This is a genomic window from Pseudomonas sp. SDO52101_S400 (assembly GCF_054071635.1).
Genome location: NZ_JBSVWF010000003.1, coordinates 1 through 114917 on the forward strand (window position 1 = coordinate 1; position 114917 = coordinate 114917).

The 114917-nt window shown below is 59.4% G+C and carries 108 protein-coding genes; 61 read left to right on the plus strand and 47 right to left on the minus strand.

All coding sequences use genetic code 11. The features are described from left to right. Positions 1-107 precede the first annotated feature (107 nt). Together ACW9HX_RS01560 and ACW9HX_RS01565 are read left to right on the plus strand one after the other, a co-directional pair. Entirely contained in the window at positions 108-563 is a 456-nt protein-coding gene (locus ACW9HX_RS01560; RefSeq protein ID WP_457379215.1) for a VOC family protein, read from the plus strand. A 119-nt stretch (positions 564-682) separates the two neighbouring features. After that, the gene (locus tag ACW9HX_RS01565; protein WP_457379216.1) at positions 683-1243 is read left to right on the plus strand and encodes a fasciclin domain-containing protein; all 561 of its coding nucleotides are present in this window, start codon (positions 683-685) and stop codon (positions 1241-1243) included. A gap of 48 nt (positions 1244-1291) precedes the next feature. On the opposite strand, the gene ACW9HX_RS01570 is transcribed toward ACW9HX_RS01565, so the two are convergent. After that, positions 1292-2800 (minus strand): diguanylate cyclase, encoded by a 1509-nt coding sequence (locus tag ACW9HX_RS01570; RefSeq protein WP_457379217.1) that lies wholly within the window; start codon positions 2798-2800, stop codon positions 1292-1294. A 287-nt stretch (positions 2801-3087) separates the two neighbouring features. On the opposite strand from ACW9HX_RS01570, the gene msrA reads away from it, so the two are divergent. The 4 genes from msrA to ACW9HX_RS01590 all read left to right on the plus strand — a co-directional run bounded on the left by msrA (position 3088) and on the right by ACW9HX_RS01590 (position 6260). Further along, positions 3088-3594, plus strand: a complete 507-nt coding sequence (gene msrA / locus ACW9HX_RS01575; RefSeq protein WP_457379218.1) for a peptide-methionine (S)-S-oxide reductase MsrA — start codon at positions 3088-3090, stop codon at positions 3592-3594. 778 nt (positions 3595-4372) lie between these two features. Further along, positions 4373-4810: a class I SAM-dependent methyltransferase gene (locus ACW9HX_RS01580; RefSeq protein WP_457379219.1), complete on the plus strand. Its 438-nt coding sequence runs from the start codon at positions 4373-4375 to the stop codon at positions 4808-4810. Between the two features lie 220 nt (positions 4811-5030). Next, the gene (locus ACW9HX_RS01585) at positions 5031-5510 is read left to right on the plus strand and encodes a hypothetical protein (RefSeq protein WP_457379220.1); all 480 of its coding nucleotides are present in this window, start codon (positions 5031-5033) and stop codon (positions 5508-5510) included. Positions 5511-5618: 108 nt separating this feature from the next. Next, positions 5619-6260 (plus strand): LysE family translocator, encoded by a 642-nt coding sequence (locus ACW9HX_RS01590; protein ID WP_457379221.1) that lies wholly within the window; start codon positions 5619-5621, stop codon positions 6258-6260. A gap of 22 nt (positions 6261-6282) precedes the next feature. Here the strand turns inward: ACW9HX_RS01590 and ACW9HX_RS01595 are convergent, their stop codons facing one another. Continuing rightward, a complete protein-coding gene (locus ACW9HX_RS01595) occupies positions 6283-7191 on the minus strand; it encodes an alpha/beta hydrolase (RefSeq protein ID WP_457379222.1) in 909 nt (302 codons plus the stop codon). Positions 7192-7376: 185 nt separating this feature from the next. Here ACW9HX_RS01595 and ACW9HX_RS01600 point away from each other — a divergent pair, with 185 nt between their 5' ends. Continuing rightward, entirely contained in the window at positions 7377-8504 is a 1128-nt protein-coding gene (locus ACW9HX_RS01600; RefSeq protein ID WP_457379223.1) for a saccharopine dehydrogenase NADP-binding domain-containing protein, read from the plus strand. A gap of 2 nt (positions 8505-8506) precedes the next feature. After that, positions 8507-8998 carry a DUF2269 family protein gene (locus ACW9HX_RS01605; protein WP_457379224.1) on the plus strand — a complete coding sequence of 164 codons (492 nt, stop codon included), beginning with the start codon at positions 8507-8509 and terminating at the stop codon, positions 8996-8998. Here the strand turns inward: ACW9HX_RS01605 and ACW9HX_RS01610 are convergent. After that, positions 8981-9445, minus strand: a complete 465-nt coding sequence (locus ACW9HX_RS01610; protein WP_457379225.1) for a thiol-disulfide oxidoreductase DCC family protein — start codon at positions 9443-9445, stop codon at positions 8981-8983. The genes ACW9HX_RS01605 and ACW9HX_RS01610 overlap by 18 nt on opposite strands. A 41-nt stretch (positions 9446-9486) precedes the next feature. Then, a complete protein-coding gene (locus ACW9HX_RS01615) occupies positions 9487-10476 on the minus strand; it encodes a zinc-dependent alcohol dehydrogenase family protein (RefSeq protein ID WP_457379226.1) in 990 nt (329 codons plus the stop codon). Between ACW9HX_RS01615 and ACW9HX_RS01620 the strand changes: the two genes are divergently transcribed. The 3 genes from ACW9HX_RS01620 to ACW9HX_RS01630 all read left to right on the plus strand — a co-directional run bounded on the left by ACW9HX_RS01620 (position 10466) and on the right by ACW9HX_RS01630 (position 13494). Further along, complete coding sequence (locus ACW9HX_RS01620; protein WP_457379227.1) at positions 10466-10660, plus strand: hypothetical protein; 195 nt, start codon at positions 10466-10468, stop codon at positions 10658-10660. The two genes, ACW9HX_RS01615 and ACW9HX_RS01620, sit on opposite strands and share 11 nt — an antisense overlap. Then, positions 10642-11532: a LysR family transcriptional regulator gene (locus ACW9HX_RS01625; protein WP_457379228.1), complete on the plus strand. Its 891-nt coding sequence runs from the start codon at positions 10642-10644 to the stop codon at positions 11530-11532. The genes ACW9HX_RS01620 and ACW9HX_RS01625 overlap by 19 nt, the downstream gene beginning before the upstream one ends. Positions 11533-11958: 426 nt before the next feature. After that, the gene (locus tag ACW9HX_RS01630) at positions 11959-13494 is read left to right on the plus strand and encodes a hypothetical protein (RefSeq protein WP_457379229.1); all 1536 of its coding nucleotides are present in this window, start codon (positions 11959-11961) and stop codon (positions 13492-13494) included. An 8-nt stretch (positions 13495-13502) separates the two neighbouring features. On the opposite strand, the gene ACW9HX_RS01635 is transcribed toward ACW9HX_RS01630, so the two are convergent. Next, entirely contained in the window at positions 13503-15065 is a 1563-nt protein-coding gene (locus tag ACW9HX_RS01635) for a sensor domain-containing diguanylate cyclase (protein ID WP_457379230.1), read from the minus strand. Between the two features lie 225 nt (positions 15066-15290). Here ACW9HX_RS01635 and ycaC point away from each other — a divergent pair, with 225 nt between their 5' ends. Beyond that, entirely contained in the window at positions 15291-15923 is a 633-nt protein-coding gene (ycaC, locus tag ACW9HX_RS01640) for an isochorismate family cysteine hydrolase YcaC (protein WP_457379231.1), read from the plus strand. A 237-nt stretch (positions 15924-16160) separates the two neighbouring features. Here the strand turns inward: ycaC and ACW9HX_RS01645 are convergent, their stop codons facing one another. The 7 genes from ACW9HX_RS01645 to ACW9HX_RS01675 all read right to left on the minus strand — a co-directional run bounded on the left by ACW9HX_RS01645 (position 16161) and on the right by ACW9HX_RS01675 (position 24815). Then, positions 16161-17081, minus strand: a complete 921-nt coding sequence (locus ACW9HX_RS01645; protein ID WP_457379232.1) for a putative phage abortive infection protein — start codon at positions 17079-17081, stop codon at positions 16161-16163. A gap of 382 nt (positions 17082-17463) precedes the next feature. Further along, a complete protein-coding gene (locus ACW9HX_RS01650; RefSeq protein WP_457379233.1) occupies positions 17464-18147 on the minus strand; it encodes an EcsC family protein in 684 nt (227 codons plus the stop codon). Between the two features lie 171 nt (positions 18148-18318). Continuing rightward, positions 18319-19581, minus strand: coding sequence for an NAD(P)/FAD-dependent oxidoreductase (locus tag ACW9HX_RS01655; RefSeq protein WP_457379234.1), 1263 nt, complete (start codon positions 19579-19581; stop codon positions 18319-18321). A 4-nt stretch (positions 19582-19585) separates the two neighbouring features. Next, a complete protein-coding gene (locus tag ACW9HX_RS01660; protein WP_457379235.1) occupies positions 19586-21163 on the minus strand; it encodes an aldehyde dehydrogenase (NADP(+)) in 1578 nt (525 codons plus the stop codon). 68 nt (positions 21164-21231) lie between these two features. Continuing rightward, entirely contained in the window at positions 21232-22179 is a 948-nt protein-coding gene (locus ACW9HX_RS01665; protein ID WP_457379236.1) for a dihydrodipicolinate synthase family protein, read from the minus strand. A gap of 55 nt (positions 22180-22234) precedes the next feature. Further along, complete coding sequence (locus ACW9HX_RS01670; protein ID WP_457379237.1) at positions 22235-23161, minus strand: 4-hydroxyproline epimerase; 927 nt, start codon at positions 23159-23161, stop codon at positions 22235-22237. Positions 23162-23183: 22 nt separating this feature from the next. After that, complete coding sequence (locus ACW9HX_RS01675; protein WP_457379238.1) at positions 23184-24815, minus strand: APC family permease; 1632 nt, start codon at positions 24813-24815, stop codon at positions 23184-23186. A 239-nt stretch (positions 24816-25054) separates the two neighbouring features. Here ACW9HX_RS01675 and ACW9HX_RS01680 point away from each other — a divergent pair, with 239 nt between their 5' ends. Together ACW9HX_RS01680 and ACW9HX_RS01685 are read left to right on the plus strand one after the other, a co-directional pair. Continuing rightward, on the plus strand, positions 25055-25825 hold the full coding sequence (locus ACW9HX_RS01680) for a helix-turn-helix domain-containing protein (RefSeq protein ID WP_457379239.1): 771 nt from the start codon (positions 25055-25057) through the stop codon (positions 25823-25825). Between the two features lie 80 nt (positions 25826-25905). Beyond that, positions 25906-26205, plus strand: coding sequence for a hypothetical protein (locus ACW9HX_RS01685; RefSeq protein ID WP_457379240.1), 300 nt, complete (start codon positions 25906-25908; stop codon positions 26203-26205). Positions 26206-26221: 16 nt separating this feature from the next. On the opposite strand, the gene glyA is transcribed toward ACW9HX_RS01685, so the two are convergent. From glyA to ACW9HX_RS01710, 5 genes are all read right to left on the minus strand, one after another. After that, entirely contained in the window at positions 26222-27460 is a 1239-nt protein-coding gene (glyA, locus tag ACW9HX_RS01690; protein ID WP_457379241.1) for a serine hydroxymethyltransferase, read from the minus strand. After that, a complete protein-coding gene (locus tag ACW9HX_RS01695; protein ID WP_457379242.1) occupies positions 27457-28725 on the minus strand; it encodes a threonine synthase in 1269 nt (422 codons plus the stop codon). Before ACW9HX_RS01695 ends, glyA begins: the two co-directional genes overlap by 4 nt. A gap of 92 nt (positions 28726-28817) precedes the next feature. Further along, positions 28818-29249, minus strand: a complete 432-nt coding sequence (locus ACW9HX_RS01700) for a Rid family detoxifying hydrolase (RefSeq protein WP_007958112.1) — start codon at positions 29247-29249, stop codon at positions 28818-28820. A gap of 30 nt (positions 29250-29279) precedes the next feature. Then, positions 29280-30452, minus strand: a complete 1173-nt coding sequence (locus tag ACW9HX_RS01705; protein ID WP_457379243.1) for an NAD(P)/FAD-dependent oxidoreductase — start codon at positions 30450-30452, stop codon at positions 29280-29282. Then, the gene (locus ACW9HX_RS01710; RefSeq protein ID WP_457379244.1) at positions 30449-31654 is read right to left on the minus strand and encodes a benzoate/H(+) symporter BenE family transporter; all 1206 of its coding nucleotides are present in this window, start codon (positions 31652-31654) and stop codon (positions 30449-30451) included. Before ACW9HX_RS01710 ends, ACW9HX_RS01705 begins: the two co-directional genes overlap by 4 nt. 347 nt (positions 31655-32001) lie before the next feature. Here ACW9HX_RS01710 and ACW9HX_RS01715 point away from each other — a divergent pair, with 347 nt between their 5' ends. From ACW9HX_RS01715 to ACW9HX_RS01825, 23 genes are all read left to right on the plus strand, one after another. Beyond that, complete coding sequence (locus tag ACW9HX_RS01715) at positions 32002-33390, plus strand: aminotransferase-like domain-containing protein (protein WP_457379245.1); 1389 nt, start codon at positions 32002-32004, stop codon at positions 33388-33390. 98 nt (positions 33391-33488) lie between these two features. Beyond that, positions 33489-35615, plus strand: a complete 2127-nt coding sequence (locus ACW9HX_RS01720) for a TonB-dependent receptor family protein (RefSeq protein ID WP_457379246.1) — start codon at positions 33489-33491, stop codon at positions 35613-35615. Positions 35616-35950: 335 nt separating this feature from the next. Then, entirely contained in the window at positions 35951-37891 is a 1941-nt protein-coding gene (locus ACW9HX_RS01725) for an ATP-binding protein (protein WP_457379247.1), read from the plus strand. 189 nt (positions 37892-38080) lie between these two features. Continuing rightward, entirely contained in the window at positions 38081-39037 is a 957-nt protein-coding gene (locus tag ACW9HX_RS01730; RefSeq protein ID WP_457379248.1) for an AraC family transcriptional regulator, read from the plus strand. Positions 39038-39178: 141 nt separating this feature from the next. Next, positions 39179-40534, plus strand: a complete 1356-nt coding sequence (gene benA, locus ACW9HX_RS01735) for a benzoate 1,2-dioxygenase large subunit (RefSeq protein ID WP_457379249.1) — start codon at positions 39179-39181, stop codon at positions 40532-40534. After that, a complete protein-coding gene (gene benB / locus ACW9HX_RS01740; protein ID WP_007958097.1) occupies positions 40534-41022 on the plus strand; it encodes a benzoate 1,2-dioxygenase small subunit in 489 nt (162 codons plus the stop codon). The genes benA and benB overlap by 1 nt, the downstream gene beginning before the upstream one ends. 46 nt (positions 41023-41068) lie before the next feature. Continuing rightward, positions 41069-42076, plus strand: a complete 1008-nt coding sequence (gene benC, locus ACW9HX_RS01745; RefSeq protein WP_457379250.1) for a benzoate 1,2-dioxygenase electron transfer component BenC — start codon at positions 41069-41071, stop codon at positions 42074-42076. Positions 42077-42103: 27 nt separating this feature from the next. Continuing rightward, on the plus strand, positions 42104-42865 hold the full coding sequence (locus tag ACW9HX_RS01750; RefSeq protein WP_457379251.1) for a 1,6-dihydroxycyclohexa-2,4-diene-1-carboxylate dehydrogenase: 762 nt from the start codon (positions 42104-42106) through the stop codon (positions 42863-42865). A gap of 22 nt (positions 42866-42887) precedes the next feature. Then, the gene (locus ACW9HX_RS01755; protein ID WP_457379252.1) at positions 42888-44009 is read left to right on the plus strand and encodes a muconate cycloisomerase family protein; all 1122 of its coding nucleotides are present in this window, start codon (positions 42888-42890) and stop codon (positions 44007-44009) included. Between the two features lie 18 nt (positions 44010-44027). Beyond that, a complete protein-coding gene (gene catC / locus ACW9HX_RS01760) occupies positions 44028-44318 on the plus strand; it encodes a muconolactone Delta-isomerase (RefSeq protein ID WP_457379253.1) in 291 nt (96 codons plus the stop codon). A 41-nt stretch (positions 44319-44359) separates the two neighbouring features. Beyond that, entirely contained in the window at positions 44360-45274 is a 915-nt protein-coding gene (gene catA, locus ACW9HX_RS01765) for a catechol 1,2-dioxygenase (RefSeq protein ID WP_457379254.1), read from the plus strand. A gap of 321 nt (positions 45275-45595) precedes the next feature. Then, positions 45596-46111, plus strand: a complete 516-nt coding sequence (locus ACW9HX_RS01770) for an Hcp family type VI secretion system effector (protein WP_007949952.1) — start codon at positions 45596-45598, stop codon at positions 46109-46111. Positions 46112-46241: 130 nt separating this feature from the next. After that, positions 46242-48284 carry a type VI secretion system tip protein TssI/VgrG gene (gene tssI, locus ACW9HX_RS01775; protein WP_457379255.1) on the plus strand — a complete coding sequence of 681 codons (2043 nt, stop codon included), beginning with the start codon at positions 46242-46244 and terminating at the stop codon, positions 48282-48284. 4 nt (positions 48285-48288) lie between these two features. Beyond that, positions 48289-49014 carry a DUF4123 domain-containing protein gene (locus ACW9HX_RS01780; RefSeq protein ID WP_457379256.1) on the plus strand — a complete coding sequence of 242 codons (726 nt, stop codon included), beginning with the start codon at positions 48289-48291 and terminating at the stop codon, positions 49012-49014. Beyond that, positions 49011-54047, plus strand: a complete 5037-nt coding sequence (locus ACW9HX_RS01785) for an RHS repeat-associated core domain-containing protein (protein ID WP_457379257.1) — start codon at positions 49011-49013, stop codon at positions 54045-54047. Before ACW9HX_RS01780 ends, ACW9HX_RS01785 begins: the two co-directional genes overlap by 4 nt. Next, complete coding sequence (locus ACW9HX_RS01790) at positions 54044-54514, plus strand: hypothetical protein (RefSeq protein ID WP_457379258.1); 471 nt, start codon at positions 54044-54046, stop codon at positions 54512-54514. The genes ACW9HX_RS01785 and ACW9HX_RS01790 overlap by 4 nt, the downstream gene beginning before the upstream one ends. A 157-nt stretch (positions 54515-54671) precedes the next feature. After that, positions 54672-55142, plus strand: coding sequence for a hypothetical protein (locus ACW9HX_RS01795; RefSeq protein ID WP_457379259.1), 471 nt, complete (start codon positions 54672-54674; stop codon positions 55140-55142). Positions 55143-55308: 166 nt separating this feature from the next. Continuing rightward, a complete protein-coding gene (locus ACW9HX_RS01800) occupies positions 55309-55806 on the plus strand; it encodes a hypothetical protein (protein WP_457379260.1) in 498 nt (165 codons plus the stop codon). Positions 55807-55916: 110 nt separating this feature from the next. Next, positions 55917-56258, plus strand: a complete 342-nt coding sequence (locus ACW9HX_RS01805; protein WP_457379261.1) for a hypothetical protein — start codon at positions 55917-55919, stop codon at positions 56256-56258. Positions 56259-56321: 63 nt separating this feature from the next. Continuing rightward, entirely contained in the window at positions 56322-56711 is a 390-nt protein-coding gene (locus tag ACW9HX_RS01810; RefSeq protein ID WP_457379262.1) for an immunity 22 family protein, read from the plus strand. A gap of 81 nt (positions 56712-56792) precedes the next feature. Beyond that, complete coding sequence (locus tag ACW9HX_RS01815) at positions 56793-57407, plus strand: hypothetical protein (RefSeq protein WP_457379263.1); 615 nt, start codon at positions 56793-56795, stop codon at positions 57405-57407. 91 nt (positions 57408-57498) lie between these two features. Continuing rightward, on the plus strand, positions 57499-57969 hold the full coding sequence (locus tag ACW9HX_RS01820; protein WP_457379264.1) for a hypothetical protein: 471 nt from the start codon (positions 57499-57501) through the stop codon (positions 57967-57969). A 78-nt stretch (positions 57970-58047) separates the two neighbouring features. Further along, on the plus strand, positions 58048-58350 hold the full coding sequence (locus ACW9HX_RS01825; RefSeq protein ID WP_457379265.1) for a hypothetical protein: 303 nt from the start codon (positions 58048-58050) through the stop codon (positions 58348-58350). 57 nt (positions 58351-58407) lie between these two features. Here the strand turns inward: ACW9HX_RS01825 and ACW9HX_RS01830 are convergent, their stop codons facing one another. Next, a complete protein-coding gene (locus tag ACW9HX_RS01830) occupies positions 58408-59226 on the minus strand; it encodes a VanW family protein (protein WP_457379383.1) in 819 nt (272 codons plus the stop codon). Between the two features lie 243 nt (positions 59227-59469). Between ACW9HX_RS01830 and ACW9HX_RS01835 the strand changes: the two genes are divergently transcribed. Further along, positions 59470-60291 (plus strand): glycosyltransferase family 2 protein, encoded by an 822-nt coding sequence (locus ACW9HX_RS01835; protein ID WP_457379266.1) that lies wholly within the window; start codon positions 59470-59472, stop codon positions 60289-60291. Positions 60292-60619: 328 nt separating this feature from the next. Here the strand turns inward: ACW9HX_RS01835 and ACW9HX_RS01840 are convergent, their stop codons facing one another. The 5 genes from ACW9HX_RS01840 to ACW9HX_RS01860 form a co-directional block, all read right to left on the minus strand. After that, a complete protein-coding gene (locus ACW9HX_RS01840; RefSeq protein WP_457379267.1) occupies positions 60620-61204 on the minus strand; it encodes a hypothetical protein in 585 nt (194 codons plus the stop codon). Positions 61205-61310: 106 nt separating this feature from the next. Next, positions 61311-62378, minus strand: coding sequence for a lipocalin-like domain-containing protein (locus ACW9HX_RS01845; RefSeq protein WP_457379268.1), 1068 nt, complete (start codon positions 62376-62378; stop codon positions 61311-61313). Continuing rightward, positions 62368-64839 (minus strand): FtsX-like permease family protein, encoded by a 2472-nt coding sequence (locus tag ACW9HX_RS01850; protein WP_457379269.1) that lies wholly within the window; start codon positions 64837-64839, stop codon positions 62368-62370. Before ACW9HX_RS01850 ends, ACW9HX_RS01845 begins: the two co-directional genes overlap by 11 nt. After that, positions 64836-65489: an ABC transporter ATP-binding protein gene (locus ACW9HX_RS01855; protein ID WP_457379270.1), complete on the minus strand. Its 654-nt coding sequence runs from the start codon at positions 65487-65489 to the stop codon at positions 64836-64838. The genes ACW9HX_RS01850 and ACW9HX_RS01855 overlap by 4 nt, the downstream gene beginning before the upstream one ends. Before the next feature lie 50 nt (positions 65490-65539). Next, positions 65540-67237, minus strand: a complete 1698-nt coding sequence (locus tag ACW9HX_RS01860) for a sulfatase-like hydrolase/transferase (protein ID WP_457379271.1) — start codon at positions 67235-67237, stop codon at positions 65540-65542. Between the two features lie 390 nt (positions 67238-67627). Here ACW9HX_RS01860 and ACW9HX_RS01865 point away from each other — a divergent pair, with 390 nt between their 5' ends. From ACW9HX_RS01865 to ACW9HX_RS01945, 17 genes are all read left to right on the plus strand, one after another. Further along, positions 67628-68980 (plus strand): UDP-glucose dehydrogenase family protein, encoded by a 1353-nt coding sequence (locus ACW9HX_RS01865; protein WP_457379272.1) that lies wholly within the window; start codon positions 67628-67630, stop codon positions 68978-68980. Next, entirely contained in the window at positions 68977-70014 is a 1038-nt protein-coding gene (locus ACW9HX_RS01870) for an NAD-dependent epimerase/dehydratase family protein (protein ID WP_457379273.1), read from the plus strand. The genes ACW9HX_RS01865 and ACW9HX_RS01870 overlap by 4 nt, the downstream gene beginning before the upstream one ends. 18 nt (positions 70015-70032) lie before the next feature. After that, positions 70033-70779 (plus strand): sugar transferase, encoded by a 747-nt coding sequence (locus ACW9HX_RS01875; protein ID WP_457379274.1) that lies wholly within the window; start codon positions 70033-70035, stop codon positions 70777-70779. Next, positions 70779-71426, plus strand: a complete 648-nt coding sequence (locus ACW9HX_RS01880; RefSeq protein ID WP_249484083.1) for a CpsD/CapB family tyrosine-protein kinase — start codon at positions 70779-70781, stop codon at positions 71424-71426. The genes ACW9HX_RS01875 and ACW9HX_RS01880 overlap by 1 nt, the downstream gene beginning before the upstream one ends. 21 nt (positions 71427-71447) lie before the next feature. Continuing rightward, on the plus strand, positions 71448-72473 hold the full coding sequence (locus ACW9HX_RS01885) for a polysaccharide biosynthesis/export family protein (RefSeq protein WP_457379275.1): 1026 nt from the start codon (positions 71448-71450) through the stop codon (positions 72471-72473). 17 nt (positions 72474-72490) lie between these two features. Continuing rightward, positions 72491-74083, plus strand: coding sequence for a GumC family protein (locus ACW9HX_RS01890; protein WP_457379276.1), 1593 nt, complete (start codon positions 72491-72493; stop codon positions 74081-74083). After that, positions 74080-75174 carry a glycosyltransferase family 4 protein gene (locus ACW9HX_RS01895; protein ID WP_457379277.1) on the plus strand — a complete coding sequence of 365 codons (1095 nt, stop codon included), beginning with the start codon at positions 74080-74082 and terminating at the stop codon, positions 75172-75174. The genes ACW9HX_RS01890 and ACW9HX_RS01895 overlap by 4 nt, the downstream gene beginning before the upstream one ends. After that, the gene (locus ACW9HX_RS01900; RefSeq protein WP_457379278.1) at positions 75171-76541 is read left to right on the plus strand and encodes an O-antigen ligase family protein; all 1371 of its coding nucleotides are present in this window, start codon (positions 75171-75173) and stop codon (positions 76539-76541) included. Before ACW9HX_RS01895 ends, ACW9HX_RS01900 begins: the two co-directional genes overlap by 4 nt. Next, entirely contained in the window at positions 76538-77506 is a 969-nt protein-coding gene (locus tag ACW9HX_RS01905; protein WP_457379279.1) for a glycosyltransferase, read from the plus strand. Before ACW9HX_RS01900 ends, ACW9HX_RS01905 begins: the two co-directional genes overlap by 4 nt. Continuing rightward, entirely contained in the window at positions 77499-78635 is a 1137-nt protein-coding gene (locus ACW9HX_RS01910; protein WP_457379280.1) for a glycosyltransferase, read from the plus strand. The genes ACW9HX_RS01905 and ACW9HX_RS01910 overlap by 8 nt, the downstream gene beginning before the upstream one ends. Before the next feature lie 13 nt (positions 78636-78648). Further along, positions 78649-79650 (plus strand): polysaccharide deacetylase family protein, encoded by a 1002-nt coding sequence (locus tag ACW9HX_RS01915; RefSeq protein WP_457379281.1) that lies wholly within the window; start codon positions 78649-78651, stop codon positions 79648-79650. Further along, the gene (locus tag ACW9HX_RS01920; RefSeq protein WP_457379282.1) at positions 79647-80966 is read left to right on the plus strand and encodes a lipopolysaccharide biosynthesis protein; all 1320 of its coding nucleotides are present in this window, start codon (positions 79647-79649) and stop codon (positions 80964-80966) included. The genes ACW9HX_RS01915 and ACW9HX_RS01920 overlap by 4 nt, the downstream gene beginning before the upstream one ends. Further along, a complete protein-coding gene (locus ACW9HX_RS01925) occupies positions 80963-82882 on the plus strand; it encodes a hypothetical protein (protein ID WP_457379283.1) in 1920 nt (639 codons plus the stop codon). Before ACW9HX_RS01920 ends, ACW9HX_RS01925 begins: the two co-directional genes overlap by 4 nt. Before the next feature lie 71 nt (positions 82883-82953). Continuing rightward, entirely contained in the window at positions 82954-83643 is a 690-nt protein-coding gene (locus tag ACW9HX_RS01930) for an N-acetyltransferase (protein WP_457379284.1), read from the plus strand. Positions 83644-83647: 4 nt separating this feature from the next. Then, entirely contained in the window at positions 83648-84832 is a 1185-nt protein-coding gene (locus ACW9HX_RS01935; RefSeq protein WP_457379285.1) for a GNAT family N-acetyltransferase, read from the plus strand. Further along, positions 84804-85595, plus strand: coding sequence for a ChbG/HpnK family deacetylase (locus tag ACW9HX_RS01940; RefSeq protein ID WP_457379286.1), 792 nt, complete (start codon positions 84804-84806; stop codon positions 85593-85595). Before ACW9HX_RS01935 ends, ACW9HX_RS01940 begins: the two co-directional genes overlap by 29 nt. Positions 85596-85710: 115 nt before the next feature. Beyond that, positions 85711-86403: an N-acetyltransferase family protein gene (locus ACW9HX_RS01945; protein WP_457379287.1), complete on the plus strand. Its 693-nt coding sequence runs from the start codon at positions 85711-85713 to the stop codon at positions 86401-86403. Positions 86404-86452: 49 nt separating this feature from the next. Here the strand turns inward: ACW9HX_RS01945 and ACW9HX_RS01950 are convergent, their stop codons facing one another. After that, entirely contained in the window at positions 86453-87259 is an 807-nt protein-coding gene (locus tag ACW9HX_RS01950; protein WP_457379288.1) for a class I SAM-dependent methyltransferase, read from the minus strand. Positions 87260-87396: 137 nt separating this feature from the next. Between ACW9HX_RS01950 and ACW9HX_RS01955 the strand changes: the two genes are divergently transcribed. Further along, positions 87397-87765, plus strand: a complete 369-nt coding sequence (locus ACW9HX_RS01955; protein WP_457379289.1) for a hypothetical protein — start codon at positions 87397-87399, stop codon at positions 87763-87765. On the opposite strand, the gene ACW9HX_RS01960 is transcribed toward ACW9HX_RS01955, so the two are convergent. The 7 genes from ACW9HX_RS01960 to ACW9HX_RS01990 form a co-directional block, all read right to left on the minus strand. After that, complete coding sequence (locus ACW9HX_RS01960; RefSeq protein WP_457379290.1) at positions 87756-89192, minus strand: sigma-54-dependent transcriptional regulator; 1437 nt, start codon at positions 89190-89192, stop codon at positions 87756-87758. The two genes, ACW9HX_RS01955 and ACW9HX_RS01960, sit on opposite strands and share 10 nt — an antisense overlap. Then, on the minus strand, positions 89161-90654 hold the full coding sequence (locus ACW9HX_RS01965) for a sensor histidine kinase (RefSeq protein ID WP_457379291.1): 1494 nt from the start codon (positions 90652-90654) through the stop codon (positions 89161-89163). Before ACW9HX_RS01965 ends, ACW9HX_RS01960 begins: the two co-directional genes overlap by 32 nt. Before the next feature lie 102 nt (positions 90655-90756). Next, positions 90757-91827 carry an SCO family protein gene (locus ACW9HX_RS01970; protein WP_457379292.1) on the minus strand — a complete coding sequence of 357 codons (1071 nt, stop codon included), beginning with the start codon at positions 91825-91827 and terminating at the stop codon, positions 90757-90759. A gap of 17 nt (positions 91828-91844) precedes the next feature. Continuing rightward, positions 91845-94652, minus strand: coding sequence for a multicopper oxidase domain-containing protein (locus ACW9HX_RS01975; RefSeq protein ID WP_457379293.1), 2808 nt, complete (start codon positions 94650-94652; stop codon positions 91845-91847). A gap of 158 nt (positions 94653-94810) precedes the next feature. Further along, positions 94811-96259 carry a sensor histidine kinase gene (locus ACW9HX_RS01980; RefSeq protein WP_457379294.1) on the minus strand — a complete coding sequence of 483 codons (1449 nt, stop codon included), beginning with the start codon at positions 96257-96259 and terminating at the stop codon, positions 94811-94813. 154 nt (positions 96260-96413) lie between these two features. Further along, entirely contained in the window at positions 96414-96689 is a 276-nt protein-coding gene (locus ACW9HX_RS01985) for a type II toxin-antitoxin system RelE/ParE family toxin (protein ID WP_119429842.1), read from the minus strand. Beyond that, positions 96689-96961, minus strand: a complete 273-nt coding sequence (locus ACW9HX_RS01990; RefSeq protein WP_119429841.1) for a CopG family ribbon-helix-helix protein — start codon at positions 96959-96961, stop codon at positions 96689-96691. Before ACW9HX_RS01990 ends, ACW9HX_RS01985 begins: the two co-directional genes overlap by 1 nt. A 400-nt stretch (positions 96962-97361) precedes the next feature. Here ACW9HX_RS01990 and ACW9HX_RS01995 point away from each other — a divergent pair, with 400 nt between their 5' ends. The 5 genes from ACW9HX_RS01995 to relB (ACW9HX_RS02015) all read left to right on the plus strand — a co-directional run bounded on the left by ACW9HX_RS01995 (position 97362) and on the right by relB (ACW9HX_RS02015) (position 103419). Then, positions 97362-98708 carry a hypothetical protein gene (locus ACW9HX_RS01995; protein WP_457379295.1) on the plus strand — a complete coding sequence of 449 codons (1347 nt, stop codon included), beginning with the start codon at positions 97362-97364 and terminating at the stop codon, positions 98706-98708. A gap of 35 nt (positions 98709-98743) precedes the next feature. Next, a complete protein-coding gene (locus ACW9HX_RS02000; protein ID WP_457379296.1) occupies positions 98744-100978 on the plus strand; it encodes an Ig-like domain-containing protein in 2235 nt (744 codons plus the stop codon). A gap of 70 nt (positions 100979-101048) precedes the next feature. Beyond that, complete coding sequence (locus ACW9HX_RS02005) at positions 101049-101510, plus strand: curlin (protein WP_134826195.1); 462 nt, start codon at positions 101049-101051, stop codon at positions 101508-101510. A gap of 26 nt (positions 101511-101536) precedes the next feature. Next, positions 101537-102988 carry a curlin gene (locus tag ACW9HX_RS02010; protein WP_457379297.1) on the plus strand — a complete coding sequence of 484 codons (1452 nt, stop codon included), beginning with the start codon at positions 101537-101539 and terminating at the stop codon, positions 102986-102988. Positions 102989-103227: 239 nt separating this feature from the next. Then, the gene (gene relB / locus ACW9HX_RS02015; protein WP_457379298.1) at positions 103228-103419 is read left to right on the plus strand and encodes a type II toxin-antitoxin system RelB family antitoxin; all 192 of its coding nucleotides are present in this window, start codon (positions 103228-103230) and stop codon (positions 103417-103419) included. On the opposite strand, the gene ACW9HX_RS02020 is transcribed toward relB (ACW9HX_RS02015), so the two are convergent. The 16 genes from ACW9HX_RS02020 to ACW9HX_RS02095 form a co-directional block, all read right to left on the minus strand. Then, positions 103412-103630, minus strand: coding sequence for a hypothetical protein (locus tag ACW9HX_RS02020; protein ID WP_457379299.1), 219 nt, complete (start codon positions 103628-103630; stop codon positions 103412-103414). The genes relB (ACW9HX_RS02015) and ACW9HX_RS02020 overlap by 8 nt on opposite strands. Before the next feature lie 93 nt (positions 103631-103723). Then, the gene (gene relB / locus ACW9HX_RS02025) at positions 103724-103915 is read right to left on the minus strand and encodes a type II toxin-antitoxin system RelB family antitoxin (protein WP_457379300.1); all 192 of its coding nucleotides are present in this window, start codon (positions 103913-103915) and stop codon (positions 103724-103726) included. 67 nt (positions 103916-103982) lie between these two features. Beyond that, positions 103983-104363, minus strand: coding sequence for a DUF6124 family protein (locus tag ACW9HX_RS02030; protein WP_457379301.1), 381 nt, complete (start codon positions 104361-104363; stop codon positions 103983-103985). Between the two features lie 839 nt (positions 104364-105202). Further along, entirely contained in the window at positions 105203-106063 is an 861-nt protein-coding gene (locus ACW9HX_RS02035; protein ID WP_457379302.1) for a CsgG/HfaB family protein, read from the minus strand. Positions 106064-106092: 29 nt separating this feature from the next. Next, positions 106093-106524 carry a curli assembly protein CsgF gene (locus ACW9HX_RS02040; protein WP_457379303.1) on the minus strand — a complete coding sequence of 144 codons (432 nt, stop codon included), beginning with the start codon at positions 106522-106524 and terminating at the stop codon, positions 106093-106095. Continuing rightward, complete coding sequence (gene csgE / locus ACW9HX_RS02045) at positions 106521-106913, minus strand: curli production assembly/transport protein CsgE (protein ID WP_457379304.1); 393 nt, start codon at positions 106911-106913, stop codon at positions 106521-106523. Before csgE ends, ACW9HX_RS02040 begins: the two co-directional genes overlap by 4 nt. Further along, complete coding sequence (locus ACW9HX_RS02050; RefSeq protein WP_457379305.1) at positions 106910-107461, minus strand: type II secretion system protein; 552 nt, start codon at positions 107459-107461, stop codon at positions 106910-106912. Before ACW9HX_RS02050 ends, csgE begins: the two co-directional genes overlap by 4 nt. Next, the gene (locus tag ACW9HX_RS02055; protein WP_096821322.1) at positions 107436-107810 is read right to left on the minus strand and encodes a type II secretion system protein; all 375 of its coding nucleotides are present in this window, start codon (positions 107808-107810) and stop codon (positions 107436-107438) included. Before ACW9HX_RS02055 ends, ACW9HX_RS02050 begins: the two co-directional genes overlap by 26 nt. Before the next feature lie 5 nt (positions 107811-107815). Then, positions 107816-108289 (minus strand): type II secretion system protein, encoded by a 474-nt coding sequence (locus ACW9HX_RS02060; protein ID WP_085733232.1) that lies wholly within the window; start codon positions 108287-108289, stop codon positions 107816-107818. Between the two features lie 2 nt (positions 108290-108291). After that, complete coding sequence (locus ACW9HX_RS02065; protein WP_457379306.1) at positions 108292-110139, minus strand: secretin N-terminal domain-containing protein; 1848 nt, start codon at positions 110137-110139, stop codon at positions 108292-108294. After that, positions 110136-110654, minus strand: coding sequence for a hypothetical protein (locus ACW9HX_RS02070; RefSeq protein WP_457379307.1), 519 nt, complete (start codon positions 110652-110654; stop codon positions 110136-110138). Before ACW9HX_RS02070 ends, ACW9HX_RS02065 begins: the two co-directional genes overlap by 4 nt. Continuing rightward, a complete protein-coding gene (locus ACW9HX_RS02075; RefSeq protein ID WP_457379308.1) occupies positions 110654-111202 on the minus strand; it encodes a GspMb/PilO family protein in 549 nt (182 codons plus the stop codon). Before ACW9HX_RS02075 ends, ACW9HX_RS02070 begins: the two co-directional genes overlap by 1 nt. After that, positions 111189-111734, minus strand: coding sequence for a PilN domain-containing protein (locus tag ACW9HX_RS02080; RefSeq protein WP_248738839.1), 546 nt, complete (start codon positions 111732-111734; stop codon positions 111189-111191). Before ACW9HX_RS02080 ends, ACW9HX_RS02075 begins: the two co-directional genes overlap by 14 nt. 1 nt (position 111735) lies before the next feature. Then, positions 111736-112539, minus strand: a complete 804-nt coding sequence (locus ACW9HX_RS02085) for a hypothetical protein (protein WP_457379309.1) — start codon at positions 112537-112539, stop codon at positions 111736-111738. After that, positions 112520-114226: a GspE/PulE family protein gene (locus tag ACW9HX_RS02090; protein ID WP_457379310.1), complete on the minus strand. Its 1707-nt coding sequence runs from the start codon at positions 114224-114226 to the stop codon at positions 112520-112522. The genes ACW9HX_RS02085 and ACW9HX_RS02090 overlap by 20 nt, the downstream gene beginning before the upstream one ends. An 83-nt stretch (positions 114227-114309) precedes the next feature. Next, entirely contained in the window at positions 114310-114843 is a 534-nt protein-coding gene (locus ACW9HX_RS02095; protein ID WP_248744534.1) for a response regulator, read from the minus strand. Positions 114844-114917 lie beyond the last annotated feature (74 nt).

The window sequence follows — 114917 nt, forward strand, 5'->3', positions numbered from 1 at the left end:
ATACGGAGCATTTTCTTTGAGCACCGCGCAGATTGCTAGGTTTTCACACAGTCTGTTCGGGTGCTTTTTTGTTTTTAAGATGGACGCCTGTCAGAAGGAGCGATGCAATGGATCTGAAGTTCAGTCACGTCGATGTACTGGTCAACAACCTCGAAGAGGCCTGCACCTACTACGCACAGATTCTGAAAGCCAGAATCTCCAGAGCACTCGTCTGGGAGCGGGGTGGCCTGCACGTTCGCTACGCGGTTGCGCTGATCGGCCAGGAGCGTTTCATGCTGGTCCAGCCGTTGGCGGGCAACCTCAAGGAACTGCTGGACTCGTCGGGGGAGGGGATGATCTATCGTCACTGCTATTCGACGCCGGACATCGAGAAGGCCTACGACGAACTGGTGATCGCCGGCGTGCAGCCCGAAGACGAAAACGGACGGCCCCTGGAACGCGCCAACCTGCAATCACCGTCCGGGACACGCATCATCTGGCTGCCCAAGCGCTTTGGGCACTTCTCTATCGAGATTCTCGAAGAGCAGGCGCTGGAGGCATTCATAGCGTCTGCGTTTGCCTGAGGAAGTCGCGCGACGTCCTCGTCTGAAAAAAAACATGCGTTGTGATGCATCCGATCGCATGCCTGCTCCGTAAATTCAGCACCCTCATTCGAAGGGTCGAAGAATTCAGGAGACACACCATGCACTCGCTCATCAAACGCATTGCCATCACCTGCTTCACGCTGCTCTGCCTTGGCGCAGGATCGAGTTTTGCCGCCGATACCGTGATGGTCGGCGGTGCGGCCATGTATCCGAACAAGACCATCGTCGAAAACGCCGTCAATTCGAAGGACCACACCACGCTCGTTGCAGCGGTCAAGGCTGCCGGTCTGGTCGACACCCTCAACAGCAAGGGGCCGTTCACCGTCTTCGCTCCCACCAATGAAGCGTTCGCCAAGTTGCCCGCCGGCACCGTCGATACACTCGTCAAACCGGAGCACAAGGCTGACCTGACCACGATCCTCACGTATCACGTCGTTGCCGGCACTCACACGGCAAAACAATTGATGGATGACGCCAAAATGCACGGCGGCAAAGTCATGCTCAAGACAGTCCAGGGCGAATCACTGACCGTCATGCTGCACGACGGCAAGTTGTGGGTGGTGGACGCCAAAGGCGGGAAGGCCGCGATCACCATTGCCGACGTGATGCAGTCCAATGGCGTGATTCATGTGGTGGATACGGTGTTGATGCCGAAGTAGCCTTTTGAAGGGAACAGATGAATTTTAAAAATTGTCTGTTCCCTTTGGCTATCGCCATCGTCCCTTCAGAAACTGGTTGCGTCCCTGCGTCTTGGCGTTATACAGCGCCTGATCTGCCACCTCGATCAATCCTTGCAAGTGCTCCAGCTCTGGGCCTGTGCCCGAAGCGATACCGATGCTCACGCTGACGCGTCCGAACGGGCTGGCGCTGTGTGGGATGTTCGCTTGCTTCAAGCGGTCGAGAATAAGTTGCGCCACCACCGCAGCACCCTCACTGTCAGTGTCTGGCATGATGATGCCCATCTCTTCTCCGCCATAACGTGCGACAAGATCCGAGGGGCGCCGCAGGCACTCCTCGAAAATTTTGCCAACCGATTGCAGGCATGCGTCTCCTGCGACATGCCCGAACGTGTCGTTGAACAGCTTGAAATAGTCGATATCAATCATCAGCAATGCCAACGACGAGCCGTCACGTTGTGCCCGGCGTGCTTCCATCGCAAGGCTTTCATCAAAGCAGCGGCGGTTTGCCAAACCGGTCAAGGCATCCTTCATGGCGAGCAATTCAAGCTGTCGGTTCGAAGAGAGCAACTGTTGCTGGGTCCCGCGCAATTGATCTTCCACTTCGGTGCGCCGGCGTATATCCAGGATCAAAAACCAGCCGATAAGGCCGGTGAGCCCCAGCAGACCCGTCACCACCACCGCCGACAGCAATGCCTCCATTCGCCACGCAGCGAGAACTTCTCGTTTGCCCAGTGCCACGGTCGTGATCAACGGCAGCCGGTCACTCTTTCGGAAAGCATAGAGCCGTTCAACGCCGTCCAGGCTGGAGGTAAACGAGGCCGTGCCGACTGATCGATCGACAAGATATTTGGCATAGATGGGCGACTTGGAAAAGTTGCGCCCCATATCCTGCTCGCGGAAGGGATAGCGCACCAGCAACGTACCGTCGGTATAGGACAACCCGATGGCCCCGTCCTGTCCCACATCGATTTTTCCAAACAGCCGAAGAAAGTTTTCTATGCCCAGGGTGACGGCCACCACGCCGGCAAACTCTCCTCGAGCATCATTGAAACGCCGGCTGACAGTGATCACCCACTCTTGATTGGAGCGGCTCTGGATGGGAGGGCCGATAAATATCTCGCGGGAGGGGTCGTCGCGATGATGGATGAAATAGGCCCGATCACTGCTGTTCGCCCCAGCCGGAATCGGCCGGTTGGAGGACATCAACCAACGTCCCTGACTGTCGTAGATCGTGATGCCACTGAGCTGTGGCATCAGGGGCTCCTGTCGGTTGACCAACGCACTCAGTCGCTGGATCTGCGCCGGGCCACTGCCTTCGGTTTCCAGACGTTCGACGAGACCCAGCAGAAGCAGCGAACTTTGCCGGACAATGCCTTCGGAGTAGGTCACAAGCGCCTGGGTAAGGTTCAACCCGTGGACGTCCACTTCCTCCAGCGCTCTCTCCCGGGAGGCCAACACCTTCCAGACAGTCAGCGAAGCCAGGGAACAACCGATAACCAACAGCAGAAGTACAACCAGGTGGGTATCACGCTTCACGTCATTACCTTTTGGAAAGTCCGGTTTCCGACCTGGCCACTATCGGATCAAGGCAATAACTGCGGGACGAAGTGGACGGCAGGCGATTTTTTCACATATGAACCCGAGAGTCACCCGGCATGCCTCCCCACCTCATGGCGCATGTCAATTTTCGTCGTGGTGCATCCGATGAGAGACAAGGCGAGTGCGAGGGGGAGAATCTGATTTGCACGACTCAACCTTGGAATTGGCCAGCGCGCCCTCATAACGATGGTTACCTCCAACATCCCCGAGGGGAAGGACAGACCATGACCAGCCAAACTGAAACTGCCATCCTCGCCGGCGGTTGCTTCTGGGGCATGCAGGATCTGCTGCGGCGCTATCCCGGCGTCCTGCAGACGCGCGTCGGTTATACCGGTGGCGATGTGCCGAATGCGACCTACCGCAATCATGGCAACCACGCCGAAGCCATTGAAATCGTCTTCGATCCTGCCGTTATCAGCTATCGGCAGATCCTGGAGTTCTTCTTTCAGATTCACGACCCCACCACGCCCAACCGTCAGGGCAATGACCGTGGCCCCAGCTATCGCTCGGCGATCTACTACCTCAACGAGCAGCAACGCGACGTTGCTGAAGACACCGCCGCCGATGTCGACGCCTCGCGGCTGTGGCCTGGGCGGGTTGTGACCGAAATAGAACCGGCCGGGCCATTCTGGGAGGCGGAGCCGGAGCACCAGGATTACCTGGAGCGTATTCCGAATGGCTACACCTGCCACTTCATCCGCCCGAACTGGAAGCTTCCGAAGCGGGCCTGAGTTTCTTTAGCGTCAGTGTGAAAGAAGGGAACCGGTCTGTTTTATGAAAAACAGACCGGTTCCCTTCTTTTTGCCTTCAGTCAGGAAAGGTAGCTAAGCAAGTTAGCTATATGTTGGTTCTGCGTCCTTCTCACGACCAGCCCGGACCGATCCTGCACATGACGTCACCTTCATCGCCGCCAAATCCGACCGAAGATCCCCGCAGCCTGCAGATCGCCAGTGTCGAATGTCTGCGACAGCTCTGTGTTGTTTACGGGATATTTAAAAGAGCGGACTACGACCAAAAAGTTGCCATCCAGTACGTTGTCCAAAACGGTTAATTTCCTTCGCTCTGGCATAAACGTTAGATGCCGTGAGCCGACAAAAAATCGCCTGTAAAGACGTTCATTTTTTACATGGATGGCAATGCGCCTCTAATGTAGTATCGCCGCGCGCCGGGTCTTTTGAATGCCGAAAGTTGTCTACTTCAGCAGGGTGCATTGGAATTGGAGCTGTTCAATGGCTAACAAGGATATGGAATGAGTTTGCCAATAGATTTTTCCGCTGAGCAGTACCTGTATCTACACCCGGACGTCAGATTGGCAGGTATCGATCCTGCCGTTCATTACCTGACCTGGGGGCATCAAGAAGGTCGTCCTTATCTGCCGAATTCAGACCCTCTGCTGCCTAAAGTCAAGGGAGAGTTCCACTCGGATGGCGTGAGGACGGTGCACAACCATGACTTCATGAGTGATCCGCGCTACATCGCCGCCACCTGGACTGGGACAGTACGGGCAAGATGTTCCACCTCCTGGACACTTTCTCAGGTGTCGATGACCGGTTTTTATCTGCTGACGAGAAAGTTGGCGGGGTCTCGGACAAAAGCCAAAAGTGGATTGAAGATGGAACTTACGTATCTAACATTGATGCCGTAAGAGCAAATTTTTCGGAATGGTCAAATGTCAACATCATTCAAGGTTCAATCCCTGAAACGCTGACGCAGATCGAGTCGAAACAGATTGCTTACTTGCACATCGATATGAATTGCACAGGACCGGAAGTCGCTGCCATTGAGTTTCTGTGGGATCGATTGGTTCCGGGGGCGGTAATCCTGCTGGATGACTACGCGTACTTTGGCTATCAGCCGCAAAAGGACGGGATGGATCAGTGGGCCGCAAAAAGGAATATTGCGATTGCCAGTCTGCCGACAGGGCAGGGGCTCCTGATCAAACCCTAGTCATCATCAACGACTGTTAACGGCGAGAAAACAACCGCTCGGGTTTGTTTTCTGGCCGAGATGGCCACCGGTCAGAGAGGGCATGTTTCGCCCTTTCCTGATCCGTGTGCTGCCGACTCAAGCGGTCGCAAAAACAAATTAGTCCTCATTTTTAGTCCCCATTTTTACCAAACCTGCGCCAGGCAATCGGCTTCTACAAATTGAACAAGGATAAAGGCTCATGAGTATGAGAACGGCAGCGCTGGCTCTGTTGCTTGCAACGTCACTGACCGCCTGTGGAGGGAGCAAGGACAAGGCCAGGGAACTGGTCGATATCAGCGGCGCCTTCAAGGAGCATTACGATGAGGTGGTGGAAACCGTAATGCGAGATTACTCGCCACGTTACATGGCGGTGATGGACGAAGAAATCCGCGAGGTTGTGGAAGACAAGGTTCCCTTCGACGAGATTAGAAACCTGCGGATCGATACCTTGGCGGCTCACTTGCAGCCGGATGAACTCAATGCGGCGATTCGTGCCCACGATAACCCCGCGCAGGGCAGAGATATTTTGAACAACACGCCTGAGGGCCGCAGCTTTCTGGACAAGATTTTCGACGCTGAAGACTCCGTCGAAAATACCTTCCAGGCCCTATTGAAGGAGCGTGAACCAGTCATTCTTAAAGCACTGGATAAAATCAATGACAAGAGACTGGCTGGATAGGCGTCCCTGACGCGTGATCAATCGACCGTCATGGCTGCCGATTCGTCCGGTCGATGCGTCACACCGGTTCCTGTACCCTGCAGCCTCTCACTCCAACGAGCACGGAAAATGGATTCTCACTCGATTTTGGCTTTTACCCTGGTGGCCGCGATTGCCATCGCCAGCCCAGGCCCCGCGACGCTGATGGCGATCAACAACAGCCTGGCCCATGGTCAGCGCAGCGCCATCTGGTCGTCGCTGGGTAATGCCAGTGGCCTGTTCTGTCTTTCAGCTGCCGCGATGCTCGGGCTCGGGGCGTTGCTGGCCAGTTCCGAAATGCTGTTCAACGCGGTGAAGATCATCGGTGCCGGTTATCTGTTCTATCTCGGTATCAAGCAGCTGTTCAAGAAGGACGCGATGCTCCAGGACAGCCCTCAGGACGACTCGAAAAAGGCCCGGCCCACGCGGCTCAAACTCTACAAATCAGCATTCCTGACGGCCGTGACCAATCCCAAGGCGACGATGTTTTTCACCGCATTGTTCCCGCAATTCATCGACCAGGGCGCTACGCTGCTGCCGCAGTTCCTGATCCTGACGTCGATTTTCATGGCGTTGTCGGTGACGTCCCTGACGCTCTACGCCGCGCTCGCATCCCGGGCCAAAGGTGTGTTGACTCGACCGGCGTTCTCCCGTTGGGTCAGCCGGGTGGTGGGCACGACGTTCATTGGTTTCGGCGCTGCCATTCTGACCATGCGTCGGCAGGCAGCCTGAGAGGCCGCGTCCGTCTCCAGCGTCAGCGGGTTATGAAGCTGCGAATCGCCTGCGTGGTTTCCACCGGCGCTTCTTCCATCAGCCAATGGCCCGCTCCGGCGATCACCACTTCGGTGACGTTATCGGCGGCGTTGCGCAGCACGATCGCTTCGTTGTTGCCGAAGGATTTCTCACCACCGACGGCCAGGACCGGCATGGTCAGCTTGTTCTTTGACGACGCTTCATTGTCCACCGCGTCCTGGCGAATGGCGCGGAACTGGGCGAAGGCCGCGTGCATCGCGCCGGGGCGGGCGTAGAGTTTGGTGTAATGCTGGCGGGTGGCTTCGTCGACTTTTTTCGGGTCGCCGGCGAACTCGTTCCAGAAACGATCCAGGTAAATGCGCTCACGGCCAGCGACCAGTCGCTCCATGTCCGGGCCTCCAAAATCGAAGTGCCAGAGCATCGGCGAGCGAACGATGTCGTTCCACGGTGCAATGCCCGGAACGGGCGCATCCATCACCACCAGGCGATCGGTCTGTTGCGGATACCGCGAGGCATAGGCGAACGCGACCATGGTGCCAATGTCGTGACCGATGACGACCGAATGCTCGATGCCCAGCGAAGCCAGTACTGCGCGGATGTCTCCTGCCTGGGTCTTCTTGTCGTAGCCACCGTCGGGAATCGACGACAGCCCCATGCCGCGCAGATCAGGGATTACCACGGTGTGATCCTTCGCCAGATCGGTCGCCAATGGCACCCACATGTCCCCGGTATCACCAAAACCATGCAACAGCACCACGGCCGGGCCTTTGCCGCCGATGCGCGTGTGGATTTTCGCGCCGTCCACGGCAATGTCTTGCGTGTGGAACGAAGCGGGGAACGGTTTTACGTCAGCATGGGCCGGAACACTCAGGGCCACCAGCAAGGAAGCGGTCAGCAAGGCGCGGATCATCACGGTGACTCCAGAGCTGTAGGTGGGTGGAGCGTAGACCGCTTTTAGAACGCTGCCGTTTGCCGCCGGGCATTTTGCATCGGCATTCGTTCCCGACTTGCCTGACCCGCCGATATCAGGGAAGCTCCCGCGAATCCTGTCTCGGGCAAGTTGGCTGTACGATCGAATCGTTAGGGAAGCGTTGAATGGCGTTCAAGGTGTTGGTGGTCGGTGGGTATGGAAACTTCGGCAGCATCGTCTGCCGGCATCTGGCGTCGATGCCTGATGTTGATCTGGCAATCTCGGGTCGCGATCCGCACAAGTTGCTGCGCAAGGTCGAGGCGTTGCAAGCCGCTTCAGGAAAAACCTGCGCCAGTTGGTGCGGCGATGCCATGGGGCCCGGGTTTCAATCTGCGTTGGGCTCGATGGGAATTGAGCTGGTCATCCACACCGGCGGCCCGTTTCAGGGGCAATCCTATGCGGTTGCCGAAAGCTGCATCGAGGCCGGCGTGAACTATTGCGACCTGTCCGACTGCCGAACCTTCGTCAATGGTATCGCTGTACTCGATGCGCGTGCGAAAGCGGCGGGCGTGGCGATTCTCAGTGGTTGCAGTTCAGTGCCGACGCTATCGTCAGCCATCATCGATCAGCAGCGGTATCGCTTTCAGCGCATCGACTCGATCGAACATGGCATTTCCTCTTCCGCCAAGATGCCGGGGCTGTCTACCGTCGAAGGCGTGCTTGCCTACGCGGGCAAGCCGATCAAACAGCTCAAGGATGGCCGGGTTCATGAGGTGCCGGGCTGGCAGGATCTGACGTTGCGCAAGATGCCGCACCTGGGCACCCGCTTGCTGGCCAATGTCGATGTTCCGGACATGGATATTTTTGCCGGTCGTTATGGCGCCCGGTCCTTGAGCTTCAAGGCCGGTGCCGGCCTCAAGCTCGGCGGTGTCGCCAATGCATTGTTCGCCCAGGCCCAGAAGAGGGGGCTGATTCGGGACCATGCGCCCTGGGCCGCACGACTGCATCGCCTGGGCACCTGGTTCGAGCGAATCGGCGATGGCAAAAGCGCGATGTACATTGACGTGCAAGGTATCGGGGTTGAAGGGCAACCACTGTCAATGACCGCTCAACTGACGGCATGGAATGACAAAGGCCCGGAAATCCCGAGCTGCGCCGCTGTTGCCCTGGCCGCCAAAATGGCCCAAGGGTATGTGCCTGAATCCGGCGCCCGGCCTTGCGTGGGCGAAATCACCGTCGACGAATACATGGCTGCGATCAACGATCCTGAAAACCTGAGCCTGTCCGTGCATTTCTCTGACGGGCAACGCTGATCATGCTTTACCTGTGTTTCAAGTACATTCATGTCATCGCCGCTGTTTTCCTGTTCGGATTCGGCATGGGCTCCTACCTTTACCTGATCGCCGCCAGCCGCACCGCCAACCCTCAGGTGATCGCTCACGTGGCGAAAACGGTCGTGCGCTTCGACGCCTGGATCACCACCCCGGCAGGCTTCATTCAGATCGCATCGGGCTATGGGCTGATCAGGCTGGCCGGCCTTCCGTTGAGCACGGAATGGGTGCTGACGTCGTTGATTATCTTTCTTTGCGTGGGATCGCTCTGGCTGCCGGTGCTGGTGCTTCAGAAGCGCCTGTACGTGATGGCTTCGAGTGCGATCGAGACCGGAGGAGGGCTTGCGGATGAGTACCGGTCGGTGTACCGCCAATGGTTCTGGATGGGAGTTGCCGGTTTTCTCGGGATGTTCGTGATTGTCTTGATGATGGTGACGAAGATGACGCCCGTGCAGGTGCTAGGGCTGTTGCTGTAGCGAAGCTTTCAGAAAGCGTTGTTCATGATCGGGATCAGGCAGAAGACAGGTGTCATATTGTCCAAACAGCCGATAACGATTCAGTGCAATACGATCGTAGGCCCAGTTCCGAAGCCCGCGCGGGAAAATGCGCAAGCACTGCAATGGACGCCAGCGGGCGGGCAGTTGGGCAACGACTTCGAAAAAGGCGTCGGAGCGCTCCCAATAGTGTCGGTCGCGGATGACCGCCATGGTGTCGAACTGATCGAGGGGTAAATCTGCCCAGGCGAGCAGCGCCTGTCCTTCGGGAGACTGCACCGCCGCCAGCCGGACTCGCTGATGGCGGTCATGACGAATCAGGAATTTCGCCCAGCCATTGCACAACTTGCAGACGCCATCGAACAACACCACTGTCTCGCCTGGTTTCAGCAGGGGAGCAGTCGAAGGGCGAATCCGGGAAACGGGCATGGATATCGGTCCATTGAGGCCTGGTTTCCCGGATCATATCCTTAAACGGTCACGACAATCTTTCCGACCTGCTGGTTGGCTTCAAGAAAGCGATGCGCTTCTTGAATGTCCTCAAGGGCGAACGTCTTCGCGATGATCGGCTTCAGCGCGCCCGAAGCGAGGCCGTCGCTGATGAACGCCTTGGCACGGGCCAGAGCCGCAGGATCCGCGACGACCTCCGCGTAAAGGTAGCCTTTGAGGGTCAGACATTTGCCCAGCACGGTGAACAGCGGGAACGGCGTAGGCTCCGGGCTCAATGCGCCGTACTCAAGCAGAATGCCGCCCCTGGCCATGCTCTGGGTGAGCTGTTCGAAAGCGGGGCCGCCGATCGGATCGAACACCACGCGAGCGCCCTGGCCATCGGTCAGTGCCATGACGGTCGCGACTATATCCTCTTCATCGCTGACGATGACGTGCGCGGCGCCGGCGTCCAGCAAGGCCTGTTTCTTGGCCCTTGTGCGGGTCACGGCAATCGAAGTGGCGCCCACCATTCGGGCGATCTGGAAGGCTGCCAGGCCGACGCTGCTGGAGGCGGCAGTGACCAGCACAAAATCGTTCTTCGTCAGCTTGGCTTGTTCGACCAGCGCGCCCCACGCGGTGACGTATTGCATCCAGGAAGCGGCGGCCTGTTCGAAGGACAGGTTCGACGGGTGCTTAACCGTCAGCTCGGCGGGCACGTTGGCCAGCTCGCCATAGGTGCCCCATTTGGCAATGTCCAGCGGCGGAATCAGGCTGACCGCATCACCGATCTTGAACTCGCTGACACCGGCACCGACGGCAGCCACCACACCGGCCGCTTCATAACCGAGGCGGCTTGGAAATTGCGCTTCCTGCAAATAAGCGTGATTGCGGAACATGACCTCGGCCCGATTCAACCCGAAGGCCTTGACCTCGATTTGTACCTCGCCGGGTGACGGAGCCGGCACATCGACCGATTCCAGTTTCAAAACGCTTGCGTCGCCGTACTCATGAATCCTGACAATGCGTGCCATGGTTACCTCTGCTGTGATCAATGAGGCCGGTGTGAGCGGCCTGAATTCGCGTGAAATCGCACCGGTTGCAGGCGTGCGCGTCGATGCCATGGCCGCCAATTTAGGCTTTGGCCTGCGCCGGATAAAGACCTACGATAGCCCAACACTAGAAACACAGGGTTTCCAATGGATCGCCTCACCTTGATGGCCGTTTTCGTCAAAGCGGTGGAGCTTGGCTCCTTCAGCGCGGTGGCCGATGAGCTCAATCTGTCCCCGCAACTGGTCGGCAAACAGGTCAAGATGCTCGAGCAGCATCTGGGTGTCTCGCTGCTCAATCGCACGACCCGCAAACAGAGCCTCACCGACTTCGGCCGCACCTTCTATCAACGGTCGAAGCTGATCCTGGCCGATATGGACGCCGCGGAAGAAATGGCCGCGATGACCCGAGGCGTACCCAGCGGCCGGCTCAGGATCAATGCGCCGGTCACGTTTGGCGTCAGCACATTGTCGCCTCGATTGCTGGAATACATGGTCAGGTATCCGCAGGTGTCGGTTGATCTGACGTTGTCCAACGAACTCGTTGACCTGGTGGAGGGCGGGTATGACGTGGTGTTTCGAATCGGTGAACTGTCGGACAGCGGCCTGAAGGCATTACCGCTCAAACCCTATCAAATGGTGCTGTGTGCGGCGCCTGCCTATCTGGCCCGACGGCCACCGATAACGACACCCCTGGATCTTCAGGAACATGAATGCCTGGCGTTTGCCTATTCGGACGGCCGTTCACACATTCGCCTTGAAGGGCCGGACGGCTGTATCGACGTGCCGATCAAAAGCAGATTGACGATCAATCAGGGCGACCCGTTGCTGTCGGCGGCGGTCGCCGGGCTGGGTGTCGTGCTGTTGCCGTTGGAGCTGGTCAAGGACGCGCTGAGGAGTGGAACACTGGTGAACGTTCTGCCGGATTACAACGTACCGGTCTCTCCGATGAATCTTCTGTATGCACCGGATCCTCGGCTGACACCCAAGCTGCGAAGCTTCGTGGACTTTGCCAGAGGAGCGTTTGGAGTCACCGCGTGAAAGGCTGTATCTCTGCCCTAGCCATGGAGGGATGTGGGATCGGCAGTCACGTCGAAACGTTTTGGCTCGCCCATTGCGCCCTGGTCAGTCCATAACACCGGCACCTTTACGGGTGGATGTGACACAGGAGTCAGTCTAGAGCTGCAGGCCGGCAAGAAAAGAGCCAATGCGGCCGTTGTTGATGGAGCCATGATCCCGTTTCTGATCCTGGCCAAAAGCGGTTTGATTCAGATTCGTCAGTCATCTATACCTAATGCAGTGAGGCATTTGGCTATCAGACTGTATTACAGGGTGAATAGCGAATGGGAATATCTCTGTTCTCCTGCTTGATAACCGCTGCACGGCAAACTGACTGGAGAAAAACTCAGTTACGAAGTTTTTTCATTTTGACAACAGACTCTTCCTACCGGAAGCAGTGAGGGGGAAATGAACGACGAGGGCCGGTTTCTTTTCCTGAGGCGAGTAGCAAGCCGCTTGTTCCCTTACACGCTGTCGGGTGGGATTTTCTTTTCTTTAACATTGATACTCGCGGCCTGTTCGAAGGTGTATGTCTATGATCTTCAGGATAAACAAGGTGACGCAACTGGCAAAGTAGCGTCGCTAGCGACGCATATCTCCACGGGTGTGCGAAATGTAAAACTCGTATTCATACATGGTGTTGGAGATCATTGCCCTGGTTATGCCTTGAGCGGGAAGGATGAAAGTGGCTGGTTCAGTACGAAACAAGCTAAGAAGCTGGGTCTTGAAGCAATCGAAGACGCTCCACGTTTCGAAGAGCCGATTTACAGTAATGAATTTATTTCCGCGGTACAAAAACAACCGCATATTTTTGATGATCAATCGTATGTGGCTGTGCGCCGGCAGAAATTCAGCTACGGCTCTGCCGGTGTAAATGTGGAGGCTATCGAGGTGACCTGGTCACCGCTGACACAGTGGATCAAGAATGGTCGACTGGCCAAGGATTTCACCAGGCCCGGAAGCTACAAATGCGTGCCCGGTGAAATGGAACCTGTGCTGACAAATCACGCAAAAGATGATGAGGTTCAGGCTCCGGGCAGGTTGCTGGTAAATCGCATCCTCAAGGAAAACGTGCTTGATCGCAATCTTGCCGATGCCGCCATCTACACGGGGCAATACCACACGGTGATGCAACTGGGACTGGCGGATGCATTGTGCTATGGGCTTACCGGGCAACCCGTGAAAAAGAGCAATGGGAGCGTGCCCAATCGCGTCTGTAACTGGAACAAGGGGCGCATGGAGCCGAATACCCGATACATTTTCGTGACTCACAGTCTCGGTAGTCGACTGCTGTACGACACCCTTTTGGGGTTGATGCAGATGGAGGCTCCGGGAGTCGAAAAGGCGGCGCTCGATCAAGCCTTTCCTGACGCTGACAAGTATGTGAACGGGATTTTGAACAAGACCCCCGTCATCTACATGATGGCCAATCAGCTGACATTTCTTGGAATGGCCAACATAACCTCGAATGACAATTCAAAATCAGTGATCTACAAGCCTGCGGTTGTGGGAGACGCAGTTGATCTACAGTCCAGTGACTTTGCCAGCCCCAGGCCTGAAGAGATCACTAATGAACTCAATTCGGAATGTAATGAAGTAGGGCTTTGTCAGCTGGCGCTTGCAATAAAGTCTGCAAGGCGGACGCCCAGGTTGGCAAACGGGGGAGAGGATGCCAGTGCGGTTAGCCAAGGACTTGAAATTGTGGCGTTTCACGATACCAATGATTTGCTGTCGTGGCCTGTCCCTCCAGAGTATCAACGCGTGATTGATAAAAAATATCGGGGTGAAATCAGGTTTACCAATGTCTTTGTGAGAAACGCGCCGCGTCTGCTTATTTTTGAGTCGCCAACGTCAGCACACCAGAACTACTTCAAAAACGGGGATGTCTGGAAAACCATAAAATGTGGATACACCGATGGGAGCATCAATTCTCCCTGTAAATAACAGGAGAATCACAAAGCCTCATCCGCCGAACACCAACGGTTACGCCCCAGCCGCTTCGCCTGATACAGGCAGGTATCCGCCGATTTCAGCAGCATGGCCGGCGTCACTGTGTCGTCAACCGGATGGCGGGTTGCAATGCCGGCGCTGGCCGTGACGTACCCGAGGGGATGCCCGGTGTGTTCCAGTTCCAGCGAGCGGATGGCTTGCAGGATGTCTTCGGCGACTTGAATGGCGCCGGCGTTGTCGGTATTGGGCAGCAGCACGGTGAACTCTTCGCCACCGTAGCGCACGGCAAGGTCGCCGGGGCGTTTGACCGCTTGCTGGATCGCGCGTCCGATGGCGTTCAGGCAGTCGTCGCCGGCGGCGTGACCATAGCGGTCGTTGTAGCGTTTGAAGTGGTCGACATCGAGCATGATCAACGACAGCGCTGAACCCTGGCGCCGGGCCAGACGAATCTCGTCCGCCAGCGCGTTGTCCAGGCGCCGGCGGTTGCCAAGGCCAGTGAGGCTGTCGGTCAGTGCCATGTCGCGCATGGCCTGGTGGGCGGAACGGATTTCCCGCTCCATCGCGATCCGCTGGCGCAATTGGCTCAGCACGATCAGCCCGAACCCGGCGAGAACCAGGATCAGAAAAATCAGCACGAAGCCGTTTTTCAGCAAGTCCCGACGCCATGGCGCGGTGATGGAATCTTTCGACAGGCCGGCTTCAACCACCAGCGGATAGGTGGTCAGAGCGCGATAGCCATACAGGCGTTCAGTGTCATCGACGACGGCCCTGATCTGGGCGATGCCCTCGTTGGAGGCGGGCAGGTAAGTCTTGAAGATCTCGCTGTTCGCCAGGCTTTTACCCACCACGGAGGCGATGAAAGGACGGCGCACGAGAATCGTGCCGTCGCGCATGGCCAGCACCAGTGCGCCTTTGTCATCAATCCGGAAGTCGCCGTAATAGTCGACGAAATAACTGACCTTGACCGTCCCCAGCAGCACGCCAGCGAACGAGCCATCGGGGTTGTTCAAGCGGCGGGAGATGGGAATGATCAGGTCATGGGTGGAGCGACTCTCGACCACCTGGCCGATGCGCACTTGCCGATCCTCATGGGTGCGGTGGTACTGGAAATAATCGCGGTCGGCGTTGTTGGCCATTTCCGGGGTGACTTCTTTGTCGGTCACGATCCAGTGGCCGTCCGGGCCGTAGATGAACAGGCCGTGCAACTGCGGCATGATTTTCGATTGCTGCACCAGCAACTTGTGAATGCGCGGGACATCGAGGTTTTGCAGACCATCACCTTCGACCCGCTCGGCCAGCCCGGCGGTGACCACATCAACCTGGCGAATGGTGTCTTCGGCGTGCTGGGCCGTGGCGCGGGCCAGGTTGGTCACTGAGTCGCGCGCAGACGCAAAGACCGAACGATAGTCACGCCACGTCCGCCAGCTCTCGACCGCCAGAAACGCCACGACCACAACCAGCATGAAGCTGAGGGTCAGCCGAAAGGTCGAACCGGCCTTCATGGCTTTGCTGGCGGGGCGCCGCGTGTCGTTTGCAGTTGGCTCTTGCGTGTTGCGTCCGAGCATCAACTTTTCCTTGAATGTCGTTCTGAACGTAATGCTGGCGAGCATTATGACAAGGATCGGCAAGAAGTTCGGGACCACCGCGTGATTGAGCCTCGGTTTGCATTGATTGTCTCGTCTGGGTTGACGGTTAAACACTTTGCAGGCGATTTATCACCTGCAGGTGAGTCATTAATCTGTGCCCATCTTGAACGCAAGCGAACTTCCACAATTAAAAAGGGATTCAACATGAGCACTGCAACCTACAACCGCCTGAACAAAGACGACGCCGTGGTTCTGCTGGTCGATCACCAGACCGGTCTGATTTCGCTGGTCCAGGACTTCTCGCCGAACGAGTTCAAGAACAACGTGCTGGCATTGGCCGACCTGGCCAAATTCTTCGAGTTGCCGACCATCCTCACCACCAGTTTCGAGCAAGGCCCGAACGGCCCTCTGGTGCCGGAACTCAAGGAAATGTTCCCGGATGCGCCCTACATTGCCCGCCCGGGCCAGATCAACGCCTGGGACAACGAAGACTTCGTCAAGGCAATCAAGGCCACCGGCCGCAAGCAGATCATCATTGCCGGTGTCGTGACCGACGTGTGTGTGGCGTTCCCGACCTTGTCGGCACTGGCAGAAGGGTTCGACGTGTTCGTGGTGACCGATGCTTCCGGCACCTTCAACACCACCGTGCAACAAGCCGCATGGAACCGCATGACCCAGGCCGGCGCGCAGATGATGAACTGGTTCTCGGTAGCCTGCGAACTGCACCGGGACTGGCGCAACGACATTGAAGGGCTGGGCAATCTGCTGTCGCAGCGGATTCCGAACTACCGCAATTTGATGAATGGGTATGCGGCGCTGACGGCTCGTCAGAAATAATCTCATGCCGATGGTCGAAAGCCTGCTCTGAAAAAGCAGGCTTTTGTCGTTTTCCCTGTGAACCGGGGCGGGAGATAAGCGTGACACTGAACATCACTTCAGCCCGACTCAGGCGACTCTACGGAACAACATCGGAAATAAAACGTAGCTGAATTCGGGCTGCAAGTGCTCATGTCTATCGTCCTTTAATATTGGCGGTCATGTCAGATTCCAAATTTTTTGGGTCTGATACGTTTGTCAGTCCCGCGCAGTATTCAGCACGCTTTTGAATTGACTTTGGCCAAAGGCGGTTGGATCGTAAAACTGTTCGGTATCTAAGAGTAGTTGGCTGTTTTTATGGTCAATTAAAAAAGGCATGTGTTCAAGAAAGTTGTAGCGTTCTATGAGTAGTTTAAATTTCCAGTACGTGTCCTCTGGGGTGCAGTAGCAATATACTGCCAAAAGCTGGGTCGTATCATAATTTAAAAATGACCTTACTATATTGCTGTACATTTTCTCATTTTTTGCAAGAGGGGAGTTGGTGATGGTGTCTTCGTTAAAGTTTGCTCCGATTTGGCTCTCGGGTACGGTGGTTGCGATGAATTTCAATATTTGATACAGAACTCTAAAGTAATGGCCACATAAGCCGTTTTTGTTTTCTAGGGATTTTTTTGCTGCCGTCAAGTTTGGAGCTGAGCTGTCAAATACTGCTTCCCTGACCATGTCAAGGTCCGATCTATCGTGAGTCCATTTTCCTGTCGCGGTTGAGATTTTTTCCAATGTCTTGTTGTGCTGGTCCAGCAATGAAAAGAACGTTCCTTCGAATTGTTGTTTTATTTGTGTTTTTGATTGTTCCTTTAGTGCCGCTTCTGATTTTTCCTGAGCGATCGCGGATCGCTCTAGCTCTTTTCTAGTTGACTCGAGCTCCTTGCTTTGCAGGACTATTGTCAATAGGAGGGCAATTAGTCCGAGAAAACTAAGCAAGGGGTTCAGTGTGCCGCCAATAAAATCTCCAAAAGTTCCCCAATCGGTGTTTTGGCTACTAAGTTTTCCGTTGAACTCCATAAAGTAAAACGTAAATACTACCCCGACAACGCCTGTGGCGAAGGCGAGTATCCATGCTAGCCATTTGAAAAGACGTGCGGGAGTCAGGTTCTCAAATTTTTGTTCTAGATTCATTCGCATCATTCCGTATGCTTTTTAAAATTTTTAATTAAGCAAAGATTGGAGTTGCAAGTCTTAAGCAGGTGGGTCTGCACAGCGAACATTTTCCGGGGTCATGCTCTTTACTGTATTTTCGAATAAGTGAATATTCGATAGTGTTATCTTTCTTGGGGGTGAATAGTGCGGTGCTATGTGAGTCTAGCCCGCTTTTTTCGTCAGCTCGCCTCGTAGAGACTTCGAAGGGATATCTCATTGAGTGTAGGAGTATATAGATGCGCCACCTGTCTTATCGATGCTTTACGCACCATGATTCCATCCGTGAACAGGTGGAATCATGGTCTACTGACAGTATTTAAGAGAAGACGAAAGTGACCATAACTTAATGAGTTAACTATAACTACTCCGTTGGTTCCTCTTCTTTCAAGTGTAGGCGGAAAGTGTCTCGAGCAGTTTTTCCTACGTAGGTCGTGAGCGCGTAATTTGCTGTTCCACCGATGATGACCCCTATTCCGAAGGGGATCACTTTGGCCGCAGCTTTTTGTGTGAACGAAATTCCGATCTTCGCGAACAACTCCTTGATGAGCTGAAGCGTCGGGCCTTTCAAATATTGGTGCACCATGCGTACACCGGCTTTGCTGGCAATTCTTGTGGCGCCGGCAGACCCCATTTGCTCCAGAGACCCGCACAACGCGATGATGTATGACATGTGCTTGGCATCTTCATTGGACATCTTGTTGTTAATGGCCACCGCGAGGCACATAGTCATGTCGATCTGCAACTTCATGCAGACCGAGATATCCGCCAGACCTCCGCCCACCGCGCTCACCGCAGTTCCGATACCGGGAATAACTCCTGGGAGCGCAGTGGCGGCGCCAGATGTGGCGGCTAATTTGGAATAACGACTGATGATTTTGTCGACGACAGCGTCCTGGATTTTTTCGTCGGACGCTGACGGCGCTGAGCCCCGTGCCTGGCCTTCATACTGGGATACAAGTTCACGGGCATCATGCGGGCTGATGGCGATGGCCTCTACCATCTTCATTAGTGAAGAACTGCTTTCGTCTTTATCTGCTGTGGCCATGTCGAATTCCATTCGAAAATTGATTTTAGAAGCCTTTCCGCAAGGAAACGCAGGCCCAAAGAGTGCCATAGATGATATTAAAATAACATCAAGCTCTGCTCTGCCGGATGAATGAAGGTCGTTTTGTGTCCGGACGGCGAAAGGCCCCAAGCATAATCGGGAATCAGTCACTCAAAAGCGATCCAACCGATAAGGCTCGATCATCGGAAGACGACGAGCCTTGTTTGTTGCTGAAGGTGAAACCATCCCCTCAATAATCTCCGCCGTCACCGCCGCCTGAGTCAGCCCCAGATGCTGATGCCCGAAAGCGAGCAGTACCTTGCCGTCGGCTGTCTGATCGATGACCGGCAGCGAGTCCGGCAGCGAAGGCCTGAACCCCATCCACGGTGTGGCCGCCTCGGCACTCAACTCCTCACGGAACAAGCCTTTGCTCAGCCGAAGCAGCTGCCAGGCCCGTGCCATGGTCGGCGGTGCTTCAAGCCCGGCGAACTCGACGGTGCCGGCCAGACGCAAGCCTTCGGACATCGGCGTCATGATGAACTTGCGTTCCAGTGACGTGACGGGGAAGGGCAGCCGGTTGTGTTCCTGAGGCAGCATCAGGTGATAACCGCGTTCGGTGTCCAGCGGCACTTTCTTGCCCGTCAGCGCTTTAGCCAGCGTGGCCGAGTGAGCACCGCAGGCGATCAATACCCGACGGGCACTCAGGCTGCCTGTTCCGGTATTGAGCGAAACGCCGTGGGCATGCAGTTGCCCGCCTTCGACCCGTTGCTTCACAAACTGCACGCCGCTGGCCTTCGCGGCGCTGACCAGTTCACACACCACCCGGTACGGGTCGATGAAGTGCCCGGTGCTCGGGAAAAACAGTCCGCCCTGAAGGTGTTCGCTCAGTTGCGGCGCGCTGTCACGCACTGCAGCCGCTTGCCATGAGTCGACCGGGACTTGTTGCTGACGCAAGCGCGCCTGCAACGCTTCAATGGCCGGGCGTGAGTCGGGTCGTTCGAACACCAGCAACGAACCTTCCACCTTCAGCAGATCGGGTCGCTGGATGTCACCCAGCAACCGGTGCCAAGCCTCCAGCGAGCTTTCATTGAGCGCTCGCAGACCCGCCACCGTGCGCTGGAACGGCGCCGAGCGCAGATTCAGCAACAGCCGAGTGAACCAGGGCAGGGCGCAGGGCAGGTATTTCCAGTCCAGGCGCAGCGGCCCCATCGGGTCCATGAGCATGGCCGGCAAGCGCTTGAGGATCGACAGATCGGCAATCGGAAAAACCTGCTCGGTCGCCAGATGTCCGGCGTTGCCGAACGATGCGCCGTGGCCGGGCTCCTGCGGGTCGATCACGACCACCTGCAAACCCTGTCGTGCCAGACGCAAGGCGCAGGCAACGCCGATGATGCCGGCGCCGACCACGGCGATGTCATGGGTGATGTTCGGCATGGTTTCAGGCTTCCCTCTGGCCATCGAGCAGGCGTCGCAGTGCCAGCGGATTGGTCTGTTTGAGTGCGGTGGGCAGCAAGGCGTCGGGGAAATCCTGATAGCAGACCGGGCGCAGGAATCGCAGGATCGCGGCCGTGCCGACCGACGTTGTGCGCGGGTCGGATGTGGCCGGGAACGGCCCGCCATGCACCATCGCATCGCAGACTTCGACGCCGGTCGGCCAGCCGTTGACCAGCAAGCGTCCGGCCTTGCGTTCCAGCGTCGGCAGCAGTGAACGGGCCTGATCCAGATCCTCGTCATCCAGATGCAGCGTGGCCGTCAGTTGGCCTTCCAGCTGTTCGAGCACCTGACGGATTTCATCGTCGCCGGCACATTGAACGACCAGGGACGCCGCGCCAAAGGCTTCGGCTTGCAGCGCGTGATCGGCAAGAAAATCGGCGGCATCGGTGACGAAGACATGGGCCTGACCCTGGTTCGGACCTGTTCCTCTCTGACCGACCACAGCAAGGTGCGCGCGCGGGCTTTCGGCCAGTGCATTCACGCTGGACTCGTAGGCATTGAAGATGCCGGGCGTGAGCATGGTCTGGGCCGGACTGCGCTGGATGAGTTCGGCGGCGGCGCTGATGAAGGTATCCAGTGCCGGCCCCTTGAGGGCGATCACCAGGCCAGGATTGGTGCAGAACTGTCCTGCGCCCAGCGTAAGCGAGGCGACAAATCCTTCGGCCAGCGCTTGCGGGCGATTGCTCAGCGCAGCGGGAAACAGCAGCACCGGATTGATCGAACTCATTTCCGCATACACCGGAATCGGTTCGGGGCGAGCCTGAGCCGCTCTGATCAACGCGAGCCCCCCACTGCGCGAACCGGTGAACCCCACAGCCTTGATGCGTGGATCGCTGACCAGCGCAATGCCGACTTCACGCCCGGAACCGTACAGCAACGAGAACACACCCTCAGGCAGACCGCAGGCCTTGACGGCCCGGGCCACCGCGTGGCCGACCAGTTCGCTGGTGCCGGGGTGGGCGCCGTGGGCCTTGACGATCACTGGGCATCCAGCGGCCAGCGCCGAAGCGGTATCGCCGCCGGCGACGGAGAAAGCGAGGGGGAAATTGCTTGCGCCGAACACCGCCACCGGTCCCAGCGCAATCTGACGCTGACGCAGGTCCGAACGCGGCATTGGCTGACGCTGTGGTTGGGCGCTGTCGATGCGCACATCCAACCATTCGCCGGCCCGCACGGTACGGGCGAACAGCCGCAGTTGCTGGCAGGTGCGCCCGCGCTCGCCCAACAGGCGAGGGCGCGGCAGGCCGGTTTCGGCCATGGCGCGTTCGATCAACTCATCGCCGAGGGCTTCGATTTCGTTGGCGATGGTTTCGATAAATTCGGCGCGTGCTTCCAGCGTGGTTTCGCGATAGCCGTCGAACGCGGCCCAGGCCAGAGCGCAGGCTTGTTTGACGTGCTCGGCGGAGCCGCCGGCGTAAGCGGGTTCCAGAGGTGCATCAGTCGCCGGGTTGATGCCCTGAATGATCTCGCGATCACCCGAGATAGTTTGCTGACCGATCAGCAGTTTGCCCGTGAGAGACATGGCATGTTCCTGGAAAAGAAAGAAGGCCCGCCGCTAGCGATTGCGGCGGGCGAAAGCGAAGCGGTCGATCAGGCGAAGTTCTGTTCCGCCGACCAGTTTTCGTACCAGTGACGGAACAGTGCGTACTGGTTTTCCGCATAGCGACGCTGGGAGTCGCTCAGGGCATCGGTCTCGTTGAAATGCAGGGTGTATTCCTTGTCGCCGTTGAGCACCATCAGGTGTTTGTAATACAGCACCAGATCCGCGCCTTCGTCGAAGGACGACAGCACCGCCAGCGCCGACTCCAGTTCCCGGGCCTGGCGCCGGGCCTTGGCGTCACCCTTGGCCGCCTGCTTGCTCAGCGCCACCAGTTGCAGCACTTCACGGGGCAGGGCGTTGCCGATGCCGGTGATCGCACCGGTGGCGTTGCAGTTGACGAAGCCGTGCACCACTTGGGTATCGACACCGACCATCAGGGTTACGTCATCGTCCTTGGAGGTGATGTTTTCAGCGGCGTAGCGCAGGTCGGCGGCACCGCCGAATTCCTTGAAGCCGATCAGATTCGGGTACTCGCGACGCAGTTCGAAGAACAGATCGGCGCGGGTCGCGAAGCCGTAGTAAGGGCTGTTGTAGATCACTGCCGGCAAGTTCGGCGCGGCCTGCAGAATCGCGGAAAAGTGAGCCTTTTGCGCGGCGAGCGAAGCGCCGCGGGACAGTACCCGTGGAATCACCATCAAGCCTTGGGCGCCGACTTTGGCCGCATGGGCCGCGTGGGACACCGCTTCACGGGTGTTGATGGCGCCCGTACCGACGATGGTCGGAATACCGGCAGCTACCAGTCGCGCCACGCCTTCCTGGCGCTCGGCCTCGGTGAGCAGTGGCCAGTCACCCATCGAGCCGCAATACACCACGGCGCTCATGCCGGTATCGATCAGCTCGCGACCCTTGGCCACCAACGCGTCGAAGTCCGGTTTGCGTGCGGCGGTGCACGGGGTCATCAGGGCGGGCATGCAGCCGGTGAAGATGTTGTCGCTCATTATTGTTCTCCTTGGAACGGTCATTCAGATGGGTTTGGAAAAGCGGCGCAGCGGCTCATATGCCCCACGCGAATGGATCTTCTTCGTCGATCAGCAGCGTGCTGTCGGCGGTCATATAGGCGCGGCCGGTGATGAACGGGCGCACGCGATCACCTTCCCATTCGAAGCGACCTTCGAACTGGCTGCCAGTGATGCTGGCCTGTACCCAGCGCTCGCCGGGCGCAAGTTTTTCGTCGGCAGCCAGGCATGCGAGCTTGGCGCTGGTGCCGGTGCCGCACGGTGAGCGGTCGTAGGCTTTGCCGGGGCACATGACGAAGTTCCGGCTGTCGGCGTTGTCGTCATCGGCGAACAGTTCGATGTGGTCGATGATCGCGCCGTTCTCGCCATGGATGCCCTGGTCTTCGAGGGCCTTGAGCATTTTCCAGGTGAGGTCGGTCAGGGTTTCGACGTTGTTCATGGTCAGCGTCTGGCCGTGTTCGGAAACCAGGAAAAACCAGTTGCCGCCATAGGCGATATCGCCGAGGAAACGGCCGTATCCCGGCACCTCAACCGCCACTTTCTGGCGGAATCGATAAGCCGGCACATTGCCCAAAGTCACGGCGCCGTCCTGATGCAACGTCGCGGTGACCGGGCCGACCGGCGTGTCGATCTTGTGCACGCCCGGGGCGATGAGCCCCAGGTGTTGCAGCGATGCGACGAGGCCGATGGTGCCGTGGCCGCACATGCCCAGATAGCCGGCGTTGTTGAAGAAGATCACGCCGCAGGTGGCGTCCGGCGACACCGGCTCGCAATACAGCGCACCGACCAGCACATCGTTGCCACGCGGTTCCAGCAGGCAGGCGCGGCGCCAACGGTCGTGCTGATTGCGCAAGGCGTCGCGCTTTTCGGCCATGCTGTTGCCGTGCAGGTCGGGAAAGCCCTTCATTACCAGACGCGTGGGTTCGCCGCCGGTGTGCGAATCAATGACGTGTACTCGTTTCATGGACGTGTCCCTTCGATTGATTTCAATAAGCGCCGGCTGCGCGCGGGTTTGCAGGGGAGGCCGGGGAGGTCGAGGTGACTTCGCTTTCATCCTCTTCGGACTCCAGACGCAGCAGGTGCGCCGGTACGCCGGTGGCGGCGCCCCAGTAATAAATGCCGGTGGCGAAAGCGGCGACGACCAGTGTGTCGAAAGGGTGGGCGAGGATGCCCAGACCACCGAAGGTGCCGAGTTTCGACAGGACGATGGTCACGGCGTAGAACGCAATCAGCCAGGCGGATGAGCGGACTTGATGGGCGAGGCTCAGATGTTTGGTCGGCACGAAACGACCGCACAGCAGGTACACCACAAACATCGGGATCTGCAGGCCGAGCAGCCAGGACACGGTGTCCCAGCCGGACCAATAGACGATCAGCGCCGCGATGATGAACGACACCGGCCCCAGCACACCCATGCACTTGACCCGGAACGGGCGCGGCATGTCGGGCGCATTGCGACGCAATGCGGCGACGGTGACTGGCGCCACGGCGTAGCTCAACACCAGTGCGGCAGACACCACGTTGATCAGCGCTTCCCAGGACGGGAACGGCAGGGTCCAGAACACCGACAGGGCAAAGGTCAACCACAGCGCCGGGCGCGGAATGCCGGACTTCTCATCGATACGGGTGAAGACCTTGAAGAAGGTGCCGGTCTGCGCCCAGCCGTAGATCACCCGTGGCGTGGCGTTCATGTAAATGTTGCCGCAACCGCTGGGTGAGATTACCGCGTCCGCGACGACCAGATAGGCCAGCCAGCCCACGCCGAGCGCCAGGGCGATGTCGCGATACGGCAGGGCGAATTCCTTGGAAACCCCGGCCCAGCCATTGGCGAGCAATTCGGTAGGGATGCCGCCGAGGAAAGCCGTTTGCAGCAACACGTAAATCGCAGTGGAGAGCAGCACGGAAAGAATCAGCGCGATCGGGATGGTGCGCTGGGGATTTTTTACTTCGCTGGCCACCGAGATGATCGGGGTCAGGCCGAGGTAGGCAAAGATGACACCGCCGGCAGAAACGGCCATCTCGATGCCGGAGAGCCCGAAGGGGGCGAAGCCTTGAACCTGGAAGTTCTCCGGTTTGAAGAAGGTGAACAGCACGCCGATCACCAGCAGCGGCACGATGAACTTGAACACGCTGACCAGGTTGTTGGCTTTGGCGAAGGTCTTCACGCTGCGGTAGTTGAGCAGGAAGAACACGCAGAGCAGACCGAACTGCACCAGCCAGCCCAGCACCGTCGGATCACCGCTGCCGGTTTTGGTCAGGCCGGGAAACCACGCCGCTGCATATTGGCGAGAGGCAACTACCTCGATCGCCACCAGGCTGGAAAACGCGATCAGCGTAATGAAACCCATCAGGTAACCGAGCAGCGGCCCGTGGCTGTAAACCGGGTAGCGCACCACGCCGCCGGCCCTTGGCAATGCCGCGCCCAGTTCGCAGTAGACGATGCCCAGCAGCAACACGGCGAACCCGCCCAGCAGCCAGGAGAAAATCCCCGCCGGCCCGGCAATCGCCGACACGTGACTGGCCGCGAACAACCAGCCGGAACCGAAGATCGCCCCCAGCCCGATAAAGGTGAGGTCGATCAATGAAAGTTGTTTTTTGAACTTGCCTTGGCCTGACATGGCATCGCCTTCTTGTGAGTTATTGGATAGGCAGGTGTGAGTCACTGGAACGGCTAAACAGTGAACTCATCAGGCGTCGGGCGATTGATGTTTTGTGCAGCTCTGGATGACGAAATCGGCACAGTTGCGAAGAAAGACAGCGGCCCTCGACACGTCGCAAACGTTGCTGCAATCTGCACGCGAGCGCCTCAGGGCGGTCACGTTTTCAGGCCGATCCACTCACCGGGGAAGACCTTCACATGCAGAACGCGTTTGCGATCCTCTGTCAGGGCGATGAGCGCCATCGGCCGCATACCCTCGACGCACTGCTCGCCGGCGTGGCACCGCTGTTACCGATGCTTGACGTGATTCCGAACGCGGCGATCTTCATCAAGGATGTACAGGCGCGGTATGTCCTGGCCAATCGCACATTGGTGCAACGTTGTGGCCTGAAAGACCTGAAGCCGTTGCTCGGCAAAACCAGCGCGCAGGTTTTTCCGGCGCAATTGGGGCCGGGCTACACCGAGCAGGATCGCCGGGTGCTGGAAGAAGGGTGGGTACTGGAGGATCAGCTGGAATTGCACCTGTACGGCAGTCGCGAACCGGGCTGGTGCCTGACGCACAAGCGTCCGCTGTACAACCGCGACGGCGAGATCATCGGGCTCGCGGGGATTTCGGTGGACCTGCAATCGGCAAGCGAAACACATCCGGCGTTTCAGCGTCTGGCGGCGGTCGACGAACACATCCGAGCGCATTTCAACCGGCGTGTCACCTTGGGCGAATTGACCCGGATCGCCGGTATCTCGGTGGCGCAGCTGGAGCGCTACTGCAAACGGGTGTTCCACCTGACGCCGAGGCAGATGATCCAGAAAGTACGGCTGGAACATGCCCACCGTTTGTTGCACACCGAACTGCCAATCACCGAAGTGGCGCTGCAATGCGGCTACACCGATCACAGCGCCTTCACTCGTCAGTTCAAGGCCTCTACCGGGTTCACCCCGCGTCAGTATCGGCAGGCGACGGAACGTTGAGTCGCTTTCGGTTCGTCACGACTAGACTCAAAGGGACATGCCACCCATCTCATGACAGGCCTTGCGGCAGAGGAAATGCGATGAGCGCAAAGCGGCTGTGCCAATGCTCGTCATGGATCCTGCCGAGCCTGATGGCCGTCAGTCTGGTGCTGACCGTCGGCTGCTCCGGTCGGGCGGCCAAGAACCGATACCCGGCCTCCGTCGTCGGCGACAGTTGTTATGCCAAAGCGTTGCCCGCGGTGGGTGAGGGCGGGCTGGCCTGGGGTTCATCCTTGAACATCGCCCGGCAGAAATCCCTGAACAACTGCATCCGTTATGCCGGCCGCTCCGGTGGCACACCCGACACCTGCCAGGTGGTGCTGGCCAAGTGCAAGAACTGAGCGGCCGGCCTTCTCGTCACGTCAACAGATACACCGGAAAGCATTCGCACAGGTGCATCACCCGACGGCGGATGTTTTCCACTCGCGCGGCATTGCCCGGTTGCTCCAGCAGGTCGGCGATCAGGTTGGCCACTTCGGCGCATTCGGCTTCACCGAAACCACGAGTCGTCATTGCCGGGGTGCCGATGCGGATGCCGCTGGTGATCGCCGGTTTCTGCGGGTCATCGGGGATCGCGTTCTTGTTCAACGTGATGTGGGCGCTTTCCAGCAGGGCTTCGGCGTCCTTGCCGGTGATGTTCATTGCGCGCAGGTCGAGCAGAAACATATGGCAGTCGGTGCCACCGGACACCACACGCAATCCGCGTCGGGTCAGTACATCGGCCATGGTTCGGGCGTTGTTGATCACCCGTTGCTGGTAATGCTTGAACTCGTCGCCCAGGGCTTCGTTGAATGCCACGGCCTTGGCGGCGATCACGTGCATCAGCGGTCCGCCCTGGTAAACCGGGAAAATCGTCTTGTCGAGCAGGGCGGCGTATTCGGCCTTGGCCAGAATCAGTCCGCCACGCGGGCCGCGCAGGGTTTTGTGGGTGGTGGAGGTGATGAAGTCGGCGATGCCGACCGGCGACGGGTACACGCCGGCCGCGATCAGGCCGGCGTAGTGGGCCATGTCGACCATCAGATAAGCGCCGATCTCATCGCAGATCTTGCGAAAGCGCGGGAAGTCGATGACGCGAGAATACGCTGAAGCACCGGCAATGATCATCTTCGGCCGGTGTTCGCGGGCCAGGGCTTCCATTTCCTCGTAGTCGAGGGTTTCGCTGTCCTTTTCCAGCCCATAGGTGAACGCCTGGAAAAACTTCCCGGAGAAATTCACCGACGCGCCGTGGGTCAAGTGCCCGCCGTGGGCCAGGGACATGCCCAGAATCTTGTCGCCGGGCGCAAGCACCGCCAGGAACACCGCCTGATTGGCCTGTGAGCCGGAGTGCGGCTGGACGTTGACGTACTCGCAACCGAACAACTTGCGGGCACGCTCGATGGCCAGGTTTTCGATTTCGTCGACGACTTTGCAGCCGCCGTAATAGCGCCGGCCCGGATAGCCTTCGGCATATTTGTTGGTAAGCAGCGATCCTTGGGCCTGGAGCACTTCTTCGCTGACGTAGTTTTCCGAAGCAATCAGTTCCAGGTGGGTTTCCTGGCGGTTGCGTTCGCGGTCGATCAGGCGGGCAATGGCGGGGTCGAAATTTTGCAGGCTCATGCGGTGATTCCTTGTGCAAGTGTTTCGGTCAGCGTTGCCGGCACGTGCTGGGAGAACACGCGTGACGGGCTCGTGGCCGTATCGGATAGAAAAATGGAGGTGTCTTTCAAACCGCTGCCGGTGATCAGGATCACGGCGGTTTGCGCGGTGTCGGGGTGTTGTTCGGCGTACTTCAGCAGACCGGCGAAGGCGCTGGCCGCGCCGGCTTCGGGGAACACGCCGGTGCTGGCGGCGAGTCTCGACGCGGCGGCGACAATGCTTGCGTCACTGACGCACATGAATTCGCCATCGCTGGCGGTCACTGCGCGCATGGCCTTGAGCCTGTCGCGGGGCAGCGCCACGTTGATGCTGCTGGCCAGACTGGTGGGAGTTATGCGTTCGGTCTTCTGCATCGGCCGGTCACTGCGCCAGGCCCGGTACATGAAATTGCTGTGTTCGGCCTGCACGCCGATCAGGCGCGGAATACGCTCGATCCAGCCCAGTTGCAGCAGGTCAAAGAAACCCTTGTAGACCGAACCCAGAATGCAGCCATTGCCGACGGGCACGAACATCAGGTCCGGCACTTGCCATTGCAGTTGTTCGCAGATCTCGAAGGCGACGGTTTTCTTGCCTTCGCTCATGTATGAATTGATGCCGGTGGTGCGGTTGTACCAGCCGTGTCTTTCACAGGCGTTGAGGCATTGTTCGAAGGCTTCGTCGTATTGACCGTCGACCAGCACGATCTCGGCGCCGTAACCCTGCATTTGCGCACGCTTTTCACGAGGGGCGCTTCGGGGCAGGTAAATCACGTTGTGCAGACCCAGACTTGCGCTCATTCCGGCCAATGCCGAGGCCGCGTTGCCGGTGCTGGCCACGGCCACGGTGCGCGCACCGGACTGCAGGGCGTGAGCCACGGCCAGCGCGCTGGCGCGATCCTTCAGCGATCCGGTGGGCTGGCGCGATTCATCCTTGATCAAGACCTTGATCCGCGAGCCTTTGCCGAGCAGATCGGTCGGCGCGTACAACGGCGTATTGCCCACCAGTAACGGCGGAATGAACTGCAACGAGTTCAACGGCATCAGTCTTTCATAGCGCCACATGCCACGGGCCTGGTGGTGGGCCAGGCTGTCTCTGGGCCATTCGCGTCTGAGCGTCGGATAATCGTAAAGCGCGTCAAGGGCGCCATCGACCTTGCAATGAGGGCAGAAATAACTGACCTCGTGCGGCTGGTAGCTGCGGTCGCACACCAGGCACTGCAACACATACTCTCTATACGAGCTCTTCATGGACATCCCCTGGAAGTACGCTGTGCGGGTGCATTCCCTGCCGACGCCGGTCCGATACACCGGACCGGCGGGCGCTGCTGACAGACGGTGTTTCAGACCACCATGATGGCGTCGATGGCGACCAGGGTATTGCGTGCCAGGGCGCTGGCGCCGGCAGTGGTGCGGGCCGGATAAGGCGGGGTGAAGTATTCCTCCATGACTCGGTTGAGGGTCGGGAACTCGCTCAGGTCGGTGATGAACGCGGTCACCTTGACCACGTTCGCCAGACTGCCACCGGCGGCCTCTGCCATTTGCGCCAGATTGTCGAGGGTCTGGCGCAGCTGGCCTTCGAAATCCTTGGCCAACACTTCGTTGTTCAGCGCCGACACGGGGGTCTGGGCCGACAGGTAAATGGTCTGCCCGTGGCTGACCTTGATGCCCTGGGAATAGGTGCCCAGTGGCAGAGGGGCCTTGTCGGTGAAAATCACGTTTTCTTCGCCCAGGAAAGGCTTGGCGGCGGACTGGATTTGAGCGTTGGTTTGCATGGTGACGATCCTTGTTGGGTGGGTGGGGTGTTAATGCAAATCGGCAACCTGTTTCACGGCCAGACTGGCGAATGTCTCGTCGCGGCAACGGGCTGGAGAAAAGTGCTGGTAATTGAGTTGCAGCGCTGCCAGATCCGTCGGCATGGCGACACCCAGAGCAGCGTGGGCGCACAGCCGCGCAATGGCCGGCGCCGCCTGAATGCCGTAGCCACCGAGGGCGGCCAGCCAGATGAAGCTTTCCTCTTCCGGATCCTGGCCGAGCACCGGCGAGCGGTCGGCGACAAACGTGCGCAGGCCGGCCCATTTATTGATGATCGAGCGTGGGCGCAGGCGTGTGGTGTTCTGCAGGCGATCCATGGTGATCGCCAGATCCAGTTCTTCCGGCAAGGCATCGCAGGGCACCGAAGGGCTTTCGTCGCAGGGCGAAACGATCAGTCGTCCGGCCTCGGGCTTGATGAAAATGTCTTCGTCGACCGTGCCCAGGTACGGCGTGTGGTGCACGTCACACTGCGGATCGACCGCCAGCACGGTGCGCCGCAATGGCCGCACGCCGACTTGGGGCACGCCGCAGCGCTCAGCCAGTTCATCGGCCCAGGCGCCGGCCGCGTTGACCACGATGGCCGCTTCCAGTTGCTGGCCGTCACCGGTGTGCAAGGTCCAGTGCCCGGCGCGTCGTTCGCCGCGCAGCACTTCGGTCTCGCGTTTGATCATGCCGCCCCGGGCACGCAGGCCGGCGAGGTACGCGCCATGGATCCCGTGTACATCCAGGTCGAAGGCGCTGGGCTCGTAGATCCCGGCGCTCCAGGCGCCTTCGGCCAGGTAGGGCACCAGTTCCAGCACTTGCTTGTCATCGAGGAACTTTGCGCTTGGCACTTGCGCCAATACTGCATTGAATCGCGTCGCCAGTTTGTCCACCCGCGCCGCCTGGGCCACGATCAAGGCACCTCGAGGCGCCCATAGCGGGTGCTCGGCCAAACCTTCCGGCGGGTTTTCGAAGAAGTGACGGGAAGCGCAGGTCAGCGAGCGGATCTGCTGGTTGCCGTAGCTTTCCATCGAGATCGCGGCCGAACGGCCGGTGGTGTGATAGGCCAGTTGCTGTTCCTGTTCGAGCAGGCAGACGCTGCCGTGTGCGGCCAGCTCATAAGCGGCCGAGACACCGGCGATGCCGCCGCCCACCACAATGAAATCGTAACGTGCGGTCATGGACGGCTGCCCTCGGTGATGGCGGCGGCTTTGCTTTCCCGGGTCCAAGTGAGCACGAAATGGGCGACAAGGCCGAAGATCAAGCCCCAGAACGCAGCAGCCAGACCGAGGAAACTCATGCCCGAGGCGGTTACCAGGAAGGTGATCAGGGCGGCTTCGCGCTGTTTCTCGTCAGCCATGGCGCCGGTCAGGCCGGCGCTGATTGCACCGAACAGGGCGAGGCCGGCGAGGGAGGCAATCAGTTCTTTGGGCAGGGCCGAAAACACCGACGCCAGGGTCGCGCCAAAGGTGCCCATCAGGATGTAGAACACCCCGCAGGCGATCCCGGCGATGTAACGCTTGTCGCGGTCTTCATGGGCTTCGCGGCCGGTGCAGATTGCGGCGGTGATGGCCGCCAGGTTGAAACCGTGGGAAGCGAACGGCGCCATCAGTATCGAGCCGATTGCAGTGACTGAAATGATCGAGCGGGCCGGGGTGTTGTAGCCCGAGGTGCGCAACACCGCCATGCCTGGAACGTATTGGCCGGTCAGAGTCACCAGCGCCAGCGGCAGGCCGATGTTGATGATCGCGTGCCAGCTCCACTCAGGGGCGATGAACACCGGTTGGGCCACGGCGATGGTGATCGAGCCGCTGTTGAGGGTGCCGAACGAGGCGGCGACGGCGCAGCCGACAATCAGCACCGACAGAATGGCGTAGCGCGGCGAGACGCGCTTGAAGATCAGGTACGCCGCGATCATCGACAGTACCAGCTCCGGCTGCAGCTTGATCGAGGTGAACAGCTCGGCGCCGAAGCGGAAGAGAATACCCGCGAGCATCGCGGCGGCGATGGCTTTGGGCAGACGGCTCATCAGCTTGTCGAAGGCTCCGGACAAACCGACGATGGCGATAATCAGAGAGGCCACTACATACGCACCGATGGCCTGAGGCAGGGTGACGGTCGGCAGCATCGATACCAGCAACGCCGCACCAGGGGTCGACCATGCCGTGATCACCGGGATCCGCAGGCGCCAGCTCAGCAGCAGACCGGTGATCCCGCTGCCAATGGAAATGGCCCAGATCCACGATGACACCACGTCGTTGGGCAGGTGCGCTTCCTTGGCGGCCTGAAACACGATGATGAGCGGGCCGGCATAGGAAATGATCACGGCAATGAAGCCCGCAATGACGGCTGAGAGTGATAGGTCCTTTCTGATTGTGTCCATGATGTCTCGGCTTGGCGCGGCGGAGTCGCGCAGTGGTCGGGAAAATTGAGTCGATTGATTCGATTCGAGATGAGTGTATTTGAATGAATTGAGTTGATTCAATAGTCGACCGGGTTGTTACGAGATGTTTTTTTGTTGTCAGCCGTTGTTTTTCCGCAATAGGCTGATTAAGTAATTGATTAATAAGTGAATAAATTATTTCGAAAATATTTCTCCTTCTCTGCCTCTATCGATTCAATCGTGGTGTCAATCGACTCAATTTATCGATTGTGTTGATTTATTAGTTGCCTAACCTCCGTGTGATATGCTCGGATATTCATCATTTCTACGATGGGCAGTGATCATCCATGTGGGTTCCCCAGCTAAGCGAGTTCAGCCAGCCGATGTATTTGTCGATTGCCGATGCGTTGGCGCGCGATATCAGTAACGGCGTGTTGAACGAAGGCGATCGCCTGCCGACCCTGCGGGAGCTGGCCACCACCCTGAATGTCACGCCGGGCACCATCAGCCGGGCTTACAGCGAAGCCCATCGGCGCCGCCTGGTGCAGGGGGAAGTCGGGCGGGGGACATATGTGCTGAGCCAGAGCCAGCTGGAGCTGCCGGCGAGCAACAGCGCCGCACCGCTGAATCTGGGGCAGTCGGAGCTGCTCGATCTGTCGATCATCAAGCCCTACAGCGAGACCCTTGAGTACTGGCTGCGCGGGGCGTTGGTCGGTATGGCCAAAAGCACGGACTTCGCCCGGGCCCTTGATTACGCGCCGGACGGCGGTCACCCCGCCCATCGCGAAGCGGGGGCGCAGTGGTTGCGCCATTCGTTACCCGATGCGCAATGGCAGCAAGTGGTGATCACCGCTGGCGCCCAGCATGGCCTGATGGTCGCGATGAGTGCGCTGACCAATGCAGGCGACCTGGTGCTCTGCGAAGAGCTCTGTTACCCCGGCATCATTTCCCTGGCCCATGGCCTCGAACGCCGTCTGCGTGGTGTGGCCATGGACGACGAAGGGATCATTCCTGAAGCGTTGCGCGAGCTGTGTCTGCGGGAAAAACCGGCGATGCTGGTGTGCGTGGCGACCTGTCAGAACCCGACGGCGTCGATCATGTCGCAAAAGCGCCGGGCGCAGATTGCGGCGCTGGCCGAAGAGTTCGATTTCATCATCCTCGACGATGACATCTATGGTTTTCTGGCCACTGATCCGTCGATCAAGCCCCTTTCGGCATTCGCGCCGGATCGTTCGGTTTACCTGACCAGCCTCTCCAAATCGGTCATGCCGGCCTTGCGCGTTGGTTATCTCTACAGCCCGCCGAAATTGCTGTCGCGCCTGACCTCGATGGTGCGCAGCAGCGTGTGGATGCCGTCGCCGCTGACCGCGCAACTGGCCAGCAATGTGATCATCGAAGGCCTGGACAAGAAACTGATCCGCATCCAGCGCAACGAGGCCGCCGGCCGCCAGGCAATCGCGCAGGAAATCTTCGCCGGCTTCGAACTCAAGACCCAGCCGTACTCGTACCACGTCTGGCTGACGCTGCCCGAGCCATGGACCGCCGACGAATTCACCATGCTCGCCCGGGCCAACGGTGTACTGGTGCTCAGCGGCACGCAGTTCCAGGCGGAGCGCTCGGGGATCACCCGTTGCGTGCGGCTGGTGCTGATGTCGCCGACCAGCCAGGATGAATTGCGCTTTGCCCTGACCAAACTGGCGAGCCTGATCGATTCGGACCCGCGGCGGTATTACTGAGCCCTCGCGGGCAAAGCCCCAAATCCCCATGTGCTCCATTCGTCCCTTCATACGTCGCAGTTCTCACTGCCCGTTTCCGTATGTCTGGAGTGCTCTCGATGCCCGCGTTCAAAACCCTATCCACTGCCTTGCTGGGGCTGGCCCTGGCCTGTCCGGCCCTGGCTGAAAGCCAGCGCCTGGAGTTGGGGCAGGTGCTGATCGGCGCCGACGACCGGAGTGGGCAAGATGCGTCGGTTGAAGAAGCTCAAGCGCGACTTGCACAGGTGCCGGGAGGCATCAACGTCGTCGATATGCGCCGCCCGTTGCAGGGCCGGGTCGCGAGCAATCAGGACGTGTTGGCCTATCAACCGGGTGTTTATGCCCAGTCGGCGGGTAACGAAGGGGTGAAAATCTCGATTCGCGGCTCGGGCATCAACCGCGCCCCCGGTGCCCACGCCTCGGGGCTGTTCACGATGCTCGACGGTCTGCCGCTGACCGGCCCCGGCGGTACGCCTTATGAATTGCTGGAACCGCTGTGGCTCGACCATGTGGAAGTGCTGCGTGGTGCCAACGGTTTTGATCGCGGTGCGCTGGCCCTTGGCGGCGCCGTCGATTACGTCAGCCACACCGGCTACGACGCTCCACTGCTGAATGTGCGTTACGTCATGGGCAGCCACGGTTATGCCCAGCGTCAAGTCAGCTCGGGCCAGGCGCTGGGTGATTTCGATTACTACCTGTCGATGACCGACGCGCACTCAGACGGCTATCAGGATCACACCGCCAGCAAGAGTCAGGGTGTGATTGCCAACTTCGGTTATCGCTTCAATCCTGATCTGGAAACCCGCTTCTACATCCGTCACCGCGAGACCGACAACGACCTCGCCGGGCGAGTGACCAAACAGTCCATCGAGCACGATCCGCGGGCGGCCAACCCGGCCTACGTGACGCGCAATGACAGCCGTGATCAGCCCGGTAGCACCTTCATCGGCAACAAGACCACGTACTACATCGACGACGATTCGAGCATCCAGACCGGTCTGGTTTATCACGATTACCCGATGGACCTGCGTGAGGGCCCGAACCGTCTGAAAGTGGCGTACACCGATGTCAGCGGCACCTTCGACTACAAGCGCCGCGACACTCTCTGGGGGCTCGAAAGCCACAGCACGGTTGGCCTGCGCGTAACCAAACACCTGCCTAACGATGGCGCCAGCGAACTCGTGCGGATTCCCAGCGGCAATACCGCCGGCTATGCGCCGGGCACGCACATGCGCAACTTCACTTATCAGGGGGCGGACTCTGTCCTGCACGTGGGCAACGACCTGGAAATCGCCGACGACCTGTGGCTGACCACCGGCCTCGCCGCGATCTACACCCGCCGCGAAAGTGCCGTGACTTACCCTGAAGGCGGGGGCAAGACCAGCCTCGGCGACTGGGACTACGCGCCCCGTCTGGGCCTGCGCTATCAGGTGACGCCGGACCTGCAACTGTTCGGCAACCTCAGCCGCTCGGTCGAAGCGCCGCATCCGTGGTCGCTGATCTACAGCTCCAACGTACGATTCCCGGCCGGCAGCGGTGCCGCCACCGGCACCCAGCGCGATCCGGTCAAGCTGCAAAACCAGACCGCGACCACCCTGGAACTCGGTGGTCGTGGCAACAGCGCACTCGGCGAATGGAGCCTGGTCTGGTACTACGCTCAGGTGCGCCACGAACTGCTTTCGGTGTTGCCGGATGCCAACGCCACCACGCCTTACGAGCTCAACGCCAGCCCGACCGTACACCAAGGCGTGGAAGCCAGCCTGCTCAGCAACCTGTGGTCAGCGAACGATGGCGGCAAGTTGAGCCTGCGCCAGGCGTACACCTTCAGCGACTTCCATTACCGCGACGACGACCGCTTCGGCGACAACCACCTGCCGGGCTTGCCGATGCATTACTACCAGGGCGAATTGCGTTACGACTTCCCGCAAGGCTTCTTCGCGGCAGTCAATACGCAACTGGTGTCGAAAGTCGCGGTGGATTACGCCAACAGCTACTACGCCGATCCTTACGCCACCTTTGGCGCCACGCTGGGCTACAACGCACCGAAAGGCGACTGGCAGACCTGGCTGGACATGCGCAACCTGACCGACAAACACTACGCCGCTACAGTTACGCCGGGCTATGACGATAAAGGGTTGGACGCGGCACGCTCGACGCCGGGCGAGGGCATGGCGATGTATGTCGGGGTGTCGTGGAGTTTGCGTTGAGGTGTTAATGCTACATTCAGATCACGATTGAAAAAAAACAGCGAATTAAGGCAGCGTTTGTGAGTTTTTAATATATTCGTGGTGGATGCTCTTGTTGGCTTTGATGTAAGCAAGGTCTCTCATGTGTTGTATATTTTGAGCTGTAAACGGTGGGGCTGTTGTGCAGGGACTATGGTGATGTTTGCCTGGCTTGAATGATGTTGGTGTTTGATAGTTATATACCTGCAGGATTTTTGATCGGGTTGTGTTGCGACTGTCTGTGCGGTTGATTTTTTCTATAAGGTTTCAAGCTGTTATGGGTTTGTGATCTGAGTTATAGGGGGGTGGATGTGAATATGGATATCAGATTTGTCGGATATAAATCTCTAAAAGGTTTTGAACTTAAGGAAGAGTTTGAGATAACTGCGCCTGTGTCGGTCGTGATTGGGAAAAATGGATGTGGAAAAACCAGGCTTTTGGAAAGCATAAAGAGCGGGAAGGTGGAAGTTATCTCCGAGTGTGAGATATCCAGAGACGAGATTTTTTTCGTTTCTCATGCGGAATTGATTCCTAAACTTGAGGCTCGCTACGTTCTGTCGGACGCATTGGCTCGAAAAAGATCACTTCTTGAGGTTTTTAGATCAAGTAAGCTGGAATTTGATCAGGAATATGATAGCTATCGTCGTGAAAAGTTGCGGTTGGGTTATGAACCTAACGAGATAAAGTTCAAGGATGCGCATCGCATCATTCGTAATATTGCTGAAAAACTTTCCAAGAGGCCGAGTCAGCTGAGTGATGATGAAATTGCAAGTCATTATGATGGCTATGAAACACAGTTGTTTGGTTCGAAAAATATTACCGCTATATTTACTCGGTATATTAAGAGGTTGCATGATAATGAGTATGCAATGTGGCTTTCGGATGTAAGAGGCAAGGAGGCTTATTATGTGGTTGATGATGAGTTTGAAAATGTATACGGGCGTCAGCCTTGGGTTGTACTTAATGAAATATTAGACAAGACGTTCAACGGAAAAATAAAAGTTGGAGTTCCAGGGGCGTCCGAAGCCGGGGATGAATATGTCGCGTGTTTTTATGAAAGAGAATCTGGTGCGCTAATCAAGGAGAGTGATCTTTCTTCTGGGGAGCAGACTCTGCTCTGGCTTGCCTTGGTGACATTCGCTACGCAGTTCTCAGCCACTAGCTCTGATGCTGTGCCAAAAATTTTGTTGATGGACGAACCGGATGCTTTTTTACATCCTTCTATGGTCGTTCAACTAATCAGCTTTCTGGATTCGTTCAGTCGTGAGTTTTCCGCGAAAATATTAATAACCACGCATTCTCCTACCACAGTCGCACTTTCCCCTGAGAACTCTTTATATGCTCTTTCTGATGGTGTTGTTGCCGCTGTTGATAAGGATTTGGCAATTTCGACTTTGCTTGAAGGTGTAACGCAGATATCCGTGAATCCTTTCAATAGGCGGCTGGTGCTGGTTGAGAGTTTTTATGATGCTGAAGTTTATCAGTCCGTCTATCGTGCAATTCCTCATAGCTCTAATTTTTTAGATGCGAGAATCGCTCTGACATTCGTCAGTTCAGGTCCAAAGATGCCCCCGCAGCAGGTTTCTGACAAACTTAATCAGGTTTTCGGAAAGGCGATTCAAAAAGACAAGATTGAAGAATTTTTGAATCTGGTAAATGGTATGGGTAACTGCCAACAAGTTAAAGGGATGGTGGAGGCATTATCTTCCGAGGGGGATAGAACAGTTCGGGGGCTTATTGATTGGGACGGAAAGAACACTGCTGGAAAGAATGTGGTGGTCTTGGGTGAGGGGAGCGCCTATTCTCTGGAAAATGTCGCTTTGGATCCGGTTTGTATAATGTTGCTGTTGCATCTTGAGTGTAAAAATAAATACCCGATTTCTGAGTACTGCGGTGCGGATGTCGGGTGGGGCGAATGGTTGCGCACTCCTGAGCTTCTGCAAGAATCCATGAACTGGTTTATTTGTAAATTGTTTGAAAGGGCGAGCGCAAACGATGTTGAGGTTGAGTATGTCTCAGGTATTAGCCTGAAGAGTGATAAAGAATATTTGCAGATGAGAGGGCATGATCTGGCAGCGTTGGTGATTTCGGAGTTTGATGATTTACGCGGCCTGATAAAAAACAAGGTGGAGAGGCTGATGGGCTTGATTGTCAATAAGTCCATGCTGACACTGAGTGAGGGGAAATTTATTCCTAAATTCTTTTGCGATGCATTTAGAAAACTTCAAGTCCAAATCGAGAGTGACGCTTTGGACTGATGCTCTTGGCGTGGCGCTGGTCCGGATTCGGTCGTGCCGTATGTTTGCCGGTACGATTTCATGAAACCGTTCGATCACCGGACACCCGAACCTTCGTCCAATTGCCCGATCTTGCTCCCCGGCGTACTGTGACCGGTGATGGCGTAAACCGCGACCATCACCATAACGACAAGATCGAGTGCCTTGCCCATGGACAGCCGCCTGCTGAGCGACCGCAGCAGCGTGTTTCGCCACGCTGACCCGTATGCCGTCTCCGACTATGTGAACCAGCACGTCGGCCAGCATTTCATCGGCCTGTCCAAAACCACCCACCCACAAGCCAGCCTCAACCACCGAAAACTCGCCGACCTCGATCTGTGCCGCATCAGCTATGGCGGCAGCGTTCGCGTCACTTCAGTTGCGCTGGAAACGGTCTATCACCTGCAAGTTCTGCTGCAAGGCAACTGCCTGTGGCGCGGGCCCAAGCGTGAACATCATCTGGTGCCGGGCGAATTGCTGCTGATCAACCCGGACGATCCGGTCGACCTGACCTATTCCGACGATTGCGAGAAATTCATCCTCAAGGTGCCGGTCAGCGTGCTTGAATCGGTGTGCGACGAGCAGCGTTGGCTGCATCCTTCAGACGGCATTCGTTTTCTGCGCAATCACTATCAGCTTCAGGAACTGGAAGGCTTCACCAGTCTGCTCGGCATGATCTGCCAGGAAGCCGAAGCCAGCGACCCGTTGCTGCGGGTTCAAGAACATTACGCGCAGATCGTCGGCAGCAAACTGATCTCGCTGATGGACACCAACGTCAGCCGTGAATGCCTGAGTTCGCCGAGCGTCAGTTTCGAGCGGATCCTCGATTACATCGAGCGCAACCTGAAACAGGATCTGCCCGCCGAACACCTGGCGACCCAGGCGAACATGAGCCTGCGTTCGCTGTACGCCTTGTTCGAACGCCAAGTCGGCGTGACCCCGATGCAATACATTCGCCAGCGCAAGCTCGAACGCATCCATGCCTGCCTCAGCGACCCGAGCTGCCCGGTGCGCAACCTCACCGAACTGGCGCTGGACTACGGCTTCCTGCACCTCGGGCGTTTCTCCGAAAGCTATCGTCAGCAGTTCGGCGAACTGCCGTCCGTGACCTTCAAACGCCGCCACTGAATTCCCGCCCCGAAACAACCTGAAGCACCTGCCGCGCCATCCTGCACAAATCGGATAGCGCTCTGCAGGATTCGGATATTGCCTCCCGCGTTGCCTCCCTAATCTGACCTGGCCTGAACAATAACAATGGAGGCCCCGGCCATGTCCCTGGGAATCGACTACCTCAATGCCATGCTTGAAGAGGACCCCGAGAAGGGTGCCTACCGCTGCAAGCGGGAGATGTTCACCGATCCACGGCTGTTCGAACTGGAGATGGCGCACATCTTCGAAGGCAACTGGATCTACCTCGCCCATGAAAGCCAGATCCCCAACGTCAATGACTTTCTGACCACCACCATGGGCCGCCAACCCGTGTTCATCGCCCGCAACAAGGCCGGTGAGCTCAACGCCTTTCTCAATGCGTGCAGCCATCGCGGCGCCATGCTGTGCCGGCACAAGTCCGGCAACCGTTCCAGCTACACCTGCCCGTTCCACGGCTGGACGTTCAACAACAGCGGCAAACTGCTCAAGGTCAAGGACCCAAGCGAAGCCGGCTACCCCGAAGGCTTCAACTGCGAAGGCTCCCACGACCTGACCAAAGTCGCGCGTTTCGAATCCTATCGCGGCTTCCTGTTCGGCAGCCTGAATGCTGACGTGAAGTCCCTCGCCGAGCATCTGGGCGAGTCGGCCAAGATCATCGACATGATCGTCGATCAGTCCCCCGAAGGGCTGGAAGTCCTGCGCGGTTCCAGCTCTTACATCTACGAAGGCAACTGGAAACTCACGGCCGAAAATGGCGCCGACGGCTATCACGTCAGTTCCGTGCACTGGAACTACGCCGCTACCCAAAACCAGCGTCAGCAGCGCGACGCCGGCGAAGAAATCAAGACCATGAGCGCCGGCAGTTGGGCGAAGAAGGGCGGCGGTTTCTACTCCTTCGACCATGGCCACTTGCTGCTCTGGACCCGTTGGGCCAACCCGGAGGACCGTCCGGCCTACGAGCGCCGCGATGAACTGGCCCGGGACTTCGGCCAGGCCCGCGCCGACTGGATGATTGAGAACTCGCGCAACCTGTGCCTGTACCCCAACGTGTACCTGATGGATCAGTTCAGCTCGCAGATCCGCATCGCTCGGCCGATCTCCGTCGACAAGACCGAGATCACCATCTACTGCATTGCCCCCAAAGGCGAGAGCAGCGATGCCCGTGCCAAGCGTATTCGCCAATACGAAGACTTCTTCAACGTCAGCGGCATGGCCACCCCGGATGATCTGGAAGAGTTCCGCTCGTGCCAGACCGGCTACGGTGCCGGGCGCGGCTGGAACGACATGTCCCGTGGCGCGACCCATTGGGTCGAAGGCCCGGACGCAGCGGCCGAGGAAATCGACCTTAAACCCTTGTTGTCCGGCATGCGCACCGAAGACGAAGGCCTGTTCGTGCTGCAACACAAGTACTGGCAGGAAACCATGCTCAAGGCTGCTTCGACCGAGCCGAATCTGATCCCTGTGGAGGCTGTGTGATGAGCAACCTCTATGACACCGTGCGCGATTTCCTCTACCGCGAAGCGCGCTACCTCGACGACGGCCAGTGGGATCAGTGGCTGGAGCTCTACGCCGCCGATGCCAGTTTCTGGATGCCGGCCTGGGACGACCACGACACCCTGACCGAAGACCCGCAAAGCGAAATCTCGCTGATCTGGTACGGCAACCGTGGCGGCCTCGAAGACCGGGTGTTCCGGATCAAGACCGAGCGCTCCAGCGCGACCATCCCCGACACCCGCACCTCGCACAACCTGAGCAACATCGAGATCGTCGAGCAGGGCGAAGGCCAATGCCGGGTGCGCTTCAACTGGCACACCCTGAGCTTTCGCTATCAGGTCACCGACAGTTACTTCGGCACCAGCTTCTACACCCTCGACCTGCGCGGCGAACAGCCGTTGATCAAGGCCAAGAAAGTCGTGCTGAAGAACGATTACGTCCGTCAGGTCATCGACATCTACCACATCTGATCGAGACGGCGGCGAGCCGGGCTCGACGCTGTGAGCGAGGTGCACCATGAGTTTCCAGATCGCACTGAATTTCGAAGACGGGGTCACCCGTTTCATCGAGGCCACCGGCCACGAAACCGTTGCCGACGCGGCCTACCGCCAGGGCATCAACATCCCGCTGGACTGCCGCGACGGCGCCTGCGGCACCTGCAAGTGTTTCGCCGAGGCCGGGCGTTACGCCATGGGCGACAACTTCATCGAAGACGCCTTGAGTGAAGACGAGCTGGCCCAGGGTTACGTTCTGACTTGCCAGATGCGCGCCGAAAGCGATTGCGTGGTGCGGGTGCCGGTCGGCTCGCAGGTGTGCAAGACCGAGCAGGCAAGTTTTCAGGCGTCGATCAGCGATGTTCGTCAGCTCTCCGAGAGCACCATCGCGTTGTCAATCAAGGGCGACTCCCTGAGCAAACTGGCGTTCCTGCCAGGGCAATACGTCAACCTGCAAGTGCCGGGCAGCGGGCAATCCCGCGCCTATTCCTTCAGCTCGTTGCAGAAGAACGGCGAGGTCAGTTTCCTGATCCGCAATGTCCCCGGCGGCTTGATGAGCAGCTTCCTCACCGGGCTGGCCAAGGCCGGCGACAGCCTGAATCTGGCCGGGCCGCTGGGCAGTTTCTACCTGCGCGAGATCAAGCGTCCGCTGCTGTTGTTGGCCGGTGGCACCGGGCTGGCGCCGTTCACGGCGATGCTGGAAAAAATCGCCGAGCAGGGCAGCGAGCATCCGGTTCACTTGATCTACGGCGTGACCAACGATTTCGATCTGGTGGAACTCGACCGTCTCGAAGCCTTCGCCGCCCGCATCCCGAATTTCAGCTTCGGCGCCTGCGTGGCCAATCCGCAGAGCCAGCACCCGCTCAAGGGCTACGTCACCCAGCACATCGAACCGCGTCACCTCAACGAAGGCGATGTCGACGTGTACCTGTGCGGCCCGCCGCCGATGGTCGAGGCCGTCAGCCAGTACATCCGCGAACAGGGCATCACGCCGGCGAATTTTTACTACGAAAAGTTCGCGGCGGCCTGAGTCTTTTTTCTGAATGTCGAGGTTGTCATGAACAACAGATTCGCCAACAAGGTCGCGCTGGTTACCGGCGCGGCGCAGGGCATCGGTCGCCGGGTGTGCGAGCGCTTGCTGGAAGAAGGCTCACAAGTCATCGCCGTCGACCGCTCCGGACTGGTTCACGAACTGCAAGGCGAGGGCGTGCTGTCGCTGACCGCCGACCTTGAGCAGTACGCCGATTGTGCGCGGGTGATGGCCGCCGCCATCGATGCTTTCGGGCGTCTGGATGTGCTGGTCAACAACGTCGGCGGCACCATTTGGGCCAAGCCCTTCGAGCATTACGAAGTCGAGCAGATCGAGGCCGAGGTGCGCCGCTCGTTGTTCCCGACGCTGTGGTGCTGCCACGCCGCGCTGCCGTACATGCTCAAGCAGGGACGCGGGGCGATCGTCAATGTGTCATCGATTGCGACCCGCAGTCTGAACCGCGTTCCCTACGGCGCAGCCAAGGGCGGCATCAACGCATTGACGGCTTGCCTGGCCTTTGAAAACGCTGAGCGCGGAATTCGGGTCAACGCCACCGCGCCCGGGGGGACCGAAGCGCCACCCCGACGCATTCCGCGAAACGCTGGCGAACAGTCCGCGCAGGAGCAAGCCTGGTATCAGGAAATCGTCGCGCAAACCCTCGATAGCAGCCTGATGAAACGCTACGGAACCCTCGACGAACAGGTCGGCGCGATCCTGTTTCTGGCCTCGGATGACGCTTCCTACATTACCGGCGTGACCTTGCCGGTCGGTGGCGGCGATCTCGGCTGATCACGTTTGAATGGACACTGAAATGAACCGGATCCTGATTGAAAACCTGTCGACGATCATCGTCGACCTGCCGACCATCCGTCCGCACAAACTGGCCATGCACACGATGCAGAACCAGACGCTGGTGATCCTGCGCCTGCGCTGCAGCGACGGTATCGAAGGCATCGGCGAAGCCACCACCATCGGCGGCCTGGCCTACGGCTACGAAAGCCCGGAAAGCATCAAGGCCAACATCGACGCGCACCTGGCGCCGGCGCTGATCGGTATGGACGCGAGCAACATCAACGCCGCCATGCAGAAGCTCGACAAGATCGCCAAGGGCAACACCTTCGCCAAGTCCGGCATCGAGAGCGCATTGCTCGATGCTCAAGGTAAACGCCTCGGCCTGCCGGTGAGCGAACTGCTCGGCGGTCGGGTTCGCGACAGCCTCGAAGTGGCCTGGACCCTGGCCAGCGGCGACACCGCCCGCGACATTGCCGAGGCCGAACAAATGCTTGAAGCGCGGCGGCACCGGATCTTCAAATTGAAGATCGGAGCCAACCCGCTGGAGCAGGATCTCAAACATGTGGTGGCGATCAAGAAAGCCCTGGGCGAGCGCGCCAGTGTGCGGGTCGATGTCAACCAGTACTGGGACGAATCCCAGGCGATTCGCGGCTGCCAGGTGCTCGGTGATAACGGTATCGACCTGATCGAACAACCGATCTCGCGGGTCAATCGTTCCGGGCAGGTTCGCCTGAACCAGCGCAGCCCGGCGCCGATCATGGCCGACGAATCCATTGAAAGCGTCGAGGACGCCTTCAGCCTCGCTGCCGACGGCGCCGCCAGCGTGTTCGCCCTGAAGATCGCCAAGAACGGCGGCCCGCGCGCCGTGTTGCGCACCGCGCAAATCGCCGAAGCCGCCGGCATCGCCCTGTACGGCGGCACCATGCTCGAAGGCTCCATAGGCACCCTGGCCTCGGCCCATGCGTTCCTCACGCTCAAGCAGCTGACCTGGGACACCGAGCTGTTCGGCCCGTTGCTGCTGACCGAAGACATCGTCACCGAGCGCCCGCAGTACCGCGACTTTCACTTGCACATTCCACGCACCCCAGGCCTGGGCCTGACGCTGGATGAAGAACGCCTGGCGCGTTTTCGCCGGCACTGATTCCCCAAGGAGAACGCCATGCTGTTCCACGTAAAAATGACCGTGAAATTGCCCGCCGATATGGCTCCGGCCGTTGCCACAAAGCTCAAGGCCGACGAGAAGGAACTCGCCCAGCGCCTGCAACGCGAAGGCCAGTGGCGTCACCTCTGGCGCATCGCCGGGCACTACGCCAATTACAGCGTGTTCGACGTGCCCAGCGTTGAAGCGCTGCACGACACCCTGATGCTGTTGCCGCTGTTTCCCTACATGGAGATCGAGATCGACGGCCTCTGCCGCCATCCCTCGTCGATCCACGCCGACGACCGCTGAGCCTGGACTCAACCCCACAACAACAAGATGAGGTGAATACCATGACCGTGAAGATTGCCCACACTGCCGAACTGCAAAATTTCTTCGAAGAAGCCGCCGGTTTTACCAACGATGGCGGCAGCTCGCGGCTGAAAACCATCGTCCAGCGGGTGTTGCAGGACACCGCCCGGATCATCGAAGACCTGGAAATCAGCGAAGACGAATTCTGGAAAGCCGTCGATTACCTCAACCGTCTGGGCGGACGTTCCGAAGCCGGACTGCTGGTCGCCGGCCTCGGCCTCGAACATTTCCTCGACCTGTTGCAGGACGCCAAGGATGCGCAGATCGGCTTGACCGGCGGCACACCGCGCACCATCGAAGGCCCGTTGTACGTGGCCGGCGCGCCACTGTACGAAGGTGAATGCCGGATGGACGACGGCAGCGAAGAAGGCGTCGCCACAGTGATGTTCCTCGAAGGCCAGGTGTTCGACCCGCAAGGTCAGCCGTTAGCGGGTGCCACGGTCGACCTGTGGCACGCCAACACTAAGGGCACTTATTCGTTCTTCGACCAGAGCCAGTCTGATTACAACCTGCGCCGCCGGATCATCACCGACGCCCAAGGCCGCTATCGCGCCCGCAGCATCGTGCCTTCCGGTTATGGCTGCGATCCCCAGGGCCCGACCCAGGAATGCCTGAACCTGCTCGGCCGCCACGGCCAGCGACCGGCTCATATTCACTTCTTCATTTCTGCGCCCGGGCATCGGCATCTGACGACGCAGATCAATTTGTCGGGGGACAAATACCTGTGGGATGACTTTGCCTATGCGACTCGTGAAGGGTTGGTCGGGGAGGTCGAGTTTTTGGAGGATGCGGCAGGGCGTCGTGCCGAATTGAAGTTCGACTTTCAGTTGCAACAGGCGCCGGATGCGGCGGCCGAACAGCGCAGTCAACGGCCACGGGCGTTGCAGGAATACTGATTCGGGAGGTCTGAGCGGATTGGTCGAACTGCGCAAGAAGTTGCGCAGTTGTCCGTAATAAAACCCTACTAAAAACCGCTACAGGCCTTGCCGATCAAGGCCTCCAGCCAAGTGCGCAAGAAGTTGCACAGTACTGCGCAACTTCTTGCGCACTTTTTCGCTGTTTCCTACAGCAAAAATCGAAAAAACCCCACGCGAGTTTCGTAACCCCTTGATGGGTAATGGCCATGTGATAGCTGGCACGACTTTTGATAACTCTTTCGCCACCTGGACAGGCAATCACGCCGTCCGGTCCTGTCTTTTGAGCAAGGAGCACACCCCATGGCAACACCAGCGTACATGTCGGTTACCGGCGAAAAACAAGGCCTGATCACTGCCGGCGCCTTCACCGCCGACTCCGTTGGCAACACCTACCAGGAAGGCCACGAAGACCAGGTTATGGTTCAGGCTTTCACCCACGACGTGATCATCCCGCGTGACCCGCAATCCGGTCAGCCAACCGGTCAGCGCGTTCACAAGCCAGTTGTGATCACCAAGGTCTACGACAAGGCTTCGCCTCTGCTGCAAGCGGCTCTGACCTCCGGCGAGCGCATGAGCGAAATCGTTATCCAGTGGTACCGCACTTCGGCTCAAGGTACCCAAGAGCACTACTACACCACCAAACTGGAAGACGCGATCATCGTCGCCATCAACAACAAAATGCACAACTGCCAGGATCCAGGCAACGCGCACTTCACCCACCTGGAAGAAGTGCAGTTCACCTACCGCAAAATCACCTGGACCCACGAAGTATCCGGTACTTCGGGTTCCGATGACTGGCGTGCTCCAGTCGTTTAATTACGGCTGATCGTTTCAAGCATCGGCCAGCTCTGCTGGTCGATGTTGTTTACGCCCTCCAGAATTTCGCGTGCGTTGATCCGCTTGGCGGTCATCGACGAACGCCGCTGTACAGCACGAGGAACAAGGGATGTTCGCGCCGGCCAATGAAACTCACTTTGCCCTGACCGTCGAAGGTCTTTCCAACGACTTTCAGGTGTTCACCCTCACCGGTCGGGAAGCCATCAGCCAGCCTTTTGTGTTCGAGGTGGAGCTGGTCAGTGAGCAGCCGTCGCTGGACCTCGAAACCCTGCTGCACAAACCGGCCTTTTTGCAGCTGTCACCCGACGGCAGCGGCATCCACGGCCTGATCTACCGCGCCGCGCAAGGCGATTCCGGCAAGCGCCTGACGCGCTACTCCGTGACCCTGCGACCGCAACTGGCGTACCTGGCGCACCGGATCAACCAGCGGATCTTCCAGAACCTCAGCGTGCCGAAAATCATCGGCAAGGTCCTCGAAGAACACGGCATCCAGGGCAACGCCTACGCCTTCCAGACCGGTTCGATCTACCCCGATCGTATTTACTGCGTGCAGTACGACGAATCGGACCTGCATTTCATCCAGCGCCTGTGCGAAGAAGAAGGCATTCACTACCACTTCCAGCACACCGCCAGCGGCCACAAACTGGTGTTCGGCGATGACCAGACGGTGTTCCACAAACTGGCGCCGGTGGCCTATCAGCAGGACTCCGGCATGGTCGCCAGCGACCCGGTAATCAAGCGCTTCGACCTGCGCCTGGAAACCCGCACCAGCCGCACCACCCGCCGCGACTACGACTTCGAAAAACCGCGGATCACCCTCGAAAGCGAAAACCGTGGCGACGCCCTGCCCGACCTCGAGGACTACGACTACCCGGGCCGTTTCGTCGACCGCGAGCGCGGCAAGCACCTGGCCAAACGCGCCCTCGAACGCCATCGCAGCGACTTCCAGCTCGCCGAAGGCAAGAGCGACCAGCCATTGCTGGTCAGCGGCCATTTCCTCGCGCTGAAAGAACACCCGAAGGCCAAATGGAATGACCTGTGGCTGCTCACCGAAGTCCATCACGAAGGCAAGCAGCCGCAGGTGCTGGAAGAATCGGTGACCAGTGACACCACCGCGCTGAAAGACGACTTCCATCAGGGCTACCGCAACCGCTTCCAGGCCACCCCGTGGGACGTGCCGAACCGCCCGCCCCTGCGCCACCCGAAACCGCGCATCCTCGGCAGCCAGAGTGCCGTGGTCACCGGCCCGCAAGGCCAGGAAATCCACTGCGACGAATACGGCCGCGTGAAAGTCCAGTTCCACTGGGACCGCGACGGCCTGGCCGACGACAAGACCAGCTGCTGGCTGCGCGTGTCTTCCGCCTGGGCCGGCGCCCAGTACGGCGGCATCGCCATCCCGCGCATCGGCATGGAAGTGCTGGTGACCTTCCTTGAAGGCGACCCCGATCAACCGCTGATCAGCGGCTGCCTGTACCACAAGGAAAACACCGTCCCCTACGCCCTGCCGGCGAACAAGACGCGCACCACCTTCAAGACCCTGAGCTCGATGGGCGGCGGTGGCTTCAACGAACTGCGCATCGAAGACAAGAAAGGCCAGGAACAGATCTTCCTCCACGCCCAGCGCGACTGGGACGAGAACATCGAACACGACCAGAAAATCCGCGTCGGCAACGAACGCCACGACGTCGTGGAAAAAAACAGCTACACGGAATTCAAGGCCGAAGAACACCACACCGTTTACGCAGACCGCAAAGTCGAAGCACGGGCCAACGACCACCTGACCGTGGGCGTGAACCAGCACATCAAGATCGGCACCGGACAGTTCATCGACGCGGGCCAGGAAATTCACCTGAGCAGCGGGATGAAGGTGGTGCTGGAGGCCGGGGCCGAACTGACGCTGGTCGGCGGTGGCAGCTTCATCAAGATCGATGGCGGTGGCGTGACCATGAGCGGGCCGGCGATCAACGTGAACTCGGGCGGTGGACCGGGGAGCGGGACTGGGGCGGCGCCGTTGATGCCGGGCGTGCTGAAACAGGCGGATGCCGACAAGGCGGGTGCCGTGCTGACACCGGCGCAGATCAACACGCTCAAGCGTAATGCGCCGTTTTGTGAAGAGTGTGAGAAGTGTAAGGCGGGTGCCTGTGCCATCTAATCGAATGACACCCAAGGATTGGCTGGCACAACAGCCGTTGCAGAAAGACGAACGTCTGTACTTGGTCGTCAGCGCCGCCAGTGATGCAGAGCCACTGAAGCCCTTTTATCAGCATGATACGGCTCCGCAACTTCTACCTATCTGGAGCGGAACGCCGTACGCCGATTGGAAACCGGTGATGCCGTACCTCGCAGAAATCACCCCGAACGCTGGATTCTTGTCGTGGATCGCTGAAACCGACGCATTGGATTGGGGATGGCTCGCCGTGTCTACCTGCGATCCAGATCTGGTACTGGAGCACTTACGTAGCCTCACCCAAGTACGTATGCCAGATGCCACGGAAGTATTTTTTCGATTTTGGGATGGTCGGCATATCTACCCGATCATTGAGGCCCTTGGCCCTGCCACCGGCGAAGTTTTACCGGTATTCGAGCGATATCTGATCAATGGCAAAAGCGTTGAAGTGGGCCGAAGAGCAGTGCCGCCTGCAAAAAAATGGCCTTGGTGGGAAGTGCCTCAAACGCTGTTGGATGTCCTCGCAAAAAAGGATCACACCACCGTCGTCGAGAACCTGATGCAGTGGCTATCAGAAGATTGTCCGGAGCTGTACTTCGAATTTCCCGAAGCCAACCTGCGTAGAAAGGTCGAGCGCTTCGTACGCCAAAACCCAAATACAGAAGAAATGGCAGAGCGTCTTGCTGCTGAGCTGACAAAGGAAGTCACGTCATGAATACCCCGATTGGTACATTGGTCCTGCGTGTGCTGGACGCCAAAACACCTGACGTGAGCCTGATTCTCAAAGACTTCAAAAACTGCCTGAGTGATTACAAGGATTGGGCTGACGGTTTCTGGACAGGCTGGGCTCTGGATGTCGACCAGACTTTCAAGGTCGGAAATGAAGTCAGCGTGACTAAACGCAAGACCAAAACCGGCGCTGTGGAAACCTATGCGACCTGCCCACTGGTGGGTGATTTCACACTGATCCATATGTTTGAGTCAGCGCGATTCGTCCCAATTGGCAATACTCCGGTGAAGCTGGAGCCAGTGACCAAAGGCACCTTCTACGACGACGTTACCGGACCGGTCATCGAAACCATGATCGGCCCAAGCGGCATCAAGGTGGTTGAAGGCTGCAAGAAGGGTCAGACCTACCGCATCACGTTCTTTCCCAACGTCTCGCAGAACGACGTCAAAGCGCTCTATGACTCCTATCAAGGCGTTATCGGCAAGCTTGACGGTTGGCTTCAAAGCGAATGGTCGAGCAAGTTTCAGCCGCAATGGGCGAGCTACTCGGCGGCAGATCGCGCCGGGCGCTCGGTCATTTTGCTCAAACGGGCACTGGATGGTTTTGAGAAAGCTCTGCTTCGTCTGTGGGACGACATCAAAAGCCTGTTCGAGCTGCTCGCTAATCCGCAAAAAAACTACGCAAAACTCAAAAAATATCTCTCGGACATCGAAATCGACAAGCTCTATGCCGCGTCGAAAGAGTCCATCGCTTCAGGGCTGCTGATCCTCAGCGACGAGCCGCTGATGTTCATCTATGTCTCGGCGATTGTGGCCTGGGTCGGCATGCTTCCGCCGCAGGTCATCGTCGACGTTATGACGGCGATTGCTTCGGAGTTTCTGATCAACGTACTGGTGGGTATCTGCCTGACGGGTGGTGCCGGACTGGCTGTAAGAGCAGGGACGAAAGTCCTGTCCACGGTCAAATCGGGTGAAGCGATCAAGTACCTGGATGATCTTGCTTCTACTCTGATGACACTCAGCAACAAACACGCCCTGCCCGCTCATGCGGAGGTGTCGAAACCAATCATCGCCAGCGCCAAGAATGTGCCGATGAAGCCTGCCAAAACGGCAGCATTGAAGATCGACGAAGCCGCCGCTGAAGCGCCCAAGCCCAAACCCCAACCAACCAAGGCCGCACCGAAAAGCCAGGTAGCGGAGCAACCAGCCAAAGGCCCGCTGCCGAAAACTTCAGATACACCGAAACAGGAGGTCAAGGACGCTTCATCATTTCCGCGGGATAAAAAACAAAACCAACACAAGCTTGAACCGAAGGAAAAAGTCGACGACGTTCCTGATCAATCGAAGACACCTGACGATAAAAGCGCCACCTGCGCCAAGAAAACCTGCACCAATGGCTGCCCGGTTTCGATGGTGACGGGTGAAGAACTATTGACTATTACCGACGGCGAACTCGGCGGTTTACTGCCCTTCACCTGGACGCGTCTCTATCGCACCAGTGCGGCGGAAATGGATTGCGGTCTCGGCTTTGGCTGGAGCCATGCCCTCGCCCAACGGGTGGACATCAATGGCGATGAAGTCGTCTGGACCGACCACGAAAACCGTGTCACGACTTTTCCTATGCCGAGCGAGAAGCGTCCGGCAATCACCAACAGCCTTTCGGAAGCCGCGATCTTCATCGGCAATGATCCTTCCGAACTGGTGCTCACGCAGGCTGGTGAACGCAAGCAGTTCTATCACTTCCGCTTCAACAACAAAGGCGCGACGCTGATCGCCATCAGCGACAACTACGACAATCGCCTGCACATCACCCGTGACATTCACGGTCGAATCAAGCGCGTGGATAACGGGGCCGGTCGAGCACTTCTGGTTCGGTACGACCGCAAACACATTGTCGCCATCGACTATCAGCAATTTGTCCCGGCAGACAATCTGGAAGATGCATGGAGCACCGTCCAGACGCTGGTCACCTACACGTACGATGCTCAACAACGCCTGATCAAAGCCACGAACGCTGCCGGTGAATCAGAGCGTTACACCTACAACGAACAGAACGTCATTCTCGAGCGGCAACTCGCCGGTGGCGCCAGCTTCTACTGGGAATGGGAAAAGGAAGGCAAGTCAGCGCGCTGCATCCATCACTGGGCCAGCTTCTCGCAGATGGACGCGCACTATGCCTGGGATGACAAAGGCAGCGTCACGGTTACCAACGCCGATGGCAGTGAAGAGGTCTACACCCACGACGACAAGGCTCGACTCGTCGCCAAGGTCGATCCGGATGGCGCGGAACACCTTAAGGCTTACGACGATCAAGGCCGGTTGATCGCCGAAAAGGATCCACTTGGCGCAGTCACTGAATACCAATACAACGAGGCCGGTCGACTGGTCGCGGTCATCCCGCCGGAAGACATGCCGACCTCCTACGAGTACTACCACGGTTACGTCCGTGTGGTTAACCGTGGCCCGGCCAAATGGATCTACTGGCGTAACGACCAGGGCGATATCACCGAACAAATTGATCCAGATGGAAACTCGACGCACTACAGCTACGATCGCCAGGGACGCTTACTGGAAATCAGACACCCTGATGGCAGCCGCCATCAACTGGGCTGGAATAACCTCGGCCAGTTGCTGGAGGAGCGCCTGCCCGACGGCGGTCAGCGCAAATATCGTTACGACGCACTCGGTCGCCAGATCACACGTCAGGCTGAAACCGGTGCAATCACCCACTACCAGTGGGATGCTGCAAACCGTCTGGCACAGATCACCCTGCCCGGTGGTGCCACCCGCGCGTTTACCTACAACCCGTACGGTCGCGTCACGGCTGAACGCGACGAACTGGGCCGCGTAACCCGTTACGAGTATGCCGATAACCTGCACCTGGTCAGCCGTCGTATCAACCCGGACGGCAGTCAACTGCGTTATCGCTATGACAACGCACGCCTGCTGCTCACCGACATCGAAAACGAACGCGGCGAACACTATCAGCTGGATTACTACTCGAATGGGCTGATCCAGCAGGAAACCGGTTTCGACGGACGCCGCACTGCCTACGAGTACGACCTCAACGGCAAGCTGCTGAAGAAAACCGAATTCGGCGACGACGGCAGCGAACTGGTCACCGAGTACCAGCGCGACGCCGCTGGCCGACTGCTGGTGAAGACCCTGCCCGACGGCGAGGAAATTCACTACAGCTACGATGCACTTGGCCGTCTGGTCAACGTGGACGATGGTCATTGGCCGCTTGCTTATGAATATGATGTGCAGGATCGGCTGGTCACCGAGCATCAGGGCTGGGGCACCACCCGTTACGAATACGACAGCGTCGGACAGCTCAGCCACTGCCGCCTGCCGGATGGCAGCACACTCGATTATCGTCACCAACCCGGCGGGCATCTGAGCAGCATCGACCTCAATGGGACACGCCTGACTTCCCACCAGTTCAGCGCCGGTCGTGAACAGCAACGCCAGCAGGGTCTGCTGCTCAGCCAATACCAATACGACGAACAAGGTCGCCTGCAGGCGCACAGCGTCAGTCAACGCGACAAAAACCTGTTCCAGCGTCGCTATAACTACGATGCCAACGGCAACCTCGCCGGCATCGACGACAGCCGCAAAGGCAATCGCAGCTACCACTACGATCCGCTGGATCGTCTGATCAACGTACGTGGCGCAACACCCGAAAGCTTTGCCCATGACCCGGCGGGTAACCTGCTAGGTCAGACCGACATGCCCGTTGCCAACCTGGCCAACGTCAAAGGCAACCGCCTGCTGATGCAGGGCGACCGCCACTACGACTACGACGCCTACGGCAACCTGATCCGCGAGCGGCGCGGCGCTAACCAGAAACTCGTCACTGAGTACCGCTATGACTGCCAACATCATCTGATCGGCGTAAGCCTACCGGGAGGCAGTACGGCGTCGTACAAATACGATGCCTTCGGCCGCCGCATCGAAAAGACCGTCGACAGCCATACCACCGAATTCCTGTGGCAAGGCGAACGTCTGGTCGCCGAGAGCGCCGACAACCGCTATCGCACCTACATCTACGAACCCGGCAGCTTCCGCCCGCTGGCGATGCTCGACGGCGAGGGTCCACTAAAGGCCACGCCGTTCTACTATCAACTCGACCACCTCGGCACACCACAGGAACTCACCGACTACAGCGGCGAGATCATGTGGTCGGCTAAATACCGTGCCTATGGCAACCTTGCGGCACTGGATGTCAGTGAAATCGACAATCCGTTGCGATTCCAGGGTCAGTACTTCGACGCCGAGACGGGGTTACATTACAACCGGCACCGCTACTACAATCCGAACACAGCACGGTATCTGACGCCGGATCCGATCAAGCTTGCGGGTGGGTTGAATAACTACCAATACGTTCCGAACCCTACGGGTTGGGTGGATCCGCTGGGGTTAGACAACTGCCCTGGTGCTGATTGCAAGCCACCAAGCAACACAGCAAATGCAACAAAACCTGATCGAATCCCGATGAGTCAATCTGAGTATGATGACGTTATCAATTTAGAGCGAGGCAATCGACCTGGAAGCGCACGTGAATATTTGCCGGAGCAATATGTAAACCTTCACGAGGAAGCATTCAGGCAACAAGGTGGTTCATTTGTTGTTATTGACGAGTGGATTGAGCGTTCCTCGTACCCGACCTTTCCCCCTAGAAAATTTGTAGGTCTGCCCTCCGAAATGGATAGTGTGGTTGCAAAATACAAAGCGAGTGGTGGTGACTGGGAAGTTCTAAATCGAGAACTAAATCTTGGTTCAAACGATCTATCGTCAGCTAAAATTTACTTAGTAAAAATAAAACCTGACGATCCACGATTCAAGTACGAGATACCGAACGGCAATGAAGCAGGTGCTTATCCTAAAGAGTGGGTTCCTGGGGGCGAGACGAAGAGTGGTACAAAAGAAGCAGCCCTCATTGGCTCTGAGAAAATCAATCACGGCGCTGACATGAATAAACTTCTAAGCCAATTCGACGACTGGGAACAACTCCAATGACAAGCAACTTTGAAATAGCTTCTAAAAAAAATGAATTCCCTGACTATTTCAGAGGAAATGGCCAGTACTTCACACCAGATCCGGATTGGGGAACTCAGCTGCACATCATAAATTGGCAGGGACTTTGCGGCTATTTGACCCCCCTTAACAACTCGACGGAAATATTGAGGGATGCTTTCGGCGAGTTCTTAAACTCCATTGAGCCTACAAAAAATGATGCCAACGACCTACTTGAAAACATCGGTTGTTATTACTATCTAAGAAACAAGCATCCTTTCTTGTCAAAAGATGGATTTGATCTTGTGCGAGACAGCACTGATAGTTACAAACAGAAAATCTCTCTTGTTATGAGCTTTCTTAGAAAAACAGTCACGACTAACAACGATCCTCAAGAGTTGGAGCTTTATAATCGCCGAATGAGCAAGCTCATCAACGACGGAGGTCCAGCCAACATAGATAACCTCTGATTTTCTTGGGGTGCTGGGATCTATAAGCCAAAGGGGACTAAGCGAATGGGAATCCCCTTTTCAGTCACTTTTTAGTCCTGATCGGCTCAGAAAGCGTCACCCACAACAGATATATTGGAACGCTGCTGAAAAACTTCGAAGATTGGGAAAAGCTTCAATGAAAACCACATTTGAAAACGCCTTGGATCAGCATGAAATTTCCGAGTTTTTCAAAGGTGAAGGGATTTATTTCGCTAGAGGTTCCGATTGGGGTGACCACCTCTATGTCAGCAATTGGCAGGAAATGTGCAGTGTTTTAAAAAATCAAAAAGCGCCTCAGAGTCTTTTGACAAAAATATTTGAAGACTACGCAAAGTATCTAAGCGAGAATTACGAGGATGCAACGGGCCTGCTCTCAAATATAGCCGCATACTACATCCTAAAAAACAGAATAAGCTTTCTTTCAGACGAGAAATACGACCTAATTGAAAGCCTTGACAAAAAAGTAAAAAACAATGTCAGCACCCTGTTTAGACTACTAAGAAAAGAATACGACAAAAAAAACGAAAACTCATCGAAGTATTCCTTTGAGCAAGAGCTTCAAAGATTAAAAAACAATGGCTGCGCTATAGACATTGAAAAACTTTAAAAAATCCACAGACCCAAAAAATTCAAAAGGATAGATTTGTTTTCGTTCAAGAGAGTAAATCCGTCCGTATTATCACTAAAACAGATCTCCAGGAATCAGTTTCCATAGCTTTGAACAACACATCCACTCACTACCCGCCGACCACTAAACTTACTAAAAACTCAACATGAACTGCCATAAAATCACCCTACCGAATGACTGGATTGCAGAATTTAACAATACAGGTGAGTTCCATATGGGAGCAGAGGGTTGGGGTCTTCTGCTAACAGGTCCTAATCAAAATCGCATCAATTATTTCAACGACAAAATTGTACTGGTAAACGATGACGAGGGCGTACACGCAAGATCGTGTATTCGCTTATCCGACAATGGCGTCTACGGTTACCTCACCACTGCCGTGGACAGTAGTTGGGTCATCGACTTTTCACGAGGAATGATTGCTCCGCACCGGATCAGTATCCAGCAGCGCCACGATGGTTATGATGAGACTGTATCAGTTCACGAGCAGCCCGCATTCAAACGGACCAGGCAGTATTTGAGCGTTAGCGGGAAACACATCTACCTGACCTTCCCCTTCACCCGCGATGAAGACTTTCCGACAGTGTGGGAGGAATATTTATCGATTCGACGACGGCAGATCGACGAACTCTACTTTCGCAACTGAGTTTACCAACGAGACTTATAACCAAAAAACTTATTTGTTTTTTATTTCGTTATACCGCTTATAAAACCAACCTCACAATCTGATTTACAACCAACACAAAGGACTGTCTCTTGCCACACCTAACGCGCTCCCTAACCCTCATCCTCGCCTTGACTCTTTCCCTGAACGCAACCGCCCTGTCACTACGCTCAGAAAAACGTCCCGACGGCACCGTTGCGTTGTTGCTGACAAATGATCCCGCAGCACCCACTCCCCCGAAACTCAATGGGGATCCGGCGATCCGAACTTCACTGGTTGATTTTTTTGGCTATGCGACCGGTAGCTACACAAACGACAACACCATGATCGTGCAGCAGGTGCTTGAATCCCTCGATTCAGAAATTTCGTCTTTAGAAACAAAGGGGACAGATTTATTTTTCGCTGATGAAAATAAATCCACGCCGTGTTTATAGCCCCGAAGGCTAGACAATAACGTTGACTCCATTCCTTCAGATCTCAAAAAACCGAGAGACAAAATGGAAGTAACAAAAACAGTCTCAATCTGGACTGCAAAAACTGGATGGGAGCCGTCAACACTCCAGAAAATAATGTTGCCGGCATATTCAGAAGATGGAGACTCGCTTGGATGCGAGTTCACAAATGCATTTTCACTTGGCTTTATAGATAACGACTTTATCGAAGCTGACACAGTCGGCAACACCAGTTCTCTCGAGAGTGCAATTGAAGGCTTTTCTTACGACTCCGATATATCCTCAGACATAAAATCAAAAAATATTCAGCCTACCAGTCAAACAATAGATACTCTAATTGCAATATACGATTTCACTTTTCAAGGCAATCCATCAGCCCGCGTAATCCGAGGCAAAGAAATCACTTTCAGAGGCACATTCACATACAAAGAATAGAGAATCAAAGGGATTCAAGACCATCGAAGGCGAGCAAATCGGATCCAAATCACTTGATCGGTTCATTACCGAGAGAACAAAATGATTTTTTCAATTGATATCACAGAGTGTTTTGGCGCGATCGACTCCGATAACGCAGGCGGAATTATAAGCTATATCAACATCCCCCCAATCGAAAACCCTCAGGAAAAATTTCACCTTAAGCTATCAAACTTCGTACTTAACTTGATCGACGACCCCGTCATCGCCTCGATCAGCAGGCAGAACTCAACCTTTTTAGAGAACATGACCGAAGATGGCTTCCTTATAATAAAACAAGCCGGCATTACCTTTGAGTCAATAAAAGGTTACGAAAAACTACTGCGACCATTAAACCAAGATAACGGATATTTAACCCACGAACGCTACGGTCAAAACTTAAATACCGGAGACAAAATTTACGACATCAGCGGAAGAATCTTTTCGACTCCGGAGCTCTTGATTAACTTCGCATTCGTTTCACCCAGCACTATAACACTTGAATTTAGTTCATCAGACTATACATACATAGAAAGCTACCCCGAGCTTCAAAAGGCTTTAGAAAAACTAAACTCAGAAAAACCTACTCAACCACCTCTCACAGGCCTATTCGACCCAACATATAACAACACTTACACCACTAGCAACTTTGACGCTGGCTATCGCACTTACAATTAACAACCTCCCCATTGCTACTGAAGAAAATACAAATTGAAAACAACATCATTGAATTGATAAAATCACCGCCACCAAAAATCAGGCCCACACAATGACGAGCAACTTCGAAATCGCACTGAACAAAAATGAATTCCCAGATTACTTCAGGGGCAAAGGAGAGTATTTCACGAGAGATCCAGACTGGGGAACTCAGTTGCATATCAGAAACTGGCAGGACTCGAGTATTTTTCTAAAACCGCTGAACAACTCGACAGACATACTGAAAAATGCATTCAGCTTGTATCTAAGCACTGTAGAACTCACGATAACCGATGCGCACGACCTTCTTGAAAATATTAGCTGCTATTACTACTTGAGAACCACACAACCCTATCTGTCAAAAAACGGATTCGATCTTATCCGAGATGCCAACAACGACGAAAAGCGAAGAATCTCGAAAACAATGTCATTTCTCAAAAAAACAGTTGCAACCAACAACATCCCTGAAAGTCTCGAACTCTTTACTCGACGAGTAAACATGCTCATCAAAAATGGCGGACCAGACAACATAACCAACCTATAACCATAGATCCAACATGGAAACATCGATTACAAAAAACCAATATTACATACTTTCCTTTCACAAAGTGTTAGATAAATCATGAAAAAAGACCTAGCCCGATTCGGAGCCAAAATAACTCTCGATGATATATCGAACCTTGATCAAGCGATTGACCTATCTCTACTAATAAACAATTTGAAGGAGGACATGTTTCAAGCAACCTTCCCATGCGGCCAAATACTCGATATCGGATGGTATCCAGAATTCAGCGCTCGCGGTTCCTTTGTAATCTCTCTAATCCACAATCAAGACTGGCAAAATCCGATTCATTGTGAAAAAGCCAAAAACTGGGCAGAACTGAAAATCGCGTTAGAAAACGTATTAAAAAACCTGGAAAACTAGAATCGAAAAGCGCTTCCGACACATGAAGCAAACCAAATGACTAAAGCAACATCACCACTATCCCCCCTCAATTATCCCCTCCAAAACCTCATACTTAACCACCACCCGATTCCCATACAACTTCTCCCTCTCCACCAAAGCCCCCACCTGCCCCTTCTCCCGCACCTCCCGCCAAATCTCATTCTCCCGATACACCCTCTCCCCCTCCCGCACAAACCGATGCCCCACCTCGAACACGTGATACCGATACGCCCGTTCCCGATCACACAACAATTCCCCCTCCAACTGCGTCTCCCCGACCTTCAGCTTCAGCTGAAAGCTGCGATCCGTCGGGTTGTGCAGTACCAGGTCGATGTAGTTGTAGAAGATCGCCGCGCCGGAGCCGAATGGCAGGACGCGGCCGTCGTCCGGGAAGGGGTCGAAGCTGTGGTTGGCGCGTTCGATGACGACCAGGGGTGAGTGAATGGCCATCCAGTGGATGAGGTTGCTGAGTTGGCAGATGCCGCCGCCGATGCCGGTGCGGGCCTGGCCGAAGGACAGTTCCATGCCTTCGACGTAGCCGCGTTGGCGGGTCGGGCGGCCGACGAGGCGGCAGAAGGAGAAATACTCGCCCGGAGCGACGGTGACGCCATCGATGGCGGCGACGGCCAGTTTGAGGTTGATGACTTTGTTGTGTTGCAGCGCCAGGTCGCAGTCGCCGAGTTTACGGATCAGTTTTGAGGTGTGTTTGAGGTAGCGATAAGGCAAGCGCTCGGACGTCGCGGCAGGCCGTGCGTAGCGTTTGCTCGAGCAGTGCCAGGCGATGTGGCGGAACAGTCTTTTTTGCCACACGCGCAGCCAGTAAAGGGCCGGGTGGTAGAGGGAAAGTGGTTTCATCCGTGGCGAACGGCGCGGGCCGTTGTCTTCCTTGATCTGAAAATGGCGGCGCATCTTACCGTGGAAAATCGCCGTCTGCGCTGTCCGTGATTGCGTCGCAAGCCGTTACAAGTCGAAGGACCCCGACCGCTGCGAAATTAAGTTTGAACTAAGGTTGCGTCCCTACCATCCGGGCCACAAAGCAGCGGTTCTGTGTGCTGATTGCCGTCAGTAGAACCCTTCAACTTGAAGTGAGCCCAGACCATGAGTGCGATCGATTCAACCTCAAAACAACAGCCCGCCTTCAGTCTTGTATTGGTCAATTACAAAACCCCGGAAATAACCCGGATGTGCCTGGAATTTCTCCAGCAATACGTCAAGAACCATCGGATTCCGGTGTGGGTGGTGGACAACGATTCTGCGGACGAAAGTCTGGCTTACTTGCGTTCCCTTGACTGGATCAACTTGATCGAGCGCCCTTCGCCGGGGAAAGAACCTGGACATATCGCTCATGGCAAGGCACTTGATATGGCACTTGCGAAAGTTGAAACCGATTACCTGTTTCTGCTGCACACCGACACTTTTGTCTTCGACAGCACCGTCTTTTCAATGATGATCAACGAATGTATGCAATCTTTGGATACAGTAGCAGTCGGTTGTGTCGAACAGCTTGATCGGGGTGTTTTAAGAGACACCTGGCGTTTGTCTTCGCGTTATTTCAAACATTATTTTCGGCGCGCGAAACTGCAGTTGGGCCTGCGTTCCCGGGAGCCGAAACCCTACCGGGAAACCCATCTGAAAAGCTTCTGCACCTTGTGGAATGCACGGTTGATCAAGGCCCACGGACTGCATTTTTCGATGGACGACCGGGTCCCGGGATACACGCTGCAGGATCGATTAAGCAGCCTTGGCTACGGCATCAGATTTCTTTCGCCGCGGACGATCTTCCGCTACCTGGATCACATCCAGGCCGGCACCGTGGCCGCCGCCGGTGGCTACGCGAAAAACCACCGCCGCACCACCATGTACCAACAGACACTCAAGCGTATTCAGATGCAGCAAGGCATGCGACCTGCCAGATCCTGAAGACAATAAAAAAGGGCGACTTCACAGTCGCCCTTTTTGTATCTGAATTCTTGAGCGCTCGGCTCCTGGGAGGTGTTCGCCCAGTGTAATGGCCTGGCAATCCATGCACCGGTAAAGAGCCCTGACACTGGGCGAACGGGAGGGATTTTAATGGAAGTTGGCGGATATGTCGTGCTAATTGAAAATGAATTTTATGTACTAAAACGTTAACGAATATTGATCTTCGATATTTCCCGAGAAACTTTCAGCATTATCGGATCCGAACATTTCATATGACTGTTCTCATACAACTACTTGTACAAGAACAGTCACACTGTAGAGTTAATACTCAGCTTTCATGTTCACTGGTCACTTTTAATACATCGGTGTAAGTGACCACGACGCTCTGCCCGATTTTCAGATCTTTGAGCTTGGCTTGGATTTCAGGCTTCTCGACGTTGAGGGTTTTCGATTGACCCGAAGGGTTTTCCAGAGTGACCTGGTTTTTCTTCAAATCAATTTTGGTGATTTTCAGTTGCACTTGAACCTGACGGAACGCCTCTCCACCCGGGTTGCTGCTGCCCACGGCGTTGCGCAGCTCACCGGTACGCTCGGTGGAGCCAGGCAGACCTTTATCCACGTCGGTATCCAGGAAAGCGGCGATCGAATGTGTAACCTGGATGTCGACCTTGTCGCCAACCTTCAGGTTGCCGAGGTTTTTCGCCTTGTCGCTGAGCTGAACGTGCACCTGGCGACCTTCCGCGCCTTCAAGGACGACCTGATGATTGGCCGGGTCGACCGCCAATACTTTGGTGGTGACCTGATCGGCCTCGACGGCTGCGGACAGCGGAATGTCGGTGGCCAACGCCGTAAGGCTGGTGGCGGACAGGACAGTGGCAAGTGCGATGGCGTGCGTCAGTGCTTGGAGCTTCATAAGCGATACTTTCCCTGTGATGAATGGCAGCACACGGCGTGTTCAGTGCCGTGCGTGCCAAGGAGCATAGACGCTGAATCGGCCGTTGCTCCTCGCACAGGGCGAATCAATACCCGGTCATTTCCAGATAACCCTGCCCGCCCTGACTGCCGCTCAACCGCACCGGCCCTTCCCAGTACGGAATACGCAGGTTCATCCAGGCGTCCGGGTTGATTGCATCGAGGTTGATCTGCAGATTCTTATCCGCAATCCCGATCGACCAGCGCACCGGCATCGAACGGCCAGCGACCTTCGCGGTGTCCTGCGGGCTCAGTTTGATCTGGTCGGCGTGCAGCGTTTCGGTCTGCCCATCGGCGGCAATCCAGGTGCCGGTGAGGTACGGCGCACCGTCCTTCTGGCGCATGCGGTAGAGCATGACGTGCGCGCCGTCGTCCAGATGCAGGGAGAACCAGTCCCACCCGGTCTGGTTGGCGGTCAGCGGCTGGCTGCTCCATTCGCGGTCGAGCCAGGCGGGGCCGTTGACGGTGTAGGTATTGCCGTCGATTTGCAGGGTGCCGCTGGCCTGGAAAAACGGCTGGCTGTAGTAATACGACGCCTGGCCCTGCTCGGATTTCTGACTGAAGCCGTGATCGCCTTGCAGCACCAGCGGGCGGCTGGAGGTCAGGCGCAGTTGGTAACTGAAGTTTTTGTCCCTGGCGCTGAGCTGCATGTCGCCCAGCGGATCGCTCGCCTGACTGACAAAGCGCCAGTCATCGATCCACGCCTCGAACGGCGCCGCACGCACGCCGGCCTGCCCGACGCCGCCACGGGCATAACGCTCGGCGGCGTGATGGACATTGGCCGATGTCACCGCCGCATGGCCGAGCCAGATCGTTTGATTGGCCCAACCCGGCTGCTGCGGCGAGGCATTCAACGCACTGCGAAACAACGTCCACTGCACGCCGAAATCATTGCCCTGAGCGTCCTTGAGGTTGGCCGTCACGTACCACCATTCGATGCGAAAACCGTCATGGGCGCCGTGATCCGTCGGAAAGCTGAACACCCGCCCCGGCACCACCGGCGTGAAGGCTTGCGCCTGAGCGCCCATCCCGGCGAAGCCCTTCTGTTCCGGCGCCGGGTTATCGCAGCCACCGAGCAACAGCGCCAGAAACACCACGGCGAATTTAATCCTCATGGGCAAACGTCCTCAGCAAATCCGCCGGTTGCGTGCGGTACAGCGAATACAGCGGCCATGCCGAGGCCAGCAAGGTCGCCAGCAGCGCCAGCCCGGTCAATTGCAGCAACTGCCACGGAAACACCCGCAACGGCAGGCGCCAGCCAAAGGCCTGGACGTTGATCACCGCATCCAGACACCACGCCAGCCCGATGCCCAACGGCAAGGCCAGCACCAGCGTCAGCACCGCCAGCAGCCAGGTCTGGCCGAGATTGAGCAGCATCAATTGCCGTCGCGTCACCCCCAGGGCCCACAGCGGCGCCAATTGGCCGAGACGGCTCTGGCTCTGGGTCAGCAGGCTGATGAACAGCGCCACCCCGGCCACGGCGAGCGTCAGGCTGTTGAGCGCAGCCGTCGCGGCGAAGGTTCGCTCAAACACCTGCACCGACCAGCCCTTGAGCCGCGCCTGATCGACGATGCGGCTGTCGTCGAGCTGGAAACGCGCCTGCAAGGCGCCCAGCAGCGCGGGTATTTTTGGCGGATCGATGCGCAAATTAAAACGGTTCGGCGTCAGTTGCGGCCAACTGCACAACAGGTGATTGCTGTTGACCAGCACATGCCCCTTGGGATTGCCGTAGTCGGCGTAGATCCCGACGATGCGCGGCGACCACGGCAAACCCGGCGTGGGAATCGTCAGGTGATCGCCCGACCGCACCTTGAGCCGGCGGGCGAGTTGTTCGCTGAGCATCACTGCATCGTCCGTGGCCAGCGCCGCCCAAGGATCGTCGCCCCGGGCTTCGAGCAACGGCCAGTGCTGGCGATAGTGCGGATGATCGATGATGCCGAACACCTCCGTCGGCCAGCCTTGCAGCGTCACCGAGACCTGCCAGTTGGGCAGGATCGCCGTGACGCTCGGTTGCTGTTTCAACCAGCTGTAGAGCTCACGGGCCTGGGCCGGATTGCTCGGATTCAGATAGAGCTCGGCGGTGAGCCGTTGTTCGAGCCAGTCGTTGAAGGTCTGGCGGAAACCGGCGGTCATGCTGCCGGCGCCAATGTTGGCCGCCATCGCCAACAGCAACGCCATCAACGCCAGACTCAGCGCCGGCAATTGCTGTCGGCAGTCGGCGAGAAACCACTGTCCCAGCACCGAACGACTGCGCCCGAGCAAACCGTTCAACAGCGCACTGAGCAGCACCGGCAGCGCCAGCGCCGCGCCGAGCAGCAACGCCGCCATCAACACGAAACCACTGGCCAGACTGTTGCCCAACAGCAGCGCGATCAACGCAATCGTCGCAAACACTCCGGCCACCCAGCCCTGCCGGCGCAACCAGCGCGCATGCTGTTCATGCCAGGCTTGCGGATCAGCGACTGCCAGCAACGGCAGCCGCGCCGCCCGCAGCAGACTGTGGGCCCCGGCCAGCAATGCGCCGAGCAGGCTCAAGCCGATACCGCTGAACCACCACCACGAACTCAGGCGCAACTGCCCCGCCACTTCCGCGCCGTACAACCCGCGCAGGCTGGCGGCGACATCCGGCAGCAGCACGCTCGCCAGCCAGTAACCGCTGACGACGCCGAACAGTCCACCGATCAAGGCCAGCGCACCGAGTTCGACGATCAGGCAAGTGATCAGCATCCGCGCGCTGACACCGCAGGCACGCAAGGTGCGCAACAGCCCACGGCGCTGTTCCAGGGCAAGGCCGATGGCGGCATGGACGATGAACAGGCCAACGACAAACGAGAGAAATCCCAGCGCATCGAGGTTGAGATGAAAGCTCTCGGTCAGCCGCGCCAGATTGTTTTCTTCGCCGCTGCTCTTGAGCTGCAACTGGCCTTTGAACGCGGCTGGCACGTCGGCGTGAAAGTCCTTGGGCAACAGCAGCCGCGAGAGTTGATCGGGTTGTTCGAGCAAGCGCTGGGCAACGCCAATGTCCACCAGCAGCACGCCGGGAGCCATGTCCGTTTGCGCCCGCAGCGGCGGCAACGTCTGGCCGGTTTCGGTTTGTGGTGTCGCGCCCTCGGCCAGGTTCAACGCCTGCAAGGTCTCGGGAGAAATCCAGGTGCTGCCCGGCGGGCTGAAGAAATCGACGATGCGTTCGATCGGCATCGCCTGCCCCGCCACCGCGCTGTCGGCCGGCAGGGACACCGGCTCGATGCCCATCAATTGCAGGCGCTGGGATTCATGGCCCTTGAGGATCAAACGGCCCTGCAGCACCGGCGATACCGGCCAGCCCTGGCGGCGCAGATCGACAAACCATTGCTGGGAAAACGTCGCACCGTTCGGCGTGCTCAGGCTCGCTTGAGGTTCGCCGCCAATCATCTGGCTGGCGCGGGCGTAACTGTCCCGCGCCTGACTGTTGAGCGCTTCGACACCGGTCAACAGGCTGGTGGCCAGCCACAGTCCGGTCAGCACGCTGAAAAACTGCACCGGGTGCCGCCGCCAGTGGCTGAACAACGCAATCAGCGTTTGCCGAAAAACCCTCACGTCAGGCGACCGCTGGACAACACCACCCGCTCCGCCAGTCGGGCGGCCACGCGCTGGCTGTGAGTGACCATCAGCAAGGTGGTCGGCGTGTCGTCGAGCAACTCCAGCAGCAGACGCAGGACCTCGTCGCTGGTCGCTTCGTCGAGGCTGCCGGTGGGTTCGTCGGCCAGCAACAGCTTGGGCCGCGACGCCAATGCCCGGCCGAGCGCGACCCGTTGCTGCTGGCCGCCGGAGAGTTGTTCGGGATAACGCTTGAGCAGATCGCCCAGCCCCAGACGCTGCACCAGATGGTTCTGCCAGCGCGGGTCATGGCGCCCGGCGAGTCGCGCCTGAAACGCCAGGTTGTCTTCGATTCGCAGGCTGCCGATCAGGTTGTACTGCTGGAACACCAGACCGATTTCGGTGCGGCGCCAATTGGCCAGTTGCGCCTCGTTCATCGCGTCGAGTCGATGTTCGCCGCTGCGGATGCTGCCGCTGTCGGCTTTATCCAGACCCGCGATCAGGTGCAGCAGCGTGCTTTTGCCGCTGCCCGACTCGCCCATCAGCGCCAGACTGCTGCCGGGTTTGAGCGTCAGGTCGATGCCCTGCAACACGGGCAACGGGCCTTGAGGGGTGAGATAGCTCTTGAAGACGTTTTGAACCTGCAGCATGCCGCCATCCGATCGAACCGTGTGGGGCAAGGATAGCGGATCGAGATGGGTTACTGTCCTGCTGCAACACTGGTCGGCGCCTCACCCGGCGTGACGATGCTGTTCAGGTCGATATGTTTCCACTCGGGCCTGGCTCCCAACCGCGCATTGAAGCGGTAGTTGAAGGTGAAATCATCTGCCGTCGGTACGCTCAGCGGTTTGCCGTAGACCGCCTCGATCCCCGGCAGGTCGTAGCCCATCAACTGCAACAGGGTCGGGAAGATGTTGTAGTGACTGGAGCGATCCTTGTTGGCCGCCAGTTGTGCCGACCAGTCGAGCGTGTGCAACTGGTCGCCCTGAATCACCACCAGCGGCACCAATCCCTCTTCTTCCACCGGGTCGCCGCCGCAATGGGTGTTGAGCCCCGGGTTGCCACGTTCGTGCAGGTCCTGGCCGTGGTCCGAGGTGTAGATCAGCAGCGCGTTGTTCAGGTTGGCCTGGGCAAACACCCGCGAGAAAAACTCGCCGACATTCCACAGCACGGTGTTCTTGTAGGCGTTGCGGTACAGCACCCAGTCATCGGGCTGGCCGTTGAAGCCGTCGCGCTTGCCAGTGTCGGCAACTTCGGTGAACTGGCCCCGCGGCAAAGTCGGGCGGTAGGCCATGAAGGCGTCGGGGTATTTGTCGTGCACCGGGAAATGCGCGCCGACCTTGTTGATCACCACCAGCTCCGGTTTGTCGTCGTTGAGCAGTTCGATCAGCTTGGCAGCGGCGGCCATGTCGCGATCACGGACGCTGGTCTGGTCGAATTGCACGAATTCGTCGATGTCCTTTTTCTCGGTGTCGGTCATCAGGTTCTGCAGATTGCCACCGGTGCGCTGGGCGTCGATGTAAACGGTGCGCAGGCCGGCCTTCTTCGCGTACTGCCAGATCGACGGCAGCGTGGTGTTGATGCGCATGTAATCGGCGCGGGTGCCACCGTAGCGCAACGTGACATTGGTGTCGGCGCTGCAATTGGCGATGGACGCCGCATAGCCGTAATTGAAAATGTCCACGCCCGGAGGCGCTTGCTTGAGGTTGCTGTGCACGCCGAACGGCGCGTTGATGTCCAGGTAATTGCCGGAAATGCTTTCGTCGATGATCAGCACGATGTCGTGGCCCACCGCCGGCCCGTTGCGCGCCAGGGTCACCGGCTCACGGGGGCCAACGGTGTTGTGCAACGCCTCGTAGCCGAACAGGTTCAGGTACGCCAACGGGGTGTACATGATCGGCAACCCGCGCGCGCCCTCCCCGGCCCGCACGAACAACACCGCACTGAGCAGCAGCACGCCGCACAACGGCGCCGCGATCCGCCAGGCATTTGGCACGGGGATCGAATGCCGTGGCTTGAGGCCGATGCCGACCAACAGCAGCAGACCATTGAGCGCCCCGTGGATGATCGCGTCCCGGTACTGGTACGCCGCTTCCTGGATGAAGCCGCCGGAATACACCAGCGAAACGAAGCTGCTGTACGTCAGGTAATCGGCGGTGACCCGGGTATAAACATCAAAAAATACCGCCGAAACAAACATCGCCAATGCGAACAAGTGCCGAATGAAAGTCTGCCTTATATAGGCCGTTAGTAATAATGCGAAAGTCAGCGCCAAAAACATCGCGCCAAAAAGAAGTACTGCCACGCCGATACCCATGGCGTTTAAACGTTCAAGGTAATATTCGGAATAAAGCAGTAGATAAATAATTAAAAGCAGTTCTTTCAAATATCGAAACATGGCGATTCCGGGCGTTGCCGACGCGGCATGGTCAAAGGTTTGTCGGTCAAAATCTGACACTAGCAGCGGGCCATCAAAGCGCAAGAATTGTCGGACTTTGGCCAAAAGCGTCAAAAAAACATTGACTCAAAACTGACACACCCAAGTCGTTACAGGCCTTGTATTTTGTGGCCTACGACCGTTTATCGTTTTCTTTGAATTGTGAAAAACATGTCAAGGACGGGACAAATCCAGATATAGCAAGTACTTGATGGCCAATCGCCCCCAAAAATGGGGGTGTTATACACATGCAACATGTCATTTTGCTGACATGCTTTCCCTACGCTGCGCTATACCCCTTTTGACAGTTCCAATTCGATCTTCCTCCACCGTCTTACGAGGCACGCCAATATGGACGTGAGCGTATTTGGTACGGGCTATGTTGGCCTGATTCAAGCTGCGGCACTCGCCGATGTCGGACATCGGGTGTTGTGCGTCGATATTGACCCGAACAAAATTAAACAACTGCAACAGGCAGTACCGCCTATCAGCGAGCCGGGGCTTTCGGCAACTTTGGAAGAAAACATCAAGGCCGGGCGTCTGCTGTTCACCACCCAGGCCAGCGATGCCGTTGAACACGCCGAGTTGATCTTCATCGCGGTCGGGACGCCGGCTGACGAGGACGGTTCTGCCGACCTCAGTCACGTGCTCAACGTGGCGCGGCAGATCGCGAGTTTCATGGAGGCAGATCGCACGCTGATCATCAAATCCACGGTGCCGGTCGGCACGGCGGACCAGGTGCTGAAAACCGCCAGTGACGAGTTGCACCGGCGCGGCAAAAGCGGTCTGAACGTGCGGATCGTGTCCAACCCCGAATTCCTCAAGGAGGGCAGCGCCCTCGCCGATTGCATGCGCCCCGACCGGATCATTGTCGGCACTCAGGACGATGAGGCACGGGCGCAGATGAGCGAGTTGTACGCGCCGTTCTGCCGCAACCACGAAAAACTGATGTTCATGGACAACCGCAGCGCCGAACTGACCAAGTACGCGGCCAACGCGATGCTCGCTACCCGCATCAGCTTCATGAACGAACTGGCCAACCTCACCGAACTGCTGGGCGCCGACATCGAAGCGGTGCGCAAAGGCATCGGCTCCGACCCGCGCATCGGCTATCACTTCATCTACCCGGGCTGCGGCTTCGGTGGCTCGTGCTTTCCCAAGGATCTGCGCGCCCTGTTGCACACCGCCGAGCACAACGGCATGCCGCTGAAACTGCTGCGCAGTGTCACCGAGGTCAACGACACGCAGCGGCACATCCTGTTCAGCAAACTCAAGGCGCAATTCCCGCAAGGCCTGGCTGGCAAGTCGATCGCCGTCTGGGGGCTGGCGTTCAAGCCGAACACCGATGACATGCGCGAAGCCCCCAGCCGCTATCTGATGGACGCGTTGTGGGCCGAAGGCGCCAGCGTCCAGGCTTACGATCCGGAAGCGATGTCCGAGTGCCGGCGCATTTACGGTTACCGCGATGACCTGCACCTGTGCGCCACCCGTGACGACACCCTGGAAGACGCCGATGCACTGGTGATCTGCACCGAGTGGAAGAATTTTCGCGTGGTGGATTTCGAGCTGCTGGCCGACAAGCTGCGCTCCAAAGTCATCATCGACGGACGCAACCTGTACAACCCGGAACAAGTGGCGGCTGCCGGCCTGCACTACAGCGGCATCGGTCTGCGGCACATCTCGCCTGACGGGTTGCGGTCATGAAAATCCTCGTCACCGGTGCGGCCGGGTTCATTGGTGCCCATTGCGTGTTGCGACTGCTGCGTGACGGGCATCAGGTAGTTGGTCTGGACAATTTCAACGGCTACTACGACCCGCAGCTCAAACTGGATCGCGTGCAATGGGTGCGCGATCAGGTCGGTGATTTCCAGATCGCCCGGGTTGACCTCGCCGATGCCGCCGCCGTCGACGCGCTGTTCGTCCGTGAATGCCCGCAAGTGGTGATCCACCTCGCGGCGCAAGCCGGGGTGCGTTACTCGCTGGAAAATCCACGGGCTTACATGGACAGCAATCTCAGCGGTTTCCTGAACATTCTGGAAAGCTGCCGGCATCACCCGGTTGAACACTTGATCTATGCCTCGTCGAGTTCGGTGTATGGCGCCAACCAGCACACCCCGTACTCGGTGCATGACGGCGTCAATCACCCGCTATCGCTGTATGCCGCGACCAAGAAAGCCAACGAGCTGATGGCCCACAGCTACAGCCACCTGTTCGGGATTCCCTGCACCGGCCTGCGTTTTTTCACGGTGTACGGGCCTTGGGGCCGGCCCGACATGTCGCCGATCCAGTTCGCCCGGGCCATCACCGAAGGCACGCCGCTGAAGCTGTTCAACTACGGTCGGCACCAGCGTGATTTCACCTACATCGACGACATCGTCGAAAGCATCGCCCGCCTCACCGACCATCCGCCACACAAGCATCCGGAGTGGGATCGCGAACACCCCGACGCGGGCAGCAGCATGGCCCCGTGGTGCCTGTTCAACATTGGCGGCCACCACCCGGTGGAACTGAAAACCTACCTGGCGCTGATGGAAAAGCACCTCGGTCAGAAAGCCGTGGTCGAGCTCTTGCCCCTGCAACCGGGCGACGTACTCAACACCTGTGCCGACACCGATGATCTGGCCCAGGCCACCGGGTTCCAGCCCCGGATCGAGCTGGATGAAGGACTGGGGCGTTTTATCGCCTGGTATCGCGACTACTACCCCACTGCCTATCGCCCACGCGCCGCGCGCGGCTGACCATCAGCGGAGGACTGCATGACTGGACATGAGAAAGGTGTACCGATCCAACAATTGGTTCGAGACAAACGCATGGATCCGGAACAACGAATGCGCCTCGACGCGGCGATCCACCGCCAGGGCCAGGGCTGGTTGACCGGTCGCGAGGGCGGCCGGCCGTGGCAACTGTCCCGCACCAATCGGGTGGTGGCCTGCCTCGGCGCGTTAGTCATTCTGGTGATGATCTCTCCGCTGTTGATCGGCCTGGCGCTCGCCATCAAGTTCACCAGCAAAGGCCCGGTGATGTTCGTGCAGAAACGCACCGGTTATCGCGGCCGCAAGTTCGGCATGTTCAAGTTCCGCACCATGGTCGCCAACGCCGAAGAACTGAAAGAGTCGCTGCGCCACCTCAACAAGCACGGTGCCGACGCGATCGACTTCAAGATCGATCAGGATCCGCGTATCACACGGATCGGCGGCTTCCTGAGGCGCACCAGCCTCGACGAACTGCCTAACCTGATCAACGTGGTGACCGGCGACATGCGCCTGGTCGGCCCTCGCCCGACCTCGTTCAACGCCTACCGATACAAGGACAGTCACCTCGCGCGCCTGGCGATCTACCCCGGCATGACCGGCCTGTGGCAGATCTCCGGACGCAGCAACATCGACTTCGACCAGCGCGTTGAGTTGGATCTCAGCTACATCGCCGAGCAGAGCCTTTTGCTTGATCTGAAGATTCTGTTGAAAACCCCTTTCAAAGTATTCAGCGGCCACGGAGCAAGCTAATGGACGGTTCAACCAACAAAAGCCTGAGCATCGCCAGCCCCAGCGAGTCGAACCTGACGTCGACCGTGCTGGACCTGGATCTGCGGATCCTGTTCCTGACCGCCGCCAACCCCGGCGCCGGCACCACCACCAGCGCCCTCGCCCTTGCCAGTCAACTGGCGCAGATGAGCAGCGGCCTGGTGCTCTACGTCGATGCCAGCCAGTCGGCCGGCAACCTCACCCAGCAACTGAACCTGAGCAAGGAGCGCGGCCTGCGCGACTTGCTGTTCAACCCGGACAGTCCTCCGCTGTTGCAGGACTGCGTGGTGCAGGTGTCGAGCCTGCCGTTCCACGTCCTGCCCAACGGCCGGCCGATCCGCACCATGGAGCACCTGACCGCCGAACGCCTGAGCCCGTTGCTCGACCAGTTGGGCAGCCAGTACCGCTTCGTGGTGATCGACGGCGATGCGGTGTATTCGGCTGCCGACACGCTGGTCATCAGCACGCAGGTCGATGGGGTGGTGTTCGTGGTACGCGCCGAGGACACCCGCTGGGAAGTGGCCCAGGCAGCCGTGCAACGGCTGACTCAGGCCGGGGCAAAAGTGGTCGGCAGCGTGTTCAACCGGCGCAAGTACTACATGCCCAAATGGCTGTACAAAAACCTGTAAGCAAACGCGAGGGATGACGCCATGAACGCCAAGATACTGGTTCTGCTGATGCTGCCGCTTGCAGGTTGCTCCAGCACCTCCGAAACCCAGAGCATGCCGGTGAATATCCTCACCGCCCCGCCGGCCAACGCCCAGGCCACCGACATGCCTAAAGTCGAACAGACTCTGCGTCCGCAGGATGTGCTGGATGTGATCTTCCACATCAGCACCAGCGGCTCGGACGCTTACCGCGTGCAGTCGGGTGACCAGATCGGCCTGAACTTCACCGCCGCCAGCCAGCTCAACGGTAACCAGTTGGTGCTGCCCGACGGCACCATCAACCTGCCGGGCGCCAACACGTCGGTGAAGATCGCCGGGCTGACCAGCGACGAGGCGCGGGATGAAATCCAGCGCGCCTACCAGCGCAAGCAGTTGTTCCAGCCCAACCGCAATCAGCTGACCGTGCAGATCATCAGCCCGCTGACCAACGAGCAGAACCTCAAGAGCGCCCTCAACCACCCGGCCACCGGCATGAGCCGCGAGATCACCGTGGGCACCGACGGCTACGCGAGCTTCCCGGAAATCGGCGCCGTGCCGCTGCAAGGCATGACCGTCAATCAACTGGAAACCTTCCTCAACAAGCGCTACGCGCAACTGCCGGGAAGGATGACCGTGGACGTGCTGCTCAAGTCCACCGCGGGCAACGAGATCTACGTGCTGGGTGAAGTCGGCCAGCCCGGTTCCTACCCGATCCGGCGGCCAGTCTCGGTGCTTGAAGCGCTGACCCTGGCCCGAGGCACCAACGTCAAGGCGCGGCTGGATTCAGTGGTGATCATGCGCCGCAACGGCAATCAGGTGCAGGCCGTGCATTACGACGTCGAGAAGGCGCTGTCCGGCGATGCCTCGCAGATCGCCTACCTGCAACCGGACGACATGCTTTTCGTGCCGAAGACCAAACTGGCCAGCGCCGGCGATCTGGCCCGGCAACTGGCCGACGTGGTGCTGTTCCAGGGCGTGGGGTTCAGCTTCGGCTACCGCGTCGACAACAAAGGCAGCAACAACAACTGACTCTCGGGTGACCTGACATGAATCCAAAGGAAAACTACCTGCATGAGTTCTTCAGGATCTTCTTCGCCAACAAGCGACTGGTGAAGCGTGTCTTCCTGATCTTTGCAGTGATCGCACTGTTGCTGCCGCTGGTGCTCAAACAGAGCTTCGATATCACCGCCCAGGTGATCGTGCAGTCGAAAAAACTCTCCCAGGGCGACGCCACAACGTCGCTGACCGTGGACAACGCCACCTTCATCCCGCCGTCGCTGGCGGACATGGAAACCGAAAGCAATATCCTGCGCTCGCCGGCACTGATCCGTCAGACCATCAGCGAACTGCGCGACAAGGGTGAATACACCCCGTCGCCCGGCGTCTTCGCCCGGCTGATCGGCGAGCCGTTCAAGCGCTACATCACCTCGCCGCTGCGCCAGTACCTGATCAACCCGCTGCGCAACCTGCTGGGGCTGGAGACGGATCCTGTGCGTGACACCGCCCTCGATGCGCTGACGCAACAGGCCATCGACAGCCTGAAGATTGAGACCCTGCCCGGCTCCAACGTGATCTCGATCGTCTACAGCTTCCCCGATCCGCATCAAGGCACGACGTTCGTTTCCGCCCTGCTGCAAAACTATCTGGTGAGCCGTCAGGCGCTGCAATCGATCGACCTGCCGCAGTCGTTCTACGAGTCGAAAAAACACCTGTACCAGGTGCGCCTCGATGGTCTGGAGGGCAACCGGCAAGCCTTGCTGGAAAGTGTCGGCGCGTCCGATCCGAAGGAAGAAATCACCTTCCGCCTGAACGCAATCAACACCGAAGAACAGGCGCTGAACCTGTATCGGGATCGTCTGCTGCAAAGCCAACGCTGGCTTGAGTACCTGAAAACCAGCCTGGCCGCCGCCAGCAACAACAAACTCAACGATTACACCTTCCCCTACACCTTCACCACCACCGTCGACAACGTGGCGTTCGAAGACCGGGAAATCAAACAGCTCGGCGAGCAGCTGACCACCCAGGTCAGCCGCTACATGAATGACCTGGCAGTGTTCCAGCCCGGCAGCGAGCCGATGCTGCTGACTCGCGAGCAGATCGCCCGCACCCGTCAGCAGTTCCTCAAAGTGGTGAGCAACCGCATCCAGGAACGCACCAATGACCTGGCCGTTGTCCAGCAGGTGATCGATCAGAAAACCGCGCGCATCGCCGAGTTCAAGGCCCGTATCCACGAGTTGCAGCAGACCCAGAGCAAGCTGCGGCAGATGGACACCGAAATCGACGCCCTGCACGCCGCGTTCTCGACCTACGCCCAGCGTTTCGCCGAAAGCAGCACCACCCGCTCGCTGAACGACGATTTGTCCAACGCCCGGGTCCTGAGCCCGCCGTTCGAACCGACCGAAGCGGCGTTCCCCAAACCGCTGCTGATCATTCCGTTCGGCCTGTTCACCGGCCTGCTGCTGGCGATTGCCCTGGTCTACGTGCGTGAGTTCTTCGATCACCGCTTCAAACACCCGGCGCAAATCAGCCACGAACTGGGCCTGCCTGTGCTGCTGGTGATCAACGACCAGAGCACTCAGCCGGGCAATCCACACAAGAACTGGACCGTGCCAAGCTTCGTGCACTGGGTGCGCAATTGAGCACCCCGTCCTCCCCGAACGCCGCCCTGCCGATCATTCATTTGCTCAGCAGCGGCGGCTTCTATGGGGCCGAGCGGATGTTGCTGGATCATTGCCTGGCGACACCGGGGCAGCATCAGGTGCTGTTTCTCGATGCGCCGCCGGAACTGATCGAGCGTTTTCGCGAGGCAGGCGTCGATGCACAAGGTTGCGCCGGGCTCGGTGCATTGCTCGGGCATCTGCGCCAGCGCCGGGCGGAATATCCGTTGATCAACACCCACAATTTCAAAGGTCTGTTGTTCGGCTGGATTGGCGCGTCGCTATTGCGTCTGCCACTGGTGATCACCCAGCACGGCTTCACCCCGCGCAGCCGCAAGCAAAAGTTCTACACCTGGCTGAGCCTGCAACTGTGCCGCACGGCATCGGTGGATCGGGTGGTGTGCGTGGCCGAAAGCATCGCGGTGCTGCACCGTCAGGCCAGCGTCCGTGCAGAAAAGCTGCAAGTGATCCCCAACGGTCTGCCGGCGGCGGTCGCTGACCCGATGCCGGCAGCCGATCATCAGCGCTGGCTCGCCGGTTACGTTGGCCGACTGAGCAGCGAAAAAGGCCCGGACCTGTTTCTCGATGCGCTGATCCCGCTGTGTCACCAGCATCCGCAACTCGACGCGGTGATGCTCGGCGACGGCCCGGAGCGCGAGGCGCTTCAGGCGCGGATCAACGCCGCCGGATTGCAACAGCGCATTCGTCTGCCGGGTTATCAGACCGACATGCGCCGCTGGTGGCAGCAACTCGACGCGCTGGTGATCAGCTCGCGCACTGAGGGCACGCCGATGATTTTGCTGGAAGCCATGCAGTCCGGGGTGCCGGTGGTGGCGTTCGCGGTCGGCGGGATTCCGGATGTGCTGGAAGACAGACATAACGGCCTGCTGGCCGCGCCGGCCGACAGCAGCGCCCTCGCCCGTCAGCTCGACACGCTGCTGAGTCAACCCGCGCTGGCGCGCAAACTGCGCGACAACGCCAAACGCACGCAACAGGACCGCTACGACCTCAAGGCCCTGGCCGAACGCTGGTCGCAGTTGTACATCCGCACGGCACGGGAGGCACGCGCATGATTTTCCCGCTCTCGATCGTCAGTCTGCTGGGTCTGGTCTGCATCGCCTTGCTGGCCAGTCCTTATCCGTATCTGGCACCCGGCGCGGTGCTCGGTCTGGTGGGGTTCGCGGTGCTGTACCGCAAGCCGACCTGGGGGCTGCTCGGCATCGCCGCACTGGTGCCGTTCGAGGGCTTCTTCAAGGACAGTTCACTGTCGGGCAGCAAACTCATCGGCGCGTCGTTGGCGGTGATCCTGATGCTGCAACTGGCGATGCACCAGATTCCCTCGGAACGCCTGCGCAGCAATATCTGGCGCTACCTGATCTGGTTCATGGTTCTGTACTTCCTGAGCCTGCTCAACACCGATGACCTGGGCATGTCGCTGGGTCACCTGCGCGAACTCAGCGTCGGTCTGATCCTGTTCGTCATCACCTTGCTGATCGGCCGCGAACTGAACCTCGACCTGTTCGCCCGACTGGTGACCCTGAGCGTCAGCGCCACCTGCGCCATGGCGATGTTCTCGACCAAATTCCAGGATCAGGGCCGCGCCGCCGGCCTGCTCGAAGACCCGAACGCCTTCGCCCTGCTGATCGCGTTTGCCGTACCGTTGGGCCTGCTGCTGGTGATTCGCGGCCCGAACCTGCTGCACCGCTTGTTCTGGGGCGCTTGCTGCCTGCTGTTGCTCGGCGGCATGACCAAGACCGAATCCCGCTCCGGGCTGGTAGTGCTGGCGTTGAGTCTGGTGATCGGTTGCTGGCACTACCGCGCGCAGCTGTCGCGGATTCGTCCGCGTCACTTGGGCTTTGCGATGCTCGGCGCGGCGATCGTGATTCCACTGGCGATCTACGCGATGCCTGCAGGCTACATTGCGCGCATCCAGTCCCTCAGTGTATTGAGTGCGGGAGCCAAGGGGCACAACGACGAATCCCTCGGACGCCGCGCCTCGTACATCGTGGTCGGCAGCCAGATGATCCGCGAAAATCCGCTGCTCGGTTCCGGCCCCGGCACCTTCCCGCTGCACTACGCTACCACCGGTTACGCCAAGGCGTTTTCCGCCAACCGCAAGATCGGCGACCTGTACCGCCGCGCCCACAACACCTACCTGGAAATCTTCAGTGAACTGGGGGTTCCCGCCGGCCTGCTGTTCGTCGGCATGCTCGGCCTGGGCCTGTACAACCTGATCCGCGCACGCCGCGCCTGGATGCAAAGACGCGACTGGGAACAGGCGGATCTGATGACACACCTCGGCGTGAGTTTCCTGTCACTGACGCTGTTCCTGATGTTTCTCAGTGCACCGAATCAGAAGTACGTGTGGATCATGCTCGCGCTGACCAGTGTCCTGCGCCTGAAAGCCGAGCAGGCACCGTTGACGGAGGCCCGGGCATGAGCCGGATCAGTGTTGTCATTCCGATGTTCAATGAGGCCCGGCACATTGGCCGCACCCTGCTGGCCGCGCAAAAAGCCGCCCACGCCGCCAGTGTCGAGTGCGAACTGATCGTGGTCGACAACGGCTCCACGGATGACGGCCCACAGATTGCCCGCCAGTTCGGCGCCCAGGTCCTGGTCATGCCGGGCCTGCTGATCGGTGCCCTGCGCAATCGCGGCACCGCCATCGCCACCGGCGAATGGCTGGCGTTCATCGATGCCGACATCGAGATGCCCGAAGACTGGTTGACCGGACTGTTCGCCCTCGAAGCCGAAGGTCACGCCGACGTGTTCGGGCTGGACCTGCACACCCCCGCCGCCGCGCCGTGGTACGCCGTGGCCTGGCAACGCCGAACCCAGCGTCCGGTCAGCCACGCGGCTCACGCCGTGGACTGGCTGCCCAGTGCCAACCTGCTGATGCGTCGACGCTGGTTCGACAAGGTCGGTGGGTTCAACGAAACCCTGCGCACCGGCGAAGACAAAGAGTTCACCCTGCGCCAGCGCGAACAAGGTGCGCGGTTGCTGTCGGTCAACGAAAGCGTCGCACTGCACTGGGGCTACGAGATGAACTGGCGCGAATGGATGGGCAAGGAAATGTGGCGCCAGGGCAGTCACCTGCAACTGCTGCGCACCCATGGTTTCAGCCTGCGCCTGTTGCGTTTCCCGTTGCTGTCGCTGGCGGCGTGGCTATTGGATCTGCTGGCGATTTCCGCGCTGCTCAACGGTTTCCCCCATCACGCCGCCGTCATGGTGACCATCACCACGATACCGGCGCTGGTGCTCAGCATCCGCCAGAGTCGCCAACAGCATGACCTCGGCCTGACCCTGCAATTGTGGGGGTTGCATTGGGTGCGCCTGCACCTGGCCGGTGCCGCGTTCGTTCTCAGTCTGTGTCACTGGAACGCCAGGAGGCCTGCCCGTGGCTGAGTTCATTTTCTGGATGTGCCTGCTGCTGCCGGTGTACGCCTATATCGGCTACCCGTTGCTGCTGACGCTGCTGGCGCCGCTGTTTCCGGCGTGGCGCCACAGCCCGGCGCCACCGCTGAACATCAGCATCGTGATCGCCGCGCACAACGAGGCGCGGCATATCGAACACAAGCTGCGCTCGCTGCTGTCTCAGGATTATCAGCCGGCCACCCTGCAAATCATTCTGGCCAGTGACGGCTCCACCGACGACACCGTGGCCTGCGCGCACAAGGTCGTCGACCCACGGATCACCGTGCTCGACCTGCCGCGTCAGGGCAAGGCCGCGACACTCAATGCCGGCACGGCTTTGGCCACGGGCGATATTCTGGTGTTCACCGACGCCGACAACCAATGGTCGCGGGAAACCCTCGGCTACCTGCTCGCCCCCCTGAGCGATCCGCAAGTCGGCGCCTGCGCCGGGCATATGGTGATCCCGGTCACCGGCGGTGGCTTGAGTGTCGGCGACAGCCTGTACCGGCATTACGAAGGCTGGCTGCGGCGGGTCGAGAACCGCACCGGTTGCATGGTCTCGGCCGATGGTGCGCTGCTCGCCCTGCGTCGCGAGTTGTTCGAGGACGTGCCGGCGGAGGTCAACGACGACTTCTTCATCAGCACCTGCGCGCCAGTGAAGTTCAAACGCATCGTCTACGTGCCCGAAGCGCAAGTGATCGACCACGGCGTCGATGAAGCGGACAAACAGTTCCGTCGGCGTCAGCGAGTTACCGTCGGCGGATTGCAAAGCCTGGCCCAGCGCAGTGAGCTGCTCAATCCGCTCAAGCACGGGCTGTATTCGATTGCGTTGATCAGCCACAAATTGATCCGGCGTCTGGCGCCGATTCTTTTGCTGCCGTTGCTGCTGAGCAATTTCTGGCTGTGGGACGACCACGGTTTCTATCGCCTGAGCCTGATCGCGCAACTGTTTGGCTACGCCATCGCGATTGCCGGCCTGCTGGATTCGCAACACCGCCTACCCAAACCGTTCCGCCTTGCGGCATTCCTGCTGGTGACACTGGCCGGGATGAGCATCGGCCTGTGGCAGTTCCTGCGCGGCCAGCGTTACGCCCAGTGGAACCCTGACCAAAACCGTTGAGAGGGCTCAAGCCATGGCGATCAAACAACTGATAAAACGCACCAGTGGCTGGCTGTATCTCAACTCGTCCGTGGGGCGAAACCAGTTGCACGGCGCCGGGGTGATCCTGATGTTGCACCGGGTGCTGGCCAACGATCGCGCCGCCGACCTGCCGCACCGCAACGAACTGTGCGTCGGGCCGAAAGCCTTCGAGCATTTGCTGGTGTGGCTGCGCAAGCATTTCGATTGCGTGCCGCTGATGGAAGTCCTCCAGCCCAACGCCCTGCGCAGCGAGCGCCCGCAAGTGGCGCTGACCTTCGATGACGGCTGGCGCGACAACGCCGCCAACGCCTTCCCGCTGCTGCAGAAACATCAGGTGCCGGCGAGCATTTTCCTCTCCACCGACTTCATCGGCAGCCGTCAGCGCTTCTGGTGGGAAAGCATCGGTGAAACCTTGTGGGGCAGCCACGGTGAAAAACCGCGCATGCACCTGATCGACTGCTTGCAGGCGATGCACCACCCGCTGCCGGTGTTGATGGACGACATCGATGTAGATCGTCGCAGCCTGACGTTGCTGCACTATCTGCAAAGCTTGAAGAGCTCTGACCCGGCAATGCTCGAACGCCTCACCGACGAGTGCCCGCCAGAGTCACAGCCCCAGGCGCTGGACTGGCATCAGGTGCGGGCCATGGAAGCGTCGGGGCTGGTGCGCTTCGGCCCGCACGGTGCCAGTCACGCGATCCTCACCCAACTCGACGACCTGCGCCTGAGAGAAGAAATCAGCCGCAGCCGCGACGCCCTGCACAACGGCTGCAACCGGCCGTTGCCGGTGTATTGCTACCCCAACGGCGACAACGATGCACGGGTTCGCGAACAGATTGCCAGCCACGATTACCCGTTCGCCCTCGGCACCGGCAGCGGTATCTATCGCGGCGCTGGCGATCCGCTGAACCTGCCACGTTTCGGCGTCAGCCAACGCACCGCGCGCAATCCGGAACTGCTGTCGTGGCGGATCTTTCGCGGGGCGCGACCATGAGTCGAGGCAGTTACCTCAAGCACCTGGCGCTGAGCATGGGCACCAAACTGGCGATGATCGCCCTGCGCCTGCTGAGGAATGTGTTGCTGGCGCGGATCCTCGGCCCCAGCGAGCGCGGCTTGTTTGCCCTGCTCAGCACCCTGCCCGACCTGATCAGCGCGGCCACCAGCGGCGGTTTGAATTCCGCCGTCGGTTACCAAGCCGCCAAGCAGCGGCCGATGGGGTTGCTGCTGGCCCAGGTGTTGGTCTTCGGTTGTCTGCTGGCAGGGCTGTTGACCTTGCTGGTGGTAGCGCTGGTGCGCGAGTTCGGCAGTGAACTGGACGTGACCGTGCAACTCGGCCTGCTGGCCTGGCTGTTGCTGCTGGCGGTGCCGTTGACCGTGCTCAAGAGCGGCCTGCTGACGTTGCACAATGCCTCCGGCGGCGTGGTCGCCTTCAACGCCTTGCGCCTGGTGGAATCCCTGGCGCCGCTGTTGTTGTTTCTCGCGCTGTTCTGGATGTGGAAAGAAGCGGCCCTGGAAGCGGCGCTGATCAGTTGGCTGGCGGGGATCAGCCTGGTGGTGCTGGCCGGTTGGGTCTGGCTCAAACGCGCACAGCCGCTGCAACTGCAATGGGATCGCGCCAGCCAGAACGAATTGCTGCGTTACAGCGCCCGCAGCCATCCCGATCTGCTGTTCCAGCAAGTCATCCTGCGCTCCGATTACCTGTTCATCGGCGCCCTGCTCGGCAGTACCGCGCTGGGTCATTACGCCATGGCCAGCGCCGCCGCCGAACTGCTGCTGATCGTTCCGGAAGCGGTGACCACGCCGCTGATGAAACGCCTGCTGCAACAGGACGAAGGCATGGACAAAGTTACCCCGTTGGCGCTGCGCCTGACCGCCACGGTGATGCTCGGCGCCTGCCTGACCATGGCCGTGATCGGCGAATGGTTGATCGTCACCCTGTTCGGCGTAGTCTACCAACCGGCGTATCCGGCGCTGCTGGCGTTGCTGCCGGGCCTGTTGGGCCTGTGCTACGCGAGCATTCTGCGGCTCGATCTGCTGGGCAAGAATCGCCCCGGCACGGTGTCATTGCTGATGGGCCTCGGTGCCCTGCTCAATCTGGCCCTGAACCTGGTAATGATCCCGGTCTACGGCATCGTCGGTGCGGCGGCAGCCTCGTCGATTGCCTATCTGGCCGTGACGGTGGCGATGCTGGTGCTGTATTGCCGGTTGAGTGGCGTGCCGTTCTGGCAAACCCTGATCATCCTGCCCGCCGACATCGCGCCGATGTGGCTGATGTTGCAGCGTCGCTTTTTACAACGGAAATCCGCATGAAACGCCTGGCCCTGCTGCTCGGTCTCGGTCTGTCGCTGGACGCCTTCGCGGCGTCGATGCGCTGGGGCGACATTCGTGACGGCAGCCTGTACCTGCAAGCGGATCGCCCTGACACCGTGACCGTGCGCTGGGCGCCGGCGTGGCAGGCGGACGCCAACGAAGAGCACCTGTACCTGCTCGACGGACAGGGCAAATTGCAGGGCGAGCGCTTCATCAAGGCCAGCGAAACCCGTGGCAGCCAGAGCTGGCCGTTGGCGCCGGGCGCGGCGAGCTATCAGTTGGAAATCCCCGGCTACAGCTTCCGCAATTACCGGGTCGAGCACGACGAAAACACCGTGGCATTGTTCGCCCCGGCCAAGGTGCATTTCAGCGCGGAAACCCGTGACGGCGATGAGCTGTTTTTCAAGATCGCGCCGGGGGAACACGCGGTGCTGGCGGGCAAATTCCACGGTGGCGTCAGCGCCCTGCAAGCGCAGCGGGTCGGCGACGGCCAACAGTTGTCGCTGGCACTGAAACCTTATCGCGCCTATTGGCAGTTCGATCAGGTCGCGCTGCCGGTCAGCGATCGCGAACAAGTCTGGCGCCTGCGTCTGCAAGGCAGCGGCAAAGCAGCGTTCTGGCTCGATGGCACGGCCAATCTGTTCGCGCAGAATCCGCAGCAGCTCAAACCGCTGCGCGAAGACGAAGGCCAGACCCGCCTGACCCTGCACGACAAAGTCCTCGGCCGCACGCCGGACCTGGGCATCGCCCTGCCCTATGTGATGCCGCCGCCCGCCAGTCATGCGGCGCTCGATGCGCTGAAACCGACGGCCGCCAGTTACTACAGCTTCGTCGATGTGACGGCGAAAAAACCGCAGTTCGAAGATGCGTTTCGCCAGGTCTATCAGGATCGTTTCGGCATTCGTCAGGACATCACTTTGCTCGCCGGCAGCCAGCGTCAGGCGGACCTGCGCGCCGATGTTCAAAGCAACGGCGGCCTCGACGCCTGGCTCACGAGTACACGACGGCTTGGAGGCAAAGGCACGCACTACATCGGTTTTGCCGACGAACCGAACCTCAACTATTCGAGTTACGAGCAATACCGCTCGATCTTCACCAGCATGGCCCGCCAAGTGCGCAGCGATCCGGCCAATGCCAAGGCCGGCGTGCGCATTGCGATGCCGGCCAGTTCGCGGCTGGTCAACGGCCCGTTCGCCGACAACGCGGCAAACAAACGCGGCATCGACTGGGCCCGGCGCCTGCTGGGCGAGTCCGCCGATCAGGTGGATGCACTGGCGTGGCACGAATGGATGATCCGCGACCTGCTCGCCACCCGCGTCTACCGCGACAGCGTACGCCGGGCCGCCGATCTGGTCGGCCTCGATGCCAAGGGCCAGCCGCGCAAGGCCTTGCTGCTGGATCAGACCAATCTGTCCAGCGGCTCAAGCCTCAGCCCCTACGATCAGGAAACCCATTACACCTCGCTGTGGTGGGCCTCGGTGGTGATCAACGCCTCCCAGGACGGCTTGCTGACGATGCTCAACTGGTTTCAGGCCGCCGATGAGCCGGAATACCCCAAGGGCATGTTGCGCGTCTCGGCGGATGAACAACACTTCGAACTCAAACCGGTGGGCCTGGCCCAGCAGTTCATCCAGCAACATTGGCTGCACAAGGTGTTGTGGCTGGAAAACGATGCGTTTGAAGTCGATGTGCTGGCGATGGCTGGCGACGATCAGCGCGGGTTGCTGGGCGTCAACAAGGGCACGCGCTTGCAGCGTGTCGATCTGGCGGGGGCCAAGTGCCCGTTGAACAACGGCGCCCTGCGCTACTTCGGCGCCGACAACCGCAGCCGCGACGCGCCCTTCCGCTGCCAGGACGGTCGTGTGCGTTTCGAGTTGCCGGGGCAAACCCTGTTTTCTCTGAGCTGGAGCGCTTGATGAACCGTCCGTTGATGTCCTGCCGCGCAGGCCACTTGCCGCGCGATGCCACGTCATCAGGAGTAACGACCATGAACGTTGTGAAAAAAATCAGCGAGCACATCAAACAAAAAGGCCTGCGCGCCACGTTGGCCAAGGTGTGGAAGCACTACGTCTTTTCCCATCAGGAATTGCTGTGGATGGAGCGCGACCTGGTCAGCCCGGTGCCGCCCCACAGCCTCAAACCCTACCCGCCGCTGCGGGTGGTGAAGATCACGCCGGACAACGCCAGCGCCTTCGCCCGCTACTTTGGCGACCGCGTCGGCACCATGGCCGAGCTGGCTAACGAAGGTCACACCGGGCACATGCACCTCGACGATCAGGGTGACGCAGTGGCCTTCATCTGGGGCAGCGCCCGGGACTATTTCGACCGGCACTACTACGGCTGCATGTTCCCGGTTAAACCCGGTGAGTTCTTTGAATTCGGCGGCGAACTGACCCGCGCCTACTGGGGCACCGAACTGTCGGTGGACCTGCAACTGGAACTGTGGAAAGCCATGGCCGCCCAGGGCTGCGACAAGGTCGTGGACGTCTGCGAGTTCCACAACATCCCGGCGCTCAAGCTGCACCTGCGCATGGGCTACACCGAGCAAGGCCGGATCATGAACGTCTACACCCTGTTCGCCCGCTGGCGCTTCTACCGTGAAACCCGCTACAGCGGTTCGCGTCTGGACGCGTTGCGCAAACCTTCCCGTCCCTCCGTCACAGCAACGGCGACCTGAGCCTATGGCGCGATTCGAATGGCGCACCTCGTTGTGCGCACCTGACTTCCCGGCAGCGGCCTATGAAGCGCTGCGCCTGCGGGTGACGGATCACACGCCGTTCAACAGCCTCGGCTGGTTGATCGCGGCAGAGCAGACACTCGACGCGAGTGAGCATCTGCACATTCTGCTGGGCTGGGAAGCGGACGAATTGCGCCTGTGCCTGCCGCTGGTGGCCGGCCGTGAACGCTTTGGCGGAATCCCCTTTTGCGTGGTGCATCACCTCGGTTATCCGCTGGCGGACCGGCTGGCGCTGCTGTCCGTGCTTGAGGCCAACGACATGCGCCAGGCGTTGTTGCTCATCCGTCAGCGCATCCCCCACGCCTTGCTGCAACTCAACGAGCTGTCTGAGCCGGCGGGGGAAGAAAGCGCCCTCACCGAATGGATGGCGCGCAGCTCGACCGGCGAACGGCGCTTGAGCTGTCGCGTACCTGTGCACCTGATCAGCGAAGCCGACCTTCAGGAAGTCTCCGGCGATCCACGCTACAAACTGCGCCGTGCGCGTAAACGCATTGCCGCGTGTGGCGCTATCGTGCGGCGGATCATTCCGGATGCCCTGACCATGGGCCCACTGTTGCAAACCATCAGCGAAGTCGAAGCCGTCAGTTGGAAAGGCGACGAAGGCGTCGGCATCTTCGCCAGCGAACGCAGCCGCCGCTGCATCGAAAGCGCCTTCACCGCCCTCGCCGCCCAAGGCCTGGTGCGCGTGGTCACGCTGGAGCTGGACGGGCGCTGCATCAGCTACCGGCTCGGCCTGCTCGAACAGGGCCGGCTCTACGATTACAACCTCGCCTTCCTGCCGCAATACGCCGATCTGGGCAGCGGTCGGGTGTTGCTGGAGGAATGGATTCGCTGGGGCCTGGAGGATCACTGGCGCTGGATCGATGCCTCGCGGGTCAGCCTGGAGAACTCCAGCCATCAACTGCACGAACGCATGACCGGGCAACTGGAACACTGGCGCTGGAGCTTCTACTCCTGGCGCCCGAGCGGTCTGTTGCTGGGGCTTGGACTGCGCGTCTGGCAACGGCTCAAACCGAAACTGCAGCAGTGGCGGGCCCGGCGTCAAACGGCAAACGCCAAACCCGCCGTCAAACCCGGCGCCATCACCATGGAGGGCGAACATGCCTCGCCAAGTCATAGTCAACGCTGATGATTTCGGCCTGACCCCGAACGAGAACGCGGTGATCTTCAGTGCGTTTCAGGCCGGGGTCATCAGTTCCGCCACGGCCATGGCCAACATGCCGGCGTTCGAAGCCGCCTGCGCGATGGCCCGCCATCACGTGCTGGAGGGCCGGATCGGCCTGCATTTCAACCTGACGTATGGCCGGCCGCTGAGCCAGGCGATTCTCGCCCGCCCCACCTTCTGCGACAGCCAGGGCGTATTCGACCTCAACCTGCCACGGCACAGCCTGTGGCTCGGCCGAGCGGATCGCGAGGCGGTGCAGGAGGAATTGCAGGCGCAGTGGCAACGCTGTGTCGATCATGGCGTGCGCCCGAGTCACATCGATTCCCATCAGCACGTGCACAACATCTGGCCGATCGGCGAGATCGTCGCGCGCTTCGCCGCCCACCAGGGCGTACCGGTGAGGCTGGCGCGCAATCTGGGGCAAAACCTCAGCCTGCCGAAACGCATATTCAAAGGCTTGCTCAACCGACGTTTGCAAGGACTGGCCGGTGCGACAGCGGACTACGTCTGCACCCCGGTCGACCTGCGCAACGAGCCTGCGCCGACCGACGGTGTGCTGGAAATCGTCGCGCATCCCAATCAGCTCGGGGCTGATTTCGGTGATGCCTATCTACAACCCGGAGAGTCCTTGAGCCGCGTGTTAGAGCAGCGGCTGGCGGGCGTTCCACGGATCTCCTACACCGACCTGAACAAGGATTTTCTAAGCGGTGCCGCGGCACTCGATTGAGTTACACAACTGGCAATACTTTCGAAGATGGCACTTTGAAATGAACTTGCCAGCTTGATCTATACCCACAAAAGCCACATCCAAAAACACCCGGGCTTCGGCCACGGAGGGCATCATGAGCGTCATCGAAAAGCTGCGCGAACGCATCAAGCAAAAAGGCCTGGGCCGCACCTTCGGCACCTTGTGGAAACGCTACGTGTTCTTCCATTGGGAACTGCTGTGGATGGAACGCGACCTGATCAGCCCGGTGCCACCGCACAAGCTGCGCCCTTATGAAGGCCTGCGCAAAGTCGACATCACGCCGCAGAATGCCGGCGCCTTCGCCAAACACTTCGGTGACCGCGTGCAGACCATGGCCGAACTCGCCAGCGAAGGCCACACCGGGCACATGTACCTGGACGCCGACGGTCACGCCGTAGCCTTCATCTGGGGCAGCACCCGGGATTATCACGACCGTCACTATTACGGCTGCAACTTCCCGGTCAAACCGGGCGAGTTCTTCGAATTCGGCGGCGAAATGACCCGCGCCTACTTTGGCAGCAGCCTGTCGGTGGACGTGCAAGTCACCCTCTGGCAAGCCATGGCCGCCCAGGGTTGCCACAAGGTGGTGGACGTCTGCGAAACCCACAACATCCCGGCGCTGAAGCTGCACATTCGCATGGGCTATCACGAACAGGGCCGCGTCACCCACGTCTACGGCCTGTTTGGTAAATGGCGGTTCTTCCGCGAGACGCGCTATGAAGGTTCGCGTCTGGAACCGTTGCGCAAACCGGGGCGGCCGGTGGTGACGGCGGCTGCGCAGGCTTGAATTGAAGAAGGCGGCCAATCGGCCGCCTTCATAACGCTCAATTCGGACTTCAGTTTTTCACCCCCACCCACGTAAAACACATCGGCATCTGCGCCTCGCGGTTCAAATACTGGTCATACGCCTCTTCCCGGTTCGAATGCGGGTATTCCTTGAAGTGCGCGATGTTCAGTCCGGCCTCGATGGCGGCGGTGAAGATGGCGCCGAGGTTGTGCACGAACCAGTACGACGGCGCGGCCTGTTGTTCGACCTTGCCGACGTAGACGATCGGTTCTTCCTGCACGAATGGTTCTTCGCGGAAATACGAGGTCGCGAGGCGAAACGGATCTTCGGCGTCGGGATCGACCATTTCCAGGAACGGGTGGGTTTCGTAGATCACCAGCTGCCCGCCCGGTTTGAGGGTCGAGGCGACGTGGCGGAAGAACTCGCCGATGTCGGGCATCCAGTTGAGGACGCCGATGGTGATCAGCGCCACGTCGAAGCGAGCGCGCAATGATTCGGGCAGGTGATGAATATCGGTTTCGATGAATTCGGCGTTGTGCGGCGAACGGCTGTTCAACTCCCGGGCCTGTTCGAGAAACGCCGCCGATTGATCGACACCGACGACGCTTCGCGCACCCAGCGCGAACAGCGAGAGGCTCTCGCGGCCATTGTTGCAGCCCAGTTGCACGACGTCCTTGCCAGCGACACCGACCTGCTCCAGCAGCCCGCGCAGGGTTTCGTCGAGGCAGGAAAAGTCAGCCTGGGTGACCTCTTTCAGCAAAGCCTGCCAGTCAGGGGAATCCTGGTGATGACGGGCAGAATCGTTCCACGCCTGACGATTGCTTTCGATGGCGTTCTTGTTGTTTGGCACTTCCATGGCGCACTCCGCACGATGCTCTTGATTGAGCGGCCCGAGTCTAGTTGAGCCCGCGGATCCAGGTTGTTGCGAACTTGTAAGCCAATGGCCGGCTATAGTTAATAGCCTTGGGGAAAACCGCTTCCACAGGTGCCGCCATGCAAACGTTCAACCGGCTGCTGTTATCCGCCTGTCTGCTCGCCGCCACGCAGGCGCAAGCCCTCGACAGCAATTTCAACTACTACGGGCCGAACCAGCCCTTCGCCCACCCGGCGCCGCCGTCGCTGAATGCCCAGCCGCCACGGCCGTTCGATGACACCCAGCCACAGGATTTTGTGGTGATCCCCGATCGCCACGACTTCCACGATTCACAACTGCCGACCGTGGCCGATGCGACGGTGCGGGTGTTTATCCGCACGTACGATGCCGAGCGCGGCATTTACGTCAACGACGAAGTGCTGGATCCGACGTGCCTGCTGGAGTGCCTGAGCCCGCCGAATCCCCGGAGTAACGCGGTCTACCACTGACGCTTGTCCGGGCGCGCCAGGCCGAGCTTCTCGATGCGATAGCGCAACATGTCGCGACTCAGGCCCAGCAAGCGGGCGGACTTGGTGACATTCCAGTCGGTCTTGTCGAGCATTTTGCGCACCATGTCGCGCTCGACCTCCGGCAGGTTCATCGACTCGGTGTTGCTCGCCGGGCGCGGCTCGAAATGCGGCACTTCGTGATGCTGATGCTGATGCAGCGGCGGTTCGTCGACCAGGCTCATGCACACGTTCAACTGGTGCGCGGCAATGGTGTCGCTCGGCGCCAGCAGCACGGTCTGTTCGAGCATGTTACGCAGTTCGCGCACGTTGCCCGGCCAGGTGTAATTGAGCAGCAACTCTTCGGCCTGCTGGCTGAAATGCAGGTTCGGTTTGCCGTAGCGCTTGCCGTGACTGGCGAGAAAATGCCGGGCCAGCAGCAGCGCGTCGTCGCCCCGGGCATACAGGCGCGGCACCTTGATCGAGATGATCCGCAGACGGAAGAACAGGTCACGGCGGAACTTGCCCTGCTGCACCATCTGTTCGAGGTTGCAGTTGGTGGCGCTGATCACCCGCAGGTTGACCTTGCGCTCCTTCACCGAGCCGACCCGGCGAATGGTGCGATCCTCCAGCAACTTCAGCAGTTTGGCTTGCAGCACCAGATCCATTTCGCCGATTTCGTCAAGAAACAGCGTGCCGCCGTCGGCCGCTTCCACCAGCCCGACGCGGCGATCCTTGGCATCGGTAAATGCGCCTTTCTCGTGGCCGAACAGCTCCGATTCCACGAGGTTGGCAGGAATCGACGCGCAGTTGAATTCAATGAACGGACCTTTGCTGCGCGCGCCGTCGAAATGCAGCGCACGCGCCACCAGTTCCTTGCCGGTCCCGGTCTCGCCTTCCACCAGCACCGGCGGCAGATCACCGTTGGTCATGCGGCGTTCGGCTTCGAGCAGTTGGCCGATGGTGTTCTTCAAATGCTGCATCGGCGCCGATTCACCGATCAGCGCCTGCACCCCGGACTTTTGCGCCTCACGCTCCTGATAGAACGACAACGTGCGCTCCATCCGTTCAGTGGCCAGAGCCTTGTCCAGCAGCAGTTTGAGCTCCGGCAACGCGACCGGTTTGGTGACGTAATGAAAGGCGCCCTCCTTCATCGCGACCACCGCATCTTCGACGTTGCCGTAGCCGGTCATCATGATCACTTTCAGATCCGGCGCGCTGATGCGCAGCTTCTGGATCAGGTCGTGACCACTCATGCCCGGCAGCGAGTTGTCGGTCAGCACGATGTCCGGCATGAAGCTTTCCAGTTGCTCCAGCGCGTCTTCAGCCGAATGACAAACCGTCACCTCGAAGTCTTTGCGCTCCAGGTAGGTCTGAATATTGTCGGCCAACAGTTCGTCATCCTCGACCAGCAGAATGCTGTGTTCCATATTCCCCTCCCGATGCCACTTTAAAGTTGAGACTGACGCGGGTTCCTTCCTGCTCGCGGCTGGTCAATGCGACCGAGCCCTGAAAACGCTCCATGATTCTTTTGACCAGTGCCAGGCCAACCCCGAGGCCGCCCTGCTTGGTGGTGAAAAACGGTTTGAACACCAGCTGTTGCTGCTGCGCACTCATGCCTTTGCCGGTGTCGCCCAGAGTCATGCACACCTGGCCGGCGTGAGGCGTCTGAATGTCGACACTCAGCACGCCACCCTTGGGCATCGCTTCCAGGGCATTGGCAAACAGGCTATTGAGAATCTGCGTCAGCAGCACCTTTTGACTGACGACCGGCGGGCAGTCTTGCGGGCTGAATCGCACTTCGACCTCGCTACGACGGATCAACGCATCAAACGCGCCAAGGGTGTCTTCGACCGCCGCCAGCAGGTCCACCGCTTCGCCGTCATCGTTCATCGGCCGCAGTGACACCAGCAACTCGCGCACCCAGCGCGACATGCGGTCGACCTGGCTGATGATGTCGCCGATATTGCGCTGGGCGCTCTGGCTGGCCACCTCCTGAGCCAGTTCGGCGCTGGAGCGGATGGTCGCCAGCGGGTTGCGCAGGCTGTGGGCCACCGCCGAGGACATCTCGCCCAGAGCGACAAAGGTTTCGTTGCTGATCAATTGCTGTTGCTGGCTCTGCAGCAAGGTCGAGGCACGCCGTACGATCCAGAACAACCCCAGGTATATCGCCGCGCCACCGAGAATCGTCGCTGCCCAGATCGCGGCGAAACCACGGTCGATGCGGTCCACCAGGTCCTCCGGCTCCTTATAGATTTCAACCATGGCGATAACTTTGCTTCCGTCGGCGTTGAACATCGGAATGTAGTTTTCGATGAACAGGTATTTGGGCTCGCGGGACAGCTTCTGTTCGGGTTTTTCATCGTCGATCTTGTGATAGCTGGAAGACACCGGCACTTTCATTTCGAAGGACTCGTCCAGCTCGTCATCGTCCTCGAATTTCACCCCGATCAGCTCTGGGTTGGTCGACCAGATCACCGAGCGATCCAGGGCGTAGACCGTCGCCAGCAGGGTGTCCGGCAAGTGTTCGACATGATCGAGAAACTCGGCCCGGGCGGCGGCATGGGCTATCGGGTCGACGTCGGGGTAGTTTTCGCTCTGACGCAGGTCGAGCATTTCGCCCATCGTGCGCAGCGGTGTGATGCCGGCATGGCGCATTTCCGCATCGCCGATGGCCTGGACGAACTGCGCCGTCAGCAGCGCATCGCGCTCCACGCTTTCGGTGACCACAAAACGCGTGGAGATATAGCCCAGCCCCAGCGCCACCGCCGCGATGATGAAAAAACTGGCCAGCGAGAACCAGCGCAACAGGTTGAACTGCCCGCCCCAACTCTTGATGGCTGCTACCGCGACATTCGGTGCAGGTGTTTTTTGTTCTTCCAGTCGTTGCATGGGGGTGCCCTGGCGTTTTGTATCGAACCGGTTACAGCCACCTCACGACTGAGTGTAGGTGGCAATGACCGTGATACAGGACTCAATGATGCTATTTAGCCGCTAGCGCATGCGACTCACCGTTTCGCTGCTCGCGGCGGGACTTATTGGCGTCAACGCCCCGTCAGCCAAGGGCTGCGTGGTCGGGTGCTGGCGCTCGGTTTCATCGCGCAGAAAGTCGATGATCGACTGCGCCGACAGCTCGTCCAGACGAAGGTTGGGCATCGGGATCCGCGCGTATTGTTCGAACAGTTGCAGCGCGATCGGGTCTTTTTCCGCCAGTACCCGATCCGGCTCGCGGATCCAGCGGTTGAGCCAGGCCGGGTCACGCTGGCGGGTCACGCCGATCAGATCCGGGCCGATATTGCGCATGCCGATGCCTTCGCCATCCTGCGGGCCGAGGCTGTGGCACGAAGCACAACGGGTGCGGAACAGTTCTTCGCCGTTGCTCGGCGGACGAATTTCCGGCGCATTGGCGTAGCTTTCCTCGATGCTTGGCTGTTTCCAGTTCTGCAAGGTGTTGGCCAGTTGATCGGCGAGGATCCACGGATTTTCGAACGGCGACGCCTTCATCCAGCGCCCGGTGCTCTGGTTGCCGACAATCAGGCTCAGGTTGTGATCCTTGGTGCGGCCGTTGTCGACGCCTTCGATGAACAGCCCGAGTTTCTTGCGCAGGTCAGTGACGTCTTCGAATTCACCGGTAAGGAATTTCCAGCCGGGGCCGACCTTGAAGCGTTGCGCATAAGCCTTGAGCACTTCGGGGGTGTCGCTTAGAGGGTCGATGCTGATCGAGTAGAAAAAGATGTCCTGCCCGACCCGGTCTCCCAGCAGTTTCTGCACCTGGCGCAGGCGTGCGGTTTCCAGAGGGCAGGAGTCGCTGCAAGAGGTGAAGATGAAGTTGATCACCACCACCTTGTCTTTGATCAGGTCATCGAAAAAACGCACCTGCTTGCCGTCCTGATCGATCAGCAGGGTGTTGGGGAAATAGTCGCCACCCCAGGGGGTGGCGGATTCGCTGGCGCCTTCGGGCAGCGCTTGATGGGCGGTGAGCACCTGACTGCCGAGCAGGCAGGTGACCAGCACCAGGATCAAGTGCATGCCGAGGGCGCGGGAGCGCGGCGTTGGCTGGGTCATGTCGGCTCCCTCCCTGCTCATGGTTTCACGGTCACTTGCGGGCCGAGGCCGTCGCCAGTGCGGAAGGTTGGCAGCGCGGCGGAGTTGACGTAGCGCACGCCATCCCAGCTCGGCAGCGGTGTCGGCATCAACTGCAGTTGCCCGGGTTTCTCCAGGTCCCAACGCAGCAGCATCGAGTTGTCCTCATGCTGGGTGTTGTGACAGTGCTCCATGTAAGTCCCGGCGAATTCGCGGAAGTTGATCGCCATTTCCACGCTGTCCAGCCCGTCGGCTTCGGAGCCGATGCGATAGACGTCCTTGCGTGCCCATTTTTCCCACTCAGGCGGGGCCTTGCCGCCACGGCTGAGGATGATCCCTTCCTCGAAGTGCACGTGCACCGGATGGCTCCAGCCCTTGCCGCCGAGCTTGATGTTCCACACTTCCAGGGTGCCGAACCCGGCGGTACCGGCGTCGGTCGGGCCGCTGGCCAGTTTGGTCGAGGCGTTCAACCGGCGCGGGTCCATGTGGAAGCCGAAGCCGCCATCGGTCTTGACCGTCCACGGTGCTTCATCGGTGCCGTCGCTGCGGCCGAAGGTGAAGGTACGGTGACGGGCGTTGGCCAGCCGCGCCTTGTCGGCGGCGTTGTCGCGGTGAATCTTCAGCGGAATCATCACCATGCCTTCAGCCTTGCCAGGCTTGGCCGGTTCGTAGGCCGCCGGGTCCATGGCCAGATCCTGGCCGGTGTAGGCCTTGACGTTGAGCTGCAAGACCTTGCCCACCGCCGGATCGCCCTTGTCCCATTGCGGGCCCTTGCTGGTCTGTTTGATCACCGCCAGGTACTTCTCGGAGAGCACGTCAGACAGCGAGATCGTTTCTTTCGGGCCTTTGCCGTCGTCCTGGGCCTGAAGGTTGACGAAGAACAGCTTGTCACCCGGTTTGATGCCGTTTTTCGAGAAGTTGACGATGATGTCGAACCGCTCGGCGATGCCCTGGGTCGGCAGGATCGCGTTGTGGTTCTGTTTGTCGCCGTCGGCATCGAGGTCCATCGAGCCGTCGAACGGCACGCTGTGCTCCATGATGTTGCCGTCGTTGGCGATCATGTGAAACGGCACGCGGCTATAGGAAACGCCGGAGTTCTTCGGCCCCTGGAATTCGCCGCCGGTACCTTTGATTTCCCTTACCAGCGCGAGTTTGAAGTAGCGCGACACCGAACCGTTGAGGATACGGAACCGATAACTGCGCGCGCGCACGTCGAGGGTCGGTTTCCACTGCCAGTTGACCAGCACCTGATCGCCGATGAAACCGTCGGTGTTGAACGGGTTGAACCACAGCTGGCCTTCCTGATCCCAGGCCTTGTCAGCGAACACCAGGTTGACGTCGTAGTCGCGGTTACCCCACGGCAAGGCGCTGCCGCTGGGGAAACGCAGGTTGACCCCGTCGTTCACCGATTCGTTGCCGCGATCCAGGGCGCTGTAGTAGTTCATCATCGCCGCGTTGCCCTTGTAGACGTTCTGCGCGGTGAAATCGAGCATGTGGTCATGGAACCAGTGAGTGCTCATGGTTTCGCGCCAGTCGCCACGGATCTTGATGGTGCCGTGGTCGCAGGTCTTTTTCGCAGGCTGCAGGTCGTTGACCCACAGGGTTTCCCCCGGTGCACAGGGGAACGCTGCACGCGGGTCTTCGGCCTTGGTGTTGATGCTGTCGTAACCGGCGAGCTGGATCGGCCAGCGATAGTCGTAGTACTGGCCGGGGAAGAAAAACGCGTTGGCATAGCCGTCGCTTTCCGCCGGCGCGTGGCCGTTGTGTTCGTGGGTGGTGATGGTGTGCAGGCCGAAGCCCCGGTTGGCCGAAGGATCGATCGGCAAGCCGTTGTAGTGACGCATCATCACCGGTTGGCCGTAACGCACCATCAACAGTTTCGGCGGCAGCGTGCCGTCGAAGGTCCACACCGAGTTGTGGTTCTGTACCGGCATGGCCGGATGGAAGCGTGGATCGACGCCCTTGGCCGTGCCATCAGTCGCCGGCACGCCAGCAACGTTGTGGTACAGCCCGCCGGGGCCGAATTCGCCCACCGCATAGCCATGCATTTGCCGGCTGTCACGCAGGCCGCCATTCAGACGCGCGCCGGTCTGCACGGTCTTGTAGGCAACTTGCGGGTAGAACTCGTTCCAGCGCTGGTGAGCCCAGCCTTTTCCCGGTGGCCGGCCTTCGGCGGACGAGCCGATGTGGCGGTTGAGGAACAACTCGATCTGCGCCTGCCACGGGTTGCGGTCGACTACGTTGGAGAACTGGCTCGGGAACGGTGTCAGCCCAGGCTGACGCAAAAACGCGTCCAGCGCCGTGCCGGGCGGTGCGCTGCGGGCAACGCTGTTCGGGTCCTGGGCCGGCGCCGGGCCGATGGCGGCTGGCGGAAAACTCAGCGGTGCGGCCGGTGTGGTCGGGTCGAGTTTTTCCGGGCCGAACTCTTCGAACAGGGTCAACTGCTGGGTGAATGGCTGCGCGCCATAGAGCGGGCTCGGCTTGCCGTTCGTGGGGTAGTTGAAACTGGTCTGCACGGTGGGCGGCAGGATATTTTCCGAACGCGTGGTGTTGCGCGTGCCTTTCACCCCGTCAGGCAGATCGAAGGAATCTACGTTGGCCTCGGGCATGGTCAGGATGGCGTTGAGGGCCGCCGGTTCATCGGCCGGCTCGTCGTAGTACGCCGACGGGTCGGAGGCTTCCGGCTGATTCTCGTCATCGATCGGGCTCGCTCGAACCCCGGCCATGGTGCCGAGGGTCAAAGCCAGAAAGACGCTTAACGACGTCAGCAGGAATAACTTGTTGGGGTAACGCGTTGCTCTGTCCATCACCAGCCGCCTCATCTAAGGAAGGGGTGATGGTGTTTTGCAATTACCTCGCCAAAGTATTAATCCCCGCTGAAACAAGCTGTTACAGACGCTGTTGCATTCCCCACTCCCCGGTGACTGGGGCCTGACACCCGCTCCTGGGGGAAGTTCACCCCAACTTACTGGATGAGCTGAAACGCCAGACGAACGGTGGTGCCCTCGCCCTCTCGGCTGTCCAGCGTCACGCCGCCGCCAAAGCGCTCCATGATCCGTTTGACCAGCACCAGCCCTACGCCGAGTCCGCCCTGCTTGGTGGTGAAGAACGGCCGGAACGCCATGCTGCGCTGTTCTTCGCTCATGCCTTTGCCGGTGTCACTGAGCATGACACTGACGCCACGATTATCCGTCGGCTCAAGGGTGATGGTCAGCGTGCCGCCCTTGTCCATGGCTTCCAGGGCGTTGGCCAGCAGGCTGTTGAGGATTTGCGTCAGTTGCACAGGCTGGCTCAGCACCATGGGCGTTTGTTGCGGATGAAACACCACGTGCACACCGGCCCGGGCGATCTGTTGTTCGAACGCAACCAGACTTTCATGCAGCGCCGCCACCAGGTTCACAGGCTCCGGCTCGTCGTTGAGCGGTCGCAGCGATTGCAGCAGTTCGCGCACCCACTTCGACATGCGGTCGACCTGACCGATGATGTCTTTGATGTTCTTCTGCGCCGGCCCCGCGTCGAACTCCAGGGCCAGTTCGGCACTGGAGCGGATAGTCGCCAATGGATTGCGCAAACTGTGCGCCACCGCCGAGGACATCTCACCCAGCGCGACAAAGGTTTCATTGGCAACCAGTTGTTTTTGCTGCGCAGCCAACAGAATCGCCGCCCGGCGCACGATCCAGTACAGCCCCAGATAAATCAGCCCGCCGCCCAGCGCGGTGGCCAGCCAGATCAGGGTCAGGCCACGCTCCATGCGGGCGATCAGGTCTTTGGGTTCCTTGTAGATCTCGACCATCGCCGTGACGTTCTTGCCATCGGCGTCGAACAACGGGATGTAGTTTTCGATAAAGATGTAATCCGGCGGCACCACGAACTTCTGCTCCTCACGCCCCTTGTCGACGTCGTGATAACTGGCCGACACCGGAATCTTCTCGTTGAACGCGCGATCGAGGTCTTCGTCGGCATGGATACGGGTGTTGACCAATGCGGGGTTGGTCGACCAGATCACCAGGCGATCCGGTGCATAAACGTTGGCGAGGATCACATCCGGCAGGTGCGCAATGTGATCGAGAAACTCGCCCCGGGCGCTGGCCCGGGCTGCCGGGTCGACATCGGGAAAGTCCTTGTCCTGGCGCGGATCCAGCAAGTCACCCATGGTGCGGATATTCGGAATCGAGACGTGGCGTACCTCCGCCGACGCGATGGCCTGGATGAACTGCGCGGTCAGCAAGGCATCGCGCTGCACGCTTTCCTCGATCACGAACCGCGTCGACACCGCCCCCAGCGCCAGGGCCACGGTGCCGATCACCGCCATGCTGATGAAGGAAAACCAGCGCAGCAGATTGAACGGTTGCCTGCGCGACCCCAGGCGCAGGCTGCTCTCCTCGACCGGTAGCGATTTTGATTGCATGTTCATGGCGGCGACTTCCCGATACGTCCCTATAGGGTTATAGCCCACGGTTGGGTGATTGCCCGGATGCGGGGGGTGAACGGCCCCGGTGTCGCCGTTCAACGGAGTCGAGAATGCGCTGAACAGATCAGCGGCTTACAAAGCTATGCAACGAAGAAGGTTATCGATCCTCACGGGTGTGCCACAGCCGCAAGAGGTAGATGCTTGACCCCACAATTTCGTACCGCATCTCGTAATGCCCAACCAGAATCCTGCGCACATCACGCGGTTCGAACTCTTCCAGGCGTTCACCCAGGCGAGGGTTGCCCATCAGCATCATTGGCGCGGCGGTGAGTTGTTGAATTGTTCGCGCGGCGGCCGGTTGATTCACCGCCGATAAAAATTCGTAAAGCCTTGTGAGATCGGAAAGACCTTTGCTGGTCCACTTCAACTCCATCAGCGGGGTACCGCGAGAGGCGTATCGGTACTCAAACTGTCGGCCCACGCCTGTACGGCCTGATGATCAATGACCCGGCCGGCATCTACATCGGCCAGAGCCTCAAGCGTCAGCCGGCTGCGTTCCTCCTCTTGATCAATCCAGGCGCTGAGGGCTTGTTTCACAATCCAGTTGCGCGAACGCTCCAGACGCTCGGCCATCAGATCGACCTTTTCAGCCAGTTGCACTGGGACATGTGCAGTCACAGAACGGGTTTTCATTGTTGTAGCCATATGCAGTTGACTCCTGAAAAGTGAAGGCATCGGTTGCTCACGATGCGGCAACTTATGCTCAGGCTAGCCTCGATGATTGCTTTTGCGCGACCACGATACAAATTGAATCAAAGTTAATCACAATTGCCAGACACCTGCCACGGCACCCGACGGAATACGGAGACCTCCTCAGGAGAAAATCTGCGTGATGAGTCAGACAGTGAGCGCCTCCCCCACAATCCCCAATGCTGGGGACTGTCGCCCGATGTCCGCGCTGCAAAAAATCCCCCCTTCTCACTCGCCAGCCCTTGCACCACGGGCCTCTGCCGCTCGTTGCCCGGCCGTTGGTATGGAAGTTGTAAAGCCCCTCTGCAACTGACCCACCCCCAAGGGGCAGGCACTTCGATAGAGGGATTAACTCATGCACCCTTTACTGTCCAAAACCGCGGCCGTCCTGGTCGTGAGCGCCTTGGCCCAGGGCATTGCCCAGGCCGCTCTGTTCGCCGTCGATCCCGGCCCCTACGCGAACGCTACCGGTGGGTTTGCCAGTTGGTATCAGGACACCCACGGTCGTACGCTGGATCTTTGCCTGTCCAAAGCACTCAGCTCGCGCGTGCCGAGCACGCCCGGCGCCCCTTCGTACATGTGCTCGCTGATTCCGACACCCGGTGTGTTCGACGACGCCCAACCGATCGTCTTCCCGAGCAATTTTCCCGACGAAGCGTTCTGGTTCACTGCCGACGGCACCGTTGTCGATGCCGCCCGGGGCATCAATCTGTCCTACGGCTCGGCCGTCGAAGCGGCATTCAGCGGTGGCGATCCGGTGGAAGGCGACCAGATCAGCTTCGCCCGCATCCGCATCCGGGTCGATGTGCCCACCGCCGGTACCTACGTGATCACGCACCCGTACGGCGTCGAAGTGTTCAACGTCGACACCCCCGGTCGCCGTGCAATCAACATGACCCGCGACATCGGCATCGGCAGTCCGAAAACCTACGACGGCGCGCTCAAGGGTGACATCGGGCCGTTCCTGCGCAGCGTCAACGGGCCCTACACCGAAACCAATCCGGTGAGCGGCGGCGCCGAGCAATTCATCGGCGACCCGAACCTTGAAGAGGCGGTGACCGGCAGCCCGTTCAACACCAACTTCATCCGGATCGAAGGCCCCGGCGGCATCGACTTGCGCACCACGGTGTTTGCCGTTTCCGGCAAGTTGTCGACGGTGGTGCGGCCTACACCGCTGATCACCGAACGCAGCACCTACTCGCGCAAGCCCGGTGACAGCGCCCCGGTGGCCCAGCAAGACGTGTTCGTCAAAGCCCCGCCCGCCCCGGCCACCGTCGCCGTCACCAGCAGCACGCCCGTGCTCAACCTCAAAGAGGCCGACAGCACCGGCAGCTGGTACGCGCAATCTCAGGTCAACCCGACCTTGCCGACCACCCTGCAGGTGACCGCCGACAACCACCTGGCCATCGCGACCAGTTCGCCGACCACCCTGCCGATGAATCTGACCGACCTGGTGGTGATCCAGCGTGCCGAGTACAGCCTGAGCTCCGGGCAACTGACGCTGGTGGCTTCGACCAGTGACGAAACCTCGCCGCCGGTACTCACCGCTACCTCCGGCAGCGGCGCCGCCATCGGTGCGCTGGGCGGTGACGGCGCAGTGAAAACCCTGACCACCGGGATCTCCCCGATTCCACCGGCCAAGGTTCGGGTGACGTCGTCCAACGGCGGCAGCGATACCGAAGAAGTGGTCATCGTGCAATGAACGCTCACATGCCCAGATCCGCATCAGGAGGCATCATGAACAAGTGGCCACGCTTCGCGCTCAACGCGCTCGGGCTGACAATCTCGCTGACCGGCAGTGCGTTCGCGCAACTGGCCGCCGTCGATCCCGGCCCCTACACCTTCGCCACCGGGAAATTCCCGATGTGGTACCAGGACAACAACCTGCTGTCGATGGAACTCTGCCAGTCACGCGCCGCCAGCTCGCGAGTGCCGGCCGCCACACCGCCGGCGTACATGTGCACCCTGCTGCCGGAACCGGGGATTTTCGACGATACGCTGCCGATGGTCTTCCCCGACAACTGGCCGCCGGAGGCCTTCTGGTTCCTGGCGGAAACCAACATCCCCAACAACGGCGCCGGTTTCGGTATGGATGCCTACGTCGCCGGGGTAGAAGCGGCATTCGCCTCGGGAAACCCGGTGGACGGTGATCAGCAAAGCTTTGCGCGGATTCGTATCCGGGTGAACGTCCCCGTGGCCGGCACCTACACCATCACCCACCCGTATGGCGTCGAAACGGTGACCGTCACCACGCCAGGCCGGCGGGCGATCAACATCACCAAGGACGTCGGCATCGGCGCCCCGGGCAACTTCAGTGGCGCGCTCAACGGCGCCATCGGGCCTTTCCTGCGCAGCATCAACGGCCCGTACACCGAAGTGAACCCGGACAGCGGCAGCATCGAAACCTTCGTCGGTGACCCGAACCTCACCGAAGCGGTGACCGGCAGCCCGTTCAACACCAACTTCGTGCGGATCGACGGTCCATCGGGCGCAGGCTCGATTCAGACCAACCTGTTCACCGTCGCCGGCAAGGTTCTCGACAGCCGTCAGCAAACCCACGTCGACCTTGATCGCGCCACCTACCGCCGGACATCGGCCGGTGTGCGTACCGAAGTGTTCGCCAAGGCCGACAGCAGCTCGACCCTGTGCTTCCGGGAAACCCTGGCGTTGCTGCCCGGCCCACCGAAGACGCCCTGCCAGACCAGTCTGTTGGGCGACAACAACGGCCTGTTCTTCGGCCAGCGCCTGGGCAACGGCACCTTGCCATCGGTGATCGTCGTGACTGCAACCAACCCGGCCGGGACAACGCGCCCGACTTCGGTATCGGCCAAGCTCACCGACGTGGTGAAAATCCAGACCGCCCGCTACAGCTGGGCCAACCACAGCCTGCTGATCGAAGCCACCTCGACCGATGAAGTCGCCGTGCCGGACATGGTCGCCCAAGGCTACGGACGCTTGTCGAAAACCGGAACCCTGCAAAAAATCACCGTCGCCGACCTGACCCAGCCACCGGCCACCGTCACGGTCAAATCCGCCGCCGGCGGCAGCGATACCGAGCCGGTCGTAGTCGTCGGCAATGCGCCGGACACTGGTGAAAACCAGGCGCCGCTGTCGGTCGCCGACACCGGAAGTACCAGCTTCGGCGTACCGATCACCCTCAATGTGCTGACCAACGACAACGACCCGGACGGCAACGTACCGCTGACCATCACCGCGCTGACTCAACCGGCGGCTGGCCAGGGCACCGTCGCCCTGAACGGCACCACCTCGGTGGTCTACACCCCGCCAGCCGTGGTCAACGCCCCGCTGACCACGACCTTCACCTACAAGGCCCAGGACAGCAAAGGCCTGGCCTCGGTGAACCCGGCCACGGTAACCATCAGCGTCGCGCCGAACCGGCCACCGACCGCCGTCGCCGACAGCGTCGCGACCCTGGGTGTGGCGATCCCGATCAACGTGCTGGCCAACGACACCGATCCGGAAGGCAACGTGCCGCTGGGCGTCGCCAGTCTGACCCAACCGCCGACAGGACGCGGCACGGTCAGCACTGACGGCACGGTGATCACCTACACCCCACCGGCCACCGTGACCACCGCTTTCACCACAACCTTCACCTACATCGCCCGGGACAGCTTCGGCGCCCAGTCGACGCCGGCGACCGTCACCGTGCAAGTGTCGCCACGGCCAGCGGCAGAGACCTTCACGATCACCACCTCGACCGTGCAGGCCCGTTCCGGCAACCGCTTCAACTGGGACTTCGCCGGCACCTCGTCGGTGACCACCGGCAACACCATCACCGTGCAGGTCACCACCCCGACCGGGCTGGTCACCCTCGGCACGACGACAGTGCCGGTCACCGGACGCTGGCGGCTGACTCTGAACAACACGACGGTGGTGCCATCGGCCAACCCGACGGCCACCATCCGATCGTCCCAGGGCACCGTGCGCACTATCTCGGTGACCACGCTCTGAGCCCACGCCCCACCTGCTTTCGGGCAGGTGGGGCAACGTTCAACGGTTAATGCCCGACAGGATTTTCGCCATGAACACGCCGACCGCCGCCCTGCTTTGCCTGCTCGCCCTGTGCGGCAGTGCGGGCGTGCGCGCCGACGACCTGATGGACAACGACGACCTGGCGCCCTCCGCCGACCTCGGCGAACTGCCGCCCCCCGTGGGCCAGCAAGCCCTGATCGACCAGAACGGCCAGGCCAACCTCGCGCTGCTCTCGCAGAACGGTCAGTCGCTGCTTGGACGGATCGTGCAGTCGGGCAGCAATCAGGAGGCGTACATCCTGCAGCAAGGCAGCGACCTGATGGCCTTGATCACGCAAAACGGTTCCGGCAACGCCGCATCGATCACCCAGAACGGCAGCCACAACCGCGCGCAGATTTCGCAAAACGGCAACAACAACGACGCCAGCATCGAGCAGGCCGGCACGGGGCTGCAAAGCGCCGTGACCCAGTCGGGCAACGGCATGAGCGTTTCGGTCAAGCAATATCGCTAAGCACTGCAATCATCGGAGAGTTCATCATGTTCAAACTGACGCCCCTCACCGCCGCCATCCTGGTCATGATCAGTGCCCAGGCCATGGCCGACGACAGCCTGTCCACCCAGAGCCAGGTCGGTACTGCCAACATCGCCGATGTGAAGCAGACCCAGGCTCCGTTCAGCAGCGCCACCCAGACCCAACTGGGCCAGGGCAACGACGCCGCCGCCGTGCAAGACCACGCCAGCAGCGTCATCACCCAGGACGCGGTCGGTGACTACAACGCCGCCTATGCCGAACAACTTTACGAAGACAACGGCACCATCACCCAACAACAGACCGGCGCCTTCAACACCACCCACGCCAGCCAGTCGCTGGGCTTCGGCTCACCCAACACCGCGCTGCAGCAGCAGCAAGGCACCGGCAACTTCTCGTTCGTCTACCAGGACTCGCAGAACGGCAGCGAAGGCAAGACCTTCCAGTTCGGCGACAGCAACGAAGCCAACATCGAGCAACTGTACGAAGGCAGCGGCAACAGTTCGGTGATCACCCAATACGGCACCGCCAACTACGGCACCGCCGAACAGGTCACCCACAACGGCGGGCAGATCGGCATCAACCAGGCCGGCGAAAACAACTACGCCTACGGCGACCAGCGCAACGGTACCGGCGGCAACATCACCATCAACCAGTTCGGCAACCTCAACGGCACCGAGATCTGGCAGGACACACAACTGGCCAGTCAGGCCACCGTCAACCAATACGGCGACAGCAACGAAACCGTGGTCGACCAGAGCTTCGGTGAAAACAACACCGCCGCCGTCACCCAGGTCGGCAATACCAACGCCATCTACGCCGACCAGTTCGAATCGGTCAACTCGACCCTCGCCCTCTATCAAGTCGGCAACGGCAACGTGCATTACACCTACCAGAGCGGCGACGGTCACACGCTCAACGCCACCTCCGTGGGCAACGACAACAAGGTCTACGCCAGCAACTGGAAAGGCCCGCAACACGGCGGGCAATTCGGCAGCAACCAGCGTGCGACGATCAATCAGGCGGGTAACGGCAACATCGCCAGCTTCACCCAGGACGGCGTCGGCCACGTCATGACCACCCACCAGACCGGAACCGGCAACAAGACCACAGTCAGCCAGGCTGATTCCTACAACGAGCTGTACTTCGATCAGAACGGCAGCGACAACATCCTGATCGCCGATCAACGCGGCACCACCAACCTGGCCCAAGGCACCTCGAACGGCACGGGCAACAGCACAGAATTCGACCAGTCCGGCACCGGCAACCAGGCCTACACCGCGCAGCTGTATGGCAGCGACAACATGATCACGGTGAAACAGGCTGACACCATGAACGTGGCATACGTGACCCAGGGCGGGACGGGGAACATTGCCAATGTGGATCAGAGCGGGATGACGCAGACGGCGAATATTCAACAGTTCGGGTCGGCTAACCAGGCGACGGTTTTGCAGCAGTAAGGGTTGGGTGTTGGGAAACCGCGATCTGTTGGGGTCGCGGTTTTTTTTGCGCTGACGCTCGAATGGCGTCCTACGGAAAACGGAGCGTTTTCAGAAAATCGGGGATTTTTCTGACGAATTCTGGCGGTTGGCCGTCGGAAGTGCAGGCTCTAGGATTTGCCGGGACACATTAATCCTCAAGGATCTTGGCCTACATGCAATTCATCCAGACAGCGACGACAGCGATACCCGGAGGTTCCATGATCGACCCACTGTGCCCGGTTGTTTCGGATCTTGATCCTGAGGAACAATCTGCTAGTTATGATCGTTGGTTTAGGGCCGACGTACAGGCTTCTCTCGATGATCCGCGTCCGAGCATTCCGCATGACCAGGTGATGGCCGAGATACATGCCTTGATGGAATCGATGCGCAAAAGGGCTGATGCTAATTGAGATGAAATATACGACTTATAGCGGCTCGAGCCTTCTTGCCATCTGCCTCGTAAAGCCCCTGCAACGAAGCCTGATCAGTTAACCGATGGAGGCGAAAATGGTTGTAGAAGGCTTGTCCCAATCGCTGGTTATCAAAAGAACCCATTTCCCACAGGCCCAAGAATTCTGCATAGGCTGCGCTGTCGATTTCCAGTGGCGGTGAACGGTCCATGCACTCCTCAAAAATAGTTAGTCGTCAGGAAGCAGTAGAGTAACCAAAACCGGCATTGCGCTTTTCTACTTTTCACATTGCAACGCAAAGCACTCACCCCGCCTCATGCTTTCTTCGTTTGTCCTCCATCAGGGCCGACATTTCAGCCATCACCTGCGCATTCGGAATGCTGGGTCGTGGGTCATCGATTGAAGCCTGTACTTTGGCAATCAACCAGCGGTCGTAGCTGGCGGCCTGCTCTTCGCTTTCGAAGTCTGAAACGATTGTGGAAATCAGGGGATCCATGGTGGCTCCAATTTGAAAATGAAAAACGCGGCCCTGTTCTTGGGTCGCGTTTTTTATTGGGGATGGATCAGTCCTTCAGCTCGACGTGATCCAAAGCCTGATTTACGGCCAGCTCGCTCAGCATGACGATCTGGGCGATGCCCAGGGCGGTCTTGCGGTGGGCGGGGTCGAGGGTGGCGGCGAAGTTGTTGAGCATTTCGCTGGCGGAGCCCAGGGACTCGCAGGCGTTGGCGAGCAGGGATTCGGTGTTGTAGACCGGGTTGGCCAGGTACATCGGGGCGGGTTCGTTGACGCTGCCCATGATGTGGGCGCCGGGGCATAGGTAATGATCGAGGGCGCGTTCGGCGGCTTCGTGGAGTTTTTTCGAGTTGATGGAGGTGTATGGGGAGGTTGGGTCGGTTTCGAGGTTGGCTTGGATTTCGGGCGGGTTGGGTGTTGGTTTCTTCATGATTTTTTACCCTGTATGACGGTTATAGCTGGCCCTATTCGGTTTCCAAGCGAATAGGTGGCAGCTGTACGCAGGCTGGAAACCCGGGACAGAGCAACCCGGCAGACACGAGGTCTCCTACGCACAGCCGCCATAACAAAGTGCACACCATGAAGGTGCGCAGGATACGTTATGAATGGCGCTTGTGCGCTCTGTTGTTACGCGGGTTTCCATGCCCGATCGCAGAATTGGCAGCGACCGAAACAGGCTAGAGCCCGCGCTTCCGACGGACAACCTGAAAACCTTGTGGGAAGGATCGGTGTATTCAGACACGTTTTTAAACAGACTTTAGGACGCTGGCCCTCACCCCAGCCCTCTCCCGGGGGGAGAGGGAGCCGATCGAGTTGTTCATTCGAGTTACATCGACCTGAACCATCGAGCTGAACTCAAGCTTTCAAAACAAAAAAATCAAAACCAAATCCATCTACACAGTCTTTCGCCCTCACCAAACCAAACAATGAGCGTTAGCTCGAGTAAAGCTTTTGACGTGCTGGCCCCTTCGGAAGGCGGAGTGGAGGGATTCATCCGGGGGTGGGAGCGCAGCGACCGTTTGGCGAAGCCAAACACATCGAGAGGAGGTGCAGCGAAGCAAACCGGAGGCGATGCCCCCGGATGAATCCCGGAGCGAAGGAACCCCGAGCCCCAGCGAGGGGCCGAACGCCGGGGCCAAGCCTTTTGCTTACTTTTTGGCGTTTGAAAAAGTGAGCCGCTGTAAGAGCGGAACAGCCAGCGGCAACACCCGAAGAAACGGATATACACACAACCCCAAAAGAACCTGGTCGGCCCTAAGGCCGCCACGTTCACTCCGACTCAGGATCCACCTTGTTCTGAGTCAAATACCGATTCAAAGTCTCATCCGCAGCAGGCGAAGAATTGTCCCCGGCAACCTGCCACAACCGCCGCTCAATCCCCTGCGCCAGCAAATGCCCCACCGCCGCCTCAATCGCCGAAAGCACACACAACTGAGCCGGCTCATTGGTCGTATACCCCGCCTCAGCCTCAAGCAACTTCTTGAACTCGATAAACTTGAACACCCCGGCACTGCGCGCCACCGAGTAGATCGTCTTGCTGGTCATCACATTCGCCAGCACCTGCCCACTGCGCACATCCACCGCCCGCAAGTTCACGGTCACTTGGTCAACCCGGTACTCCCGGGACAGATCAATCCCCAGATACCGCGCCCCTTCCCCGCCGCTGCGCACATTGGTGTCGTAAGCGATGATCCCGCCCTCAAGCATCATGTTCGCCGCCTGCAACGGCGGCAGTTCCGCCTGGATGTTCACCGGCGTATTGGGCTTTTTCTGCGACGCACGAATGATCTTGCGTTCGGTCAGCAGGTTTTGCAGCCCTTCACGCTCCAGCACCACAAACCAGCCACTGGCCTGCAAGGCATCCATCAACATCGACGCCGCGCCCTGGGTGACGCTGGTGGAAAACGAGCTGGCCGGGGTCGGTTTGTACTGCCCGGTCTGGTCACGGAAGCCGTACACCACCGCCATCAGCCGGCCCTTGGGTCGCGGCATTTTCAGCAAGTCGTAGTAGGTCGAGGCCCTGGGGGTCAGGGTCGGAGTGTCGGTGTCCTGCTCGGCCGACATCGGCTCGCGCAAACCACACCCTTGTAATGCTGCCAACATCAGCCCTAGCGCTATTATTTTTTTCATGTCCTTCACTCCCCGGAACCATCATCCCGTCATGGGTTGAGGCCGTTCACCTGAATTTCAGAAACTTGCCCGCTCGCTCGGTCAGTCACTTCAATCGTCAGTGCCCCCGAGTCGTCGACCACGTTGACGATAAAAGCGTCGGTGGACAGGCTCCCCGTATTGCCGGTGGAGATGTTGTCCAGCAGTTGCCCCAGCAACCGCGACTGCAATTGACTGGTGAAACGTTCGAGCGCCGAAGTGCCGGCCACTGTCGAACGTTTCTTCAAGTCCGGATCGTCGAAATCGTTTTGCGCCTGGGCGTTGTTGAGCAGCCAGGTGCCGTTGAGCGGGTTGCCGCCGAACGACGGGTTGACCGGCGTGTACACAAGCTCGGTGGCTTGGACGGCGGCGGCGCTGGCAAGCCCGATCAACAACCCCGAGATCCAGAATCCGCCGCGCCGTGAGAACGTTGTCGTGTTCATAGTTCGTCCTTCTCAAGGTCGGTGGTGTCCTGCAACAAGGCTTCCAGCTTGCGCCGGACCACCTCCAGGCGAACCGAGTCGGCGGCCTCGTAGGCCTCGTCCTTCAGTTCTACGGTGTTCGGCGGCAGGAAGCGCCGATACACCAGGCGTTGCTGATATTCCACGGTCACCAGGCTGCCCCAGCGCGCGTCGGGGCGCTCGCGCACCACCAGGTTGAAATCCATCGGGCTGGTGTCGCGCAGGCGTTCGCTGAACGAGTAGTAAAAATCGTGGCCGATGTGCGAGATCGTGTCGTCGACGATGAAGCCCATCATTTCGTCTTCCTCGGCGGCGCCCGCGCAGCACGCAACAACAGTGAGGATCAACGCGCACCACCACTGGCGGCTCATGGCTGCAACGCCTGCGGCAGGGCCGACTGGCCTTTGGTCGGTGCGCCGTTGCCAGGGCCGGTGCCATCGAGAAAGGCTTTTTCAGCCACGAACTGCCAGTCCGAATAACGCTGCATGCCTTCGAAATCCGACCACTGCGACGGGAAGTCCGCCTGCTTCAACGGCACCTCGGTGGACGGACTGTTGATACCGGTGATGCGTCCGTCGAAGCCCCGTTGCAGCGCCCATTCGCCGCCGCCGATCGGATCCGGGTAGAGCTGGCGCAGATGATGCCGGGGCTCTGGAAAACGTTCGTCCTGCAGCAGGTCTGCCAGGTCTTTCGGGTACTGCGCCAGCCCCGGCGAACTGCGGTAGTAGCTGCGCAGCGCCTGGGCGTATTGGGTGCCGACCCACAGCAATTGTTTCTCGCGATCACGGCGCGACACGGTCGACCACAACTCGCCGGCACTGGCCAGGCCCATACCCATGATCACGATCAGGAACAGCACGCCCAGGTAGGTGAACCCGCCCTGCTCCGCGCGCTTACCACTCGGAATACTGGCTGCCATCACGCGCCCTCCCGGTAGCACCGCTCTTGATATCCGCCACGCCGCCCGCCACACCTTCCGGCGGTGCAACGAGCACCCACTGGTCATTGCGTTCGGTAATCGGGTCCAGTGGCGCGTTGCGCAGGTAACGCTGTTCGACCAGTTGCTCGATGGAATCGGGATAGCGCCCGGTGTCGCCGTAGTAGTGATCCAGCGCCTCGCGCATGGCTGACAGGCTCTGGTGCAACGTGGTCTCTTTCGAGGCTTCGAGGCTGTTGAAATAGCGTGGCAAGGCAATGGTCATCAGGGTCGCGATGATCGCCATCACCACCATCAGTTCGAGCAAGGTAAAACCCTTTTCCCGGCGCATGAGAGTCACCACTCGCGGTAAGCGATGCCGTTGAGGCCACGGCCCTTGGCGTGGGAGTAGACGTCGAACACGTCTTCGCCATCGCGCGGGTTCTGGGCTGAACTGTCGTAGGCCCGCAGGCCCCAACCGCCGTTGTCGTCACGTTTGGCCGGCACCAACGGATCGCGGGGTATCCGGCGCAAAAAGTAGAACTTGGCACCCTTGGCACTGCGCACGTCGCGCACGCCTTCGACCAGCACCTTGAGGTTCGGCGGGTAGCCGCTGCTGTTCAGTGATTTCTCGATGTAGCCGGCATCGAAAGCGCGTTTGTAGGCGTCGATACCATCGCGGATCTGATACAGCGCGGTGCGCAGTTCCTGCTCCTTGCCACGCCGTACCAGGGTCTCGGTCAGCGGCGCGGCCATGCCGGCCAGCAGGCCGATCAGGGCCAGCGTCACCACGACTTCGATCAAGGTAAAACCGCGCTGGGAGGCGTTCATGATCAAGGCTTCTCAACAGTGACACGGGTGGTTGCCACGGCGGCATCGCCGATGGCGCGAGGCTGTGCGGCAGGTGCTGGCATCACGTAGTTCTGCGAGCGATCCGGTGCCTGGATGTGCATGCTGGTTTCGGTGCCGGTCGGGAATTCCATGTCCGACGGGCTCTGGTACGGCAGGTTGCGCACGATCCGTGGAGTGATCGACAGCACCAGTTCCGATTTGCCGATGGTGTCCTTGTTGCTGCCGAACAACCGGCCCAGACCCGGAATATCACCAAGGCCCGGAATCTTGTTGCCGGTGGCGCCATGGTCGTTGCGCACCAGCCCGGCAAGGATCTGGGTTTCGCCGTCATGCAGACGCAGCGAGGTCTGCGCGTTGCGGGTGTCGACCTGTACCGGAATCGTGCCCTGGCGGGTCGGTTCCAGCGGTGTGGCGTTACTCACTTCCAGGGCGATCTTGATCGCGACTTCGTTGTTCAGGTGCACGGTCGGGGTCACTTCAAGCTTCAGACCAACGTCCAGATACGTGACGCTTTCGGTGATCACCGGCCCTTGCGTGGACGGTACCGACGTAGCGCTGATAATCGGCACACGTTGACCGATGTGAATGCGCGCCTGCTCGCGGTTGCTGACGCGAATCACCGGGCTGGCGAGGGTGTTGATGTCGTTGTCCTGCGCGTTGATCTTGGCCTGCGGCGATGGTGTGATCGAGATCCGGTCGGAGTTGATGCCCTTGAGTTGCCCCAACAACGTCACTGCCGAGCCGTCGCCGTTGACCACACCAAAAGTGCTCGGCCATTGCAGCCCCAGGTCGAGAATGCGCTGGGTGGCGACTTCCATCACTTCCACTTCCAGCACCACTTCGGGGTTGGACTGGTCTTGCGATTGCAGGAGTTTCTCGGCCATGCGCACCGCGTCTTCGGTGTCGCGCATGGTCAGGGTATTCAGGCGTTCGTCGACGAACACGTCACGGGTCTTGAGCATGGTCTTGATCATGTTCAGCGCGGTGTTGGCGTCGATGCTGGTCAGGTAGAAGGTGCGCATCACCAGCTCTTGATAGTCCTTGAGCTTCTGCGGCGACTCCGGGTAGATCAGCAAGGTGTTTTCATTCACCACTTTCTGGTGCAACTGGTTCTGTTGCAGCAGCAGTTGCACGGCATCTTCGATGCGCACGTCACGCACGAAGATCGTGGCTTTCATGTCCGGACGCAGGTCCTTGTCGAAGATGAAATTCAGGCCGGCGACTTGCGACAGCACTTCGAAAATGGTCTTGAGGTTGGCGTCGCGAAATTCCAGGGTCACCGGGCGATCAAGCCGGGTACGCAGTTGCGGGTACTGGATCACGTTGCGGCTCTGCACCAGACGGATGTTGCCTTGCAGCTCCAGCGCACCGTCGTTTTTCGGGTCGAGTTCGAGGATCTGTTTTACCTGCCGGTCGGCACCGTAGATGTCGCCACGGCGCAGGTCGCCACGGGCCAGTTCGAGTTTCTCGTCCATGCTGCGCAGGTAGTCGAGTTGCTTGAGTGCTTCCTGGGCGCGGCGGTTGTTCGGTTCGATGGTCAGCACCCGGCTGTAGGCCAGGCGTGCGTTGGTGAAGTCGCGGCGGGCGCGGTCGGTGTCACCGGAGCTCAGCAACGCGGTGATCGCCTTGGCCCGGCCGCTGTTGAGCAGCAGGTGCAGCTCGGTATCCCGTGGGTTTTCGCGCAGGCCTTCCTGGATCCGGGCCAGGCCTGCCTCGTACTGCCCCTGATCGATCAGGTCGGCGGCTTCCTTGTTGGCGACCTGCGCGGAACTGCACGCGGCCAGCCCGGCGCACAGGCCGAGGCTCATCAGCAAACGGGATCTGTTCATTGCGTACTCCCCACAGACAAGGTCTGCGACAAATGCAGAGGCAGGTAGACCAGGCTCAATTCCAGATCGGAAATGCCGGTGATCTTCCAGGTGTCGTCGATCACATCCCCGTTGCGCACGACGTAGATTTTTTCGCCGTCCTGCAAAAACACCTGCAGGTCGCTGCGGTCATGCAGGCGGCCGACGAACTGGAACGGCACCGGTGGCAGGCTCGGGGCTTGCACCACCGGGGTCGGATTGACGGGTTGTTCGGTGACGGTGGCCAGAGTCGGCGCGGCCTTCCAGGACTTGGCGGCGAACAGGTCGCCGGCCGGGCTCAGGTCCTTGATCGGCGCTGCGCCAGCCTTGGCGCTGCTGGCCGGCAAGGCGCCACGGGCGGCGGCTTTGGCCGGGGTCGAGACGGCGACGTCAGTGGCCTGCGCGTCGTCGCTCGGCGAAAAATACTCGGGCAACCAGGCCAGCGCCGCCGCCACACCGAAGAACGCCACCCACCCTGTTACGCGCTTGGTGTTCATCACGACCTCGACAGGTAAAGGGTCATACGGATCCGGCCGTTCAGGTCGGTGTCGGCGATCTTCTTGCGCTGGAACTCGACGTCTTCCACCACCACCGCCGGCAACTGGCCGAGCAAGGCGTGCAGGAAGCGGCGCAGTTGCGGATAGCTGCCGCGCACCGGCAACAGGATCTGATAGCGCGCCAGATGGGTCTTGGGATCGACGCCGAGGGCGTATTCACCGCGCGCCAGAGTGATGTGTTCCTGCGCCGCCAGGGCGTAGATACGGTCGATGGCGACGGTGGCTTGCGGCTGGGCCGGCAGCTTGTTGCGAAAATCATCGAGCTGACGCTGCGGCACAACCGGCGGCGCAATGCTGCCGTCTTCGACTTTGGCCAGGTACTCGGTGGCCTCCTGAGTCTGCTGGCTGAGCTGTTGCAGCGATTGCCAGCCCGGCAGCAAACCACCGAGCGCCCAGGCGACGCTGACCAGCAGCAGCGCCAGCCCGGCCAGACCTGGCACGCCGAGACCCTGCAGGTATTCGTGGACGATCAGTCTAGGGATTCGCATCGCCCATCTCCCAGGTTGCCGACAGGTTGAATTGCACCGGTTGCTCCGGCGATTTGACGACGATTTCGTGGCTCAGCAGCGACACGTCGGACAGCTCGTCACTGGCCTCCAGGCGTTTGTGGAAATCCAGCATCGCTTGCAGATCCCGCGCTTCGGCGCTGATCCGCACCTGGCCCTTGCGCGCATCCGGGGTCAGGGTCAGCAAGGCGATGTCGTCGCGCGGCATGGCTTCGAGCATGGCGAACAGGCGTTCCCAGGGGCGACGCAGTTGCTGCGAGACCTTGCGCATTTCGGCGAGGTTCTGCGCCTGCTCGCGGGTTTCCGCCGGGCTCAATGTTGTTTTGGCACCGCTGTCGCCGGTGAGCTGGCGCTGGGTGTGCTGCAAGTGACCTTGCTGCTGTTCGGCCTGGTCGCCGAGGTGCTGCTGCACGCCGAAGCACACCAGTGCAAGGAACACGCCGCCGCCAAGCAGGCTCCAGCCCAACGGGCCGGAACGCGGACGGGGCTGAAAGTCGAGGTTCAGGGCGCGCATGTCAGGCCACCGCCCGGGACATGACGTACAAGGCGTCACGCACGGTCATCGAATCGTCCTCGAGGGTGCGCAAGTGCACCCCCGCTACATCCGGTTGCGCATCGAGACGCGCCGGGGCGTGCAGATAAACGTTGAAGGCACGTTCGCTGGTGGAGGCTTGCAGTTGCCGTTCGCGACCGATCAACGCACTCAGTGCCGCGTCGCTGTCGCTCCCGCCCACCGAGCGCACCGACGCCCAGCGCCCTTCCCTTGCCAGCAGCAACACACTGCGTTGCGGCTCGGCGACCACGAACAGGAAGTCGCCGGCTTCCAGGCTTTTGTCGAAGCGGTTGAACGCGCTCATCAGGTATGGCTGCACCGAGCGCAGACGCAGGCCGCGACCGCTGACCAGCGTACGCAGGCGTTCCAGCAAATCCTGCGGCAAGGCACTGGCGATCCGGTCGTGGCCCGCAGGCTCGGCGGACAACACCAGACTCCAGGGTTGGGTCGGTACACCGAACAGGTCTTCGAAGCACAGTTGCGCAAAGCCGCGCAGTTCTTCAGGGCTGCTGATCTGTTCGCTCCACGGCACCAGGCAGAAACGGCTGAAGTGGCCGGAGATCACCACGCTCAGCTCCGAGCCTGTGCGGGCGTGTTCACCGAGCAGGCGGTCGAGGGTGTCCAGTGCCACCGCGTAGCTGTGGAAGCCTTCGTCGATGTAGCCGACGCTGCCCAGCCACAGGGTGTCGCTGCCCCGGCGCTGGCCGAGGCCGACACCGCTGGCGCCGAGCACGGCGACAAATTGATCACGCGATAAAAGTGACACGATTGATCTCCTCCAGCGTGGTCCGACCGTGCTCCACCAGCTCCAGCGCCGACTCACGCAACAGGCGCAAACCGCGGGAACAGGCCAGGGCTTTGATCTGGGTGATGGGCTGGCGCTCGACGATCATCTGCCGCAGTTCGTCGTCCAGGTGCAGCAGTTCGGCAATCGCCGTGCGCCCGCGATAGCCGCTGCCCCGGCAGTGGCCGCAGCCCTTGCCGTGGACGAAGTGGTAATGGCCGACCTTGTGCGGGTCGAGGCCGGAAGCGCGCAGTTCTTCATCGCTCGGGGTGGCCGGTGCGCTGCAACTGCTGCACACCAGACGGATCAGGCGCTGGGCGAGAATCGCGTTGAGCGCCGAGACCAGGCTGTAGGGGTCGATTTCCATCTGGGTGAAGCGGCCGATCACGTCGAACACGTTGTTGGCGTGAATGGTGGTGAACACCAGGTGACCGGTGAGCGCCGATTGCACGGCGATCTGCGCGGTGTCCGGGTCGCGGATCTCGCCGACCATGATCTTGTCCGGGTCGTGGCGCAGGATCGAACGCAAGCCACGGGCGAAGGTCAGGCCTTTTTTCTCGTTGACCGGGATTTGCAACACGCCGGGCAACTGATATTCCACCGGGTCTTCGATGGTGATGATCTTGTCCACGCCGTGGTTGATCTCGGTGATCATCGCGTACAGCGTGGTGGTCTTGCCGCTGCCGGTGGGGCCGGTCACCAGCACCATGCCGTAGGGTTCGGCAGCGAGGCGACGCAGTTGGCGCAGGGTTTCGTCTTCAAAGCCCAGCGCTTGCAGTTGCACGCCGCAGACCTTGTCGGCCAGGTCCTGTTTGTCCAGCACACGCAGCACCGCGTCTTCGCCGAAGATGCTCGGCATGATCGACACCCGGAAGTCGATCTGCCGGCCGCTGATGCCGATCTTGAAGCGACCGTCCTGGGGCACGCGTTTTTCGCCGATGTCCAGTTCAGCCATGACCTTGACCCGGGAAATCACCTGCTCGGCGAACTCGCTGCCCTGGATCTTGCTGATGTTGTTGAGCACGCCGTCGATCCGGTACTTGATCACCAGACCGTTGCCGGTGGTGCCGAGGTGGATGTCGCTGGCGTGCATTTTCAGCGCGTCGTAGAGGGTCGAGTTGACCAGTTTCACCACCACGCTCGAGTCTTCGCTGATGCTGGTCAGCGACAGGCTTTGCAGAGTGTCGACTTCACTGCCGGCGTCGGCCTGGGCATTGAGCGATTCGACGGCGTGGAAGCTTTCTTCGTGGCGGGCCAGATAGGCCTTGAGGTCGTCGGCGTGCACCAGATACAGCGGCGCGCCGTGCAGGCATTCGTCGATCCAGGCCAGGCGCGAGGTGTCGAAGGGGTCGGCAAATACGCCGATGACTTCGTCGTTGTGCCGCAGCAGAATGAATTCACGCTTGAGGCATTGCGCGAGGGTGACCCGGTCGAATACCGGCGTCGCCAGGAACAGGGTGTCGGTGTCGAGCACCGGGTAATGCAGGGTGGCGCCGAGGCAGGCAATGAACGGCATCGGCGCCAGTTCACAAAGGACATTGAGTGCGTCGAGAACCCGTTCCCCGGAAGTGGTGGCCCTCGCCCGGGCCTGGGCCAGTTGCTCACTGGAGAAGCGTGTCGGGGCACACGCAGGCTGCAACGCTTCGACAACAACGGACAGACGTTCCATGGCTTGCTCTCCAACACCCGGGGCATGAGGCCCTGACGGCGCGGGAGGCGAGTTCGGCGAGTGCCGGAACGTCTATCGCGCCATTACTCCCCGGTGAGCATTTGATCGTCGTCCGGTGCCATGACCTCCGACCGGTTACGTCGGCGGTCCGCCAGCACCCAACTGCCATCGTACAACTGCAACGGGAAGCTCTCGGTCCTGCTCTGGCGTCGTTCGACGAACCCTTCGGACGGGCTCGCACCGGGTTTCGCTTCGCGCTGGATCCCCAGAAGGTCGCAGACAGCTCGGGCCAGTTCCGCCAACGGAAACGGTTTGAACAGGATGTGACTGACCCCCAGTTGCCGCGCCCGCTCACAGACTTCAGCGGTCGGGTGACCCGTTATCAGCACGAAATGACACGTCCTGTTCTGGCGGACCGCGTCGAGCACCTCGAACCCTTCCATATCGGGCAAGCGGTAATCGAACACCAGCACGTCGGGAGCGAAGGTCTCGGCCTGGCCGATGCCATCTGCTCCGTCATGTGCAATCCGGACGTCCAGCCCTTGCGCCGACAGATAATCCTGAAGGTTCTGTGCAAGCAGCAGTTCGTCTTCGACAACCAGTACTTTGTTAACCAAGGTGAACTCCTTGCAGCTACAAATCCGGCCTTTCACATCTACTGCCCGAACCTGCTGGAGTGCGCCTCACAAGA

Coding starts and splice junctions, on each gene's coding strand:
- ACW9HX_RS01935 (WP_457379285.1), top strand. CDS start 83,648: ATGGCGCGATTCGAATGGCGCACCTCGTTGTGCGCACCTGACTTCCCG.
- ACW9HX_RS01795 (WP_457379259.1), top strand. CDS start 54,672: ATGAAAACCACATTTGAAAACGCCTTGGATCAGCATGAAATTTCCGAG.
- ACW9HX_RS02030 (WP_457379301.1), bottom strand. CDS start 104,363: ATGAAGAAACCAACACCCAACCCGCCCGAAATCCAAGCCAACCTCGAA.
- ACW9HX_RS01905 (WP_457379279.1), top strand. CDS start 76,538: ATGAGCCGGATCAGTGTTGTCATTCCGATGTTCAATGAGGCCCGGCAC.
- ACW9HX_RS02050 (WP_457379305.1), bottom strand. CDS start 107,461: ATGGCAGCCAGTATTCCGAGTGGTAAGCGCGCGGAGCAGGGCGGGTTC.
- ACW9HX_RS01845 (WP_457379268.1), bottom strand. CDS start 62,378: ATGAGGATTAAATTCGCCGTGGTGTTTCTGGCGCTGTTGCTCGGTGGC.
- ACW9HX_RS01580 (WP_457379219.1), top strand. CDS start 4,373: ATGTTCCACCTCCTGGACACTTTCTCAGGTGTCGATGACCGGTTTTTA.
- ACW9HX_RS01585 (WP_457379220.1), top strand. CDS start 5,031: ATGAGTATGAGAACGGCAGCGCTGGCTCTGTTGCTTGCAACGTCACTG.
- ACW9HX_RS01595 (WP_457379222.1), bottom strand. CDS start 7,191: ATGATCCGCGCCTTGCTGACCGCTTCCTTGCTGGTGGCCCTGAGTGTT.
- ACW9HX_RS01770 (WP_007949952.1), top strand. CDS start 45,596: ATGGCAACACCAGCGTACATGTCGGTTACCGGCGAAAAACAAGGCCTG.
- ACW9HX_RS01815 (WP_457379263.1), top strand. CDS start 56,793: ATGATTTTTTCAATTGATATCACAGAGTGTTTTGGCGCGATCGACTCC.
- ACW9HX_RS01900 (WP_457379278.1), top strand. CDS start 75,171: ATGATTTTCCCGCTCTCGATCGTCAGTCTGCTGGGTCTGGTCTGCATC.
- ACW9HX_RS01960 (WP_457379290.1), bottom strand. CDS start 89,192: ATGGAACACAGCATTCTGCTGGTCGAGGATGACGAACTGTTGGCCGAC.
- ACW9HX_RS01650 (WP_457379233.1), bottom strand. CDS start 18,147: ATGGCCACAGCAGATAAAGACGAAAGCAGTTCTTCACTAATGAAGATG.
- ACW9HX_RS01835 (WP_457379266.1), top strand. CDS start 59,470: ATGAGTGCGATCGATTCAACCTCAAAACAACAGCCCGCCTTCAGTCTT.
- ACW9HX_RS01820 (WP_457379264.1), top strand. CDS start 57,499: ATGACGAGCAACTTCGAAATCGCACTGAACAAAAATGAATTCCCAGAT.
- ACW9HX_RS01620 (WP_457379227.1), top strand. CDS start 10,466: ATGCGTGCCATGGTTACCTCTGCTGTGATCAATGAGGCCGGTGTGAGC.
- relB (WP_457379298.1), top strand. CDS start 103,228: ATGATCGACCCACTGTGCCCGGTTGTTTCGGATCTTGATCCTGAGGAA.
- ACW9HX_RS01975 (WP_457379293.1), bottom strand. CDS start 94,652: ATGGACAGAGCAACGCGTTACCCCAACAAGTTATTCCTGCTGACGTCG.
- ACW9HX_RS01610 (WP_457379225.1), bottom strand. CDS start 9,445: ATGCCCGTTTCCCGGATTCGCCCTTCGACTGCTCCCCTGCTGAAACCA.
- csgE (WP_457379304.1), bottom strand. CDS start 106,913: ATGAGCCGCCAGTGGTGGTGCGCGTTGATCCTCACTGTTGTTGCGTGC.
- ACW9HX_RS02010 (WP_457379297.1), top strand. CDS start 101,537: ATGTTCAAACTGACGCCCCTCACCGCCGCCATCCTGGTCATGATCAGT.
- ACW9HX_RS01885 (WP_457379275.1), top strand. CDS start 71,448: ATGAACGCCAAGATACTGGTTCTGCTGATGCTGCCGCTTGCAGGTTGC.
- catA (WP_457379254.1), top strand. CDS start 44,360: ATGACCGTGAAGATTGCCCACACTGCCGAACTGCAAAATTTCTTCGAA.
- ACW9HX_RS01785 (WP_457379257.1), top strand. CDS start 49,011: ATGAATACCCCGATTGGTACATTGGTCCTGCGTGTGCTGGACGCCAAA.
- ACW9HX_RS01755 (WP_457379252.1), top strand. CDS start 42,888: ATGAACCGGATCCTGATTGAAAACCTGTCGACGATCATCGTCGACCTG.
- ACW9HX_RS02065 (WP_457379306.1), bottom strand. CDS start 110,139: ATGAACAGATCCCGTTTGCTGATGAGCCTCGGCCTGTGCGCCGGGCTG.
- ACW9HX_RS01680 (WP_457379239.1), top strand. CDS start 25,055: ATGCAGAACGCGTTTGCGATCCTCTGTCAGGGCGATGAGCGCCATCGG.
- ACW9HX_RS02070 (WP_457379307.1), bottom strand. CDS start 110,654: ATGAACACCAAGCGCGTAACAGGGTGGGTGGCGTTCTTCGGTGTGGCG.
- ACW9HX_RS01700 (WP_007958112.1), bottom strand. CDS start 29,249: ATGCAAACCAACGCTCAAATCCAGTCCGCCGCCAAGCCTTTCCTGGGC.
- ACW9HX_RS01750 (WP_457379251.1), top strand. CDS start 42,104: ATGAACAACAGATTCGCCAACAAGGTCGCGCTGGTTACCGGCGCGGCG.
- glyA (WP_457379241.1), bottom strand. CDS start 27,460: ATGAGCCTGCAAAATTTCGACCCCGCCATTGCCCGCCTGATCGACCGC.
- ACW9HX_RS01685 (WP_457379240.1), top strand. CDS start 25,906: ATGAGCGCAAAGCGGCTGTGCCAATGCTCGTCATGGATCCTGCCGAGC.
- ACW9HX_RS01980 (WP_457379294.1), bottom strand. CDS start 96,259: ATGAACATGCAATCAAAATCGCTACCGGTCGAGGAGAGCAGCCTGCGC.
- ACW9HX_RS02040 (WP_457379303.1), bottom strand. CDS start 106,524: ATGAACACGACAACGTTCTCACGGCGCGGCGGATTCTGGATCTCGGGG.
- benB (WP_007958097.1), top strand. CDS start 40,534: ATGAGCAACCTCTATGACACCGTGCGCGATTTCCTCTACCGCGAAGCG.
- ACW9HX_RS01950 (WP_457379288.1), bottom strand. CDS start 87,259: ATGGAAGTGCCAAACAACAAGAACGCCATCGAAAGCAATCGTCAGGCG.
- ACW9HX_RS02055 (WP_096821322.1), bottom strand. CDS start 107,810: ATGCGCCGGGAAAAGGGTTTTACCTTGCTCGAACTGATGGTGGTGATG.
- ACW9HX_RS01930 (WP_457379284.1), top strand. CDS start 82,954: ATGAACGTTGTGAAAAAAATCAGCGAGCACATCAAACAAAAAGGCCTG.
- ACW9HX_RS01730 (WP_457379248.1), top strand. CDS start 38,081: ATGGACAGCCGCCTGCTGAGCGACCGCAGCAGCGTGTTTCGCCACGCT.
- ycaC (WP_457379231.1), top strand. CDS start 15,291: ATGAGCACTGCAACCTACAACCGCCTGAACAAAGACGACGCCGTGGTT.
- ACW9HX_RS01800 (WP_457379260.1), top strand. CDS start 55,309: ATGAACTGCCATAAAATCACCCTACCGAATGACTGGATTGCAGAATTT.
- ACW9HX_RS01810 (WP_457379262.1), top strand. CDS start 56,322: ATGGAAGTAACAAAAACAGTCTCAATCTGGACTGCAAAAACTGGATGG.
- ACW9HX_RS01840 (WP_457379267.1), bottom strand. CDS start 61,204: ATGAAGCTCCAAGCACTGACGCACGCCATCGCACTTGCCACTGTCCTG.
- tssI (WP_457379255.1), top strand. CDS start 46,242: ATGTTCGCGCCGGCCAATGAAACTCACTTTGCCCTGACCGTCGAAGGT.
- ACW9HX_RS01670 (WP_457379237.1), bottom strand. CDS start 23,161: ATGAAACGAGTACACGTCATTGATTCGCACACCGGCGGCGAACCCACG.
- ACW9HX_RS01875 (WP_457379274.1), top strand. CDS start 70,033: ATGACTGGACATGAGAAAGGTGTACCGATCCAACAATTGGTTCGAGAC.
- ACW9HX_RS01705 (WP_457379243.1), bottom strand. CDS start 30,452: ATGACCGCACGTTACGATTTCATTGTGGTGGGCGGCGGCATCGCCGGT.
- ACW9HX_RS01560 (WP_457379215.1), top strand. CDS start 108: ATGGATCTGAAGTTCAGTCACGTCGATGTACTGGTCAACAACCTCGAA.
- ACW9HX_RS02035 (WP_457379302.1), bottom strand. CDS start 106,063: ATGAAAAAAATAATAGCGCTAGGGCTGATGTTGGCAGCATTACAAGGG.
- ACW9HX_RS01920 (WP_457379282.1), top strand. CDS start 79,647: ATGAGTCGAGGCAGTTACCTCAAGCACCTGGCGCTGAGCATGGGCACC.
- ACW9HX_RS02005 (WP_134826195.1), top strand. CDS start 101,049: ATGAACACGCCGACCGCCGCCCTGCTTTGCCTGCTCGCCCTGTGCGGC.
- ACW9HX_RS01870 (WP_457379273.1), top strand. CDS start 68,977: ATGAAAATCCTCGTCACCGGTGCGGCCGGGTTCATTGGTGCCCATTGC.
- ACW9HX_RS01635 (WP_457379230.1), bottom strand. CDS start 15,065: ATGCTCGGACGCAACACGCAAGAGCCAACTGCAAACGACACGCGGCGC.
- ACW9HX_RS01860 (WP_457379271.1), bottom strand. CDS start 67,237: ATGTTTCGATATTTGAAAGAACTGCTTTTAATTATTTATCTACTGCTT.
- catC (WP_457379253.1), top strand. CDS start 44,028: ATGCTGTTCCACGTAAAAATGACCGTGAAATTGCCCGCCGATATGGCT.
- ACW9HX_RS01925 (WP_457379283.1), top strand. CDS start 80,963: ATGAAACGCCTGGCCCTGCTGCTCGGTCTCGGTCTGTCGCTGGACGCC.
- ACW9HX_RS01695 (WP_457379242.1), bottom strand. CDS start 28,725: ATGAAGAGCTCGTATAGAGAGTATGTGTTGCAGTGCCTGGTGTGCGAC.
- ACW9HX_RS01660 (WP_457379235.1), bottom strand. CDS start 21,163: ATGTCTCTCACGGGCAAACTGCTGATCGGTCAGCAAACTATCTCGGGT.
- ACW9HX_RS01645 (WP_457379232.1), bottom strand. CDS start 17,081: ATGAATCTAGAACAAAAATTTGAGAACCTGACTCCCGCACGTCTTTTC.
- ACW9HX_RS01625 (WP_457379228.1), top strand. CDS start 10,642: ATGGATCGCCTCACCTTGATGGCCGTTTTCGTCAAAGCGGTGGAGCTT.
- ACW9HX_RS01665 (WP_457379236.1), bottom strand. CDS start 22,179: ATGAGCGACAACATCTTCACCGGCTGCATGCCCGCCCTGATGACCCCG.
- ACW9HX_RS01605 (WP_457379224.1), top strand. CDS start 8,507: ATGCTTTACCTGTGTTTCAAGTACATTCATGTCATCGCCGCTGTTTTC.
- ACW9HX_RS01720 (WP_457379246.1), top strand. CDS start 33,489: ATGCCCGCGTTCAAAACCCTATCCACTGCCTTGCTGGGGCTGGCCCTG.
- ACW9HX_RS01710 (WP_457379244.1), bottom strand. CDS start 31,654: ATGGACACAATCAGAAAGGACCTATCACTCTCAGCCGTCATTGCGGGC.
- relB (WP_457379300.1), bottom strand. CDS start 103,915: ATGGATCCCCTGATTTCCACAATCGTTTCAGACTTCGAAAGCGAAGAG.
- ACW9HX_RS01915 (WP_457379281.1), top strand. CDS start 78,649: ATGGCGATCAAACAACTGATAAAACGCACCAGTGGCTGGCTGTATCTC.
- ACW9HX_RS02000 (WP_457379296.1), top strand. CDS start 98,744: ATGAACAAGTGGCCACGCTTCGCGCTCAACGCGCTCGGGCTGACAATC.
- ACW9HX_RS02080 (WP_248738839.1), bottom strand. CDS start 111,734: ATGCGCGCCCTGAACCTCGACTTTCAGCCCCGTCCGCGTTCCGGCCCG.
- ACW9HX_RS01565 (WP_457379216.1), top strand. CDS start 683: ATGCACTCGCTCATCAAACGCATTGCCATCACCTGCTTCACGCTGCTC.
- benC (WP_457379250.1), top strand. CDS start 41,069: ATGAGTTTCCAGATCGCACTGAATTTCGAAGACGGGGTCACCCGTTTC.
- ACW9HX_RS02090 (WP_457379310.1), bottom strand. CDS start 114,226: ATGGAACGTCTGTCCGTTGTTGTCGAAGCGTTGCAGCCTGCGTGTGCC.
- ACW9HX_RS01830 (WP_457379383.1), bottom strand. CDS start 59,226: ATGAAACCACTTTCCCTCTACCACCCGGCCCTTTACTGGCTGCGCGTG.
- ACW9HX_RS01655 (WP_457379234.1), bottom strand. CDS start 19,581: ATGCCGAACATCACCCATGACATCGCCGTGGTCGGCGCCGGCATCATC.
- ACW9HX_RS01615 (WP_457379226.1), bottom strand. CDS start 10,476: ATGGCACGCATTGTCAGGATTCATGAGTACGGCGACGCAAGCGTTTTG.
- ACW9HX_RS01995 (WP_457379295.1), top strand. CDS start 97,362: ATGCACCCTTTACTGTCCAAAACCGCGGCCGTCCTGGTCGTGAGCGCC.
- ACW9HX_RS01890 (WP_457379276.1), top strand. CDS start 72,491: ATGAATCCAAAGGAAAACTACCTGCATGAGTTCTTCAGGATCTTCTTC.
- ACW9HX_RS01955 (WP_457379289.1), top strand. CDS start 87,397: ATGCAAACGTTCAACCGGCTGCTGTTATCCGCCTGTCTGCTCGCCGCC.
- ACW9HX_RS01780 (WP_457379256.1), top strand. CDS start 48,289: ATGACACCCAAGGATTGGCTGGCACAACAGCCGTTGCAGAAAGACGAA.
- ACW9HX_RS01990 (WP_119429841.1), bottom strand. CDS start 96,961: ATGGCTACAACAATGAAAACCCGTTCTGTGACTGCACATGTCCCAGTG.
- ACW9HX_RS01965 (WP_457379291.1), bottom strand. CDS start 90,654: ATGCAACGACTGGAAGAACAAAAAACACCTGCACCGAATGTCGCGGTA.
- ACW9HX_RS01880 (WP_249484083.1), top strand. CDS start 70,779: ATGGACGGTTCAACCAACAAAAGCCTGAGCATCGCCAGCCCCAGCGAG.
- ACW9HX_RS02020 (WP_457379299.1), bottom strand. CDS start 103,630: ATGGACCGTTCACCGCCACTGGAAATCGACAGCGCAGCCTATGCAGAA.
- ACW9HX_RS01715 (WP_457379245.1), top strand. CDS start 32,002: ATGTGGGTTCCCCAGCTAAGCGAGTTCAGCCAGCCGATGTATTTGTCG.
- ACW9HX_RS01940 (WP_457379286.1), top strand. CDS start 84,804: ATGCCTCGCCAAGTCATAGTCAACGCTGATGATTTCGGCCTGACCCCG.
- ACW9HX_RS01600 (WP_457379223.1), top strand. CDS start 7,377: ATGGCGTTCAAGGTGTTGGTGGTCGGTGGGTATGGAAACTTCGGCAGC.
- ACW9HX_RS01790 (WP_457379258.1), top strand. CDS start 54,044: ATGACAAGCAACTTTGAAATAGCTTCTAAAAAAAATGAATTCCCTGAC.
- ACW9HX_RS01945 (WP_457379287.1), top strand. CDS start 85,711: ATGAGCGTCATCGAAAAGCTGCGCGAACGCATCAAGCAAAAAGGCCTG.
- ACW9HX_RS02075 (WP_457379308.1), bottom strand. CDS start 111,202: ATGCGAATCCCTAGACTGATCGTCCACGAATACCTGCAGGGTCTCGGC.
- ACW9HX_RS01865 (WP_457379272.1), top strand. CDS start 67,628: ATGGACGTGAGCGTATTTGGTACGGGCTATGTTGGCCTGATTCAAGCT.
- ACW9HX_RS01590 (WP_457379221.1), top strand. CDS start 5,619: ATGGATTCTCACTCGATTTTGGCTTTTACCCTGGTGGCCGCGATTGCC.
- benA (WP_457379249.1), top strand. CDS start 39,179: ATGTCCCTGGGAATCGACTACCTCAATGCCATGCTTGAAGAGGACCCC.
- ACW9HX_RS02060 (WP_085733232.1), bottom strand. CDS start 108,289: ATGAACGCCTCCCAGCGCGGTTTTACCTTGATCGAAGTCGTGGTGACG.
- ACW9HX_RS01825 (WP_457379265.1), top strand. CDS start 58,048: ATGAAAAAAGACCTAGCCCGATTCGGAGCCAAAATAACTCTCGATGAT.
- ACW9HX_RS01855 (WP_457379270.1), bottom strand. CDS start 65,489: ATGCTGCAGGTTCAAAACGTCTTCAAGAGCTATCTCACCCCTCAAGGC.
- ACW9HX_RS01630 (WP_457379229.1), top strand. CDS start 11,959: ATGAACGACGAGGGCCGGTTTCTTTTCCTGAGGCGAGTAGCAAGCCGC.
- ACW9HX_RS01985 (WP_119429842.1), bottom strand. CDS start 96,689: ATGGAGTTGAAGTGGACCAGCAAAGGTCTTTCCGATCTCACAAGGCTT.
- ACW9HX_RS01970 (WP_457379292.1), bottom strand. CDS start 91,827: ATGACCCAGCCAACGCCGCGCTCCCGCGCCCTCGGCATGCACTTGATC.
- ACW9HX_RS01725 (WP_457379247.1), top strand. CDS start 35,951: ATGGATATCAGATTTGTCGGATATAAATCTCTAAAAGGTTTTGAACTT.
- msrA (WP_457379218.1), top strand. CDS start 3,088: ATGACCAGCCAAACTGAAACTGCCATCCTCGCCGGCGGTTGCTTCTGG.
- ACW9HX_RS01675 (WP_457379238.1), bottom strand. CDS start 24,815: ATGTCAGGCCAAGGCAAGTTCAAAAAACAACTTTCATTGATCGACCTC.